This is a genomic window from Laspinema sp. D2d (assembly GCF_025370755.1).
Classification (GTDB): domain Bacteria; phylum Cyanobacteriota; class Cyanobacteriia; order Cyanobacteriales; family Laspinemataceae; genus Laspinema.
Window position 1 is genome coordinate 1 of record NZ_JAMXFC010000026.1, and the last position, 98,981, is coordinate 98,981.

Genomic DNA, 98,981 nt, shown 5'->3' on the forward strand with positions numbered 1-98,981 from the left:
TCCCAGACCCCTTACCTCTACATCCGCTCACTTTACCCCTCAATACTTGTTAGGGGTTAAAAACATATATCTGTAAGAGGGTTAGGGTGGGGTGTCGGCGGTGACGCGCTTGAGCTACGTCACGAAGAAATAGGTTGGACTAACCTCCATCCAGGCGCGATCGCTGCTAAGAGTGGGTGAAGTGGCGATCGCCACTTCACGGGGACCCTACCCTAACCCTCCCCTTGCCAAGGGGAGGGGACAAGAAGGACTCCCGGGGTCTGGTTGTTTGCTGGGTGACGGAATCCCTTGAGAATGTCTTGTATGTTAAGACGGTTTATTAAAAAGGAAGGGCAATCATGAACCTAAATCGGGACTTGCAAACGGCAAAACCCCATCAGGTTAATTATCGGGATTGGACCATTTTGGTTTTTCCCGGAACCGATGGATACCGTCCCTTGTGCCTTGCCTCAGAAACTGAGGTCCTCAGCGATACGAAACCCTATCCCACTCCCGAGGTGGCGATCGCTGCGGGGAAGCGTTTCATCGACCGAGCGATCGGTCATCAAGAGGTGGCATAATTCACCGGATTTTGTCCTTTATACCCCCATCATCACCCGACTCAGATGGGAAGCGGTCAGGTTTTCCCAACTCAGGATAGGGTCAAATCAATTCAACGTTTTTGAGGAGATTACTCATCATAAATTCTTAAATGATTGGGGGCGCAAGTTATGCGCCCTTTCGATTTTTTTATGCCTGCGGGGAAGGACTTCAGTGGTTCCTACAAGTTTGATTTTGAATTAACTGTTCATAACTGTGGGATAATTGTCAGCCAGGGGACTGAACTTTGGAATCGCCGAAATTCAGTGTTCTAACGAGGGGTTATCTTTTTTGGGACAATCATGCAATATCAACAGTTACGGCAGCAGCTAAATCAATTAGACGGGAGAAGTTATAAAGCTTATAAAGATATCCAGGGTCGCTACGAATTCCCGGATTTTACCCTGTCTATTGATTATGTTCAGGGCGATCCATTTGCCTCACCGAGTAAACTTTCAGTGCGAGTGCCTCAATCGGTGGCGGGTTTTCCCGGTGAATTGTATCACTCTCCCAGTCGGAATATTGCCCTAGGAGATTATCTCACGCGGGAGTTTGCTCAGGCGGCAAGGCAGGTTTCGACGCGACGAGGAACGGGGAAAAGTGGTCAAATTGCGATCGCCAAGGTAACCCAAGAGGTCCTAGAACGCAGTTGTGCTGCCATCAATTCCGATTGGGTAGAAATTCGCTTTACCGTCGGACTTCCGGCCCAAGGACGGCGAATTTTAGGTCATCTCGCGGGGGAAATGCTCTGCGATGATATTCCTAAAATTGTAGAAAAAGCGCTGTTTTATCGCAATCTAAATCCGTCAAAAATTCGCACCCAGGTAGAAACTATTGAAGATGCCGACTGGTTGCGCGATCGCCTCAAAGAACAAAATTTAATCGCCTTTATTGCCAATGGTGCCATTTTACCCCGACGCAGTGGCGTAGACGATCGCCCATTAACGGCCACAGAAGCAATTCCCTTCGTCTCTCCAGAGTCATTACAGGTGGAATTTGACTGTCCCAATCGCGGCAACCTTACCGGCATGGGAATTCCCACTGGAATTACCCTCATTGTTGGAGGCGGTTATCATGGCAAATCTACCTTACTTCGGGCGATCGAATTAGGAGTTTATAATCATATTCCCGGAGATGGACGAGAATTTGTCGTCACCGATCCAGGGGCGATGAAAATTCGGGCCGAAGATGGTCGCAGCGTCGTCGGGGTTGATATTTCACCCTTTATCAATCATTTACCCCAAGGTCGTTCTACCCAACAGTTTTCCACCACCAATGCTAGTGGCAGTACCTCCCAAGCGGCTAATATTATGGAAGCCTTGGAAGCCGGAACAACGGTGTTATTAGTTGATGAAGATACAGCGGCGACTAATTTCATGATTCGCGATCGCCGGATGCAAGCTTTAATTGCCAAAGAAAAAGAACCGATTACACCGTTTATTGATAAAATTAAATCCCTGACAACTTTGGGCGTTTCGACCATTTTAGTTATGGGAGGCAGTGGCGATTATTTTGATGTGGCCGATCGCGCTGTGGCAATGGATAATTTTGTAGCCTACGACGTCACCGATCGCGCCAAGGCAGTTGCGGCAGAATATGCCACGGGTCGGCAATCGGAAGGGGGACAAGAATTCGGGGCGATCGCAAATCGAATTCCCCTCCCTGATAGTCTCGATCCGAGTTCTGGGAAACGGGATGTGCGTCTGAAGGTGCGAGATGTGGATGAAGTGCGGTTTGGTGTGGAAGACATTGATTTAACTGCCGTTGAGCAAATTGTGGATCCGGGACAATTACGGGCGATCGCCGCAGCAATGGTGTATGGGAAGAACCGCTATATGGATGGCAGGCGATCGCTGCGGGAAATTCTTGATCGCGTCATGACGGATATTGATGCACAGGGATTAGATGTGTTAACGCGGTTTCCGGAAGGGGATTTAGTGCGCTTTCGTCCGCTAGAACTCGCGGCGGCCCTCAATCGCTTGCGGACTTTACAAGTGCGATGATCTGGGGTGAAATCACGGGTGGAGTATTGCAGAATCTTTCGAGGATGTCGTTACTACGAACATCGGGAAACGACCTCTAAATTAGACCTCTTGCAAAATAGCGGATTGATCCCCCCAACCCCCCTTATTAAGGGGGGCTTTTTAGAATTTTGCCAGAGGTCTATTAGCGGATTGATCCCCCCAACCCCCCTTATTAAGGGAGGCTTTTTAGAATTTTGCCAGAGGTCTATTAATCGACTCCTTCCAGAATTATCTTAAGCCCCCCTTTTTTAAGGGGGGTTGGGGGGATCAATCCAGAATTTTGCCAGAAATCTAATCTCTTTTTCGAGTGCGTAAAGCCTGCACCATAGCATCTGTACCTCATCAGTTTGGTAACCGTTATAAGGGTTTTTGCATCAAATAAAAGACATACCCAAAAAACTCACTATAGCGATCGCAAATGTCAAGTTCTCGTTCAGTTTCAGTGAGGACTTCGGATAATGCCGGGGTAAGATTGCCTGCCTTGCGTAATTCTTGGACGCGATGACTCAGAGGGTTTAAATATTCATCCCACCAGGCCGATCGCGGTAAAATAAAGGTATCCAATACCTCATACCCGGCCTCGGTTGCTATTTTAATATTGTCCTTAATTGTCATCATTTCTGGATATCCCACTTGCCAATATTCCCAAACTTCCCGAGGCGGATTATCCTGAATCCAAGTACATTCACTGACCACCACCAGTCCTCCATCCCGCAACAGGGGACGCCACAGGCGCAATCCGTTGCTAAACCCCAGGAGATAGACGGCCCCTTCTGACCAAATCAGGTCAAAACTGCCCGGAGGGTAATCTAAGGCCCCCATATCGGCTTGACGAATCGTGATGCGATCGCGCAGTCCCACTGCCACCGCAGACCCTTCCAACTGCTTGAGAAAGGGTTCATGCAAATCCACCGCGATTACCGTCGTATTCAACTCCTGGGCTAAAACCAAACTCTGCCGCCCAGGACCGCATCCCAGGTCCAAAACCTTCGGCGATCGCGGCAACGGAGGCAACCGGCGAATCGCCTCCCGGGTCGCCTCATCACTTCCGGGTCCTTCTCTGGGCAGATTGCAATGAACCGTAAACAATGCTTCCAAATCCATCTCTTACCCTCCTCTACCTGCCTGAAAATCCGTGAAATCCGGGGTTTACCCTCAAAATTATGCAAAAACCGGATAAGATAAATGCAATCCTTTCATTGATAAACCATTCTGGTAATCAAAGATACGAATTGTCATCCAGATTACAAATAGCCTAAACTAGAAATAACCGAGCGGTCTGGAATTCCAGGACCCCAATCTTATTTTGATATTATTGATACATTTTAACGCAATAAACCTACATCAATCGGACCGATTCACAGCAACTAAAGTCAGGGATTAGAGTTGAGTCAATATGGTAGTACAATCTTCAAACTCAAGCGGGCCCAAGCCAAAAACATTAGGGAAAGTTTATTTAGTTGGGGCAGGACCGGGAGACCCGGGTTTGCTCACGATTAAGGGCAAAACCCTCTTAGAATGTGCCGATGTGGTGATTTATGATGCGTTAGTCAGTCCACAAATTCTTGCCCTGATTAATCCTCATGCTGAACAAATTAATGCCGGAAAACGCCGGGGACGGCATTCGTTGAAGCAGGATGAAACGACTCAAATTTTAATCGAACAGGCGCAGATTCATGCTGTTGTTGTGCGCTTAAAAGGCGGCGATCCCTTTGTCTTCGGACGCGGTGGGGAAGAGATGGAGGATTTAATTGCGGCTGGGGTGGCGGTGGAGGTGGTCCCTGGAGTGACTTCGGGAATTGCGGCCCCTGCTTATGCGGGAATTCCCCTGACTCATCGGGGATATAGTTCGTCGGTGACGTTTGTCACGGGACATGAGACGGTGGGGAAATATCGACCCCAGGTGAATTGGCAGGCGATCGCCCAAGGTTCAGAAACCATCGCCGTCTATATGGGCGTGCATAATTTACCCTATATTACTCGGGAACTGCTGAATGCCGGGTTGAGTGCAGACACCCCGATCGCCTTAATTCGTTGGGGGACTCGCCCGGATCAAGAAGAACTGATTGGTACTTTAGAAACGATTGTTCAACGGGTTGAAGAAAGTGGATTTGAAGCCCCGGCGATCGCGGTGATTGGTCAAGTGGTCAATTTACATTCTATTTTGTCCAGCAGTCGTCCCGCTGTTTTTGGGTAAAAAAATGCCTAAACACATGATATCGGCTTTGCCCTTTCCTCGGTTATTTTGAGGGTTAATTTCCGATTCTTAAAGGTAAGGAGTTGCTATCGACCCATTCCGGCAGTTCTTGCAACTCCAACTCCATCCAAAAGATGCTTCCTTCGCCAATGCGACTGATGACATGGAGTTCTCCTCCCATCATTTCCACTAATTTTTTACTAATAGCCAGTCCCAGTCCGGTCCCTTCTGCCATCCGGCTTTTATCTCCCACTTGATGGAAGGGCAGAAAAATTTCGTTGAGCATTTCTTCGGGAATACCGATGCCCGTATCTTGAATTTCAAAGCGAATTTTGGGGGGGGTCAGCGGTCCGCTATTCTCGGATTCTGTGTTGAGTTCCTCCGTTGTCCCGTTGGCACTGGGGAGGGCGTGACAACCGGGGGGGCGATCGCGATTATACCACTGTCCATTAACTGCATAGCCTACTTTAAAGGCCACAAAACCGGAATCGGTAAACTTAATGGCATTGCCCAATAAATTAATTAGAATTTGACGTAATCGTTTCTGATCGGTGTAAATTCCACTGGGTAAAGGGGTAACCCGCTCATAATTAAACTCGATTCCCTTTTGCTTGGAACGCATATCAAATAAATCACAAATTCCCTTAATAAATTGAGGAAAATGAAATTCCTGGGCATCGATTTCTAATCGGCACGCTTCTATTTTAGCAATATCCAGAATATCGGCAATTAAAGTTAAGAGATGTTCGCCGCACTGATAAATTTTAGTGAGGTCGAGTCGTTGTTGTTCCGTGAGGTCTTCTTCTTCTTCCAACATCAATTGGGCATACCCTAAAATCCCATTTAATGGGGTTCGCAGTTCGTGGCTCATATTGGCTAAAAACTCGCTTTTAGCACGGCTTGCCACTTCTGCCACCTCTTTAGCTTTTAACAGTTCGGCTTCGATATTATCGCAATGTTCTGTGGTATTCTCCAGTAGGATTTCCAAGTCATTTTTTTCCTGCTTGAGCATTTCCACATCCCGGCGCAGGGTCTGGACCTCCAAAAGGAGTTGTTCTCTTGTTACTGTCTCTTCCCACATAGACTTAATCTCTTCCTTTGGCGATCGCGTGACGTTTGTCGCATTTACCCCGTTGTACTCGCCTTGTTCAAGCCTTATCAAAGTTCTAGCAGTAAAGCTCCGGTTGAGGGCCGCTTTAACCTAGTTTTGCAGACTTGAAAGAGGACTAGGGATTCAACTGAAGGCAATCAGCCGGTTTTGTTTTGACCCTTGAGCTACTCGGGTTAGAGCAGTCTCCGGTCGTCTACGGGATGACGACCTGTGTTAGGCCCCTGACCACGACCCCCTCCTCTTGAGTCTCTTCTTATTCCCATTCCAGTTCTAAAGACGGCATCAGGCGTTGTAAGTTCTTCAATGATTTTCCCTGCCATAACAGGTTTTTAGAACCTTTGACAATTAGATTGACATTCTTTTTTTGCCGGACCTTAATCACAAACTTGGAAAGCACGTTGATCCCCGAGCTATTTAAAAATTCCAGGCCCTTGAGATTAAGAATCATCGTTTCCGGTTCTTGGTCGATCGCACTTTCGAGAAGTTGAATAATGGGGTCATATTCATCCATACCATTTAAACGGAGGGAACCCTGGCAGTTTAGTGTTGAGGTTTCATTCTCATACCACAGGCGATAATCATCAGTCTTAATTTCCATCATCAGTAGTCAGTCGTTAATAAGGGATCTCAGGTTAAGGGTATAAGGAGCAGGAAGGTCAGCTTGCCGATCCTAACCGGAGTTTACCCAGATTGGATTACCTCCTCTCTCGTTTTTCTCCGGTGGTAGTCGATGCACTCACCGACGCTGACGGATGCTTGCAGAATCACTCCCTAATTCATGGTACGGGACAATGCCAGAATAGCGTTCAGTAGAATTACCCCTTGAGTTTATTGGCAACGAACGCTCCCTGAGCGTGCAGTGAGCGCTGCTGAATCACTGACGCCTTGCTCGCGACGAGCAATTGTCCCACCGGCCCAATTAGAGAATCGGATAGGGGTCGGATTATCTGGATATTTAATGAGTTTATAATAAGAGCTGTACCATTGTGGTTATGGCGATCGCTTTTTGCTCCCCGTCCATATCCTGAAATTTCCATCCGATCTGAGCGCCATAGTCGTTAATCATGGTCAAGAAACCCAGTCCCGATGTGCTGCCGCCACCCTCTAGGGCATTTTTTTCCAGTTGCTTAATGTAGAGTTCGAGAGGGTCCTCAGTGCTTAACAGCTTTAAAAATGTCTGAAAATCTGCCACTTTATCCCGGCAAATACTATTAGTGGTAACAAAAATAATTCTTTCAGAATTTAAGTGAAGTTGAATACTAATCGGATATCCCTGAGTCTCAACGCTAAACTTCATAGCATTTTCTAAAAGTTCATTGGCAATATAGCTGACTGCACATTGAATTTCCGCTTTTTTATCCCGGTGAGAAATGGTTTCATCACTACTTGGGAAAAATGTGGTTAAATAATCTGCCAGAAAATCCGCTGATAATCCATTATTTCGCCATCGCTGCTTGAGGGGAATTGAAGCCGGAGAAAATCCCAGAATCAAATATTCCGTTCCCGAAGGCAAATCCTCAATGAAGTCTCCAAATATCTCAGTCATAAGGGGGTTTTAGGGGCTAGATCAGTAATTCACGATTAGTAATGGGGTTACAGTAAAACACAACAATAGATCAGGGAGATTCTTCAGCGGATCTACTCGGAAAACGGATCACCTTACTGATGGATGGAGAAATGTTGATATCGACAATCGGGGCGATCGCATTCTAAACAGGACCTGTTTAGTCTTGCACCATTACTCTACCCCCCCTCAGAATCGCCCCGATTGTCGATATCAAATGAGTGAAGTGTTGCCGTTGGACTATTCCTCCATCCCGGGATTATCAGGTGGAGATTTTCCGGCGGTTGGGATACCCGTCGCGATCGCTCACTCATCAGGCGCATCAACCTTTTGGGTGAAAACACCCTAGCTTTGTGACTTACCCAGATCCTTTTATTGTATCCACAACTCATCCGACGCGACAAGCTACCTACCTGAGAAGAATTTTCAAAAGTAAGAGACTCGGATTTCCCAGGGAACGCTCAATAGATCCGAGTCTCCCACTCCGGTTACGCTGCGGATAATTCACGCACCGCTTCCACCCCACGCACCCGACGCCCGACTGCTGCTGCCACCGGACCCAAACTCTGCACCAACTCTACCATTTCGGGAAGAGAAAGCGCCTGCCTCGCATCAGATACCGACTGTTCCGGTTCCGGGTGACACTCAATAATCAACCCATCGGCACCCGCTGCCACTGCCGCCCTTGCCAATCCTGCTACTAATTCGCGCTTCCCTGCGGCATGAGACGGGTCCACCATTACCGGCAAATGGGTAATCTGTTTCAGGGCCACCACTGCCCCCAAATCCAGAATATTCCGGGTGAAGGAATCGAAACTGCGGATCCCCCGTTCACAAAGAATCACATCGGGATTCCCATGACTGAGGATATATTCGGCAGCAAATACAAATTCCTCCAGAGTCGCTGCCAGTCCCCGCTTTAACAACACAGGTTTACCCGCTTCCCCTAATGCTTTGAGCAAGTCGAAATTTTGCATATTCCGACTACCCACTTGTAACAGATCCGCGTGAGCAACAATACTTTCAATTTGGTGAACCGACATCACCTCCGTCACCACCGGAATCCCATAGCGCTGACGCACTGCCGATAAAATAGTTAACCCCGCATCTCCCATGCCTTGAAACGCGTAAGGGGAGGTGCGGGGTTTGAAAACGCCACCGCGTAACAGTTGTACAGGGGCATGGGCGAGGTGACGGGCGACGGTTTCCATTTGTTCGAGACTCTCCACGGCACAGGGACCGCCAATAATTAATAAGTCTTGGCCCCCGATAGTGGTGCGATCGCCGATAGAAATGGCGGTTTGGTGCGTGGGATGAGATTTGCTGACGAGTTTGGCATTTTTCATGGAATTTCTCCTAATGTACAAATAATCAAAATGGCCGATAAAAAAGCCCGGAACCTGTTTAAAGTTCCGGGCGGAGGCGATTTGGCATCATGACAAAACCTACCCAGAACTCTTTCTGAGCCAAAAATAAAAGCCAAAAAACCAGTTATTGAGATGGGATGTCATGGCGATCGCCTTTTTCCTTTGCGAGATAGTGCTTCAAACCAACAAAAAACCGCAGCGTTGCTTCTGCGGTTCACCAGCGGTTTCCATGTCAAAATGGATTCACGGCTGGTGAACCAAGATAAACCAAAAATAAAAATAGGGGCTGGGGTTTAACATGATGATGAGAAATTGATGAGTCAATTGAATGTATGCCTAGATAGCCTAAACCTAACAAAGCTCCAACCCGATGTCAACCCCCCAATCGGAATAACTTTTAACGGGGATTTCTACCTAGAGAAGCAGTTCCTCGTGACGAGTTTAGGGAACTCCAAAAAATAAAACTACTAGGGGAGATCCTCCCAACCCCCCTTGGCAAGGGGGGTTTTAGTAATGGGTTAATATAAAGCCCCCCTTGACAAGGGGGGTTGGGGGGATCAATTCGGTATTTTGTAATAAGGTTTAATCCTGATGATGAATCACTTTCCAATTCCGGGGCTGATAAAACAGACAGCGGCTGGTTACTTTATTAGATTTGACGGTAAATCTAAATGATTCTACAATATCCAAAGATTTCACCCCGGTTCTGATATAAATCTTGGCACTGTATGCACCGGGAACTAATCCGCAGTGCGGCAAGTGCATCTGAATTTCCACGCGTCCCGGGGAGATGTCCAACAACTCATTATCACTGGCTGTCGTCAGATATAATACATACTCGCGATCGCCCCCTAATCCGGTGAGTAAAAACCCCAAATTGGCATTATCAAAATACCCGGCTGACTTACATTCGACGGATAAATAAGCCGGTTCCCCAGAATGGACATATTCTAAAATATTTCCGGCTTCATCTTTAAAACAAACCTGGGTAATATCTAACCCCATGCTTTCCTTCGGAGATTTGGGCGGGAGTACCATTGCACCCGTTGCTTTATCTGTGCCACTCAAACAGAGGTCTTCTTCATAATGGCGAATCACTGACTCCGTTTCTCCCGAGGTAATCAGTTGGCCTTTTTTCAAATAAATCGAGCGATCGCAAACATTTAGCAAACTGTGGGAATTATGGGATACCAGAATAAACGCAGTCCCCGTTTCCCGCAATTCAGCCAACCGTCGATGACACTTAATTTTAAACTTGACATCCCCGACAGCTAACACCTCATCAATCAGTAAAATATCGGGATTAATATGAGCCGCACAAGCAAATCCTAAACGCGCTGCCATCCCTGAACTATAGGTTTGTACCGGCGCATCAATGGCATCGGCAATCTCTGCAAATTCTACCACTTCATCAAATCGTTCCTCAATTTCTCGGGTGGGTAATCCCAAAATTGACATATTGGCATAAATATTTTCTCGCCCGGTTAAAATCGGATTAAATCCTGCTCCCAACGCAATTAAAGGCGCGACTCGTCCTCTAATTTTCACCGAACCCGTATCGGGATGAATTAACCCACTAATAATCCGTAATAGGGTGCTTTTTCCGGCTCCATTTGCTCCCACCAATCCCAGGGCTTCCCCCTTTCTGAGTTGGAACTCAATATCGCGCAACGCCCAAAATTCCCCCTCTCGCAGCACATCGCTTTTTCGGCCCCCACCGATTAATTCCGCCGCAATATCTCGTACCCCATAAAGCAACGATTTCTTTAAATTTCGGCAAAATTTCTTAGACAGATTTTCCACGGAAACCAACAAATCAGAATCATTGGAAGGAGGGGAGGTAAACTCTTGTTGTTTCAATTCTTCAATTATCATCAGGAACTCACTCTCTCGATCGCAAATGGCAAAGCAATTCGGAATCCCACCCAAGTTACCATTAATCCCAGTAAAGTAAACAAGCTGGCAACCCAAAACCCAGTCTGCTGGGTCAGGATTCCCGTGGTGGCTAACTCTCGGGTAGTGACGAGTAACGGCGTCACGGGATTCAGTTTAACGATGGTTGCAAAGGTTCCCTCTTGGGGAACAGGATAAACCACGGGAGTAATAAATAACCACAATCCCGTAAGCATGGTTAATCCTTTGGAAACATCTTTATATAACAAACCAAGGGGGGCTAATAAAATGCCGAAAAAGGTCCCAAGTAAAATTAAATGAATTAAGGCAACTGGGGCTAAAATGACCGTCCAACTGACCGGCACTTGAAATATTAGAAATAACGCGCAAATTAAAATCATTTTGATGCCAAAATTAAACCCCACTTCCCCTAATTTGGCTAAAATCAAAGCTTCGCGGGGAAATTTAACTCGGGCTAACATGGGTTTAGCATCGGAAGAAGCTTGCACTGGACCTTGTAAAGATTCAATAAAGGTTTGCCAAAGGGCGGTACTAAACATGACATAAGCGGGATAGGGAATGTCAGTTTCGCCAATAGAAATAGCTCTCGCATTTCCCGCTAACGTAAATCCTACTGCCATTGCGATCGGGGGAATAAACGCCCAAGCAATGCCTAGAAAAGACTGACGATATTGAGCGCTAATATCCCGAACCATCAGCCGCCATGCCAGCGATCGGGCTGCCAACAAATCCCGCCACATTTGACGAAACATTCGTTTCGGATGGCGGAGTTCACTTTGGGGAGTATAAATGTATTCGGGTTCCATATTTCGTTGACTGACTGGAGATTAAGAAAGAACTGGAAGGGGAAACTATGGGGTTAATCGTACCCTGGAACCTTGCTTTTTTTAAAGTAGACCTTTTGCTAAATACTGATTGTATCCCCCCAACCCCCCTTAAAAAGGGGGGCTTATTGAGGGGAGAGAATTTTGTAGGAAGTCTCTTCCTCCAGGCTCCCCCTTCCTTAAAAAGGGGGGCTTATTGAGGGGAGAGAATTTTGTAGGAAGTCTCTTCCTCCGGCCTCCCCCTTAAGAAGGGGGACGGGAGGGGGATCGCACACAGAAAAAGGCAGCTAAAACGGTTATTATTTTGCCAGAAATCTAGTATTTCAGGATGCTATAAACGGCTTAAGATTGGAATAACGAGGGCTGGGGTATGTTCTGTTCCTCCGGTTGAGTTTCCGTTGCCATTATGGGTTTAATTGGGATGGGTTCAGATTGCTGTTTGACGTAGCGATCGGTCAAGTAACGGTTGAGCAACTTATCCAAAGGATAGAGAATCCGGCGCTCAAAAAAGCCACTTTTAATCCCAAAGGTCAACCGTTCACTTAACGGCATTAAAATTGACTTTCTCCGCCGCCATCCCATGCGTTTATACTTGACTTGAAAATAAGCATCTTCGTCCAGATTCCATTTATCCCGTAAGCGGTGCAAACTATTCAACTGCCACGCATCACTCCAGCGCAGCATATAGAAGGGTAAATCGGTCCATTCTAGGGGAGGACCGGGAACATAAGTCACTAGGGATGCTGGCTCAAAATAGACCGTTTCTCCCGCTTCTCGGACACTCATACAAAAGTCCAGATGTTCTTTGGTGTTCAGCATTGCTTCATCCAAAGGTCCCAGGCGATCGAATATCGAACAGCGCACCAAAACGCAGTGAAATTCCGCTAGTTCCGTTTCCTGTCGCTGGAGTTCGTCGCGCACTTCCGCCACCCGCTTCCCTTGTTTATACATTTTTTCCCGCAGTCGGCGTCGGGGACTCTCCCCATGATTATCGGTCCAAATATGGGACTCTCCTCCAGCAAAATGGATGATTTCATGAACGGGTTTATCTTGACACATTAAAGGACCAACAACGGTGGCATGGGTTTCTTCCGCGCAGTCGATCAATCGTTCCAACCATCCGGGACTGACAATGACATCGTTATCCAGGAAGGCGACATATTTGGTTTTAACTTGACTCAAGCCAATATTGCGACTCTTATTTGGGGATAAATAGCGATTAACTCGAATCAAGTTAAACCCATGTAATAGGGCTTGTTCTTCTAAATACTGGCGCACTCCATCAGGAGAATTGCCATCCACATAAACTAATTTAAAGGGAATATTCGTGTATTGATAAATGCTTTCCAGGGATTCCCGGGTACAACTAAATCGTTCCCGAGGAACAATAACAAGAGTCACTAGCGGTTCAGTCATGGTTAAGTTCTCCTTAAACTATCGGTTAACAACTTGGTAAGTTGGGATAAAAATAAAATTTTTTAGATTATTCATTTTGGACGGCAATCAACGAAGAGAGTTGGGGGGATTGGGCTGTTGGCGGGCCGTTGAATGCCTGGTGATAAATATCCAGTAGGCGATCATTGAGGGGGTTAATATTGTAGTTGTTTTCTACTTCCCTGCGCCCCGCTTGACCCAGTTGAAACCACAATTCTGGATGTTCAATCAGGAACTTGATTTTCTCCGCTAATCCCTGAGTATCTCGTTCCGGAACAAGATACCCGGAAATCCCATCCCGGACTAATTCTGGAATTCCTCCATGATAGGTACTAATCACCGGCAATCCCATCGCCATTGCTTCTTTTAAAACATTAATGGGTGCATCACAGTCGCCATCGGCAGCGGTGACACTCGGGGCCATAAACAGATGAATATTTGCCAAAATTTCTTGAATTTCGGGTTGCGTTTTCCAGCCGAGTAACTGGACTGAATCCTTGACTCTCAGTTCATCAATTAAGTGTTTTAATTTAGCTTTTAAAGGACCATCCCCAATAATTTGAAAGGTTAAATTAGGATAGGCTGGAAGCAGTTGAGCCACGGCGCGAATTGCGTATTCAATTCCCTTTTTTTCACTCAGTCGTCCCGTAGTGGCAATGCGGATTTTTCCATCGGCAGGAGGGCGAGGAGGGGAGAAGGTAAAATCCCGAGGTTCGAGTCCCGAACGGACTACAGCGAGGCGATTCGGGTCACAGCCAATGCGGATGAGTTCACGCTTGAAATAGTCGCAGTTGGTCATGAAAAAATCGCCTTGTTTAAACAGGGTTTCATAAACGCGATCGCCATGTTCCCGCAGATACAGGCTAATATCAAATCCTCGAAAGGTGGTGACTAATTTAGCGGAAGGGAAGCAAATATCCCGAAAAGAAATCCCCCGTAATCCTAAATCCCCAAATTGACAGTGAATGATGTCATAAGGTTCTTTGTCTAGGGTGGGGAGGGCGACATGGAGTAACCAAAAGGTTGCTGCTGACGTACCATATTTAAAAACGTTGAGTGATCGCCACACTACGCCGGGATTCTTGGAGAAATTCACGGCGAATAATTTTATCCCATTCAGCCAACGGACGGCATAATTAGAACTAATTTCCGGTAAAGGATAGGTGCGCTCAAGTAGCTGATATTTCTCTACATCCGGATGCACCTTTTCCAAGTTTTTTGGGGGGATACCTTCCAGAGGATAAATATCTACCTCATGATGGCGATCGATTAAGCCGGTAATCTGATTGAGGATGAAAGTTTGGGATAATACAGGAAAGTGACGGACAATAAAGGCTATTCTCATCGTTGTTTCTCATGCCGTGAGGGTTCAACTCAATTTTTTAATAAGTTTAATCAGTTTTCTAGGACTGGGCAGACTAGCAGCAGCTTCTGCCTGCCCTGAGTTAGGTTTAAATATAGTAAAGCATCCCCGAATCTAATAATTTTAAAAAAGGCACTGCAATCAATCGATTTATCAATTTTCCCTGGGCTGACTCAGGTTGGGGTTCCGGTGACTTCTCAATTGAATTCCCGGCCTTCCCTCCATCAAGTCCGTGATAAATAACCTAACTTTTTCCCCCGCTTTAACCAGCTTCATCCACATTAAAAGAGCCATAAACTTGAGCTTATAAGTTAAGTGATTGGGTCTATTATTATGTCCAATTCTAAACCAGATCCGCAAGGGAGGCTTCAAGTCCATGAGGATAAACTGGAGGAGAACTAAGGGAAAATTGGGGCGATCGCGGTTGAGATGATAAGTAGCCATTGCTACTCTTTTCACCTTTTTTTGAAGTTTTTGCACCGAATCTCGGGCGGGATGACAGATTGTCGCATCAGGGGCAAAACTTTGGGCGTAACCCGCTGCAAAAACCCGCTTTCCCCATTCGCGATCGCCTCCAGATTTCAGCATAGAGTTAAATAACCCAACTTGCTCAAACACTTGTTTATAAGTAAAAACATTGGCGGTTGCCGCAAATTGTTCATGCTCCAGATAATATTCTTGCTGCAAAAAGAACAACCAGTCGTAGAGTTCTGCCGGGTTGGGACGGTTGGGAATTTTAAAAGAAAACTGGATAGAACCCCCCACTAATCCACAATTGGGAACACTTAATAAATGGGCTATTCCCTTCTCTAACCAATCGGACTGGGGAATACAATCCGCATCCGTAAAAGCCAGAATTTTACCTTTAGCGTGTAAAATTCCTTTATTGCGGGCGGTATAAGAACCCCGAGAAGGTTCTAAGAGTATTTTGGCTTGCTTAAATGGGCGAACCACTGGCTCCAGACTCTCATCGGATCCATTATCAATGACTAAAACTTCATACAAATGTTTGGGATAAGTCTGGTTTTCTAATGCCTCTAAACAGAGTCGAAGTCGTTGCGGATCATTTAAAACGGGAATGATAGTAGAAACAAAGGGTTGAGTTTGCTGATTCATTCTTTTTCTCTGATTAACCAAAGAAGCGTGAGGATTGGCAAGTCTATTTCCCTTTAGGCAATATATAAAGTTACCCCTACGCAGGATCTTTCCCTAAAAGGCAGACGATCTAGGAAGAGTGATTGTCCGCCCAAGTGGAAATCTCCCGATGGGCGATCGACCAATTCTCCTATTTTCTCTCTCTTCCCTCATCGACTCTTGATGATTAGGATGACCCCTTTCGAGAGCGGTAAAGGAGAGAAAAGAAAAAGGTATGGGACCCTACTTTGAGCCGGCAATAATAAGAATTGACGCTGTAAAAGACTTATATTAAGTGTATCTAATCCCCCGCCTAAACTCCTCTACCTGCGGGATGAATTATTAATATTTTATATCTCTAAACCTCCGGTTAAGCCAGCCCTGTGACCCTACCCGATCGCCCAGGAATAAGGGATTTGCCGCTCCAGATTTTTTACTATTTTTAAAGAAAAATCCGCTATTTTGGGGCCAAATTTTATAGAGTTCCTACCCGAAATCTGGAAAGATTACTCTAGGGATTTTTTTAACCGGGCTTTCGTAATACCCCTCATAGCCGCTCTTCTAGCCGCTTCTCCAGGTTCAAAAAGCGGTTTTTTTTAATATCTTAACCCCAGGTCCGCTTAATTTTTATTCCCCCGGTGAGTGGAGAGCCAATCTATCAAAAGAGGTAACCCCAGGTGATTTTTAAATTTAGGCTAATCCGTCAACCCTCCTGGGGTAGAGAGGGTCCCATCTCCGCGCTTTTTGAATTTTAAATCCCCCTCAAGCCTGGGCTAAAGGTATCCGACTTCATCCCGGTTTCTGGTCTACTTGCAGTCTAATTCTGGGGCGGGACTAGATTTGAACGCTCCAGTGAAGTCTTAAGGTTAAAGTTAGAGAGGAAACGGCTTGTTGGGGACTCGGTTCACATTAAATCGGGAATAGTTGACTATGAACCGAGATCAGAAATGACTGAATTTAGGTTCGTTTTTAGGGGCAAATAAAAACCCATCGAGTTAAGCTTCGTATTCGTCTATGGCTCGATTGGCTTCGGCGTCGGCTAGGGCGTTGTCTGCTCTACGGACGTGTTCAGGAGGGGCGTAGCTTTCAAATTGATTAAGGAGAGATTTTACTTGGTCATAGAGGGGTTTTAATTCCGGTTTTTTGACGCGATATTGGCCGAGGAGTTGTTTGACCATCAGTTCACTATCGGCGCGGAGTTTAACACGGGTTGCCCCCATTTCTAGGGCGGTTTCTAGGCCGAGAATGGCGGCTTGATATTCCGCTTGATTGTTGGTGGTTTCGCCGAGGTATTTACAGACTTTATTCAAGATATTTCCCTGTTCATCAAGGAGGACTGCACCGGCTCCAGCAGGGCCGGGATTACGGCGAGAGGCTCCGTCTGAATAGATTGTGATATACATGAAAAATGACTCCTTTAGAGGTGAATGGGTATTGTACTGCAAAAGGGAGGGGCGATCGCCAGGATTGGATAATAATTTTATTCAGAATTAGATGGAGGAGTGGAGATGCGATCGCCGGATGGATTAGGGATATTCAACAATTAAGGGTCCATGCGGGAGCAACCGGCGATCGGCATGAGCTTTTTTATTGAGGGCATGAAAAGAGGCAATGGGAATCTGTTCACTCACCGGCAATTCACTCAGGTTTTCCACTTCCCAAAATACGGCCCAGGTGCTTTTATCGAGTTGCGCTGAATCGGGGCGAAATCGCTTTTCTCCAGGATATCGACCGCGACGGGAGGGGAGGTGTCCTTGGTAGATGCCATGCCACGCTACGGACATCAGAAGGGGTTTATCAGAGTCAGAATGGGAGGGGTAGATAAACACTTCTACCCCTTGACCTTTTCTGATTTCATCGGCTTCCCGAAACAGTTCCCAGGAATCACTTCCGAAGACAACTTTCCCCTCGCGATCGCAAGTTTCCTTGCCGGAAATTAAGTGGGCTTCGGAAACGGGGGCCAGAATTGCAAAGGCTTTGGTGATGGTCATTTAATTTAACATCCTTAGATTTTCAGACTTAAAGGTTACTGGGTTTTCATCCCCGAGTTTTTCAGTTTCCTAAGCTGGTTATTCAAAAAACTGAATTTTCGGCTAATCTCAGTTTACTGGCTTTCTGGAGACACAATGATATCGGCATTACTTTTTGATTTAGATGGAACCCTGTGCAACACTGACCCCACTCACTTTAAAACTTGGGTGGAACTGTTGCGGGAGTATGGGATGGAGATTGATGAAGCCTTTTATCAAGCCCGGATTACCGGACGGCTGAATGAGGCAATTATTCAAGATTTGTTCCCTCAACTTTCACCGTTGGAGGGGAAGCAACTTGCAGATGAAAAAGAAGCGAGGTTCCGCAAACTCGCCTTAAAACTAGAGCAATTGGCCGGGGTCTCCACTATTTTAGCCTGGACTGAAGAACGGAAATTATTGCGATCGCTCGTCACGAATGCTCCCCCGAAAAATGTAGAATTCATGTTACAAGTGTTGGGATTAACTGAAATGTTTGAATCGGTAATCTTAGCAGAAAATTTACCCGCTGGCAAGCCTGATCCGCTTCCTTATCGAGTGGCATTGGAAAGATTAGGGATTGGCGCATCGGAGGCGATCGCTTTTGAGGATTCTCCCTCGGGGATTCGGTCAGCGGTGGGGGCTGGTATTTACACCATTGGCATTGCCTCGACTCAATTGCCGAAGTACCTCAAAGATTTGGGTGCATCAATGGCGGTTTCTGATTTCACTGACCCGGAACTGTGGAAGTTGCTGGATACGATTTAGAGGCCCTTCTGTTCTCTTCAGATTTGGGGTTAAATTGCATTGTTTTATCGCGCAAAAACAATGCAATTGTTTTCTCTGATACCATTTAGCCGATACCTTCTGAATGCGATGGTATTGTAAATGAATTTGCCCCTTAAATCTTCTCTCTTTAGAAAGATGCTGTGTTGGCCTGTTTGCAGCAATAATCAAGAGTGAGTTTATTTGAGACTTAAAGGGTCTATTCCCACTCTAATCAGTAGGTTCTATTAAAACGTATGACGGTTACACTAGGTTCTAATTATTTAGGGAACGATCGCTGTGAGTTTACCGTGTGGGCACCCACGCTTAAGGAAGTAGCGGTAGTGATTGCTGCGGAGGATAAAAACCGGGCGATCGCAATGGAAAGGCAGGCGGAAGGATACTGGAAGGCGACTGCGGAAGGGATTACACCGGGGACTCGATATTTCTATCGGTTAGATGGGAATCTGATGAGACCCGACCCCGCCGCGCATTTCCAACCCGATGGGGTACATGGGGCCTCAGCCGTGGTAGACCCAAAAGCCTTCTCCTGGACCGATCGCAGTTGGTGTAACCTTCCCCTGGAAGAGTATATCATCTATGAACTCCACGTTGGCACATTTACCCCTGAAGGAACATTTGAGGCAATTATTCCCCGTCTTGGCATCTTAAAAGATTTGGGAATTAATGCCATTGAAATTATGCCAGTCGCTCAATTTCCTGGCGATCGCAACTGGGGATATGATGGCGTATTTCCTTATGCCGTCCAGAATTCCTACGGAGGACCTGATCAATTAAAACAATTAGTTGATGCCTGTCATCAACAAGGCATCGCCGTCCTTATAGATGTGGTTTATAACCACCTCGGTCCTGAAGGTAATTATTTACCCGATTTTGGTCCCTATTTTACCAACAAATATCGACCCCTTTGGGGAGAAGCGCTAAATTTTGATGAAGAATACAGCGATGGAGTGCGCCACTTTTTCATTGAAAATGCCCTTTATTGGCTGCGAGAGTATCACATTGATGCATTACGCTTAGATGCGATTCAAGCTATTTTTGAAATGGGGGCTCGGCCTTTTTTGCAGGAACTTTCTGATGCCGTAGCGGACTTATCTGAGCAGGAAGGACGAAAATTTTATATCACAGCGGAAAGCGATTTAAACGATGCGCGGGTTTTACGTCCTAAAGAACTGGGAGGCTATGGGCTGGACTCCCAATGGTGTGATGATTTCCATCATGCTTTGCATACGTTATTGACGGGAGAAAGTGACCGATACTATCAAGATTTTGGTCAAATTGAACAGTTGGTTAAATCCTTTAAAGAGGGGTTTATTTATGATGGACAATATGCGCCCCACCGCAAGCGCAAACATGGAAATTCGGCGAAGGATCAACCCGCTCATCAATTTATTGTATTTTCTCAAAATCACGACCAAACCGGCAACCGAATTGGAGGCGATCGGCTTTCTAATTTGATTTCCTTTGACGGGCTCAAACTAGCCGCAGCCGCCGTATTACTCTCTCCCTTCTTACCCTTTTTATTCATGGGCGAAGAGTATGGAGAAACCGCCCCATTTTTATATTTTGTCAGCCACTCGGACCCCGACCTCATCGAAGCAATCCGCCAAGACAAAGAAAAAGAATTTAAGAAAGGTTTTGAATCAGGGAAATTTAATAATCCTCAAGATGTTAACACCTTTTCTCAATGCCAACTGAATTGGGAAAAACATCAACAAGGTCAACACCAGGTTTTATGGAACTTTTACCGCAAATTAATTGAATTACGTCGCACCGTTCCAGCCCTGAAAAAGCTCAGTAAAGAAACCCTAGACTGTAGCTGCCTGAAAGCCGAAAATCTCTTGTTTGTCCGGCGATGGGCTGAAAAGAGTCAAGTCTTTTATGTGATTAATTTCAGCACTAACACCGTCAAATTTGAACCGAATATTCCCGAGGGAAATTGGCAAAAAATCTTAGACTCTTCTGAAGAAACTTGGAAAGGTTCAGGGTCCTCCTTACCGGAAGTGCTTCACCCCCAGAAATCCGTTTCAATTCCCCCTTTAACCGTCGCCGTTTATCAAATGGCGGAATAAAAATACTCCTCCCTGTCGTTCTCGGGTACCGCCGGGAAACGGCAGGAGAGGATTTATCTCCTACCTACTCAAGCGGACAGCATATAAAATAGCTTGATGTTATACCCCCCTTGTAAACCTTTTATTTCCACCCCAATTCAAGTTAAACCATGAGAATTCCCAAAGCCACTTACCGCATTCAATTTAACTCTAAATTTCAATTTACAGACGCTGAAAAAATCGTTAATTATCTGGCCGATTTAGGAATTTCAGATATTTATGCTTCGCCTATTTTTAAAGCGCGTCAAGGCAGTACCCACGGCTATGATGTGGTAGACCCCAACCAGATTAATCCGGAACTGGGACCCCCAGAGGCTTTTGAATCCTTGATTAAAAAAGTCCAAGAAAAAGACCTCGGATGGGTGCAAGATATTGTCCCCAATCATACCGCCTATGATAGTGAAAATGTCATGCTAATGGATGTCCTGGAAAATGGAGCATCCTCGGATTATTTTGACTATTTTGATATTGCCTGGAATGCGCCTTATGGGGATATTAGTGAAGGGGTTCTCGCTCCTTTACTGGGGAACTTTTATCAAGAATGTCTGGAAAATGGGGAAATTCAGCTTCAATACGATGCCACAGGATTAACCGTCCAGTATTATAGCCTAAAACTGCCCATCCGTATCGAGTCTTATGTATCTTTTTTGACTCATAATTTAGGCACACTGCGAAGAACTTTGGGACGAAATCATCCCGAGTTTATCAAACTGTTGGGAATCCTTTACTTACTAAAAAGTATTCCGGCTGAAACCAAGGGACGAGAACGATATGATCAACTGACGTTTGTTAAAGGGTTGTTGTGGGAGTTATATGACCAAAATCGTGATATCTGCCAATTTATCCAGGATAACCTAAAGGAATTTAATGGCACACCGGGAATACCCGAAAGCTTTAATTTACTGGAAGAGTTGCTGCGGGAACAGGTGTATCGCCTCACCTTTTGGAAAGTAGGGGCGGAAGAAATTAACTACCGACGATTTTTTACGGTGAATGAACTGATTTCCGTTCGGGTGGAAACCCTGCGGGTATTTCATGATACCCATCATTTAATCACCAAGCTAGTTAAAGAGGGGAAATTTACCGGGGTCCGGATTGATCATATTGATGGACTTTATGACCCTCAGCAATATTTACAACGATTGCGAGAAAAATTAGGAGATATCTATATTACGGTAGAAAAAATCCTGGAAATGGCCGAAATTATGCCATCCAATTGGCCGATTCAGGGCACCAGTGGCTATGATTTTATGAATCGCCTGAATGGGTTGTTTTGTAACCGCAATAATCAAGACCGATTCAGTGAGATTTATGGCAAGTTTACGGGATTAAATCACAGTTATAAAGATTTGTTTTTTGAGAAAAAGCATCTGATTGTCGATCGCAATATGGCAGGAGATGCAGACAATCTGGCTCATTTGTTAAAATCCATCGCCAATCAATCCCGGGAGGGTCGAGATTTTACCTTATATTCTCTAAAACGAGCACTGGTGGAGGTACTGGTAGCGTTCCCCGTCTATCGCACCTATATTAATGGAGAGGGGGTCAGCAGTCGCGATCGCCACTATATCCAAGAGGTGATTGATCAAGCAAAAGAGCTTCTACCCTTGCAGGGAAAAGAGCTTGAGTTTATTGAAAAATTAATGTTACTGGAAAATGCGGATTATTTAACGGAAGAAGAACGAGAACAGCGTCTCTATTCCGTGATGCGGATTCAGCAATGGACAGGACCTTTGATGGCAAAAGGGATTGAAGATACCCTCTTTTACGTTTACAATCGGTTGGTTTCTCTTAATGAAGTCGGTGGCGACCCCGCCCAGTTTGGGTTGACTTTAGATGAGTTTCATGAGTTTAATACTCAACAAAAAGACAGTTGGATTCATAAAATGAATGCCACTTCTACCCATGATACCAAACGGGGAGAAGATGTCCGTGCCCGCATCAATGTTCTGTCAGAAATTCCCGATGAGTGGGAACAGCAAATCACCTCCTGGCGAGAAATTAATCAAGGGCATAAAACAAAACTGCCCGATAAAGTCGTGCCTACTGCTAACGATGAATATTTCTTTTATCAAACCTTATTAGGTGCTTTTCCCTTTGCGGAAAGCGAGTATTCTGAATTTATTCAGCGGGTTAAAGATTGTTCAATTAAGTCGGTGCGAGAGGCGAAATTACATACGGCGTGGTTGCGCCCAGATACCGCTTATGAGGAGGGATTTCTGGCCTTTATCGATGCCGTAATGCAACCGTCACCCGAAAATCAATTTTTACAAAAATTCCAGCCGTTCCAAGAGAAAATAGCCGCTTATGGGGTTTATAATTCTTTGGCTCAAGTGTTGCTAAAACTGACTACTCCTGGAGTGCCAGATTTTTATCAAGGAACGGAATTGTGGGATTTAAGTTTAGTTGACCCCGATAATCGGCGTCCTGTGGATTTTGAGCAACGGATAACAGGGTTAAGAGAGATTCGTACCCAAGCATCTGCGGATATTTTAGCCTTGATGAAGGAGTTACTGTCTCATCCAGAATCGGGAAAGATTAAACTCTTTGCGATCGCCCGAATTTTAGAAGCAAGAACCCAGGCAATTGAACTGTTCCAAACGGGCGATTACCACCCCTTGAAAGGGTCGGGAAAATTTAGCGAAAATGTGGTAGGGTTTGCCCGATCGCACGGCAATCAAGTAGCGATCGCGATCGCACCCCGCTTTCTCACTCATCTCATTCAACCAGACACATTCCCCTTGGGACAAGTCTGGCAAGATACCCATTTAGAATTGCCTTCCGGACTCCCCTCCCAGTGGCAGGATGCAATTTCCGGACAACCCATTCAAACCGATGGCAGTTTGTCCATTGCCCAAACCTTAACCCATTTCCCCATCGCCTTGCTCATGAGTCAACCCTCTTAATCAGGGGTGACTCTCGTTTAAATTAACCCGATGGCAGCCCCCTAAAGGCAGATTTAGAGACGGATATTTTCCGTCTCTATTTGAGGTTGAGGAACCCTATAAAATCAGTAGTCCCTCATCCCAAGGGCAGATGAAAGGGGCATTCTGACCGCTTTTTTACAGAAACGCTACAATAGAATAAAGGGCGATATCTGAGATAGATTTGCGTTCTTTTTAAACCGTTAATTTAATATCAACGCTTGATAACCATGATAGCAGATGTCTTTCAACCGAACGAATTCCCGAGTCCGAGTCGCATTGCGGCGATGAGAGAATATATCAAAAAAACTTGGAAAACTCTCTATCGTTCTCATGCTCATATTTTAGAAGCGGCCAAAGATGAAAAAATCGGTCATACAGATAACCAACGCTGGCCGATTTATATTTCTGCAATGGAGGATAAAGCTCGGGTAGAAGCCGAATTCAAAAAGGTTTTAACCCCCGATGAATTTAAACAAATTGAAGTTTTGAGTCTTCCTTCAGAAATTGACCAAATTACCGAACATGGATTGTTGTATCTTCCCGGAGATTATGTAGTACCGGGGGGTCGGTTTAATGAAATGTATGGATGGGATAGTTATTTTATTGTTCTGGGATTGTTACGGGATGGGGAGATAGAATTAGCAAAAAGTCAAGTAGATCAGCTAATTTATCAAATCGACCATTATGGAACGATTTTAAATGCGAATCGGAGTTATTTGTTATCCCGATCGCAACCGCCGTTTTTAACCCCGATGATTTTGGCGGTGTATGAACAGACTCAGGATAAAGACTGGTTGCGATCGCTATTGGGGGCGGTAGAAAGTCATTACTATTATTGGATTGTCCCCCCCCACTTGAATCAATCCACGGGACTTTCTCGCTATTGTGCTTTAGGAGAAGGACCCGCCCCGGAAGTGCTGGTATCAGAAACTGATGCTCAAGGGCGAACTCACTACGATCGCATCCGAGAATATTATCGACGATTTGAAGTGATGGCGTATGATGTGAGCTTGTATTACGACAAAGAAACCGATACCCTGACTGACCTTTTTTATAAAGGCGATCGCTCCATGAGAGAATCAGGATTCGACCCCTCCAACCGTTTTGGTCCTTTTAATATCGATATTATCCATTACGCGCCGGTTTGTTTAAACGCCCTACTCTATCGAATGGAGCAAGATATTGCCCAAATTCTGAGGATTTTAGGCAATCCGCAACTGGCAGAATCCTGGGATGAGCGCGCTCAAACCCGTCATCAGTTAATCGATAAATTCCTCTGGGATGAACCCTCCGGTTTGTACTTAGATTATAACTTCCGAACCAACGAACGCCGCCTCTATGAATTTGCCACAACATTTTATCCCTTATGGGTTGGACTGGCATCAGAAGAACAAGCGCAACGCGTGGTAGAAAACTTGGAGTTATTTGAAGCCCCCGGAGGATTGCTTACCAGTTCTCATGTTACTGGAAATCAATGGGATGCGCCCTTTGGTTGGGCACCTTTAACCTTAATTGCGGTAGAAGGATTGTATCGCTATGGATATCGCAGTGAAGGCGATCGCATTGGGGGCAAATTCATTAATTTAGTCACCCAAGAATTTGAAAAAACCGGCACACTTTTAGAAAAATATGACGTTCTCTCCTGTTCTTCAGAAGTTTCCAACGAAATTGTTTTTGGTTACAATACCAATGAAGTGGGATTTGGTTGGACCAATGGTTCAATTTTGGAATTGTTAGCCGAAGCGAAAAAGATGTAAAAACCAATACCCCCTCAAGGGTGCGGTTAACGGAATCAAACCCACTGAGAAAGGGTAATGTTAAACTAGGACTTATCGCGGAAATTTTAAGCGGATATTTTGAAAGAGAGGGGTACTTCATAAATTACCCCTCTCTTTTGCTTAATCTGATCCATAAATCCGGGGTGGATTGGATATAAAGAAAACCGATTACAACATTTTAAAAGGCTGCCTAAAAAAAGGAAGAGAGGGCATTTTTTATGCGGTTTATCAGCCGTCTATTCTTCTTTTTTTTCAACCACTAGGGTGAGACGAGCGACCATTGCCCCAATTGCGCCAACTGCTGCCACCACGGGAAATAAAGCCACCCCAATGGTTCCTCCGACAACGCCCACGGTAAGAGGAATTTCAATTAATGTGTGACCTTCTTCATTTTTAATGACAATCCGTCGGGCATTTCCTTGTTGAATTAGTTCTCTAACTTTTTTTACCAGGTCGTCTCCATTAAGTTTAAACTCTTCAACCCGAACGTTTGAATTAGTTTGCACTTCGGGGTCAATGGGGAGGACAGGTTCTTGGGAAGAACTAATGACAGGTTCTTGGAAAGGAGTTCCGAGGGGATCTTTTGGACGAATAGGTTCAGTCATGATAATCAGTCCTGTAAATGAAAGTATGCTTATAGTCTATCAAATGGTTTTAGGGATGAGTGGCGATCGCCCAAGGGGAAGCGATCGCCTGGAGGGTAAAACTGGGAGAATGAGGTATCCCAGTCGTTTTCAGAGGGAGTTGAGTGTAGTTCTCCAGTGACGGGAACGAGGGATTCTGAAGAGAGAGAGGGTTTTGAACCTAACCGATGGAGAGTTGAGCCTATTTTCGCTACAATCATCACAGCAGAACTCAACAGAGAACGGGAGGGAGAGCGAGGAGAATTGAGGCAAAAGGAGGAGGGGTTGCCTGGGGTCGCACTCTTGACAACCGGGTGAAAGCAAGGGAGGATTTGAAAACCTCTCCCTGACCGTCTAGGACGTTAGTACAGTAAGGGGTAGAAACCGTGTTTTTTTACCAACGGGTCTCTACTTCTATTGCTCCCATGAGGAGAGAAAATCCAGTTTCTTATCCCCTTGATTCAATACGGTTCAACAGCGATCGCCATCATGGAGGGGTCTAAACTTCTATTTAGGACCGGGAAAACTTCTCAGAACTGATAAGGTAAAACCGTTCTAATTGATGCGGCTCAAGGGGTTGTTTTATCTCTTGATTTAACCTTTTTTAAAGCATCTCTTTTTAGGTAAATTAATCACTTTAAATGGGTATCATTCCATGTTGAAACAGGAGCATCTACTCATCCAATTCAGGGAACGGGTTAAACCGGATCATTGGCTTGAAACAACAGAACTTCTGTTATTAGTAGGATCCGTTGTGGGGACAGTAGCAGCGGCGATCGCCAAACAGGCGGCTTATGCGGCTGCCCCCGTAACCCTTGCCCTCTGGCTAAATTTTATTAACCAGAAACGTCGAGACGGGTTGCAAGACGAGAAAATCCCCTTAGTTATTTCTGAAATTGAACTCAAACTATCAGAATTAGACCGCCAATTAAAAACCATCCCTGCGCCAGTTACTATTAATTTATCTGAAGTTCATGAAGAGTTATCAAAACTGAACAAATCCGTGACCATGATTGAGGGCAAAGCTGCGTTTATGACCTCAAAAGTTTACGATAACTTAAGTTTAAAAATTGACGCTTTGCAAAAACAAATTTCTGAATTTACCGAACCTTTTGATCTCACCCGGTTTGAAGCCAAAATTGCCTCATTGAATGTGGCCGTTCAATTTTTAGCACAACGCCCGATTATTGATTTGCAAGACTTTGACAAACTGCATCGTCAAATTTTGCAAGTGGAAGCCGATCGCCGAGAGGTCCTCTCGCCTTACCTTCAGCAATTGGAAGGGGAAATTCAAAAGTTACAACAGACTGATTTGATTCTCACCCGGAAGGTGGATACCCTAACTCAAAAGTTTAACGCCCGACCAGAAATGGCCCAACTGTCTAAATTAAGCCGCATTGTGGCCCGGTTAAGCGATAGTTTAAACCAAATGCAACAGACGGAAGCGATCGCCTCCCTCTATGAAGATATCTCCGGACTCTCCCGGGAGATCAACCAGTTAAAGCAACAATTGAAACTCCAACCCAAACTTACCCCGCTTCAGGAACTGCCTCGAACTCCGCAGAATGATCCATTCGGCATGGATCGGTAGAGGGATCACCGGGGATTGAACTGCCGAAACCCTACTCCCCCGCCTCTATAGACCTTTCCTCCTCCCGGGTGAAACGCCCCTGGCGAAGGAATTGCACCTGATCCCCGCCACAGTTTCTGGGGATTTAAGCGGGCAGCTTGGGGGCAAAATAGAATAGCCGTCTATTTTTATTCTTTTGGGGACTTAGAAGCCACCCAGTTTTCAATTAAAATAGTTTCTTCTATGCCAGACTTAATAGTTTAGCGTCGATCCCCGATCACCCGAGGATGATCCTCAATGTTAACCAATAAAGAAAAGGATTAGAGGAGGTAAAAAGAAGTGACGACCGATATTACCACAAAAGAAGTCCGAGCGCAGATCGAAGCAATAAAAATTAAAGTTGAACGCAACGGCCATTTGACCCCGATCGCGCAAATTGCACCCGTTGAGGTTGAAGGGACTAAAATTGAGTACGCCACCTTCCTCGGCAGCGATCGCTTCACCGAGTTAAACCCCCAAATTGGCGATACCCTCCTCCTGTGTCATGGGGGAACTGACAAAATGGCGGAAGTGGTGGGGGTCATTTCCGAAGAACGGTCTTCCGGCACTCAACCCTTTAAAATGCCCAAGCACTGCCCCGAATGCGGATCCCCTGTCATCCGGACGGCTGATGATGAAATCAGTTGTATTAACTCCTCCTGTGCGCCCATTCTTCCCTACAGCTTGCTTAATTGGGCTAGTCGCGATGCAATGGAAATTAGCGGATTGGGAGAAAAACTGGCCCACCAACTGATCGAACATGGTTTGGTTAAATCCGTGGCCGACTTGTACGAAATCAACGCAGACCAACTGATCACCCTGGAACGGATGGGGAAAAAATCGGCAAAAAACCTGCTCAAGGCGATCGCCAAATCCAAATCCCTCCCCTGGTCCAGAGTCCTCGCCAGTTTAGGCATTCGCCAAGTCGGTCGGGCCACTGCACAAGTGCTCGCCCAAGAATTTGCCACCGTCGGAGACCTCGCCAAAGCTGAAATCGCCGAACTAGAGGCTATGGAACGGATCAGCCCCGAAACTGCCCAGTCTGTCTATTCCTGGTTCCGGATTCAGGCCAATCAAACCTTAATTGAGCGCTTATCCGCTGCCGGGTTGCAACTCCCTTCCGTGGCATTACCGCCGATCCTAGATGTCCCCGTCGCCCCAGAAACTGCAACCCAGGAGGCACACCCCTCCCCGGCACCCCGCGACCCAGAACCCGTTGCTATGCCTGCTCCTTCTACCGCAGAAACCCCCGCCCATGAACAGTCCCCAGGGAATGCGACTGCTCAACAATTACAAACCGCCACTGAACGTAACGCTCAATTACAATCGGATTTAGAGCAAGCGACTCAGCATTCGGGTCAATTGCAATCGGAGTTACAGGAGATTCGGACCAACTTAGAACGGGCGGAACAACAAACAGCGCAACTTCAATCAGAACTAGAGGAAACTCGGCAGCAGTTGGCTCAGGCAAATCAATCTGAATCCCTGGAATCGGAACTGGCGCAAAAGAGTACCCAACTCACCGAAACTCAAGAGCAAACGGCTCAATTACAGGCTCAATTACAGGAAATTCAGTCTGCGTTAGAAGCTTCTACTCGCCAAACGGAAGAGCTGAAAACTGAGTTAGGGCAAGCTCATCAACATTCAGGAGAATTAGAAGCGCAACTGAGTCAGTTACAAACTGAGTTAGCGCGATCGCAACACCATTCAGGGGAATTAGAAGCTCAACTCAATCAGTTACAAACGGAATTAGCTCAATCCCAACAAAATTCAGGGGAATTAGAAGCTCAACTGACTCAGGTACAAACGGAGTTAGCTCAATCCCAACAAAATTCAGGGGAATTGAATTCCCAACTGAATCAGTTACAAACGGAATTAGCTCAATCCCAACACCATTCAGGGGAATTAAATTCTCAACTGACTCAGGTACAAACGGAATTAGCTCAATCCCAACAAAATTCAGGGGAATTAAACTCTCAACTGAATCAGTTACAAACGGAGTTAGCTCAATCCCAACAGCATTCAGGGGAATTAAATTCTCAACTGAATCAGTTACAAACGGAGTTAGCTCAATCGAAACAACATTCAGGGGAAGTCGAGTCTCAACTGACTCAGGTGCGAACTGAGTTAGAACAAGCTCATCAGCAATCAGGGGAATTAAACGCTCAACTGAACCAGGTGCGATCGCAGTTAGCGCAAGTGCAACAGCATTCCGGGGAACTCGACTCTCAACTGACTCAGGTGCGAACCGAGTTAACGCAAGCGCAACAGCAATCAGGGGAATTAAACTCTCAACTGAACCAGGTGCGAACCGAGTTAACGCAATCGCAACAAGAGCGATCGCAGCTTCAATCCCACCTAGAGGAACGGGGGGAAAGATTGCAACACCTGGAAGGGGAGAAACAGGACTGGCAACACCAACTTTCTGAAACCCGGACCCAATTACTGGGAGTGGAAGAGATGCGATCGCACCTGCAAACCGAACTCGCTCAAATTAAGGCAGAAAACGAGCGCGCACAACAACAGCGATCGGACTTACAGACTCAGCTTGCCAAATCCCACGCAGCACAGTCCCAACTCCAGGGGGATTTATCACAAACCCAAGAAAAATTACAGCGCGTCTTGCAGGATCAATCCCATGCAGAATCCCGAGTCACCCAAGCTAACCGCGAGCGATCGGAGGCACTGTCACAATTGGAAGCTGCCAACCAACAGCGATCGCAGCTAGAATCCCAACTCGCCCTCATGCGATCGCAAACTCCCCTCTTAAAAACCGGAGTCGTTCTAGCGTTCCTCTTCGGTTCCCTAATTGCCTGGTTCTCAGCGTTAGCCATTTACTAACATTGTATCTTTTTTCCATAACTCTAGGATAAATGTATAAACAGAGATGTAGCACCACCGCTACATCTCTGTTTTTTTCGCAACTTCATCCCGAATCCGGTTATTATCGGTCTATAAAAACCCGCAGGCTCAAGCCTGGGACTATACTAACGAAGCCCGCTTACGCGGGCTAAAAGTCAGGGAATCCGGTTGTTATCGGGCTATAAAAACCCGCAGGCTCAAGCCTGGGGCTTTTTATAGATATCCTCCTACCTTTAGTCCTTACTCCACACTGAAGATATTGCCTTCAGGAGGGAGGTTGAACTGGGAAATGAGCGGATTGCACCGAAAAATCAGGGTTGCAGCCACTGTTGCCCTTGATTATGTGAAAAGTGCATTGCTGCCTTGCGTAAAAATCATACTTATAAATATTTTGTAACTTTAGATACGCATCCCCCTAGTTGATGCGACTAACTTATAGGGAAATCAAGCGGAAATAAAGGAGAAAATGAATCTAAATAAAAATAAGGTAATCAATGATACGGTTTGGACATTTTTAGAAATTTGCTAGGTTATTATTTTCATTAAGAGGCAACAGATAAAACGAGGTTCTCTATGACGTTAGCCACAGAAAAGCCCACAACGAGTTTAAATAAATTTGAAAAAATCAAGGCCGAAAAAGACGGACTTGATGTAAAAAATCAGCTAGAAGATTTTGCTCAAATGGGCTGGGAGGCCATTGATGCGAGCGATCGCGACTACCGGCTCAAGTGGCTGGGGGTGTTCTTTCGCCCGGTGACGCCCGGTCAGTTCATGGTAAGGATGCGGATGCCTCATGGAGTCATGAATAGTCTGCAAATGCGGGTCCTTGCCGAGATCGTAGAGCGGTATGGAGAGGATGGAAATGCAGATATTACCACCCGACAAAATCTCCAACTGCGGGGCATCAGAATAGAAGATATTCCCGATATTTTCAACCGATTTAAAGCAGCGGGAATGACCTCGATTCAGTCGGGGATGGATAACGTTAGAAACATTACAGGGTCTCCGGTTTCAGGGATCGACAAACATGAGTTAATCGATACTCAAGAGTTGGTCCAAAAGGTCCAAGATATGATTACCAATACGGGAGAGGGTAACCCCGCTTTTACCAACTTACCGAGGAAATTTAACATTGCGATCGGTGGATGTCCAGACAACTCTATTCATGCCGAAATCAATGATATTGCCTTCGTTCCGGCTTATAAAAATGGAGAAATTGGCTTTAACGTACTCGTCGGGGGCTTTTTCTCGGCGAAACGGTGTGAAGCGGCGATCCCCCTCAATGTTTGGGTCCCCCCCAATGATGATGTAGTGGAATTATGCCGTGCTATTTTAGAAATTTACCGAGATCATGGACCGCGAGCCAATCGCCAGAAGTCTCGTTTAATGTGGCTGATCGACGAATGGGGCGTAGAGAAATTCCGGACTGAAGTCGAGCAAGAGTTCGGAAAACCACTAGCCGAAGCTGCTGAGAAAGATGAGATTGTTTGGGAAAAACGGGATCATCTGGGCGTGTTCCCTCAGAAGCAAGCGGGCTTAAACTTTGTGGGATTCAATGTTCCCGTGGGTCGGTTGTTTGCCCCCGAGATGTTTGAGTTGGCTAGACTGGCGGAAGTCTATGGCAATGGTGAGATCCGGTTAACGGTGGAACAAAATGTCATTATTCCGAATATTCCCGATTCGCGGTTAGAAGCCTTATTGCAAGAACCGATTTTAGAGAAATTTAGAATTGATCCCGCACCCCTGACGCGATCGCTCGTTTCCTGCACCGGCGCTCAATTCTGTAACTTTGCCTTAATTGAAACCAAAAATCGCGCTTTAGCCTTAGTTCAAGAACTCGAAGCCGAATTAGAAATCCCCAAAACCGTCCGAATTCACTGGACTGGCTGTCCCAATTCCTGCGGACAACCCCAAGTCGCAGAGATTGGCTTGATGGGAACCAAAACCCGCAAAAATGGCAAAACTGTGGAAGGGGTGGACCTGTACATGGGCGGTAAAGTGGGCAAGGATGCTCACCTAGGTAGCTGTGTTCAAAAGGGGATTCCCTGCGAGGACCTGAAACCCGTATTACGGCAGTTACTCGTCGAGCAGTTTGAGGCGAAACTGAAACCTGGAATGGCTCATGCCATTGTCGATGTACCTCCGGAATTAGAAGAGTCAACTGAACCCTCTACCGCGAAAGCAAGTCAACCGGCAATCGTCACCTTTGCCAAGTCTGGTAAAACCATTTCCTGCGATGACTCTGCCCCGATTTTAGAGATTGCTGAACGCGAGGGAATCGAACTCGATAGCAGTTGCCGGGGTGGAACTTGCGGGACTTGCAAGCAAAAACTCCTCAGCGGAGAGGTTCGCTACGAAAATGAACCCCAGGCCCTGAGCAATGGCGATCGCCAGCAAGGATATATTTTGGCCTGTAGCGCCCATCCCATCGGTCCCGTGGAAATTGACGCCTAACCGAGGCACTTGTCAAGAAATTTTGACTTAAACCCATCACGTTCTGTCAATCCGCAACTTTATCTCAACAGGAGTAAAATAATCCATGTCTTCTCAAGAATTAGCCTCCAAACCGACTAACTCCGTTTCTTCTAGTCCGGGAGCAGATGAAACCCCCAAAGCCTCCAATTCCCTGGCCCTACAACTCATCTGTGCCGTAGGTGTCCTAGGGTTTTCTGGATATATGTTCAGTAGCTGGCATCAGACCCTAGTTCAACATAGTCTCGCCCAGAAAGCTCAAGCCGAAGCCCCCGTAGTGGCGGAAACCCCAGCAACAGCTCCGGTGGAGGCTCAAGTGCAACCCTCGGCGACTCAACCCGCCATGACGGCAACCCCTGCTGCGATTACCCCACAAGTCGCCCCTGCCGCCCCTGCCGCTGTCCCGATGCTCAGCGAACCCGCGCCCACCCCGGCAATTACGGACCCGGCAACCTTGACCAGCCTCAGTCAAAAACTGTACGAACAAATTGATGGCAACTGGAAGAGTTATCCGACCTTTACCAGCAATTTAGTCTATCAAGTCCAGGTGCAACAGGATGGGGCGATCGCCGGGTATGACTCACTGAATCAACCGGCTGAAGATTACCTGGGGGAAACCCCCCTGCCGGAATTAACCTCGAATACCGCGCCCCTAGCTGAAACTTCAACCGAGCCCCAGGCTAAGTTTCTAGTCTTGCTCATGCCCAGCGGGACCTTAGAAATCAGTCCTTGGGTGGGGAACTAGAACTGAGCCGCTGAAAGCTGCACGAGGACTAAGTGGGCGATCGCAAGGCGGGGGATCATCTAGGCTGATTCCTTCCCCTCCAGGCATCCCGGGACAACCCAGGGAAAAGACTAAAGGGTAAATCCAATTGTTCGAGATTGACCGTTTTTTAAACTCGGTTATGCTACTTGTACCGTCAAGACTAGGGCAGTATTGATAGAGTCCAGTCGGAAACTCTATACTTGACTTTCCGAACCCATTTATCAAAAATTGCTCTCTTGGGGCAACTACAATGAGGACTGACTATGAGTTTTAACGACTTTTCTTCCGAACCCAAACGCCATATTCCAACCGATGCCATCATCGTTTTAGGCGCAACCCTTTCCGTTTTTCTCCTTGGAGGGATACTGCACCTGCTTTCTGGCGGTGCCCGTGCCCAGGAAGAACCCGCACCCGTGACCATGACTGAAGAATCAGTAGTGGTGGAAAGCGTCACCCCTCGCCCCGAGACTCAACCCTCGGTGGAAACCCAGGTGGATGAGACGCGAATCATTACCCAAGAGCCTTCCTTGACTCAGCAGCAGCCTGGGGGCGTTCAAACCCCTCCGGCTGGGATGAATAATCAGCCTTTTGTGGCAAGTCCTCCTCCCGTGGTTCAACAAACCCCGATCGTCACGGAGCAACCTGCGGTTCCTCCAACGACTCCGGCACCAATGGATCAGGCTCCTGGAGTCACAACTTCCCCCGCGCCAATGGGTGAGGCGACTACTCCGACGCTGGGTGAGGCGACTACCCCGACCCTAGGTGAGGCGACTACCCCGACCCTGGGTGAGGCTCCCGCAGCCACGGGTGAGGCGACTACCCCGACGCTGGGTGAGACGACTACCCCAACTCTGGGTGAGACTCCCAACACGATGGGAGAATCGCCGGACATGATGGGTGAGGCTCCCGCAGCCACGGCACAACCCCAAGCGATCGCCGATCCAGTCGTGATTGAGACTTTAAGCCAGGATCTTTATACGAAACTGGATAGTAACTGGACCACTTATCCGACTTTTACTCAAGATTTAACCTATCGCGTCCAAATCAACGAAGAAGGGGAAATCGTATCATACGAGCCAGTCGATCCGATGGCTCAACAATATACCAAGGAGCTTCCACTTCCTAACTTGAGTGAGACTCCACCGGCAGGAAGCGCTACTGCGCAACCTCTGGCTAACTTCCGCGTTGTCTTTAGTCCCACTGGCGGTCTCCAGGTTAATCCCTGGCAAAATGACATTCCCCAGTAACAACAACGCTTAAAGGAATGGGATAATGATGGCTGGTGAACACAAGGGTATGTGGGCTATAAATTATATAGCTACCCCTCTTCCCACCCACTCACAAGGGAGGAAGAGGGGAAACTACCAGCCAAGGATCGACAGGAAACGCAACCCCTTCACGAACGGATTTCTGGACAACTCCCCTCGGTGGGTGAATCAAACTGAGCCTCGGGTGCGATCGCATCACATCCCAACCCATCCACAACCAAGGCGGCTGATGACAAGGTGAAGTGAGCAAAAACATCGGACCTGTTGCGAATCGCTCAGTCATAAAGATTTACTAACCTTCCTAGAAAATATTTCAACCCCGTAGAGGAATCATGCTAACAGAACTCTGGTCATTTCGCGGACGATACCGCATCCTACACTTAACCTGGTTTGCCTTCTTTCTCTCCTTTGTCGTCTGGTTTAACTTTGCCCCCTTTGCCACAGCGGTACAAGAATCATTAGGGTTACAAGCAGGACAAATGAGAACCCTGGCAATTTGTAACGTTGCCCTCACCGTTCCTGCCCGAATTATTATTGGTATGGTCCTAGATAAATATGGACCGCGTATTACTTATTCTTTGTTACTGATTTATGCAGCCATTCCTTGTTTAATGTTTGCCCTCGCGCAAAACTTTGGGCAGTTGGTTATCTCTCGCTTACTGTTATCCATTGTGGGTGCTGGATTCGTAATTGGTATCCGCATGGTGGCTGAGTGGTTCCCTCCGAAAGAAATCGGTTTAGCCGAAGGGATTTATGGGGGATGGGGTAACTTTGGTTCCGCTGGTGCTGCTTTTACCCTACCTACCTTGGCAACAGTGGCCGCCTTTATGTCAGCGGGTCAAATCAACTGGCGCTTTGCGATCGCCCTGACGGGAATTGTTGCTGCTGTTTACGGGGTAATCTACTTCTTTAATGTCCAAGATACCCCACCGGGTAAAGTGTATCAGCGTCCCAACCGTCACGGTGGGCTTGAAGTCACTAGCCGTCGGGACTTCTGGTTCATGATGGCAATGAATATTCCCCTCAGTGCTATCCTCGGGTTACTCGCTTGGCGTCTCACTAAAATTGGGTTTTTAAATACGACCCAACTCTGGATCACTTGGGTGTTCTTAGTAGGTTTGTATGCTTTCCAATCCTATAAGTGCTGGACGGTTAACAAAGAGTTAGTTTTGGGTCAAAAACGGTATCCGGCCAGCGATCGCTACGAATTTTCCCAAGTTGCCTTGTTAGAACTCACTTATCTCGTTAACTTTGGGTCAGAACTGGCGGTGGTTTCCATGCTGCCTGCGTTCTTCGAGAATACCTTTGGACTGAGTAAAGTGCTGGCGGGGATGATTGCGGCAACATACGCCTTTATGAACTTAGCCGCCCGTCCCGGGGGTGGGTTAATTTCTGATACCCTCGGAAGTCGGAAGCTCACGATGATTGTCCTCACTGGCTGTATGGGCCTCTCCTATATGATGATGAGTGCGGTCCAAGGTAGCTGGTGGCTACCCATCGCGATTCTGCTCACGATGTTTTGTTCCTTCTTCGTCCAAGCCGGTGAAGGGTCAACCTTTGCAATGGTTCCCCTGGTCAAACGTCGGGTCACTGGACAAATTGCCGGAAATGTCGGCGCTTATGGGAACGTCGGTGCAGTAGCTTATCTCACCTTGTTTAGCCTGCTCCCTGAAGGTGATATTGGGAACAAGATTTTTTTCCAGGTCCTAGGCGTCACCGCGATTATCGTCACCTTCCTTTGTGCCTTCTACCTGAAAGAACCTAAAGGATCGTTCTCTGCTCATCATGAGGGAGAAGAGGTCCATCCTGAGACTGCTGTAGGACAACCTGTCCCCCATTTTGTGGAAGAAGGCCGAGAAGCCTAAAATCCCTTGCAGGAGCGATCGCCGTCGGTGCGATCGCCCCTCTCCCCCGTTAATCTCTGATAATTGCTTACACTTAATTCTTACTAACCGGACCCTAACCTGTCCTTTCTGATACTCTAAACTCTAAAAAACTTTAGACTTTACAAGCTAACTAAACTTTTATGTCTACTCAACCCACCAAAACCCTGTGTCCTTACTGCGGAGTTGGCTGCGGATTAGAAGTTTCTCCTCCGGCACAACCGGGAAAAGCCACCCATCGGGACAGTGAAGGTAAGCCGATGTGGAAAGTCCAGGGCGATCGCACCCACCCCTCCTCACAAGGCATGGTTTGCGTCAAAGGGGCCACTATAGCCGAATCCTTAGACAAAGACCGCCTGAAATATCCCATGGTCCGGGCGTCCCTCGACGAACCCTTTCGCCGCGCCACCTGGGAAGAAGCTTTTACCTTAATCGTCGATCGCATTCAAACCGTCCAATCCACCCTCGGTAGTGACGGCATCTGTATGTATGGGTCGGGACAATTCCAAACCGAAGACTACTACATTGCCCAAAAACTGATGAAAGGCTGCCTGGGCACCAATAACTTTGATGCAAACTCCCGTCTCTGTATGTCCTCCGCCGTTGCCGGATACATTCAAAGTCTGGGGTCCGATGGTCCGCCTACCTGTTATGACGACCTCGAACAAACCGACTGTGCCTTTCTCATCGGCACTAACGCGGCGGAATGTCATCCCATCGCTTTCAACCGACTTCGCAAGTATCATAAAAAGAATAAAAACGTTAAACTGATCGTCGTTGATCCCCGTCGGACCACCACCGCTGATGCTGCCGACCTCTATTTAGGCATTCGTCCGGGAACCGATATTGACCTCCTCAACGGCATTGCTTACTTACTCATGCAATGGGGACATCTCAATACCGTCTTTATTGACGAATGCACCTCCGGGTTTCCCGAATATGCCGAAGTGATTCGCCACTATCCCCCGCAAATTGTCGCCGAACGCTGTGGCATTCGTATCGATGAACTCGAAACCGCTGCGCGCTACTGGAGTGAGTCCCAGCGCGTCTTGTCCCTGTGGTCAATGGGGATGAATCAGTCCTCGGAAGGCACAGCCAAAGTCCGGAGTTTGATTAATCTGCACCTGATGACAGCGCAAATTGGTAAACCCGGTGCCGGTCCCTTTTCCCTCACCGGACAACCCAACGCAATGGGAGGTAGAGAAGCGGGAGGATTAGCCAATCTACTCCCGGGATACCGCCTAGTCAAAAATCCTGAACATCGCCGGGATATTGAACAATTTTGGGGACTCCCCGAAGGCAGAATCGCCCCGGAAGTGGGTCGGACTGCCTGGGATATGATTACCGGATTAGAAACCGGAAACGTCGGGTTATTGTGGGTTGCGGCAACAAATCCAGCGGTGAGTATGCCGGATATCGAACGGACTAAAGCTGCCTTAAGGCGATCGCCCTTTACCGTGTATCAAGACGCCTACTATCCCACGGAAACCGCTGCCTACGCCCATGTTTTGTTACCAGCAGCGCAATGGGGGGAAAAAACCGGGGCGATGACCAATTCTGAACGGGTGGTGACCCTCTGTCCCGCCTTTCGCGAACCCCCCGGACAAGCGAAACCGGATTGGGAAATCTTTGCTGAAGTTGGACGCCGATTAGGATTTGCCGAACAGTTTCCCTTTGAGAATTCGGCCCAAGTTTATGCGGAATTTGTGCAAATCACCCGCGATCGCGTCTGTGATATGACGGGGTTAAGCCATGAACGCCTCGCCGAACAAGGACCAACCCAGTGGCCCTGTCCTGCAGGACAAAGCCTCCCACAGGTCAACAAACGCCTCTACACTGACTGGAGATTTCCCACGCCCGACGGACGCGCCCGCTTTGGGGCCCTTCATGCCAAAGGACTGGCAGAACCCCCGGACCCCAATTATCCGTTTGTTCTCACAAACGGGCGTCTCTACGGACATTGGCATACTTTAACTCGGACCGGCAGAATCGATAAAATTGTCAAAATGCACCCGAATCCCTTTATCGAGATTCATCCTCGGGATGCTAAGAAATTGGACATTGTGGAGGGGATGAGAATCGAAGTGAGATCGCGCCGAGGCATTGCCCGATTTCCTGCCAAAGTCACCCAGGCGATCGCCCCGGGTACCGTCTTCGTCCCCATGCACTGGGGCGCACTCTGGGGAGATCAAACCGAAGCCAACGCCCTCACCCACCCGGAAGCCTGTCCCTCCTCTCTGCAACCGGAATTAAAAGCCTGTGCAGTCCAACTTATCCCTCTCCCAGAAGACGGAATTCTCACCCAAACCGAAACCATCGAACAAAGTGACTCCATTGCGATCGCCTTTGCACCACGATCGGCGATCGCCACCCGTTCCTAATCCAAAAAAGCCGAACTTTCCACAGTTCGTAGTAACAGTAGTAACGACTGAAGTTGTTCTCTGATTTTCTGAGTAACAACTTCAGTCGTTCTTAAAGTTAATTGAACCCCATCTTGAACTGACCCAATCCCCGGCCATGCCATGTTAAAATTGACCCAATGGATTGCGAGGAAACCCAATGGACTGGCAAGAACTCCGGAAAGAAGCCTACAATTTATCGGTCAGCGATCGATTAGCCCTCGTCGAAGCGATCGTCCATTCTGTGCATGAGGAAATCAGACCCCGGCCCCCGGTGCCACCGGGAACCATAACCCGATTACGGGGAATTCTCAAAACAGACGGGCCTCCTCCCACCGATGAAGAAATTGAAGCTATTAAAGAAGAACGGTTGAAGGAAAAATACTTAACATGAGGGTGTTGCTGAATACTAATATTATTTTAGATTATTTCTTAGAATGAGACCCTTTCATGAATGATGTGGAAGCCTTATTTGCTAAAATTGAAGCGAAGCAAATAGAAGGATATATCACCGCCACCAGTTTAACTGATATCTTTTATATTGTCAGCAAGAGTAAAGGGATTCAAGTCGCAAAACAAGTGGTTTCAAAACTGTTAGATGGGTTAGAGATCTGCAAGGTAGATCGCCTGATTCTTGAATCCGCCCTGGCGTTAGAGTTGAATGATTTTGAAGATGCGGTATAAATTGCCTGTGCGATCGCCTCTAATCTGGAGGCTATTATTTCTTGCGATCGCGACGGATTTTCTCAAGCGCCCATGCGCACTTACTCCCCCCGGGATATCATCGAACAACTGCCGTAATTTAACCCAAAGGGGATAAACCCTGAGTTTATTACCACAATTTTTGATACTATTTCTAACATAAGATAACAAACTCTGTTTCTGATTTTTCAGAAATAAAAACCGGGTTTCTGAATACAAATGCTGATAATTATCAACAAATTTGTTACAGAAACCCGGTTTCTAAGCTGCTTCGTCTTCTTACCATTTCCTGTTAGGGAAAGGGGTTGGGGGTTAGATTACGCTGGGTAGTCCAGCAAACATGAGATTAACGGGAGATGAAATGAACCCAACAATCGCCATCAGCTTTGCAGGTATTCTGAATTAGGTCATAGGAATAGCTTAACCCTGCACCTCGTGCAGAAGTATTGTATCCATGAGACCAATATTCACCATAAGGGTCATGAACGATAAATCCATGAGAATTGTAGCCAATCAAGCAAACAATATGACCGAAACTGGTAAAATAACCATGGATTACAATCGGGTTACCTTGAATCAGCCATTCCTTGATTTCATTAAAAGTCGCTTTTTCAGTAAAGCGGTCTTTTGCCCCATAAGCTTCGGCAACTTGAGCCAAATGATAGGGGTCATGACGACTTAAACCCCGCGCTTCTAACCAGTCTTGGAGTTCATCTTCTAACTGTTTGTGAGGCTGTTCGCCTTTAATTCCCAAGTAAGCTAAACACATGGCAATGCTGGTGGTGTTGCAACTGCCGTAAGGATTTTTGGAATTATCCAGTTGGGATTTGTAGGGAACTGCCAGTTTAATGCGATCGGGAAAAGCCACGGACCCTTTGTGCAGAATCACCCCATGTTTATAATAAACATACCAAGTGTTGCGACCTTGGAAACTTTCTTGGGCAAAACAAACCTTAACGTGATCGCTTTCTGGGGCGTAAGACTGAACTTTTAAAACCGTTCCCGCTGGAATCGCTTGTTTTTCAGAATCGCTGAGATCCGATGAGGGAAGGGGTTTCTGTTTGAGAATTGTATCAGAAAGAATTTTTAGTTCGGTGAACTGGTTTCCGGAGGCGGTAGATGAAGTTGAATAGGATTGTGCTGCGGTCATAATTTCTAACCCAAAAACAAGTAAAATGCCGATACCAGTCGTTGTCTGAGTCGGGGCTGGCAGTTAGCCAGAGGGTTGCCTATCTTTGCCCTGGTGTTTAGGCTGGCCCGACTTTCAGAACCGTTTGTAACCCCCACTACATAGGCCGCATCCCCAGCGGTCAGAAACCAGTATAGTGAGGAGGAAGTCCGGGTTGGGACAACTCATCCTTGTGCCAACTGAGACTGAAATTGCTGATGAGTGGATGAGTTATACCCATGTCTCAAATCGTTTGGATTGCAAGACACGCGAACCGTTTAGACTTCGTAAACCCTGAATGGTTTAATACAGCAAAACGTCGGTACGATCCGCCCTTGTCGGCAGATGGTTTTTTACAAGCGAAAGAACTTGCCGAACGTCTCAAGGGAGAACGTATAAATCACATCTTCACCTCTCCTTTTCTGAGAACCGTACAAACTGCAAATCAGGTGGCAGAAATTTTAGATTTACCCCTAAAACTTGAGTGGGGACTGTGTGAATGGTTAAATCCAGAGTGGATGACGGAAATGCCGGAAACCCTCCCTCGGGAGGTATTAGCCCGGAAATTTCCTAGAATTGATTTAAATTATCACTCTCGGGTGGTGCCGAAGTACCCCGAATATGATCCGGTTTGTCTGCAACGGGCGGGAGAAACGGCGCGCCTGCTGGCGGATGAGTTTTCCGAGGAGATTTTGCTGGTGGGGCATGGGGCCTCAGTAATTGGGGCGACAATGGGTCTAGCGGTGGATGCGGCGGAAATGGAGTTGAGTGCGGGATTATGCTGTTTGTACAAGCTAGTCCGCAAAGAGGAAATCTGGGAAATTGAACTGAAGGGCGATCGCTCTCATTTGCGAGAAATTGAGGCAGAAATCCGATTTTTTTAGGAAGATGAAAAAGAAACCGGATTTAATCCAACAGTCCATACGCTCAGAATCAACAAGATGACCTTACTATTAGCCGGAGATATTGGGGGTACAAAATCCCTTTTGCGCTTGGTGGAAATGCCGACTGCAGCAGATACTTCAGGGACATTCCAGATTGACACTCTCTATGAGGGGAGGTATGCCAGTCAAAACTATCCTGACTTAGTACCCATTGTGGATCAGTTTTTTAAGGAAGCGAGTCAGAAATTAGGAGAGGTCCCCTCACCCAAGGGGGCCTGTTTTGCGATCGCCGGACCTGTGATGGGACATACATCCGTTTTGACTAACCTAAGTTGGACCTTAACAACGGACCGACTTGAAAAAGAACTCAATATTCCCCATGTCAAGTTAATTAATGACTTTGTAGCGGTGGGTTACGGGGTGTTGGGGATGAATCCAGGGGACCTCCATACCTTACAACCCGGGGAGTCCCAAACTGCCGCCCCGATCGCAGTAATTGGCGCAGGAACGGGACTCGGACAAGGGTTTTTAATCCGGCATTTGGATGAATATTTTGTCTATCCTTCGGAAGGGGGTCATGGGGATTTTGCACCGCGTACCGCAGTCGAGTTTGAACTGTTGCAAGACTTAAAGCAACGGGAGAACATTGATCGGGTTTCTGTTGAACGCGTGGTATCGGGGATGGGGATTGCATCAATTTATCAATTTTTGCGCGATCGGGCGATCGCTGCTGGAAAAGATATTTCCCCCGCAGACAAAGACCCCGCAGAAATTTCCCAAGCGGCCCTAGAAAAATCTGACCCGATCTGTGAACAAACGTTACAAATTTTCGTGGAAGCTTACGGGGCGGAAGCGGGAAATCTGGCTTTAAAATTACTACCCTACGGGGGATTGTATCTGGCGGGGGGAATTGCAGCTAAAATTCTACCCTTAATTAAAGAGGGCGATCGGTTTATCAACAGTTTTAACCACAAAGGTCGAGTCAGTCCCTTGGTAGAAAAAGTCCCGGTTCATATCGTTCTTAATCCCCAAGTCGGGTTAATCGGTGCCGCCATCTGTGCTGCCCGATTATAGTCACGATAACCCGGATTTTTACAAAAATTCTGCAATTTATAGCAGTTTTCGCTCGGATGATATCTGTATGATCCCCCTAAATCTCCTTTGTCAAGGGGGACTTTGACCCGATCACTGAACCTCAATCTTTTGAGGAACGCTATAGTAGCTAAACGGGACTTTAAACTGAGTTGATTGCCCCGTTTAGCTCATCGAATCCTCACCTTTTAAAACATCGTTTCGGTTCAGAAGGTGTTAAAGACGCGGGAAGCGATGACAGCAAGCAAGACGAATAAACCTAATGCCCGCCGAAAATAGTTCACGCCGTCGAAAATCTCCAACCATGCCCAAGTAAACCAGGACCCAAAGGCGATCGCATCTAGGCCCGTATGCAGTGTCCCACTGGGAACTACCAATGTGAGTAGGGTGGTTGTAATTGCCACCAGAATGGGCAGATTGGGGGGTTGAGCAATCACAATATTGCCCGTGTCATCTCGAAATGTTTGATTAAATAAGCTATTTTCCATGAATCTATTCCTTAAAGTTCGCTCCTTTCAGTTTAGTGGGTATTAACCTTCTCTAGTCTCTTCCTAAAGAGAGGTAATTTAAAATTTAATACTGTGCTTTTTCTTGCTCTCACAATTGCTGTAGAATCTGCTTTTGATACTCCTGCTCGGTGACAATATCCAGCATACTTTCCACTCGGTCTAAAAAGACCTTTCCCTCTAAATGGTCATATTCATGCTGGAAAATTCGGGCCACAAATCCTGTAAATTCTTGCTGGTGTAATGTCCCCTGCTGGTCCAGATATTTGACCTCGATCGCCTGATGTCTCGGCACTAATCCGCGAATTCCGGGTACACTCAGACACCCTTCCCAATCTTTGACCTTTTCCTCAGAATAGGCGATAATCTGGGGGTCAATAATGGCGATTGGCTCCATTGTCGGAGCTTGGGGATAGCGCAAGGTGGGACGGGACGCTAAGATAAAGACTCGATAGGATTCCGCAATCTGGGGAGCGGCAATCCCAACTCCATTGGACGGTTTCAAAGTTGTCATTAACTCGTCAATCAGCGACTGAATTGCATCTAAGTGAACGTTAGTCACAGGTTGGGCTTGGACCCGTAAGATGGGATTGCCTAATTGAACAATCTCTCGAAAGTTATTCATCGTGTTAGTCTACGATTGTATAGGAAGTTTTGTAGCTGTCCAACTGGAGTATTAAGGAGGGGGAGAAGCTCGCTCCCACTCCTTGAGGGCAATAGTCGAATTGCTGCAAAGTGAGCTTCGTCAACACTTGGAACAAAACAATTTTTTTTAGAAATTAGAACTTAGAACTTAAAAACTCGGATTAACAGGCATTTCTCCCGGTTCTACGGTGACATTTAAGGTTTTTCCATCACGGTTAATTTGTAGTTCCAAGGCATTTCCCACTTGCGACCCTTGAACAATTTGCTGGACCACATCGGACTGAGCGATCGCCTGATCTTCCATGCGTTGAATCACATCCCCCTCGCGCAATCCGGCGCGTTCCGCTGGGGAATTGGGAGAGACTCGCACAATTAATACTCCGCTATCTACCGATAACTGCATCGGACTATTGGGGTCAGTATTCAACTCTTGCTGTAATTCCGGTGTAATGGTGACCATTTCAATCCCTAAAAAGGGATGTTGCACTTTCCCTGTGGTAATCAATTGCTGGGCGATCGCTTGTGCGGTTTGGATGGGAATGGCAAATCCCAATCCTTGTGCACCACTAATAATCGCCGTATTCATGCCAATCACTTCTCCTCGGGCATTCAGCAACGGACCGCCTGAATTCCCGGGATTGATTGCCGCATCGGTTTGGATAAATCCCACCCGCTTATCGGGAACCCCCACATCGCGACTCGATCGCCCGGTGGCACTGACAATCCCTGCCGTCACACTATTATCTAACCCCAGGGGATTTCCGATCGCGATCGCCCATTCTCCCGGTTGCAATTGTTCTGAATTCCCCAAAGTCGCCTTGGGTAGATCCGTCGCCTCAATCTTTACCACCGCCACATCAGAAATCGGGTCCTCTCCCAATACCGTTCCCTCAAAACTTCGCCCATCCTTGAGGACCACACTCACCGTATCCGCACCATTAATCACATGAGCATTCGTCAAAATTTGACCATCATCGCTGATAATAAATCCCGACCCTGTACCCCGTTCCACTCGTTGTTGTGGCTCCATCGGTGCCTGTCCAAAAAACCGCCGAAAAAACGGGTCCCGAAAGGCATCGGGGAGATCCTGGGTAACCGTTCGTGCGGCATCAATTCGTACCACTGCCGGACCCACCTTTTCCACCGCCTCGACAATAAAATTAGAATTCACCGGCAAGGATAAGACGCCGGGAGGGAGGGGAGCATCATCGGAAGTCGTCACCGAGGGAGTGCGAGGATCCAACGACCCTAGGGATAAAGGTCCATTGGTGCGTAACCAGCGATCGCCCATAAATGCTGCACCAGCACCTACCACCACCAACAACAGGTAAAGGAACACCTGTGTCCCAGAAAAATGACCCCGTTGATGATCCCGCTCTGAATTTTTCATTGGTGCTTTCCTATGTTCCTTACTAAAACTCGTTAAACAATCTTACGTTTGTAAAAAAAAGACTTAAAAATTAGTCTTTAACCCCTTTGATTATAGACAATTCCTGAATCCAAGTGGCGATCGCCTGCGAAACCCAACTCTATGGCACAAACGATGGTTAACTTAGATACCAGCCTCATCCAACAATCTCCTACTCTGGGCAGAATTTTTTGCTACAGTCATAAGGCATCAAAGATTACTGCTTGCGAGGTCAGTTGTGGACATTCCTCTCGAAAGTCTTTGGGATCGGGTACTGGAACGGTTACAGGTGCAATTGAGCCGTCCCACCTTTGAAACCTGGATCAAAACCGCCACTGCCGTGCAGCTAGAAAATAACTGCTTGGTGATTGACACCCCCAATCCCTTTGCCCGCAACTGGTTACAGAAGTATTACATTAAAACCATTGCGGATGTCGTCACCGATATCCTGGGACATCCTGTAGATATTTACATTACTACCAGCGGCAGCGAAGCCACCCAAGGGAGCGATCGCAGCGATTATATGTGGCCCTCTCCCGTTGTCACTCAGATTCCCGAACCCACTCCCCCGCATCCGCACCGTCCTACAGAACTCAATTCCAAATATGTTTTTTCCCGATTTGTGGTGGGTGCAAACAACCGGATGGCTCATGCCGCTTCCCTCGCTGTTGCCGAATCTCCAGGACGGGAGTTTAATCCGTTGTTTCTCTGTGGCGGGGTCGGATTGGGAAAAACTCACCTGATGCAGGCGATCGGTCATTATCGCTTAGAAATCTCTCCTGAGTGTAAGATATTTTATGTCTCCACGGAACAATTCACCAATGATTTAATTGCCGCCATTCGCAAGGATAGTATGCAAAGTTTCCGGGAACATTATCGAGCAGCAGATGTGTTATTAGTCGATGACATTCAATTTATTGAAGGCAAAGAATACACTCAAGAAGAATTTTTCTATACCTTTAATACTCTGCATGAAGCGGGGAAGCAAGTGGTCTTAGCTTCAGACCGCCCTCCTAATCACATCCCCCGCTTGCAAGAGCGATTATGTTCGCGGTTTTCAATGGGATTAATTGCGGATATTCAAACCCCAGACTTGGAAACTCGCATGGCAATTTTACAAAAAAAAGCCGAATATGAAAAAATGCGATTACCTCGGGATGTGATTGAATATATTGCTTCTCATTTCACTTCAAATATTCGAGAATTAGAAGGGGCATTAATTCGGGTGGTGGCTTATTTATCCATTTCGGGATTACCGATGACGGTGGAAAATATAGCCCCGATTTTAAATCCCCAAACTGAGCCAGTCAAGGCCACAGTAGAATCGGTGATGGCAGCGGTAGTCGAGATATTGGGAATTTCCCTAGAGGATTTAAAGGGGAATTCGCGACGGCGAGAAATTAGCCAAGCGCGTCAGATTGCCATGTATCTAATCCGTCAGCATACGGATTTGAGTTTACCCAAAATTGGGGAAGAATTTGGCGGAAAAGACCATACCACAGTGCTGTACAGTTGTGAAAAAATTGCGGCGCTCAAGGATAATGATGTGGAAATGCGGAATTTGCTGCGGCAGTTGAGCGATCGCATTCACTTTGCAAGTAAATCCCCCGAGTAAGGCGTCCGATGGGTTCCCTCCCCATTCCTCCCCCGGCGGCGATCGCCTGGGGAAAATTTCTTTAAATTGTGGAAAAACTGGGGAAAACACCGGGGAAAAAGTCTCCTCCCTAGGCGAAAATTACGGATTAAGTAAAAATACTTTGTGGAAAAATCGGTAAAGTTTTCCACAAGTTTTCCACAGGGGTAGAGGAGGAGAAATCAAGAGGTAGGAAAAAAGGCGATCACACCTTTGCCACTGGATAGAGGAAAGAAGCAGTGGTAGGATGGGCGATCGGGCAAAAATTGCGCCGATCGCTGTACTGACCCCAAACAAGGCACCTCTGAAGACTCATGAAATTTATTTGCGCTCAAAACGAACTCGCCACCAACCTATCCCTCATCAGTCGTGCAGTCCCCTCTCGTCCGACTCATCCGGTACTCGCCAACGTGCTACTCAGTGCCGATGAGGAACAGCAGCAAGTCAGCTTAACTGCCTTTGATTTATCCCTGGGGATCAAAACCAGTTTTGCCGCCAAAGTCGAAACCAGCGGCACCCTCACCCTCCCCGCCAAACTCTTTAACGACATCATCTCGCGCCTTCCCGATGGAGAAGTCACCCTCGACGATGAAAGACCCTCCAGCGGCGAAGATAGCACCTCTGAAGCGGGAATTTTAGCCACCATCACCTCCACCTCGGGACGTTACGAAGTCCGGGGAATGAGTGCCGAAGAATTTCCCGCACTGCCAACCGTTTCCGAAGGACAAACCGTGCAACTTCCCGCCGAGGCCCTCATGCAAGGACTGCACGGGACCTTATTCGCCACCTCTGCCGATGAAACCAAGCAAGTGTTAACCGGCGTTCATTTAATCGTCCATGCGGATAGCTTAGAATTTGCCGCTACCGATGGACACCGCTTGGCGATCGTGGAAACCATCAACGAAACAGAAGAAAGTGACAGCGATGAATCAGATGAACCCGATGAAGATGCCGATGAATTAGAAGTCACCGTCCCAGCGCGTGCCTTACGAGAACTCGATCGCATCGTGGGAATGCATGAAGGACATGAACCCATTTCCCTCAACTTTGACCCCGGACAAATCGTCTTAGAACTGGGAGGATTTCGCCTCACCAGTCGCACCCTAGAAGGTCAATATCCCGCCTATAGCCAATTAGTTCCCCGGTCCTTTGAGCGTCAAGTCACTGTAGAACGCCGCCAACTTCTAAGCGCTTTAGAACGCATTGGCGTCTTAGCCGATCGCAAAAATAACATCGTCAAATTCTCCATCGACCAAGAAAAACAAATGCTCTCTCTCTCCGTCGAAGCTGCCGATGTCGGCAGTGGACGAGAATCCATGTCCGCTCAAATTACCGGAGAGAGTTTAGAGATTGCATTTAACGTCAAATATGCAATGGAATCCTTAAAAAATATCAGCGCTACCGAAATTATCATCAAGCTGAATTCAGCCACCTCCCCCGTCGTCTTATCTCCCCTAACCGGCGTAAAAATGACCCATTTAATCATGCCAGTTCAGATGCGAGGTTAAGGCGCGATTAACGGTTTATGAGAAGAGTGGTTTTCCTGTGTTCCTAGTTTGAAACTGGGAACGCAGTTTTTATTACCGAGCAAGGGTTTCCCAGGGAGCGAGAGACGCTCCCACTCCCCGAATAATCAGACAGACCCTTATATTTTCTGTGAAGGAGTCATATTTTTCTTCACATTTTTTAATTATTTTTAACAAGATTAATCAAAATTATAGAGTTATAATGATTGCAAATTTAAAGAAGTCTGGCCCAACCCTCTCAGGAAGTATATTTTAATACAAAAAATCAAGAAATATCCACCTGATGATTGCAGTCGTGAAGGGGATAGCTCTGATTCGCATCCGTCCCAACCCGGAATGGGGTGCGATGATTCATTGGTATTAACCCAGTGGAGAACAACCAGGGACTCCCGGGATGACTTTCCTCTGCATCGGTTAGACCCCTAACTTAATGAACAACACAGAAGCTTATGGTTGTACAATTTTCTGACCTCATCGCTCCCCAATTCATCGCTCAATCTAGTGAAACAGGTGGGAGTGAATCCTTTTGGCAATCAGCCCACAAAACAGTGGCTCATGTCCAAGAGGTCGTCACGAATACCACGGGTGAAACAGTCAAATCAATCGGAAAGGCTGCATCCTGGAGTGGTTCTAAGACAACAGAAGCCGTTTCCTCTGTGGGAACGATAGTGGGTAAGGCGGCAAGTAGTGCATCGGATGCGATCGGCAATACCACCTCATCCGTAACCCAAACTGCAATAAACGCAGCAAGTGGGACGGTTCATACGATTGGAAACGCCACTTCAACCATTACTGAGGAAGCATCTAAGGCGGCAAGCGGTACTGTTCACTGGGTTAGTGACACTACTGCAGCTACTGGTCATGCCATTGGCAACTTTGCCACTGGCACGGTTCATACGATTGGAAACGCCACTTTAACCATTGCTGAGGAAGCATCCAAGGCGGCAAGCGGTACTGTTCACTGGGTTAGTGACACTACTGCAGCTACTGGTCATGCCATTGGCAACTTTGCCACTGGTACGGTTCATACGATTGGAAACGCCACTTCAACCATTACTGAGGAAGCATCCAAGGTGATCACCGGGGCAATTGAGACGATTGATAACTCCTTCCAGAGCATAATCCCCTGGATAATCGAAAAAATTCTGGTGTTTGTGTGGGGAATAATCAAGGGAATAGGGTTAGGAGTTCTACAGTTTGCCCAGCATCATTCTTGGGAACTATTAGCTACAGTTCTGGGATTATGTGGGATTTATGCAGTTTGGTTGGGGGCCAAAACTTTTTTCAAAGCCCCCCTTGATAAACAGGTGAAGACTCGAAGCTAAAATCTGCCTGGGTCATGCTCATCCATCCGCTTCAAAATCAGAACCATAGGAATGGGAGATTCTAACTCACTCGGTTTCCCAGCTCCCATTCCCACCAAAGCTAAATAAGGGGTTACAGCATGAATGTTGTAACCCCTTATTTAGCTTTAATGCGGATGGCGAGACTCGAACTCGCAAGGCAAAGCCACACGCCCCTCAAACGTGCGCGTATACCAATTCCGCCACATCCGCACGCAATGAACTATCTTAGCTCATCTGTGATTAACTTACCATACTTTTCTGAAAAATGTTCACAATTTTGAAAGATTTTTTTCAAAATTGTCAGAATTCTTCCAGGAACCCGGGTTTCAGCCTCTTGATGCTTTCGAGGCAATCTCGTATTATCCGATACATGATAGGATTTGGAGTTGGCATATCTATGCGGCTGAATCCGGGACACCCACAGGATTCGGTCATCCTTTATTGATTTTTACGAGTTGAGCAACCGCAGGCCCATGCAATTCTCCAAAGTTCTCATTGCCAATCGCGGCGAAATCGCCCTTCGGATTCTCCGGACCTGTGAGGAGATGGGGATTGCCACGGTTGCGGTACACTCCACGATTGACCGTCATGCCCTCCATGTCCAACTGGCTGATGAGGCGGTTTGTATTGGCGAACCTCCCAGTGCCAAAAGTTATCTGAATATTCCCAATATTATCTCTGCTGCCTTAACCCTCAACGCCACGGCAATTCACCCGGGTTATGGGTTCCTGTCGGAAAATGCGCGGTTTGCCGAAATCTGTGCTGATCATCAGATTAGTTTTATCGGACCGACTCCCGAGGCGATGCGTGCAATGGGAGATAAGTCTACGGCAAAGGAAACCATGCAAAAGGCTGGAGTGCCCACAGTCCCGGGAAGTGATGGGTTAATTAGTAATGAAAAAGATGCCCGGGAAATTGCCCTCAAAATCGGCTATCCCGTCATTATTAAGGCAACCGCTGGGGGTGGCGGACGAGGAATGCGCTTAGTTCGCGAAGAAAGCGAACTTCCGAAACTGTTTGCAGCAGCGCAAGGGGAAGCAGAAGCGGCATTTGGGAATCCTGGGGTTTATTTAGAAAAATTTATTGAACGCCCTCGCCATATTGAGTTTCAAATCCTGGCGGATGCTCATGGCAATGTGATCCATTTGGGAGAACGGGAATGCTCGATTCAGCGCCGTCACCAAAAACTGCTGGAAGAAGCCCCTAGTCCGGCTTTAACTCCCAGCTTACGCCAAAAAATGGGCAAGGCGGCGGTGAAGGCGGCGAAGTCGATTAATTATACGGGTGCTGGAACGATTGAGTTTCTGCTGGATCACACGGGTCATTTCTATTTTATGGAAATGAATACTCGGATCCAGGTAGAACACCCGGTGACGGAAATGATTACGGGGTTGGATTTGATTGCGGAACAGATTCGGATTGCTCAAGGGGAAAAACTGCGCCTGAGTCAGGATGAGGTGCAGTTAAGGGGTCATGCGATCGAATGTCGGATTAATGCGGAAGACCCCGATCGCAATTTTCGCCCTTGTCCCGGACGCATTAACGGATTTTTACCCCCAGGCGGTCCCGGTGTGCGGATGGATTCCCACGTCTACACGGATTACGATATTCCCGCCTATTATGATTCGCTCATTGGCAAGTTAATTGTCTGGGGTTGCGATCGCCCTTCGGCCCTCAAACGCATGAGACGCGCCCTCCGCGAATGCGCCATCACCGGCGTCCCCACTACAATTCCTTTCCATCAAAAGATTCTGGAACATCCCGATTTTATTAAAGGGGATGTTTATACCAACTTTGTAGAACAGATGATGTCGAAGAGTTGAGGTTTGGAGGAGATGGGGGAGATAGGGGAGATAGGGGAGATTAAGAACTTTGTAATTAACGACCTGCTGTCTTTTCTGCATCATCTCCCGTATCCTCCCCATCTCCCGTATCCTCCCCATCTCCCCCATCCCCTATCTAACTACATCATCATCCGCAACAACCCTTGCTGACCCAAGAGAATTTCACGGAGTAGACTGAAGATACCGACCCAGATAATGGGGGTAATGTCTACACCGCCTAGGGGGGCGATGATTTTGCGGGTTGGGGCTAGGAAGGGTTCTGTGGGGAGGGCAATTAGGACCCAGGGAAATTTAGTGAGTTCGACTTGGGGATACCAGGTTAGGATAATCCGGAAAATGAAGCATAGGGTCATCACGACTAAGAGGGGGCCAATGATCCAACTGGCGATCGCTACCGATGTCATCATGAGTAAAAATTTAAGTTTTGTTACAACCTTGTTAACTCCATTCTATTTCAATCCCTGCCCCCTGGTGTAGCCCCTTGTTGTTGCTTCTCCCCTTGAATCCCTAAGTGATGGAGTTTTGGAATTGGAATAAACTGGACTTCTCAACGGGGTAACGGTTTAATAAAATGATAGAAATGTAAATCTTGTTTAAGGAGATACTATGACGCCATCACTCGCCAACCTTTTTTGGAGCCTCTTCTGGGGTGCATTCCTGATCGTGATCCCCGCCACTGCTGCCCTGATCTTCATCAGCCAGAAAGATAAAGTGCAACGGTTCTAAACCGGCGAACTCGATGGAAACCTCAGCGCAGCGCGATCGCCAACCCATTTAGGAAGGTTAGGGACTCCCTATACGCTGAGGTTTCTTCGCTTACCCGGAAGGGCAATTGCCCTAAACAGAAGCCCAACTTATGCTCATCCCAATCCAAGCGAATCTGGAGCGGGTGGAGATTTAGCGGGATACTCGCTAACATAAAAAAGATGAAGGAGAGAGCAGATGGTAAATTTTAGTCTCAACTTAGCGAGTATCGTCGGAATCGCGATCGCCATCGGTGGGGCCGGACTCTATGCCGTCCGCTCATGGCGTCCCGAACTATCGCGAGATACCGATCTGTTTTTTGCAGCAGTGGGGTTACTTTGTGGCGGCATTCTGTTCTTTTACGGATGGCGCTTTGACCCAATTATGCAGTTTGGTCAGATTCTGTTGGGGGGGTCAGCAATCTACTTTGCCTTTGACAATATTCGTTTGCGCGGTGTCACCACCAATCAGGCGAAGCGCCAATCGGGGCGAATTGTAGATGAAGAGCGTCCCGTCAGTAGCGTCTACCGAGTAGATGCGGAACTCGACGAAATCGAATCCTACTACGAAGAAAATCCTACCCGACGCCGGATCAAAGGGACTCAGGACCCCCGAGCGTCTCGCAATTCCTATTATGCGGATGAGGCCCCCAGACGTCCGCCCAGTCGCCGGTCCAGCGGCGATCGCACCAATCCCAGTACCCGTGCAACTCGTTCCCGCTCAACGGAACGCCCGCCTACAGGTCCTTCTTATCCAGAATGGGAGGCATCGGTGGATACGACGGAGGAAAAATCCTCTCGACGTCCCCCATCCAGTGCAGGGAGTTCAGGGAGTAGAAGACCCCCAGGTGCTCGTCCCTCGCGGACTCCTCCCCCCGAGGAACGGACCCGCAGACCCCCAGCCTCAGAAGAACCGGCACCGAATGATTATGTAGATTATCAACCGATCGACCCCATCGAAGAGGACGATCGCGAACAAGATAATACGGGGAATTTCGATTATTAAACAACCGGGGACAGAAACGGGCGATCGGGGGCAATTGATGGCGATCGCCCCTTTGTTAATTGCCCCTTTGTTAATTGATTTAATTTGATTCCGTCCGTGCCATTCCCCCCCAAATTGTGGCCTCCCTGTCCTCAACTGGGAAAAACCAAGGTGAACAGATTCGCTCCAAAAACCCTCATCCGCCACAGCCTAACCTTAGTTTTTGGGTTAAGTCTTGGCAGCTTTTTAGTCGGATGTAACCCTACCAGTATCCCGATCGGACCCACTTCTATCAATAGTCGCTATACCGACGAACAGCCGTCCTTGAGTGCTAATGGGCGCTTTTTAGCCTTTGTTTCCAATCGCAATGGCAGCCGAAATATCTTACTGTATGACTTGCAAAATCGACAGTTCGCCGATTTACCAGGGTTGAACCGGCAAAATGCGATCGCCGAAAGTCCCAGCATCAGCAACACCGCCCGTTATATCGTCTACCTCACCAGTAACCAAGGCCGGTCCTCGGTAATCTTGTACGATCGCATCACCCGAGGTTCCCAAGTCATTTACCAACCCTATCAAGGGTGGATTCGCAATCCCAAAATTAGCCCGGATGGTCGTTATATTGTCTTTGAAAGTGGCGGTCGTGGTCAATGGGATATCGAAGTCCTTGATCGCGGACCCAGTATTGAATTAGACCTCATCGATGGCGTTCCCTCCGGTTTCTCCCTCACCGGACCGCAGTAATTTAAAATTTTATTTCAGGGTAATTCACCTTAAAAAAACCGTGAAATTGTGAAGCGCTTTCTGTTGATTCCAATGGTTTCCCTGGTCAGCCTTTTGAGTAGCTGCACCACCTACCCGCGTTTGCTTAACTTTACCTTCGATCCCGCAGGACGGAGTTTAAATAGTCCCAGTGATGATATCACCCCACAAATCTCGGGACGTTTTATTACCTTTGTCTCCGATCGCCAGGGAAGACAAGATGTCTACCTCTTTGATGGCAACACTCGTCGCCTCGTCGATATCCCTGGATTAAACCAACTCGATATCCTTGCCTCCCACCCTGGCATCTCCGAAGATGGACGTTATATCGTCTTTGCCGGAACCCGTCAGGGACAATCCAATATCTACCTCCACGATCGCGAAACCCGACAGTTACGCAACCTCACGGAAAACTTTAAAGCAGAAGTTCGCAACCCCGTCATCAGCGCCGATGGTAGTACCATTGCCTTTGAATCCAGCGCTAACGGACAATGGGATCTCATGATTCTGGATGCGCGATCGGGTCAACCCCTCGACATCCCGATCGCCCCCCGTTAACCCAAATCATTCCCCAGTTCCTAGTAACAACTGAAGTCGTTATCCTTCTGATTTTGTAGTAACAACTTCAGTCGTTTTCGGTTATTTCATCACAGCCGAGTCCTTCCGGGTTTTATTGCCCGGATTACCCCCGTTAAATCAGGGGATAAGCACCTCCCCAGTCAGAAAAAGCCGATAAAGTAAGGGCATAGTTAGTATTTTCATTGGCGGCGAAAACGCGGACATAATAAGACCCTTCTACTAAATTGCCATTGAGTGAGGTAGTCGGTCCTCCAAAACCGCTTGATCCGCTCAATCCATTGGCCCCAGCCATAAAGACTTCATCCGGCTGAAGAATTCCATCCTGATTAGCATCCCGGTAAACTTCTAAACCCACTTGCGGTCCCGAGATAGACCCATTAAAATTGCTGTTCTGATTCAGATGAAACCGATAGTAATCATTCAGGTCATCCGGAGCCCCTACCACATCGCTAAAGGTGATGTTAAAGTTGCTCAAAGTCATTCCCAGGTCAGAATTGAGAGTATCCCCAGTTCCGGGAGAGAGGGGGTCAAAGGACACAGGTTCATCCAAGGGTGGAATTTCCGGCAGAGGTCCGGGGGGTTCCGCAGTGAAGTTCCCAGGAAAGATTGGGGGTACAGAGCTTTGCAGGGGGGGGGAGAGACTGGCAACCACTGGGGAATCCATTAATGGAGGCAGATTAAAGGGCAGGGGCAAGATTTCACCGGATGCTGAGGGCGGGGGGGCGATCGCGATCGGTTCCGTCGGGGCAATTCCTGGGCGTCCTTCCTGGAATCCAAAGGTCCGGAAATGTTCAAACAGTTGTTCGTTTGTCTCAAGTCCGGCGGCAGTTACGTCCGGATGAGCATCTCGATAAAAAGCCGCATCAAACTGTTCTGAAAACTGCCGTCCCTCGCTTACCCCCACACTCTGCAAATGTTCAAATAATTGCCGGTTGGTCGTTAAACCTGCTGCTTCTAAGTCGGGATTGTTCCGACGATAAACATTGAGATTAACCCAGGGAGAAAATGGCCGTGCCTCATCTAAACCAAAATTTAGCCAGTGTTCCCTGAGTTGAGTCTCATCTAAATTTTGTAAATCTGAGGAGTTAGCTCGATAAAATTGGGGATCAAATAGGTTGACAACCATTGCTTACCTCTCTATGAATTTATTAAAGCTCTTTTAGGGGGAATCCCGGACAAGCGATCGCCCAACTCCCGCGAAACGCGCAACTATCAGACATCGCCAATCCCGAGTTCATTAACGGAAGGGTTCGCGACTAAATACAGGGTAACATAAGGAATAACTAGATCCCCTGGGGGGCGATCGCCAGAGGGAACTCCCCCGTCCATTGGATTGAAAACCTCTCGTATTTCCCAGGAGTTGGGTCTCAGTTTAATCGGTGAACTGTATCACCTCTAAATGATGAAAATAAAATTCATCTACAGACTGACTGACTTTCAACAAAATCCCGCGCACCAGACGATGTTCATTTTCAATCCACCAGGAAGCATTATCCACCTCTGCAATCGCCACATCCAGAAGCGATCGCAAAAATGGGGACCAATTCCTGCATAACTCCGACCCCTGAAAATAAGCGATCGCCTGGTCGCGAATTGCTATGCCTGTTTTAATGTCATCTTTCTTCCCCACCAAATTTGCCAACGGTAACGGTGGCTGAATAAAACTATCCATCATGCCCAACAATTGCCGTTCTTTGTTTAGAATGACCTCTGATAATAAAATAGAGATGGCCTGTTCTATCCCCTTCCAGATGGGTTTTAACTTCCAAATCGTAGTCTGGATATCTCTTAATTCTACATAAACTTCTTGAACAAATAAAGTCGCCGATTGATTAAACCCATGAAACGGGTCGATTTTAAAATTTTTAGTCGGTAACTGATTCACCTCCCCCTCAAATCGTTGCCAAAACTGTTTGAACAGCACGGTAAGTCCACCGAGGGTTTTATCTAAAATAAACGCTTTACTCAGCTTCATTACCTCATCAACATTCACCATGTCCACAGACATTTCTAAATAAGACCCAAGGGAATTTGTCGGGTCCCACTTAAATTTTTTAATGGGCAATCGACTAATTTTTTCTTCTAGCAGTTCTATTCCAGGAAGGACCGGATTTGGATGAGGTAAGTCAGACATGGTAAATTGAGAACAGCAGATTGAGACGCTAATTAAAATTTTAAGGCTATCAAGAGCAGGTTTTTACGTTCAGAAGGGATTTGCCTTACCTCCGGTCCCCTCCTTGGCAAGGGGAGGGTTAGGGTGGGGTCATCCGGTCCCCTCCCCTTGGCAAGGGGAGGGTTAGGGTGGGGTTCTCCGGTCCCCTCCCCTTGGCAAGGGGAGGGTTAGGGTGAGGTCCTCTTGAGGCGCTTAAGCGCTTCAAGAAGAATGATTGGGTGGAGAGTTCTCGTGACGCGCGATCGCCACCTCACGAAGAAAAAATTTCCTCACATTCTATACAGGTGCGATCGCCTCTCATGAGTGGGTGAGGTGGCGATCGCCCAAGGGGAACCCCACCCTAACCCTCCCCTTGCCAAGGGGTGGGGACCGGAGGTTTTTATATACTTTTGAGGTGGTGATCCCCCAAGGGGAACCCCACCCTAACCCTCCCCTTGCCAAGGGGTGGGGACCGGAGGTTTTTATATACTTTTGAGATGGAGATCGCCCAAGGGGAACCCCACCCTAACCCTCCCCTTGCCAAGGGGTGGGGACCGGAGGTTTTTATATACTTTTGACAGGTGGATTGCGGATCAACTGCTCTTTTTTGATGCTAAAGCCTGGAGAAACTCACATTGCCCGAATGCCCTTATTTGCGCTGCCAGTGTAACCAACCCCAAACTAGGACACTCATTACTGCGCCTAATATCAAACTTACCAAAGTTGTGGTGATTTGAAACTCTAGGTGATGGCGATTCGGGGGCGGTGTAGCTACTATCACCGTTGCAACTACTGCACTGGTTGCTACCCCTACACTGGCAATGGTGAGGGTGGTATTCAGACGCCGATCGCTGCGGGTTTGTTCTATCTGATTCAGACTTTCAACGGCTTTAATTGAATTTTCAATTAACAATAATCCCGGACTTAAACTGCTATAATCTCGCTCAATTTGTCGTAAATACTTGTTCTCAGCAAACTGACTAAATTTCTCAAACAGCAAAGAACTCCCTTGACCTTGCCCTCCCCCAACCTTTTCACCTTCGGGTTTTGGACTATCTTCTGCCGCTAACTTAAGAACTCGGTCACGATAATTCTCCAAATTAATTTCAATCGTGTAGCGTTGTTCCTGCAAATAATTAAGCGGAATCGCATAGGACGCTAAAACCTTCAAACTTTGGTGCAAATGGTCTTGTAACTCCGTCAAATTGACCACAGATTGTTCGAGGCGGTCTAAACTTTGATTAGTCACCTGGGGAACGAGACCGGATGCCTGTTGTAACGACTCCCGGAAGCCGCGACTTTGTTGAAATGCCCAGACTACTTTATGGCGGTATAAAAACAAAAATTGGCAATGCTTCAAAAGAGTTCCTACGCGCTTTTGTAGGGATTCTTTTCGCCAGTGACTCTCAAACAAACAAATTAATAGATGATAGCTGTCTCCCTCCCCTTGTGCTTGGGGCGGACACCACAGTTCATACAAGGTCGCCCCCAACAGAGGACCGTGGGCAATTAAATCCACTTGCCAATTGGGAGAAGTTCCCTCAAACTGTAATTGAGTACAAATCTCTTGCGCCAGTTTCACTGGGGATTGCTCATCGGACATTAATTGTCCCCAAACCAGCCAACTTGACCCCAGTTTTCCCAGGGAGGTTTTCTCCGGTTTCTGACTATATTTAATAACCGTTTCTTGGATGTTTTTGAGTTCCTGAAGCGATTTGACCTCGGACTTCTCCCCAGAACAGTCAATTTGAACTATTTGACTGTCTTGAATCTTCTGATGTCTAATATAACCATCGAGTGAGTCGCGGAGGTCCCCGGCGGGGAACTCCTTAGAGGCGACGGTTTCTGATGACTCTTCCGACAAATCGTAGAGAAACCAGTCGAGGGTGAGAAATCGTAGAGAATCCTGTTCATCCATACAACATGAGTCCAAATCGGGGCTAGGCGGGGGCAACAATCAGAGTTAAGCTAAAGGACGTTAGGGAAACACTTGAGAGGCGATCGCAACACAATCCTCAGCCGTCAGAATCCGCTCAATCTTCTCCGGAACCTCTGACCCATTGGCGTTATTTCTCGTCATTTCCGCCTCAATCTTGTCCAATAACTCCTGCATATCCTTCAACTCCTCAATATTGCGAGCAAAATTCTCTGTTTCTGTATTGAGGGGTTCAGGCGTGTTATCCGGGCGAAAATCCTTGCCCTTGTTGCGTTCCTGACTCTGGCGATTTAAGGCTTTGCGCGCTTTAAGATAGGTGGTTTCCAACTGTGGACAGTTGCGGGCGATCTCATCCAACTGATCATAGTCCCCCTTCTGACCAACCGTCCGAATCTCCGCCTGAACCTCATCCGGAAGAGACTCCTCCAGAGTACAAAGCGCCGCCAGAAACGCCTTGAGCGTAACGTAAGTGAGAGAATTCATAATTTTGTATCTCCAGTTAATGTAAATGCGGCCCAATAATAAGGATGAGCATAGAGTTGCGCCTGGGGGTCCTGTCCCTCCAGGAAATCCAGTTGGTCCAGGAAGAAAGGACGAACCCGCCTATTATCTGCCCCATACCGTTCCTGTTCCGCCTCGTAAAACTGCCGTAACCCCGCCACATCACAGTGGGATAACCACCGTTTCGCCTCAGCCAGGGCCTGGGGTTCCGGGACTCCTGCCAGCACCAGGTCATAGAACTTCAGGGTCAACAGCATACTCGCGGGATCGTCCACCCTCCAGAGGGTACTCAACACCAAGGACACCCCCGCCATCAGCCAGCCACTGCTGAGTCCCACATAGTCGGTGGTAATCGATTTCTGGCCGGTCATGGCTGTTTCACAAGCCGCCAAACTGACTAAACGATAGCCCGACAGGGGCAGATTCAGCAACTCCCTAACCCGCAAAAACTCCTTCCCCGATAAGGCTAACCAGGATTGATCCGGCGCGTCAAAATCGTAGCCCCCATGTCCCGTAAAGTGCATCAGCCGATACTCCCCCTTTACCAGTTCGTCCTTGAGGGACTCTTGACGGACTTGGGGACCACACAGAGGCTGCACCCGCTGAAACCGCCTCCCCAGGCTTTCCGTCTCGAACGCGGCAAAATCAAGACGCGGGAATCCCTGACTCTCGGGATCTCCCACCAACAGCAGGGGAGCCTCGGAGGTGATGGGGGGAACCGGCTGTTGCGCCAGGGTCATGCCCACCTGAGCGCTGGGAAGGCGGATGAGACTGTAGTGGGGGGGGAATAAAGCTTCCAGGGGGAACAGGTGCAAGTCCCGGTGGGGCAGTAAAATCAGATGGTCAATCTCCTCATGGGCCAACTCCGCCAGCAGGGCCTCAATCCGCAAAATTTCCCCCAACTGTTGCAGGCGAGAGTCCATCTGCTGACGCCAGGGATGGTCTCGCTTGGGAGAACCGGACTTGGATTTACCGCTGCGATAGTCTTGATAGTCCTGTTTCCAGGTATCGACCCACTTCTCCCATGCCAGTAATTGTTGCAGTCTGGGGAAAGGCGCATCGCTCTCCTCTGAAGCTAGGAGGGGGATGGGGTCTTGGTTGGGTTTGAGCAGAAACGTGGTCAGGGCCGCAGGACTGATGTGCCAGTAAACCGCTGCGGTCTTCTCACGGCAGAGATACTGTTGCAGACTCGGGAAGTCAGGACTGGGAATCTCCTCCATCCAACCCGACAGCCACCAGCGCAAACAGCTATTTTTGCCTTGTTCCGCCAGCATCAGGGCGCTCACGGGATGTCCGGCTTGGCATTCCAGGTCAACGGTCAACTGTTGGAAGCTGATAAACTCCAGGGCCAGTAGTCGTTGTTTCCCGGGACTGGGGGATTGTTGAATCAAGCAGCGCAACAGGTCAGACCCCTGACGCCGTACTTCTGCTGCTTCCTCACGTTGACCCAGTTCAAAGAGGACGCGGCTCAAGTCTCGCAGGGCTTTGAGTCGCAGTTCGGGGGAGTGGGTTTCGCTGAGGGTGTCGAGGGCGGCGTTGTAACGAGTGACCGCTTTTCGCCAGAAGGGATAAGGGTTCGCGTCCCGGCGACCTCGGAAATAATGGACGGAACCTATATTATAATTCAGCCATCCCGCGCCTTGTGGGTCACGGTCGGGGAGACAATATTTCAAACCTTCTTCATAGCTGGCTAACTCTCCCTCATACCCCCGTTGGTCCAGGGCGGGGTTTTGCAGGTGAGGGGGGAGGGTAAGAGTGACGGAATAGAAGCATCCTGGGGAGTTTCCGGCAGCACTGCCTCGGTTGACCCAAACTATTGCATTGTTAGGATTGAGGTCAAGGGCATGGTCATGACTGGCAACCGCCTCCTCATGGCGACCTAAGTTATACAGCGCATTGCCTCGATTAGTCCAGCCTTCTGCCAAGTTAGGATTGAGTTCGAGGGCGCGGTCATAACTGGCAACCGCCTCCTCATAGCGACCTAAGTTAACCAGCGAAATGCCCCGGCTACCCCAGCCTTTTGCCAAGTTAGGATTGAGTTCGAGGGCGCGGTTATAACTGGCAACAGCCTCCTCATCGCGACCTAACTCAGACAGCGTAATGCCCCGGTTAGACCAGCCGTCTGCATACTTAGGATTGAGGGCAAGGGCGCGGTCATCACTGGCAACAGACTCCTCATAGCGACCTAAGTTACCCAGCACATAGCCCCGGGCACTCCAGGCTATTGGATACTTAGGATTGAGTTCGAGGGCGCGGTCATAACTCGCAACAGCCTCCTCATAGCGACCTAAGTTACCCAGCACGTCGCCCTGAATCCCCCACAACACCCACTCATCTGGAAAGGATTCAATTGCCTCATTAGCTAACATCAGCGCCGCCTCATCATCACCAGCGTTAAATAGCTCCACTATCCGTCCAAATGCCGCTTCTGCTTCCGGATTTTCAAAGGTCAAACTCACCTGACTCCCCCCAGCCTCTACTGAACTGCCCCCAGTCCCCCCTGGATGTGCCACTGGAGATGTCATTCCCCCAGTCCCCGGCGGCAACGGATGAGGCGAACTAACCCTCAAACGCTCTTGCAATTGTTGTCCCAAATCCCCCACCCGTTGCGCCAGGGGGAGCGCTCCCAGATTGCCAAACTCCTGCAACGCCTGAACAAACCGCGCCTCTGGGGGGTTCGCCAACCAAGTCTCCCCCGCCTTCTCCAACCAGTCCAACCAATCCCTCTCCTGGGCCCGAGGTTCCAACTCCTGCAACCACTCCAGCACCGCCTCACATCCCTGGTGTCGCTGTTGCAACAACTCAGGGAACAATGACTCAAACTCCGCCTCGGTCAGGGGGGACAACGGTTGAGCCAACTTCTGCGCCCCATACTGATGAGCCAACTCGCCGATTTTCCCACTGCCGAGTTCCCCCAACCGCACCATCCGCGAGGCGAGTTCCCGGTGAGGACGGGGGGAACCCAGAAGGCGATCGCGACCAAAGCGCATCAGCCAATTGTGAAAAAAGCGGTCATCCACTCGCTCTCCCAGATAGTCCAACACCCGTCCCGAGTCCCATCCCAGAGCCACTCCATCCAGCAGTTTCAGAAAGACTTGTTCATATTGAGTATCACTGAGGGGATTCATCTGCGGTGGCGGTGGGGGGGCGGCTGTTCGTCCCCCTCCCCACCACCGAGCCACTGTGGATTTCAACCAACGCCAAAGTTTACCTAACATCCTAGTACCCTGAACTATGAGTGAACTACCATGAGGAAAGCCGTTGGGGCAACTCTCTCTTACTGTACCCCAGGTGTGCCCCTCTCATTGTTAGCGGTCCTCCGGTCCCCTCCCCTTGGCAAGGGGAGGGTTAGGGTGGGGTCCTCTTGATGCGCTGAAGCGCGTCAAGATGAATGAGTGGGTGGAGAGTTCTGGTGAGGTGGCGATCGGGCCAGTTTCTATACAGGTGCGATCGCCTCTCATGATTGGTTGAGGTGGCGATCGCTAAAAGAACCCCACCCTAGCCCTCCCCTTGCCAAGGGGAGGGGACCGGAGGTGGAGTTAAGGGTGGGTTATGTGGCGATCGCTAAGAGGACCCCACCCTAACCCGGACCTTGGCAAGGGGAGAGGACAAGAGGTATTAGAAATTCCGGTCCCCCCCCTTAGCAAGGGGGGGCTAGGGGGGGTCCCAATGTTGCGGGAAACCGTCTAATATTCAAATAGGAAATAGAGGCTTTTTACCCAAATCCCCGGCTCAAGAGGACCTCACCCTAACCCGGACCTTGCCAAGGGGAGGGGACCGGAGGAGGAGTTAAGAGTGGGTGAGGTGGCGATCGCTAAAAGAACCCCACCCTAGCCCTCCCCTTGCTAAGGGGAGGGGACAAGAGGTGGAGTTAAGGGTGGGTGAGGTGGCGATCGCTAAAAGAACCCCACCCTAGCCCTCCCCTTGGCAAGGGGAGGGGACAAGAGGTTGAGTTAAGGGTGGGTGAGGTGGCGATCGGCCAAGAAGAACCCCACCCTAACCCTCCCCTTGCTAAGGGGAGGGGACCGGAGGTATTAGAAATTCCGGTCCCCCCCCTTAGCAAGGGGGGGCTAGGGGGGGTTCCGATCGCCTCCAATATTCAGCCAACAAATTGACGCTTTTTACCCCAATCCCCGGCTCAAGAGGACCCCACCCTAGCCCTCCCCTTGCCAAGGGGAGGGGACCGGAGAAAGAGGGGAGTTGTTGTCGGGTATCCTAACGGATAAAGTCGAGTGATTGGCGGTGGATTCATGACCGAACTCTACAACAAGACCTCAGAAAAGGAAAAACGGCGATCGCTGCGTCATAATATGCCCCCTGCTGAAAAGTTGGTCTGGGGTAGATTGCGCGATCGCCAGGTTGAGGGCTGCAAATTTCGGCGGCAGTATAGTATTGGTATATTTGTTGTTGATTTTTATGCACCTGAACTGAAGTTGGCGATCGAGATTGATGGAGAGAGTCATTTTGGGGATGAGGCGAGAATTTATGACGTTGAACGACAGTCTTTTTTAGAAGCTACAGGGGTTTGTTTTTTAAGGTTTACGAATCAGGAAGTGTATAACGAGTTGGATGGTGTGATTGAGGCGATCTCTCTGATGATTTGCCGATTGCGGGAAGGACCCCACCCTAACCCTCCCCTTGGCAAGGGGAGGGAACCGGAGGGGAGAAGCTCACTTTAGTCTTCCTCTTGGTACCAGAGGGACCCCACCCTAGCCCTCCCCTTGCCAAGGGGAGGGTACTGGAGGTGCTGTTAGAGTAGGAAGCGTAACTGCCGATCGCCTCCGTCATCTATAAAGCGCTGTTCCCCAAATCCCAGGACTTCAATCACTACCTCTCGGGGGGGTGGGGTCCAATTTCCTGTGCGGGGGGAGATACTGAAGACCAGTTCTCCGGCAGACTGCTGTAATGTATAGGTTGTCATGCCCTGAGTGCCGGTTTCATAGTCCAAACTGTGACCATCATCTTCATAGAGGACAAAGGTTTTGTGCAAAGTTTCCAAACCTGTTACCGGCCAGACTCGAATTGTGAGAGAATCCAGAGGTCGTTCGTCGGTATATTGCATTACTGGACCCATTGGGACGATCGCCCCGGCGGGAACAAATAGCGGCATTCGTTCCAAGGGTGCGTCGGCTAAAATATAGCCTGGTCCTTGGTGTTGCTCTCCGGTCCACCAATTATACCAAACCCCGGAAGGCAAATAAACTGCCCGACATTGGACGCCGGGACGATACACTGGGGCGGCCATGAGAGAGGGACCGAGCATTACTTGGTCTTGAATTTGATAGGTTTGGGGTTCATTGGGGAACTGATACAGTAAAGGCCGTAAAATCGGTGCTCCGGTGGTTGCAGCTTCCCAGAATAAGCTATACAAATAAGGAAGCAACTGATAGCGTAATTCGATGTACTCGCGACAGATGCGTTCCACGCGATCGCCAAAGACCCAGGGTTCATGACGGGCTGTATTTAATGCTGAATGCGCCCGCATTAAGGGATAGAGCATTCCCACCTGTATCCATCGAGCAAACAGTTCAGCGGTGGCGTTTCCGGCAAATCCGCCGATATCACAGCCGACAAAGGCGACGCCGGATAAGCCCATATTACATAACATCGGCAGGGACATCTCCAAATGTTCCCAGAGGGATTGATTATCCCCCATCCAGACGGATGACCAGCGTTGGATTCCGGCAAATCCCGATCGCGTTAGCACAAACGATCGCTGATTGGGTCGATGTCGCCGCAACCCTTGATAGCAGGACTGCGCCATCATCTGACCATAGAGATTATGCACTTCTAAATGGGTGGCCCGGTCTTCGGGCGGTCCTTGGAGTGCATCTAAAGGGAAGCAAATTTTATGGCCGTCATCTCCAAAGGGCCGGTTTTCGATCGCCGGTTCGTTCATATCATTCCAAATTCCCGCTACACCCATATTTATGAGGGTTTTGTGCCAGTCTCCCCACCATTGTCTCACTTCCGGATTGAGGAAATCGGGGAATACGGCTTTATCCGGCCAGACATACCCGTGAAAGATTGATCCATCGGGGTTGCGAACGAAATAGTCCCGGTCTTTGCCTTCATCAAATACCGGGTAATCTCCTTCGGGTTCATATTTCACCCCCGGATCGATAATAGTGACAGTTTTGAACCCATTCTCACGCAAATCGGCAATCAGTTTGGCTGGGTCTGGGAAGCGTTTCGGACCCCAGGTAAAGACCCGATATCCGCGCATATAGTCGATATCAAGGTGGATAACATCGCAAGGAATCCGGCGATCGCGAAAGGTTTGGGCCAACTCTCGCACTTCGGTTTCTGAGTCGTAACTCCAGCGGCATTGGTGATAACCCAAAGCCCATTTGGGCGGCATCGGCATCCGACCCGTAAGCTGAGTATAAGTTGCCACAATTTCGGCGGGTTCTGGACCATAAATGATATAATAGTCCAACTCACCGCCTCGGGTTTCCATACTCCAGACCCCCGGTTGGGATGCACCTAAATCAAATTGACTCCAAAAGGTAGTATTGAAAAAAATGCCATAGCCGACCCCGGGACGGAGGGCCATGAAAAAGGGAATGGCCTGATACATTTCATCGGTGAGGATATCATAATCCAGGGCATCGGTGGTCCAGTTGGTCCGCACTTGCGATCGCTGGTCTAAGAGTCCTGTGCGTTCTCCAAATCCGTAGAAATGTTCCCCTGCTTCGATTTGTTTCCAGTTGGCAACGGCCCCTTGCCGCCAGCTTATTCCCGGGTCGATATCTCGGGCAAAGGGTTGGTCCTGGCTATCAAAACAAGTGAGGCGACAGGGATGGTGGGCGATCGCCACCCGCATCCGGTCCGTGATGAGTTCTGTAGAATCCGGATGTTGCTGTACAGTCAATTCTACCGCAGGCCAATTTTCCTCCTGAGTTACGGCCCATGATCGCGGGGGCGAAACTCCTCCCGTTGGGGACATTCGCACCCGGATTAGATTCGGTGCAACTGCATGAATCACCAGGGTTTGACTGCCACAATTGAAGTAAAGGTAGTTCTCAAGTTGTTTGACTGCTTGCACAGACTGGAGGCTGGTCCAAGGCTGTTCTGTTGTGGGAAGTTTTCCAAAATATTGGGGCATATTAATTTAATTTGAAATTCAATGAATTAAGCCCACTCTAGGGCATCCTTTTATTCTATAAAAAAAATTAAATCTTGCTGGGTTGAACTGAGTAGACCTTTTGTCAAATTGTAAAAATTTCTTTTATTACAAGGGGTTTGGGGGGCAGCAATCCCGTATTTTACCATCAGGTCTAGTGAGGTTTAAATTCCTTCAGGGCGGTGACCATCTATTTAAAATAAGAGTTGCCCCTTTGAAGGGTGAGAGTTGATTTTCCCTCCTTGGGTACCTAATTGGATAGAGGTTAAAATTGCCCTATGGGTAGAGGCGATCGCCGAGTTATTCTTCTTATTATCAAGTTACATAAAAAACCAATACTCAGTGCAGACCCGGCCTGGGAGAATTGTCAGAAATTAATTCAGCCCTTCCTTTGATTAAGGGGTCAGGCCGTAAATTAGGAGCAAAGAAAATTATGATTATTAAGGACCTAAAAAAAGGTGGCCTTCGTACCAGTGCGCTGGCTTTGGGACTGTTTGCCCTGTTGTTACCGGCTTGTCAGCAAGATAACCAAGCCTACAATGAGACCGAACAGCAACCGACGACTACCGAGTACCAAGAATCGCCAACCGCCCCCGGTCCCGGAAGAGAATCGACGGCGACAAGTCCAGGACAACGGGGAATGACTACGGGAGAGAGCACCACGGCAATGGAAGGGGAACAAATGGAGACAACCCCGGAAAATATCTCCTCTAATCCCGAAAACTTTATCGGTCAAACCGTGACAGTGCGTGGAGACGTGGACGAAATGGATACCTCTGCGGATACCTTTTTAATGAGTGATGACCGCGCTTTGGCTGGGGAGGGCATTCTAGTCATCAACTCCACCAGCGAACCCTTTGGGATTCCCGATGCTGAGGATATGCGAGTCCAAGTGAGTGGAGAAGTCCGTCAATTCCGCCGGGAGGAGATCACTTCACAGTACGGATTGGACTTAGATCCGCAGTTGTATAGCGAGTATGAGGATCAACCCGTAATTATTGCTGAGTCTATGGCCCTCTCTCCGACGGGTGACCAAGTGTCTGACAATCCCGATGCCTTTTTCAATCGCCCGGTTGCGATGGAAGGCCAAATCGATGAAATGTTAGCGCCTAATACCTTTAGTTTCGATGGCGACAACGTGATTGTAATCAATGCAGATCAAGGGCAAGTCATCCCAGAAAATCAAGATATCGTCGTCACTGGGGAACTACGTCCCTTAGATATGGCTGCCTTGCAAAGTGAGTATAATCTCAACTGGGATGCTGAAATGCAACAACGGATCCAATCGGAGTATAGCGATCGCCTGGTGTTAGTCGCCGATGGCATCTATCCTAACGCTGAATAATTCACCTTCAGAACGCGGGAGGGGGAATTGATGTCATTGCCCCTCCCTGAAGAAATAACCCCTCTAAAGAGGGAGGGAGAATCAGACTTTTCTCGATAAAGTAGAGGGGAATTTACTTTTATCACACTGTGCGGATTTTCCTGAAATTGACTGACTTAAAAACCAGAAATGTCCCGTTTAAAACTATCAGTTTATTCTATGAGGTTATCTCAAGATGCTTAAGAATTTAACCCCGACGAAAAAGAAGAACCGAATGGGAAACCCGATGGGGGTAGCGATCGCCTTAGCCTTGATGACGGCTACCTTGGTTCCCGCTTTCCCTAGAAAAGCGGTCGCCCAAATCGAAAACTATCCTGCTAATTCCGTAATTACCCTAGAAAATGTAGCCGGATCCCCAGAAGAATTTTACGGACAAACGGTGACAGTGCGAGGAGATTTTAAAGAAAGCATCGATGAGAATGCGTTTAAACTAACTCGCGGTGGTTTTTTATTCTTTGGCGGTTCAGAAATCTTAGTCGTTAACAATACCGGACAACCCATTCTCCCCCCGGAGAATGACAATATACCTCTTCAAGTCACCGGACAAGTCCGACAACTGCGAGTAGCTGAACTTGAGAAAGATTTTGGCTGGGACTTTTGGAATCCTGATGTGTATGTGGAATATGACGAGAGACCTGTAATTGTTGCTGAATCTGTGGCGTTAGCCCCGGATCCGGGCCAAATTGCAGACAATCCCGAACAGTTTTACGGCCAAACCATTGCGGTAGAAGGTGAACTGAATGAATATTTTACCGCCAATGCCATGTTAGTACAACAAAGTGGCTTAATTGGTGGTGGAGAGATGCTGGTATTACTTCCCCCGGAAGCCAACCGGATTAATGCGGGAGAAGATATCGTCGTAACAGGCGAAGTTCGGCCTTTTGTGATGGCAGAATTTGATATCCGAGGATGGAGTCCTGAGATGCAAACTCTATTAGTTGAAGAGTTTGGAGACCGTCCCGTGATGTTCGCCGAAAACGTTTATCAAAAGGGTGAGGAAAATTAAACTGTTTTCTGGCTAAACTGAGACAAATCTGAGAGAGACCTCTTGCAAGATTCTGCAAGAGGTCTCTTGAAATGAGGGAAATTATGACTGGGTTTAACTAACTTTGACCTAACCCTGTGGAGAGATTTAAAATTTGCCTTAAAGTAACCCAAGAGAGAGAACTCAGAACCGAGGCGATCGCCTACATTAAATATATCCCTTATAATTACAGAGAGATCAAGCTCATGATCGAAGAAGAGTCACTGCAGGACCGCGCTATTAATGCCGCAGCCAAATTAGCCATTTCTAGTCAATTCGATGAGTTTCAAACCTTGGATGTTTCCGTTCATTCTGAGTCCGCTAATTTGGTAAAAGGTGAATTAGAAGCAGTAGAAATTTCCGGGGAAGGGATGGTTATGAAGCAAGAGTTAAGAATGGAAAAATTGGATATAAAAACGGGCAAAATATCCGTCAATCCTCTTTTAGCTGCCCTGGGAAATATTCAATTACAACAACCCACGGAAGCCACCGTTGCAGTTGTTTTAAATGAACAGGATATTAATGATGCCTTTGATTCAGATTATCTTCAAGATAAACTCCAAAATTTTCCGGTCACCGTCGAGGGAAAACCCCTGACTTTGGATGCTCATCAGGTTAATTTTAGCCTTCCCGGTGAGGGAAAAATCCGACTCAGTATCGGCGTACTGTTCCGGGAAACCGGAGAAACTCGTCAGGTGGAATTTACTGCCATACCGAAGGTCCAATCTGATGGAACCGGGGCGCGTTTAGAGGAAATTGAGTACCTAGATGGGAATGAACTCTCCCCAGAAATGACCGCAGAGTTATTAAAAAAATGTGAATATCTGCTCAATATTTCTAATTTTGAGCTATCATCAGGAATGTCAATTCGCTTACACGGATTAAAAATTGTTCCCGGTCAAATTCATTTAGATGCTCAAGCTTATATTGAGGAAATTCCCAGCAACTAATTACATTTTCAAGCAATTAAAAATTCTGAAAATAGAGCCAATTTAAATGATTTAAACCATTAAGTTTGGGATTCAATTGAGGAAAAATTTTAACCGTGATATCAGCTTAATCCAAAATATGATTAAAAGGAGTGGGAGCATCTGGCCCCCTTTCCATAGGAGAGAACCCGATACTCCCACTCCTTTCCGGAATGGTCTTCCGGAATGGTCAAATTCATTTAGACTAGAAATAGAAATTAGGGCATTTGAATGGGAATTAAATGATCCTCGGTAACCCCATCCTGGAATCGACCTCCGTTAGATAAGACGAGCATTAAATGAAGGGTCCAATCCGGATCGGTGGGTAAATCCGCCCAGGGAATGGCGATTTCTAGGCATTTATTGAAAGCAACTTGGGCGCGACCCTTGCGGGGATGCCACTGATGATGGTCTCGTGCTTCCTGAAACCACACAGATTGACTCACTAAGTTGATGCCGAGATGGTGATGGAACAGGTGGTTGAAGGGTTCGCGATCGGGGGGTTGTGCTAAAGGCATGGGACTGATACTCATGGGATGACCGGGATAGTACCACAATAAATTTAATTCCGGTGGACAATCTTTGCCAATTTCTGTCCCGGTTTTAAAATCAATTCGGAGATAGAAATGGAGGTGATCCACCCCATACCAAACCCGTTGAATGGCGCTGCTGCGATGCATAGTCCCCCGGGCACCGCCGATTTCAATGCGACCGGCTTTGTCCCAATCCTGTTCGTCTCCAATGCCATCAATAATGGGATGGATAAAACTTTGGGGACGCCGATCGCCTTCTTGCTCATGGTCTTCCACCGGACGTAAGACAGTCTCCGGAACTGGCTCACCCAGTGCTTGATAGAGGGCGGCAATATGTTCCCGGAACAACTGATCGAACATGGCATCTTGGTTGGAGGAATGACCTTCGCCAAACCACCAGAACCAATCCGAACCCTCGGCAGCATACAACGCTTCCCAGGCTTCCGGATTGGCTTCTTCCGTCGCTTCCGGATGTTGGGCCAGCATCTGCCGCGCTGGTTCTAACAAATCCCAGGCTTTATTTTTGGCCGGGTCACCAATCCAGGTTGTGAGACTGCCATCGACCCAAGATCCACTATGTAAACGACCACTTGGCAGCGTCGCCGTAGGAGGAAACTTCTCGATAAACTCCGCAACCGTAACTAACTCAATCTCTCCATGATGACTGAGTTTTTCATAAAGGGAATTTAAGAACGGTTCACCATCGCGGTTATAAAATTCCCAGCAGTTTTCTCCATCCAGGGCGATCGTCACTAACCAAGGCTGTTCTAACCCGCTTTCGGGACCGGCGGCTTGTCGCTGTTTTAGGGAATAAGCGATCGCCTCTAAATGGCCCACCAAATCCGATGCCGCCCGCCTCGGTTCCATCGCACCATAGGTAAATCCAATCAAATCGGATAAGCGGTGATCTCGGAATACAATGGATAAATCCCCTTGGGGTGTTTCTAACCGATAAGGACGATACAAATATTCCGGTTCAAACAGATTCCCTGCGCCATCCCGATGGAAAAAGTGCTGCAAAGTCCAGCCTAAAACCGCTTCATCGGAACAGATCCATTTAAACCCTTGTTCGGCAATATAGGGTAAAATCTCAGGACTGACCGCTTGTTCCGAAGGCCATAACCCCCGGGGATTCTGGCCGAATCGCTCTTGATACATGGTCCAAGCTTTACTTAAGTGCCGAGGAATATCTTCGGACCACTGGAAGCGATGCTGGGGTAATTCCATGTGGGGAATCGCCACTCGACCCGCATTGGTATCCGCCAGTAACGGTAAAATCGGGTGGGTATAGGGGGAAGTAATTACCTCCAATTGACCCGATTCCTGCATCTGACGATGTTGGGGGATAATTTTGCTGATAATCTCCCGCTGTTTGGAATAGATGCGCTGGCGATCGCTCAGGGTGAAATTCCGACCTTGTTTTAACCAAGCTTCAATTTCCGGGTCATCCCAAAAAATCGGGTCAATCCAAGCGAGATTGTGCCATGCCAGCAAATCCCCATACTCGCGATCGCCCCAATGTTCCAAACACCATCCCCGGCCCTCGTTCTGCCGTTGGGCGTACAATTCAGCGTAGCGGGGATGGGGATCGATTAAGGTGCGATGGTTCCCGTCAAAGAAATGCTCGACAATAAAATGTTTCTGTTCCAGGTTAAGCTGGTCTTCTCGGGTGAGGGCGGCAGTCAGGTAAGGATCAAATGCCGTGCCTTCGATATAGTCTTCTAGCTGTAAAATCAAGGACGGTACTAAGTTCACCGTTTGACGGAGTTTAGGATACCGATTCAAGATCAGCACTAAATCTAAATAATCTTTCGTGCCGTGTAGACGAACCCAAGGCAATCGATACTGACCCCCAATTCGGCTTTTATAGAGGGGCTGATGCTGATGCCAAATAAAAGCAACATAGAGCGGGTGAGGCATAGTAAGAAGAAGTGATGAGGACAGGAGATGGCGATCGCTGGTCAGGGTTGAAGGGTTCATCGCACAGACTGCTTGCGGGTGAACATTCCTAACCGACCTGCGATCGTCAATTCCTTCTGAACTTACAGCACTTGTTCCACTTCAGCAATCTCAGGGATGCATTCGCGTAATTTGCGTTCGATCCCCATTCTTAAAGTCATGGCAGAACTCGGGCAGGATCCGCAGGCTCCTTGGAGTCGCAGCTTGACAATTGGACCCTCTAGTTCTACGAGTTCGACATTTCCGCCATCGGCCATCAAGTAGGGGCGCAGTTCATCTAATACAGTTTCGACATTTTCCGAAGTTAGTGCCAATGTTGCAGACATAAATTCTCCTGGTTTTGGTTTATGGTCCTGTCCAAATTTTAACGGTTCTGGGGAACGGGTGAGGGGCGATCGCCGATCGGGTTGAGGAACAGGCAAAATTTTGGCCGTGAACCCCAGATTTCACAGATTTTCACCGAGGGGGATCTGCACTCAGTCTGGGGATCCCGGAATCTGGGTCACCCCAGACCCCTGAGTTTTGGCGATTTAAACCATTGCCGGTTCTAAGAGTTTAATGTTAGAGAAATTGAACTCCGTGGCGGTTACGGTGTCATTTTCTTTGGAGTGGATGACTTGATGGGTCATCAGGTAATAGTCTCCAAATTTTTCGTAGTTGTCCTCAAAGTCAAGTTCTCGGATCAAGTCGTTGGTTTGAGCATTGCGGAAGACGACATGATAGCGCGTGGCAACATAGCCCTCCCCCGTATCCAGACTTTCGGCAGTATCAATCGTAAATGCCATCCGACCCATGACTCGGCTGACTTGACAGATTTCGGTCCCTCGGATTTTGTAGTTAGACCCCATCGCATCCCCTTTCACCAGGATTTCGATGGCATCCGTGTCATCGGATTCCCCGGCGCTAAAGCTATTTTTGCCGTGGGCATCCTCAAATTTGCTCCGTTTGCGGTGGGTCACGATATCCCGCAATTGGGTATAAACGCTTTGTTGCACCTCTTCCTGGTCGATTCCGCTAACTTCTACGGTGAGATCGCCTTTAATGTGGATTTGGCCGGTATAGGTTTCTTCTCCCTGCTTAACTTGGAGTTCAGCACGATATCCTGGAAAGTTCGAGTCCCAGGTGTAACGGTTTTCGTAGGCGGCGCGAAATAAATCACGGGGGTTCGTTTGTTCGGTCATGTTTGCCCTTAGTTTTTCAATGTTGTCCTCCTTTTAGGGTACAAGCTGACTGGGTGGGTTGTGGTATCAGACTCAAGGGACTCGTCGTCTGGGGTGCGCCCACTCCGGGGACACAACCGATGTTAGAAACCGGGTTTTTTACGCCTGTCTGCCCAGGAATCCCTCCCCTATCCGCGCTCTTCTCGGATCGGAGTGGACTGAAGATTGAGGGCAGGGCTAATCTCCGGGGAAGATTTAGAACTGAAGCAAGGGGCGGCTAGGGGCAAGTCCACGGTTACAGTGGATCCGAGTCCTTCCCCCATACTATAAAAATGAATCTCACCGCCCATGCCTTCGATAATTTTTTTGGAAAGGGCTAGACCCAGCCCTGTTCCGGGGTAGGGACTGGTATAGGCTTCATGAACTCGAAAAAACGGTTCAAAGAGTCGGGATTGATATTCTAGGGGAACGCCGATTCCCGTATCAGAAATGCGAATTTCTATCCCATTGAAAGGGTCAGCCTCCTCCTTTATCACTTTGTGAGCGATGGTTTCCGCTTCAATGATAATGCCCCCTTGATGGGTAAATTTAATCGCATTCCCCACTAGATTTAACATGACTTGCAGCAACTGGTTTTCATTCCCTTGTAAGAAAATATTGCGGGAATTAGAAGGTTGGATAATTTTAAACGTAAGCTGTTTAGATTCAATTTGATTGAAGGCACAGCGTTCGATATTTTTTAAAAGCTTATGTAAATTAACGGGACTGAGTTCTAGTTCGATAATAGGAATGGTTTTGGGTTTATTGAAATCCAAAACGTCATTAATCATGTGGAGGAAGTGGAGGGCGCTATGGTGAGCTTCATGGATAAATTCTCGTTGCTCTTCGCTATCGTCTACCATATCATCGAGAATGAGTTGCAGAAATCCGATGATATGGTTCAGGGGAGTTCGGAATTCGTGGGAAATCTTGCCCAAAAAATCATGTTTGAGGCGGGCGGCTTCTTGGGCTTGTTGTCGGGCTTCTTGGAGTTGATGATAGAGGGTTGCTGAGGCGATCGCACTTCCCGCTTGCTTGGCAACTTCTTGGACTAATTCGATTTCTGCCTCACTCCAGAGGAGGGGACAAGGCTCTTGATTCAGTTGCGATTTATGGACTTTGTGATACAAAACGATCGCCCCATTGGGTCGATCTTCATAAGCTGTAGGAACAATCAAAGTAGAATACCGTTCGCCATTTTCTTGGGGTAGGCTTGTATCCACTAGGACAGGTTCAAGGGTGGCGATCGCCCTGCCAATTTCTGGACATTCCTCTAGTCTGACTTCCCATCCTAACATCGAAGCCATTGCCTGTTGCTGATACTCCGCTACCACCTTTAAAGGCTGATTCTCCTCCTGATAGGAATAAATAATACAACGGCTTGCACTCAGTCCACTCCCTAAATCTCGGGCAGTTTGCTGCCAAATTCGCTCCAAGTTAGACGTGCGATGGATACTTTTCGCGATTTGGAGTAGTAGCTGTTGTGATTTCTTCGATTGTTGCTCAGACATGACACCCTTCCCCTAATCGGCTGATCTCGCCGAACGTTACATAATCTTTCTAATCATCATTTAAAGACTCGTCAGTATTGATCCTAATCGCTTTGGGAGGATTGTTCACTCAAATCCAGGAAAAAGAAGCGCCGGAGATTTATCCTGCCAACGGGCTACCGGAAAGCGGTATATATTTAAGCCCACTGGAATTCTTGCATAATCTTTCTCTCCCTGACCAGTGTCTTGTAGGAGCTTTATAAAATCTTTAGGAAAGATAATTTAATCCTCCTCTTCTGTCAACCGTACAATTACGGAAGTGCTTAGGGTTGAGCCGACTTAACCCCCGGGCGATCGTGTAAAGATATCGTGAAGCCCCCCAAGCTCTTTGTCTAAGGCGATCGCTCCTCTTGTGCTGTTCAAACCCCTGCCTCTGTCGGGACAATATTTCATCCCAATTCAACGAAATAATGGCAATGATTTAGAGATGATTTTTCCCCGAAATCCGGGAGGAACCCCTTACAGTAATAAATCAAGGGATTCGGAATTTGGGGTGAAAATCATCACAGGTTTTTGATAAAGCAAGACGGTAAAAGTTACCGTCGAACCGAGTCCTTCCCCCATGCTATAGAAATTAACTGTTCCCCCCATTGCTTCGATCAGCCGTTGGGAAATCGCTAGTCCTAATCCCGTCCCTCCATATCGCCGGGTTCGTTCCCCATCCACTTGAGAAAACGATTGAAAGAGTTTATCTTGTTGATCCAGAGAAACGCCGATGCCGGTATCAGCAACAGCAATGGAAACCATGCCGGGAAACTCTTGGTTTTGAAAAAATACGGGGTATTCGATGAGTTCAGCGGTAATAGTGATTCCTCCTTCATGGGTAAACTTAATAGCATTTCCCACTAAGTTAAAGAGAACCTGTAACAACCGTTGATAGTTCCCGTAGAGAATTATTTCATCTTCTGTACGGGGTTTATAAACCTGAAAACTTAAATTTTTTTCCTGTCCGTGAGCGCGAGCATGATTTTCAATTCCGGTTAAGAGTTCATCCAGTTTCACCGGAACTAAATCGAGTTCCATTTTGCCCGCTTCAATTTTGGCAATATCCAAAACATCATTAATTAAATTGAGGAGATGGACCGCACTGCGATAGGCTTCTTTAATAAATTCTTGTTTTTCTTCTTCATCTTCTGCCATATCATCCACGATTAATTTGAGGAACCCGATAATGCCATTGAGGGGGGTCCGCAGTTCGTGGGAGGTATTGGCGAGAAACTGACTTTTGATCTGGGAAATTTCTTCGGCTTTTTGACGAGCGTCTTCTAATTCTTCGTAGAGGGTGGCATGAGCGATCGCCGTGCCGACTTGTTCAGCGAGTTCCTGGACTAACTCAATTTCGGCCATACTCCAGGGACGCAACGGGGTATTTTTGGCTGATTCCGCCGGATTTGCCTCAACGGGTGGGTTCGGGAGGATACCGGGGCGATCGAGACAAATTAAGCCATTGGGTCGATCTTGGTAGCTGGTTGCCACCACTAACATAGACTCAGGTTCCGAGGCGATCGCCTCTTCGGGACCCACAACCATTGCCATTTGAGTCAGCAACACCTGATTTAGAGCGGGATGCTCTGCTAGATAAAGGTCCTGCCCTTGTAGGGTGGGTAAAGGTGGCGTAATGTATTCAGCCACCACTCGGACTTTCAAGCTTCCCGGCTGGTAGGGACAAATCATACAACGGCTGACCCCCAATGCCAACCCCAAACCTTGAACCGTTTCGTTCCAGATGGTATCGAGGTCTAGGGTACGCCGAATCTTGCGCGCCATTTCCCCGAGAAGTTTCTGATAGAGTTCCGATCCCGGAGGTAAAGTCCGGCGAATACTCCCTACAATGCTACTGAGGAATTTGTGATGCAGATCTAAGTGATTCGACGCGATCGCCTGGGGATTGCCCGATTGCTCCTCCTGCCCCCAGAGGAGCGCATTGGGCAGTAATCGTCCTATTACCAGCACTTCAAGCGGTTCTCCTTGAGGGGGAAAAATCGGACTGATCGCCAGTTCAAATAAGAAGTATTGATCGCCATAGCGAAACGGATAGCTAAACCGCTCAGGAATCCGGGAGTTTAACACCCGTTCGACCCGTTCTAAATAAGGGGTGATGCTTAAAGGTTTAAACTGATCTCCCACGAAAGTGCCGACGATTTCCTGGGAATTTAACCCGTAATGTTCAGCATTTGACCAATAAAATCCTCGATATAAACCCGAGGCATCTTGAGTAAATGCCAGTTGTGCGCCTAGCGATCGCAACCAACTCGAATCATTTTCCGCTGGATAAGCTGGGGGTGTAGAGTCATTCACGGCACGGGAAAAATCATCACCAAATAGGGCATCACCAGGGTTTCAAAACCCATTCTTTCTACCGATCCACAACCGGAGGCCATTGATTAAGTACCCCGACTAAAATTGGCATTGCATCTCAATCATTCCACTCTCCACGGGGGGGAACTGGCGGATTGCGGGTCAAATTGCGGGTCAATTCATCATCGCGACTGGTATCCCCGCGTAACCATTGTCGCAGGGCTGTTTCAATGACTTTGCTCGGATCGTTGGTCAAATGACTGACGCGATCGAGCAGTTCGGGATCGATATGGATCGAAATCTCTACTTTTTCGGGGTTGCGACTATATTGCACAGCCTGATCGTTCATACAGTTGTAAATTTCTAAACTGGGGTATAAGGTTACACGGCCCTCGTGAAAGCGTGCCGGTTCAAAATTCAAGTCCCGTGCACTCAATACGGCTCTGGTGAGTCAGCAGTGAACAACCGCAGGAGAACTCCGGTGCATCAGGACCCGAGCATCCCTGGGATGTCATCCTATCTATTGTACGATGCTGCTTCCAATCTATCTACTGAGTATTAATTCATCTTGTGGGATAACGAGATGATTCCCTGGGGTGCTAACTCGCAACTTTATAGCCAACTTGCGTAAGAGTTAGGCTCTCTTAATCTCCCTAATCTGCGGATTGAGGGCTTACCCTTGAGCGGTGGAGTTGTTTTTTCAGGCAAGTGGGTTGCAATAGACGTCATGAATTTAGACCCTGGATGCGATTCCTTCATCAAATTCTGTTAATAATCACCGCGCAAATGCGATCGGACGATCGCCAAAGAGGAAACTGCTCAAAGGGGGACCGTCTGGATCCGAAAAGTATTAAAATGTGTTAAGAAATAGGGTGAGGGCAAGGGAATCGCCGGAGTCTAAATGACCGGGGGTGACGACCCTTGTTAAAACCATCTTGCCCATTGCATCCGAAGCCTATCGCGCCGATAACTGACAAAAGCGTATGACCGACGTTCCTGTATCTCGTATTCGTAACTTTTCAATCATTGCTCATATCGACCACGGAAAATCCACCTTGGCTGACCGTCTCCTCCAGGTGACCGGCACAGTGGAAAAACGGGCCATGAAGCAACAGTTCCTTGATAACATGGAACTGGAACGGGAGCGCGGCATTACGATTAAGCTGCAAGCGGCCCGGATGAACTATCAGGCAAACGATGGGGAAAAATACGTCCTCAATTTAATCGATACCCCGGGTCACGTGGATTTTTCCTACGAAGTCTCCCGATCGCTGGCGGCTTGCGAAGGGGCGCTGTTGGTGGTGGATGCGTCCCAAGGGGTGGAGGCCCAAACCCTGGCTAACCTGTATTTAGCCCTGGAATATGATTTAGCAATTATTCCAGTTTTGAATAAAATTGACCTGCCGGGAGCAGAACCGGAACGGGTTAAAAATGAAATTGAACAAATTATTGGGTTAGATTGCTCCAATGCCATTCTCGCTTCCGCAAAAGAGGGGATCGGAGTGGATGAGATTTTGGAGGCGATCGTCAATCGGATTCCCGCGCCTAAAGATACGGTGAATGCTCCCTTACGGGCGTTGATTTTTGATAGTTATTACGATGCCTATCGCGGGGCGATCGCCTATTTTCGCGTGATGGATGGGACCCTCAAAAAAGGCGATCGGGTCCGCCTCATGGTCGCCGGTAAGGAATATGATGCCGACGAAATCGGCGTACTCTCCCCTACCCAACAACCCCTAGATGAACTCCACGCCGGAGAAGTGGGCTATCTCGCCGCTGCCATCAAAACCGTCGAAGATGCCCGGGTTGGGGATACCATCACCTTGGCTAAAGAACCGGCAGAAACCCCCCTCCCGGGCTACACCGAAGCGAATCCAATGGTGTTCTGTGGCCTATTTCCCACGGATGCAGACCAATTTGAGGACCTGCGCGAAGCCCTGCAACGGCTTAAACTCAACGATGCCGCCCTCTCTTATGAACCGGAAACCTCCAGCGCGATGGGGTTTGGTTTCCGGTGCGGATTCCTGGGACTGCTGCACATGGAAATCGTCCAGGAACGCCTAGAACGCGAGTATGACCTGGATTTAATCACCACGGCCCCCTCGGTGGTTTATCTGGTCACAAAAATCAACGGGGAAAAGGTTTACGTTGATAATCCCAGTCTTTTGCCCGGTCCTCAAGAACGGGAAAAAATTGAGGAGCCTTATGTGCGCGTGGAGATGATTACCCCAGAAACCTACGTGGGGGCTTTAATGGAACTCTGTCAGACTCGCCGTGGGGAGTTTACGGATATGAAGTACCTGACCCCGGACCGGACTACGTTGGTGTATGAGTTGCCGTTGGCAGAGGTGGTGACGGACTTTTTTGACCAGATGAAGTCGCGATCGCGCGGGTATGCCAGCATGGAATATCACGTCATTGGCTACCGAGAGAATCCGTTGGTGCGGATGGATATTTTGATTAAAAATGATCTCGTGGATGCCCTAGCGATGATTGTTCACCGGGATAAAGCCTATGTCATGGGTCGCGCCTTGGTAGAAAAACTCAAGGAATTGATCCCCCGCCATCAATTTAAGGTCCCACTCCAAGCCTCGATTGGGTCTCGGGTGATTGCCAGTGAAAATATTCCCGCCCTGCGAAAGGATGTGTTAGCCAAATGTTATGGCGGGGACATCTCCCGGAAGAAGAAACTACTGAAAAAGCAAGCGAAGGGTAAGAAACGCCTCAAGGCGATCGGGACCGTTGATGTCCCCCAGGAAGCATTTATGGCTGTCCTCAAGCTCGATCGGGGTTAAAACAAAACTCCCAGTTTTAAGGGTTTTATAGCAATTTTCCCCTTCATGAGGTACGTCTATTCGATCCCGCCTAGCCCCCCTTTCTAAGGGGGGAACCTAGAAAGTCCCTTTGGGAAAGGAGGATTTAGGGGGGTCCTTAATGGATTTGACCACCAAAAGAAAGGCTATATAACAAAACGTAAAGTTTTAATTAACTTTGCTTCAAAAGCGCCGAAAAGGGCGCTTTTTTTGTTATTTTAAGAAAGAAATTAACGGGATGCCAGGTTTTGAGCCGATGGCTCTGTCCTTTCTAACTCTAAGTAGCTTAAAAGTATGAGAATATTGGTTACGGGGGGTGCCGGTTTTATCGGTTCCCATCTCATTGATAGGTTAATGGAACAAGGGCATGATGTTTTATGCCTAGATAACTTTTTTACCGGAGATAAGCGAAATATCAGTAAATGGTTGGGAAACCCCTATTTTGAACTGATTCGCCACGATGTAACAGAACCGATTCGGTTAGAAGTTGAGCAAATCTATCATTTAGCTTGTCCTGCATCGCCGGTTCACTATCAGTACAATCCAGTAAAAACCATTAAAACCAACGTCATTGGTACGATGAATATGTTGGGACTCGCCAAACGAGTTAAGGCGAGACTTTTAATGGCTTCTACTTCAGAAGTCTATGGGGACCCAGACGTGCATCCTCAAACGGAAGACTATCGAGGAAATGTCAATACCATTGGAATTCGGAGTTGTTACGACGAAGGAAAACGAGTAGCAGAAACCCTCTGTTTTGATTACCACCGTCAAAATAATGTCGATATTCGGGTTGCTCGAATTTTTAATACCTTCGGGTCCCGAATGTTAGAAAATGATGGACGAGTGGTGAGCAATTTTGTCGTGCAAGCGTTGCGAGGAATTCCCTTGACGGTGTATGGGGATGGGTCTCAAACCCGGAGTTTCTGCTATGTTTCTGACTTAGTAGAAGGGTTAATGCGCTTGATGAATGGAGAACATATCGGTCCCATAAATTTGGGGAATCCGGATGAATACACAATTTTACAACTGGCTGAAAAAATCCAGAAAATGGTAAATCCAGATGCGGATATTCAATTTAAGCCCCTTCCGCAAGATGATCCGCGCCAACGCCAACCCGATATTACCCTGGCGAAGACTTGGCTGGGATGGGAACCTCAAGTTCATGTGGATGAAGGATTAAAATTGACCATAGAAGATTTTCGCGATCGCCTGATATCCAAATAACCGAACGGGGTAATCTTTCAGTAGGAGAATTATCTTCCTAATGAGTGGAAATATTCTCCCACATGAGATAGAGTATAATCGCGATTCCTTCAGGGTGCAGCATACAAAAATTGGACAGGATGAAGGAGCGGGGAAGCCAAAAGCAGCGATCGCCTAAAATTGAAAGTTAGGATGAAATCAAAAGGGGGCAAAATTAGGGATTCCCGAGTATTTCTCCCCCCATCCCTTTCAAAAGATTTCCCCCCCTTTTTCTTGGGACAGACTTCTATAAAGAGAGCAGGAGATACCTTATATGCGCGTTTGTGTTATTGGTACCGGATACGTTGGCTTAGTCACCGGCGCTTGTTTAGCCTACACAGGTCACCATGTGATCTGTGTGGACAATAACGAAGAAAAAGTCAAATTAATGAAATCCGGACGGTCCCCAATTTATGAACCGGGACTGTCTGAAATCATGCAAGAAGCCTCGGAAGCCGGACGTTTAGAATTTACCACCGACTTACAATATGGCGTCTCCCACGGTGAGATTTTATTCATTGCGGTGGGTACTCCTCCCCTCCCCACGGGAGAAAGTGATACCCGCTATGTAGAAGCCGTAGCGCGAGGCATCGGTGCTCATCTGGATAAAGGGTATAAAGTCATCGTTAATAAGTCCACGGTTCCTATTGGTTCCGGTGACTGGGTGCGGATGATTGTCCTTGATGGAGTCACTGAACGGCATCAACAGGAAGGCAGTAAAGACGAAACTGCCAAAAAATTGGGTGTGGAATTTGATGTGGTCAGTAATCCCGAATTTCTTCGGGAAGGGTCAGCGGTTTATGACACCTTTAATCCCGATCGCATCGTCCTTGGTAGCAACAATCCCCGCGCCTTAAAAATGATGGAAGAACTCTATCAACCCATCATCCAGCGCAAGTTTGCTGAAGATGCTTCCTTACCTCCAGTTCCGGTGGTTTTGACGGACATTAGTTCGGCAGAAATGATTAAATATGCCGCTAATGCATTCTTAGCGACAAAAATTAGCTTTATCAACGAAATCGCCAACGTTTGCGATCGCGTTGGTGCCGATGTGGTGCAAGTTGCCAAAGGCATGGGTCTCGACTCCCGAATTGGTACTAAATTCCTCCAAGCCGGTATTGGTTGGGGGGGGTCTTGTTTCCCCAAAGATGTGTCGGCAATGGTGCATACTGCCGATGATTATGGCTATGATGCTCAGTTACTCAAAGCGGCGATCGAAGTTAACAAACGTCAGCGTCAAATTGCCATTGAAAAATTGCAGCATGAACTCAAAATCCTCAAAGGTAAAACGGTTGGATTGTTAGGGTTAACTTTCAAACCCGATACGGACGATATGCGCGATGCACCGGCCTTGAATTTAATCGAACAACTGAACCGCCTGGGTGCGAAAGTGAAAGCTTATGACCCCATTGTTTCTCAAACAGGGATTGGTCAGGGATTGACTGGGGTATTGGTGGAAACCGACCCAGAACGCTTGGCGGATGGTTGCGATGCCTTAGTTCTTGTCACCGATTGGAAGCAATTCCAAAGTTTGAACTATGAGAAAATGGCGCAATTGATGAACCATGCGGTCATGATTGATGGTCGTAATTTCCTGGATCGGGAAATGCTGCAAAAAGCTGGGTTCCGCTATGTGGGAATTGGCCGGTCTTAAGTCTTAAGGATTAACTGATAATTGGTGGGGGTGAAAAACTCCGCCAATTGTCGGTTAATTGGGTTCAGAACTGGCTAGAAAATATGATTCACTAGCCAACCAGCGATCGCACCTCCGAAGACTAACCAAGCAGCATTAATGCGCCAAATTAAGGCACAAATAGCAGCGATCGCCGCAATCAAAGTCGCAATCCAATCAATCCCCAGGAGTGCAGTTCCTAGGGGTATTCCGCTAAAATTAATCCGCAGAGTGCTCACCGCTAATTGAACCGTCACCACCGCCATTAGTGCCACAGCACTAACATTAATGGCATCTAAAAAGGCTGAAGTCCATTTGCGCGATCGCAACCGGGGAATCCAAGGATTCAGAATTAATACAAACAGAAACGATGGCAAAGTAATCCCCAAGGTTGAGACCATTGCACCGGGAAATCCGCCTATCACATAACCAATAAAAGTCGCTGTGGTCAGCAACGGACCGGGAGTGACTTGACCCATTGCCACCGCATCTAATAATTGTTGCTGAGTCACCCATCCCAATTCATCCACTAATTGACCCTGTAAAAAGGCAATTAACACATAACCACTGCCATATAAAACACTACCCACTTTCAGGAAAAATAACCCCAATTTCCACAGGGGAACAGCTTCAGAAATTTCAGGGTTAACTGGAGATACAGTGCGGGGAGTTTGGGATAAAAACAACCCAAAAAGCCATGCGCCTAAAGTCGGTTGATTACGCCAATTCAGCCAAATTGCACCGAAGAGTCCGCCTAACAACAAGGCAAACACTTCATTGATACCCAACCAGACTGCCATCGCAGTGGCGATCGCAATTATTAATAATTCCCGAGACTTTACTGCTTTTTTTCCCAAACGCCATAAAGCGGTAAAAATCACGGCTAAAACTGCCGGTTTGATGCCATATAACCAGGGATAAACTTGGGGTAATTCTCCAAATTGGACATATCCCCAGGCCAAAGCTGCGGTCATTAATACGGCAGGAACAACAAAACAAGTTCCCGCAACGATTAATCCCAACCCACCGGCATAAATATAGCCGATATGAATCGCCATTTCAGTTGAATTGGGTCCGGGAATTAAATTAGTCGCACCTACGAGGTCCAGAAATTGTTCTTGGGTTAACCATTGCCGCTGATGGACAACTTCATCTTCCATCATAGCAATATGTGCCGCTGGACCACCAAATCCAATGATGCCGAGTTTGAGGAAGATTTGCGCGAGTTCTGAGAGGTGAGAAAAGGTCATTGTTTAGGGAGTTTTAACCACAGATTTGACGAATTTTTACAGAAGGAAGAGAGGAGAGGGGAGAACGGTTATTTGAGATAAATGAGGAGGTTTAATCCGGGGATAGTTCGGGAGAGGGTCCAGAGTAAGAGACTGAGATAAAGTAAGCCAAGGGTCCATTGATACCAGACTAAACTGGAGACAATACCGGGGAGATGTTCATCTCGGAGACGGATATCATTAAAGCCAAATTTTAGGAGGTTATTGAGGCTGAAATCGTAATAATTAAGCCAGTTCCAGCGGCGGTTCCACAGGAGGGGGAGATAGCGTTCTCTCATGGTAGGAAAGCGGGGAATAATGGGTAAGCGTCCGATCGCTAAACGGAGTTGGCGCATTCCGGTATCTTCTACGAAGTAGCTGGAGTCAATAAGGTTATGATAGCGGCCTTTTTTGTAGAGAATGATGATTAAAAGGGTGGGGATGGGGATAATCAGAATTCCTAAGCAGGTTAGGGTCAAAAAAGGTTCGCTACTGGTGCGAATAATGGCGAATAGTCCAATACTCGCTAATCCTAGGCAAGTGGATAGCATCCAAGGGGTTTCAAAGGCGGTAGGAATGATGGGTTTGGGAAGGATGCGCCGATAACGATCAACGAACCAAAATAATAAGCTGAAATAGGCGATCGCCACTAATCCTACACCGAAAATCAGCCAAAAACTGGTGCCGTAGTGGGTTAGCAGTAGCAGTGCACTTAATCCTAACCACTGGATGGCGGTTCGCAACCATCCGGGGAGGGAAAGGGGTTCACCGGCAACAGCGCGATCGCGGAGTTTGATGTAACTCGATAGGTCAATTTCGGGTAAATTTAGGACTTCGCTGAGACTGCCGAAAATCCGCTCATCTTGACTGTGAATGATGGCATCGGCTTGAGTTTCTGATAATCCCAGTTTGATTAATTGTTTCTGAGAAGCCGTATTAATATTAATCCCGATTAATTGATGAAATAGACTCTCTTGCCGGAGGTTTTCCGTTAAATATTCCATCTGATTGGCATCAGCAATTTGTTCTTGTTGTCGGAAATTCCGGACTAATTGACGCAGGAGAGTTTCATTGCCAGAGAGACTGGGGAGGGAGAGTTTTTTGCCAATTTGTCCGGGGTCACCCGTAATTCTAGCGGATTCTGAATCAAAGCGTAATCCGGCTACATTAATAAAAGCAGAATTGGCAAAGGTTGTATCGCTAAAGGCGACGCGATCGCGCAGACTTGCTTCCCGCAAATTGATAGATTGATTAAAGGCAGTTTCTCGGAAACTGGCTAGATTCCGGAATGTTATTTCGGTTAAAAATAGAGATTCATTAAACTTAGCGCGGTCAAATAAAGCAGGATTTTCCCATTGACAGCCACTAAAATCCGCATTACCATTCCACTGCGATCGCGTAAAATTAGACCCCTGGTTAAACAGAACTTGATTAAAATTACCCGACCCCTCAAACCGAGTCGCTTTAAAATTTGCGTTTCCTTGAAATAACCCGTGATTAAATCCTATAGCTTCAAAAAAGATGCTTCCCTGAAATCGCGCTTCTGCCACAAAGTTTGCTCCAGCAAAGTTGCTGAGTTTACTAAACCGAGTTTCGGACCAATCGGCCAATTTATCAAAAATTGCTCCCATTGCTTCAACGCGATTGAGGAAGAAACTATGGTTAAAATGAACTTCTCCTTGGAAATGAGTGTGAACCAGTTTAATGGGTTCTTGGAAGAGGGTAATTTCGACTTGTTCTGGGGGAACTCCCAGTAGCGATCGCGAGAGTTGACTTAACCTTGCCAATCGGGTGCGATCGCGTTGCAGTTGCGATCGCTCTTGTTCTGAGAATAAGGGTAAAAATGCCTCTCCATAAAGCGGTGCTCTCAATCCCAACTCATTTCCATCAAAGTCTCCCTGAATGATGGAATAGGATAAATCTAAAGCGATAGGAGTTCCGGACCGATTCAGTTGATTTTGTAACAACGGATAAAATCGGTCTCTAAATTCGGCATTACTCGGGGTTAAATCAATCAAAAACTCCCGCAAGTCAATCGTCCGCACTCCTTCCGAAATAATCGGGGAGGTAATTCGCTGTTGTAATTGCTCTAGGGTGAGACGTTCCAGAGTGTCTGGATTCGGATTATTTAATGGGGTAATTTCTGCATAAGCCGGGAGGGAAGTTATCAAATTGAAAATTAAATTTAGAATAATTATAAAAAATAAAATAACTCGCTTTTTCATGCAAATCTTGATTAATTTAATTGATATTAAAAATATTTTCAAGAGGTCTTTCCCCGTGTCGGTGTCACGACTTCAGTCATTATCCCCCTTTCACAAAGAGATACCTGAAGTCGTGACACCGAAAGGATTAACTGCCCATTGTGAGGACAATTTTTCCTTGCATCGAACCCGTTTCTAATAACTCATGTGCCGCAACAGCTTGTTCTAGGGGGAAGGTTTTACCCACATGAATCATTAACTTGCCTTCATCAAATAGGCTTGCACATTGTTGTAACATTTTGCCTTGGTCTTCTTGTTCCGGAATGCGATTTTGTAACATCGGAGTCAGCATTAATTCAAAACTGATGCGATGATTACGGAGTCGAGAAGTTTTTAACGTGCCATGCTCTGGATTGGGTTCTAAAATGGTAACCACATCTCCATATAAGCGCACCGCTTCAGCGGTTTCAAAAAAGGTTTTGTCACCGACGGTATCAAATCCGATATCTGCACCTTCCCCATTGGTCCAGTCCATCACGGTCTCGATGACATTTTGTTCTTTGTATAAAATGACTAAATCAGCCCCCAATTTGCGGACAAATTCGGCTTTTTCGGGAGTGCTGACGGTGGTAGCAACTTCAGCACCTTTGAGTTTAGCCAATTGGATGGCGACATGACCGACACCCCCTGCACCGGCCTGAATTAGCACTTTTTGGCCCGGTTGTAGACCCGCGCGATCGTAGAGTGCTTCCCAGGCAGTAATCAGGACGAGGGGTGCAGCAGCCGCTTCTACAAAGCTGAGAGAGGAAGGTTTTTTGGCGACAAATCGTTCATCGATCGCAATATATTCGGCATAGTTGCCGTGAGGTCCACCTAATCCCCCATTACAAAAATATACTTCATCTCCCACATTAAGGGTTTGGACCCCAGAGGCGATCGCCTCGACAACTCCTGCTCCATCACATCCCAGGATATCCGGGGTGAGGTCCGGGTGAAAGGTTCCCCGTTTGCGGATTTTGGTATCAATGGGATTGACCCCGGCAGCATGAAGACGGACTAAAATATCGCGATCGCCGTCTAATTGCGGACCCGGAATATCTTGCACTTTCAAGACATCCGCTGCTGCGCCTGATCCGGTCATGATAACTGCTTTCATAGTCTTTCCTCAAGAGTTTGTTTTATCGAATGACTGACACTTGGTCTGGCCTAGAGCCTAACCGTAGGGTAAGATGAAGATGACTTACCCTACTAACTTCCTACTCACTTCACCTGTATTAGGTCTAATTGCCAAATTTTGAGCTAAATCTAGGGAAAGGGAGAAGGCGATCGCCTCTTCCGGGATGGAGTTACGGGTCCCGCCACAAGGCAATTCCCCCTAATAACCCGCTGATATTGGGAACAATGGTGACTTTAGCGGGTAAATCAAAGGTGATTTTTTTGGCTTCACCGCCACCGATGTAGAGGCGATCGTAATTAAACAAATGTTCTAAATTGGCGATCGCTTTTTGTAATCGGCGATTCCAGCGTCTATCCCCGACTTTATCCAATGCCGCACGTCCCAATTGTTCCTCGTAGGTTTGACTTTTGCGGAATGGATGATGTCCCAGTTCCAAATTGGGAACCAGTGCTCCATTCACAAACAAAGCACTACCAAACCCCGTCCCCAGGGTAATCGTGAGTTCGACCCCTTTCCCTGAAATTGCACCTAAACCTTGGATATCTGCATCATTGCAAACCCGAACAGGTTTTTCTAAGACATTCGTCAGCGCTTCAGCGAGATTGAATTCTACCCAATCCGGGTGTAAATTAACCGCAGTGTAGACGATTCCATTCCGAACCACCCCCGGAAAGCCGACGGAAACCCGAGCAAACTCACCTTGTTCTTTCGCTAAACCGGCGATCGCCTCAATTACAGGTGCTGGTTTAGCCGGATTCGGAGTGGGAACGCGGTTACGGGTTGTCACCGCTTCCCCTGCTGCATCTAAGACTATTGTCTTCGTGCCACTACCGCCAATATCAACCGCTAGAGTTTTTATGGATTCCACTTGATTCACCATTGCACTATAGGATGAGGACTGCAGAAGGATGAAGGATAAATCCCGTGTCAGTATCCCCCTTCATCCTTCCAATTACAGGATACTTACTGTGCGTCAATCTACTGAAGAAACCCCTCCCCGGCCCTCCCCTTAAGAGCAGAGGGAGGTATAAAAAATTTTGTCTTGTTGGAAGGGATATATCAGAAATCTCGGTCTTGACTGTCCAGAAAATCTAACAACTTCCCGTCTATTCTAGCAGAAAAGTATAACATTAATCAAGTATAATACCTGATTAAGTATCATCTGTCCTTCCGAATCCCCCTTCCCTCGCAGGGAAGGGGGCTGGGGGGTTAGGTTTCTTCCCTCACTCAATCCCTACATCGTCAGAGACTGAGAATTGGTTTCAATCAGCTTGGCTAAATCTTGCAGGAATGCCGCTGCATCGGCACCATAGATAATCCGGTGGTCACAGGTGATATTGACCCGCATTTGTCGCCGGACGCCCATCATGCCATCTTCCGTGGCAACCACTTGATTTTTCGCCCCACCTATGGCGAGAATCGACCCTTGACCCGGAGGCAGAATCGCATCAAAACTATCCACCCCATACATTCCCAAATTAGACAGGGTAAAAGTCCCGCTATTATACTCCGTCGGTTGCAACTGTTTGACTCGGGCGCGTTCTACTAAATCTTTCCAAGTGCGAGACAGGGAATAAATATCCATTTGGTCAGCATTTTGCAGCACCGGCGTAATTAAACCGCCATCTCCCATTGCCACCGCTACCGCAATATTGATATTACCATGATGTTGGATACCGCCCTCTACACAACTGGCATTGAGTAAGGGATGTTTCTGTAACGTGAGGGCCACAGCTTTTGCCAGGAGGGCAGTCATGGTTACCCCTTTGGACTTAATCTGTTTGTAGAGCTTGTCTAACTGATCGGTAGTAATCGTATAGCCTACATGGAAAATCGGCACCTGCAATGACGCCACCATATTCCGCACCACCGCATTTTGCAGGGTATTGAAGGGGACCACATCTCCCGAGGCTGCGGGGGCCGCAGGGACCGCCTGGGTGGCAATCCTCGGGGGTGCTGCTACCGTGGGTTGCGGTGGGGGGGCGATCGCGGCTGGGGCCTTACCTGCTGCCGCTTCTACATCTTCCGCCACAATCCGACCAAAAGGACCACTGCCGGAGAGGGTTGCCAAGTCCACTTTATATTCCTTCGCCAATTTTTTGGCCCGAGGAGAAGCAACCATGCGGCCATTTTGACGATTGGAGGTCGATCCCGCCGTCGCCATTGCCGGTTCTGGCGCAGGGGATGGGGTAGACTGAGCAGGGGCTGCCGGTTGAGCGGATTTATTGCTGAGGTTGGCCCCTTGCTGCTTCGCCTGTTCGATTTCGGCTTCCGTTTCGGCTAACAAAGCGATCGGCGCACCGACGGGGGCCGCTTCCCCGGCTTGGACGAGGATCGTAGCGAGATATCCTTCATAGAAGGACTCTACGTCCATGTCTGCTTTGTCAGACTCCACTACAACCACTGTTTCGCCCTTCTCCACTTTGTCCCCCGGCGCTTTTTCCCAAGAGACAATTTTGCCTTCGGTCATCGTGGAACTCAGAGCAGGCATGAACACTTCGTTAATCATAGGTAGCTTCTTTTCGACGCTCAAAACTAAAATAAAGCAAGTTTTTATTCTACCTTGATCCGTCCCCCGAGAAAATTTCCCCTGATTTGCAGCCGAGAGGATACAGCATCAACTATATCTCTCTCCCCTACCTTCCCCATCTCCCCTACCTTCCCCATCTCCCCTACCTTCCCCATCTCCCCACCCTAGCGACTACAAATCGCCGCGAATTTCCTCAACGACGCCATCGCGCAAGACGACTTCTATCTGCATTTTTTTGATTAAATCATCCCCACGTTCCAAATAGAAAAAACTATCCATTTGTCCGCTGGCGACTTCTTGACCCATTTCCAAAGTCTGGACTTGTTGCAGATTTTGAAGAATTTGATTTTTCTGATCCAGCATTTCTCTTTGCCGTTGATTGGCCTGCATTTTCACCGACTCAATTTGTTGCTGGACTTGCGGTCCGGGGGGTTGAATGCTCTGTTTTTGGATCTCTGAAATCATCTGCTGGGCTTGCATTTCAAGCTGTTGAAGTTGGGCATCAATTTGATTGATTTGTCCTTGGAGTTGCTGCTGAACTTCTTCTTTCCAGCGCGGGGTCACGATCGCTTTGATAATGGTATTCCGCTTCAACAGTAATTTCGAGTTAGAGACATCCATATTAGGTGACCTAGATCAAGGTTTAAGTAGAAATTTTGCCGAGAATTGGCCCCGTTATGCTACCATGCCACGGGGCTAAGGGGGATCAAATAAACATTTTGTCAATGCGATCGCCGTACCGTTCGGTAATCACGGGCCGCTTAATTTTCAGGGTTTGGGTGAGCATTCCATTCTCCATCGTAAAGGGCTCACTCAAAAGCTGGAAGGGTCCAATGCGGTCATCAGGACGATATCCCGGACGGTTTTTCACCTCCCGATTTAACTCCTGGCGGAACAGGTTCTCAATCTCAGGACTAGACAGGTCAATTTCTGCGGTTCCCGATGCTGGGGGAGGATTCCCTTGAGAAATGGTTTCCGGCAGACGCAAGGACAGGTTTTGGGACTCGGCCCACTGTTTCAGGGCTTCAAAATTCGGCACAATCAAGGCCCCGAGGCACTTTTGGTCCTGACCCACGAGCATCATTTGGTCAATATAAGGACTACGGATACAGGCATCTTCAATCGGTTGGGGTTCGATATTTTCCCCGTTGGTCAAAACAATGGTATCTTTGGCGCGACCCGTGAGGACTAAATCATTACCCGGAGTCAACCACCCCAAATCCCCTGTATCAAACCATCCGTCGGGGTCGATCGCCTTGCGTGTCGCTTCGGGATTTTGGTAGTAACCCTGCATAATTTGAGGACCCCGCGCCAACACTAAACCCCGTTCCCCCATTTGTAGGGGTTTGCCGGTTTCAGGGTGAACGATTCGTAATTCGGTGTACGGAATGGGACGACCCGCAGAACCCCGCAGATTATGCCAAAACCGGCGCGCTGTCAAGACTGGCGTAGTTTCGGTCAACCCATACCCTACGAGCACATCAATCCCAATAATTTCAAAGAAATTTTCGATATGCATGGCAAGGGACCCGCCGCCACTAATCACATATTTGAGCTGGCCCCCCGTCGCTTGGCGGACTTTCTGATATACGAGGCGATCGCCCAAAGCATGGAGGGGCCAGAATACCGCCCGTTTGATTGCCGCCAGGAGTTTTTCACTCCCAGAAGCGGGTTTGAGTTGCAACTGCAATCCCTGCAAAATCCGACCCGCTTCTATATAACTTTGGGAAAACCCAAAGAAGGTTTTAACCAATTTTTGGCGATTGGCGGGTTGTTCCCGAAATTGCTTTTGTACCCCTTCATAAATCGATTCCCAGAGGCGGGGGACACCGAACGTATATTTGGGGTGATATTCTTTTAAATCGGCTTTTAGATAGCGAATATTCGTGTAAAACTGACTGCACCCTCGGGAGAGGAGAAAGTATTGACCCATGCGCCCAAAACTGTGCCAAGTTGGGAGAATGGTAATGATGCGATCGCCCGGTTCCGGTTGTAGAATCGTCGGCAGGTTCTCGATTTGATGTAATAGGTTACCATGACTTAGCATCACCCCTTTGGGTTTACCCGTGGTTCCGGAGGTGTAAATTAAAGTTGCCAAAGTCTCCCGGGTGAGGGTGACGGGTTGCAAGGTAGAAGCGGCCCCTTTTTCCATCACCTGTTGAAAGGATAAAATTTTTACAGGCAGAGTATCATCGGTGGGTAGAGATTCATCGGAGAGATAGATAATCCACTGGATGGGTAAGTCATCCAGTTGAGGGCGGAGTTTTTTGAGTAAGGCGAGATTTTCTACCACCAAACCCATACTGCCGCTATTTTGGAGAATAAACAACAACTCCTCGAGATCGGCATCAGAACCGCGCACCACATCCGCTGCACCTGCCCTCATCAATCCTTGGTCCGCAATCATCCACCGGGGACTATCGTTAGAAAACAGGGCAACTCGGGGGGGGAGATGATCGGCGATCGCCGGTAATCCCAAGGATTGCACCCCAGCGGCAAACTGCTGAATTTGCTCGCATAATTGACCAAAAGTCAACTCCACCACGGGTTTAGCATGGGGGTCACACAATGCCAGAGTATTGCCAAACTGCGATCGGGCCAGGGGCCACACTTCCGGCATAGATTGAATCGCCGTATAATCCGGGGGAAGCTGTAAATATCCCCGTTCGCGATCGCTGATAGTGGTATCGGTTGAATAAGCAATCTGACTCATCGCTATTAACCTCTAAAAATAAAGATGTCTCTAAGAGTTTAGTATTTCCGAGTCCGTTTGATCCGGTATGGGTTCATAGGGACAGTTTGCCAACTGGAACACCCCAGCAATCGGAACAGATGTGGGAACAGTATGGCGCTTTTACAGAGAAAGACTAAAAATCCCCTACACCAGAAATCGGGTTTTTGCCCAAATGTAACACTAATTATCAAAAACTCCGTAAAAACCCCGATGAGCGCTTCAAATGGAGAAACAGTCATACAATTGATTCTCCTGCCTTAATTGTTGGTGCTGAATTAGTCCTTTAGAAGTCATTCAAAAAATCAAATATTTCTGACTCGTCTTCAGAGTCCCCCTCATCCGCTAATGCATCCCAATCGACATCCCCCAACGGATCTTCTGAGTCATCCTCTCCTAACCCATCGAAGTTTAACTCTCCGAGGGCATCGTCAAAAATTGAGTATCCAAATCCCTCTAAATTCAGGTCGGCGAGGTCATCGTTGGAGGCCGATTCTTCTCCTAACCCTTCTAAATCAAAGTTTCCCAGGTCATCTGCTACAGTTTTTCCAAATAAATTTGACATATTGATCGCATTTTCGTCAGTCTCTTCATAAAATTCGGCAAGGTTGCTATCCCTTAAATTTTCAGAGGTATTTGAATCAAGACTGACTAAATCCATGCATCCTAAGTCATCACCGGACGATTCTGAATCAAGACAGCCTAAATCTATTTTCCCTAATTCATCATTTAACATTTTTAAAAAGGAATTTTTATCCACTTCTACCTCCCCATATCCTAAGTCATAACCAGGCGATTCTGAATCAAGACAGTCTAAATCCATTTTTACAAACTCATCATTTAACACTTTTAAAAAGGAGGTTTTGTCCCCTCTCCCCTCGCCTAATAGGATGAGTTTGGAGACCCATTGGGGTTGTTCGATGTAGAGTTGTTCACGCAGATAGGCTAAGGTGGCATCGCTGCCTTGGGTTAAGATTTCCGGAGGTATAGAGGAGAGGGGATTGCCGCCGAGGTTTAGTTCTGTTAGATTGAAAAGTTGCCCGATTTCCGGCGGCAGCGCACTGAGTTGATTGTCCCAGAGGTTTAGCTTTGTTAGGTGGGAAAGTTGTCCGATTTCCGGCGGCAGTGTACTTAGTTGATTGTCCCAGAGATTTAGCTCTGTCAGATTAAAAAGTTGCCCAATTTCCGGCGGCAGCGCACTGAGTTGATTGTCCCAGAGATTTAGCTTTATCAAATTGGAAATTTGCCCGATTTCTGGCGGCAAACAGCTTACTTGATTCCAGCTAAGATCTAGGTGTGTTAGATTAAAAAGTTTCCCAATTTCCGACGGTAATGCACTTATTCGATTCCAGCTAAGATTGAGCTGTATTAGATTAAAAAGTTTCCCAATTTCCGGCGGCAGCGCACTTAGTTGATTATCGCATAGATTTAGCTCTATCAGATTGGGAAGTTGCCCGATTTCCGGTGGTAATACACTTATTTGATTCCAACTAAGATTTAGCTGGGTTAGATGGGAAATTTGCCCAATTTCCGGCGGCAGCGCACTTAATTTATTATTGGAGAAATTTAACTGGGTTAGATTGGAAAGCTGCCCGATTTCCGGCGGCAGCGCACTTAATTTATTGTCGGAGAGATTTAGCTGGGTTAGATTGGAAAGCTGCCCGATTTCCGGCGGCAGCGCATTTAATTTATTGTCGGAGAGATTTAGCTGGGTTAGCTTGGAAAGCTGCCCGATTTCCGGCGGCAGCTTTGTCAGCCCCAGTTTTGAAAGCTCTAGGGACGTTACCTTATCCTTGGCAGCTTGTTTGATAATTTTGCTACATTTTAGATTTTTGAAATAGTTAAAAATCATCACTCAATCTTAGCTTACTTGTCGGGCTTTTTTTGACTCAGGCGGATGGGGTAGGGTTGGTAGGGGTTGGTTTGCCGGGGGAGGGGTGATATTTGGGAGGTGCATTTTTCAGTCTACTCCCCAATTTATAGGGCAATGCTGCGCCTTTAGGGGGGTGGGTTCGCCGATCGCGGATATTCGCTGCTGTCTGGTTTTTATTGTAGGGTAACCTATTTTGGGCCGTTGTGTTGGTACAGCGGTCAGATTTAGGAGAAGACTGAGGATATCAGGTTTCTGATGGGAGTGAGTACCTAAGTGAGATAATTCTAGGAAGCAAGATGCTTAGAGTCCAAGAGATTAGGAGTGCAAGCATCTTACTCGCTAGGAGCATTTCATCTCGATTGTGGGATGGGATTTAAGGATGAGATTTGTTTTGGGCGATCCGCGAATCGCCCCTACAGTATGGGGTTTGGTTTCCAAATCGGCGTTTATGCGGTTAAGGAATGGGTGAGGAAACCGATCGCCCTTCGATTCCCCCTATCACATCAATACGCCCACTTGTCAATCCATTTGACTGTGCCTTCATCGGCTAATAACCAGCGACGACAGACGATGTTTTCTCGGGTGGCGAGTGCGGCATTGTTGCCATGTTCATCTTTATACACGATCGCATATTTATAGGCGATCGCCTTTCCGGCACTCTCCTCAAATGGGATTTCGGCAAACCAGGTATTCGAGTTGATATACTCCAAGGGATAGGCTTGGTTAATATCCCAATTCCCTAATTCTGGACAATCTCCGGTGACTACCACATATTGACCCACGTTGGTGGAAAGTCCATTCAAATGAGCTCGCACTAAGACGGTCCCTTTAATCCGTTCCCCAACATGACTGATGACGACTGCCTCTTTAGCACCCAGTTCTAATTGATGTAACATTCCCCCCTGCACTTCCAGTTTGCGCCGAGTCAAAATACAGGTATGTTCCCCATCGGGTAAATCTGTGTGTACATCAATGGTGGTTGCTTCTCCGCGATTCATCGCCACGAAGCAGACGGAATCCCGATATCGGCGCACATAGGCATACACATCAGCGGTGAGGTATTTACTCCATTGACTGCCCAGGGAAACCGCAGGATTCAGACGACGCACCCCGGAGAGTAAGCGAATATCCCGATAAATCGGGGTATCTGTATCCCAGTTTTCCATCATGGGACGGTTGTAGGGGTCGTTGTTGCCGTAGGGATTACTATCTCCGTTGGTGTCGTTATGCAGATACTGCTCGGTCCCGTAATAGATACAGGGAATTCCCCGGCAAGTCATAATTAAATTAATCCCCAAACGTAAGGCATCGGGGTCCGGGTTCAAGGTTTGGAACCGATGCATATCATGATTATCAATAAAGGTAATCAGTTCCGTGGCGGCATTATAGCGAGAATCCTGGTCAAAAATAGACTGGATCATTTGAAATCCGGGGGCGGCATTGACTGCCAAAGCTTCCCGAATTGCGGTAGCTAAACCAAAGTCCAAAATGGTCATTCCGGATTCATTGGCAAAGCTGACCGATCGCTCCTCATTGGGGTGGTTATAAATCCATTCTCCAAAGATAAAAACATCGGGTTTATGAGATTGAATATCGGCGTTGAACTCCTGCCAAAACCAGATGGGCATATGTTTGACCGTATCCACACGCAAGGCATCGACGCCGCGATCGAGCCATTGTTTAATGGCCGCTTTGATATAGTTGCGGTATTGGATATTATTTTCGTTAAAGGTAGCCAACCCTGCTAATTCGCAGTTCTGCACCTGCCATTCATCTTCCCAATTGGTCACCTCCCCATAGTGGTGATACCAGTTTTCTTTATCATCATTAAAATCAGCAATTTTCACCCCATCATCATAAAGTTCACCCTTAACCCCGCTAAAATCGGGGTTACTATGGTTACAGACAATATCGAGAATGAGTTTCATATCTCGTTTGTGTAACTCATCAATCAGTTTGTCAAAAACTGTATCGCGACTATCTTGGGTGGCGTTGAGGGAGGGGTTATCATCTGGGGCAATAAAGCGAGGATTGAGGCGTTTAAAATCTCGGGTCCAGTAGCCATGAATGGCCGCTTGTTCGACAAATAAGGCTTCAACTTGTTCAAACAAGGGAGTTAACCAAATGGCGGTGATGCCGAGGGATTTGAGATAGTCTAATTTGTCAATGATGCCTTGTAAATCTCCCCCCCAGTATTTGCCCCAATCTTCTCCCGAGGGGTCGTAGAGTTCGGGATTGGGTCCTTCGCTATTGGTGGGGTCGCCATCAAAAAATCGGTCTACAACGATAAAATAAATGGTCTCTTGGCGAAATTCAATGGCCCGGGTGAAAAGAAACTCAAATTCGTTTCCTTCTTCTTCTTTGTGGCTGGTCCTTTCAGCCCCGGTAGAGGCGTCAACATTCGAGGGCGAGGAGCCAAATGTGAGAGATTCTTCTTTTGAACTGGAAGTCGGTTGCATAGCTTTTGTGAGATCTAGGTTAGAAAAGGTAGAAAATTAAGTGTATAAGTACCTGAATACCACTTGAATCATACCCCCCGAAATGAGGTCAGTCATCTATCTGAAGGAACAAAAACTGACGCTACAAGGGGGCCTCGGGGGGCGATGGCCTAGAGTGGATGAAACCCTAGGTCTCTGGGAGGGTTTTGAGGATGATTTTCCACTCTGTGAGACGGGAAGCGAGTTGGAGATTTTGGTCCTCGGGCCCCAGGGCGACTGTCAACTGATCCGGAGAAACGATCACCTCAGCCGATTGATTTTCCAAATCGAGGGCGATCGCCCCTTCAATTTGCGCCGGAGATAAAGCGTTGGCAATATAAGTGGCGGGGTCCTCGGACCAGGGAATCACTTCGATTTTTTCCCCAGGGATTTCCTGGGCGATCGCATTGAGATGTTCCCCCAGTTTACCGATACAAGCAGCCACCGGATCAACGTCCGGATCCAAAGCATGGACCGCAATTTTAGTGCGAGGGACGATATCGGGTTTCGTAGGGATGGAATCCCGGGCTACGCCTTTAATTTCAACCCGCGCTTGTCGAATTTCTGGAACGCGATCGCTTAACAAACCGGAAACCAGATAACTCGTAGCGCGGGACACCCGTAACATGGGTTTAGAACTGGGGCGATCGAAGACTTTTTTTAGATAAACCTTCAATTCTGTACCCTCTTGATAGTCATCATTGGGTAACTTTTCATATTTGGGAAGTTCGGCTTCCACCAGGGGGTGACCCGCACCTCCGCTGACCCCCAAGATGACCCCCCGGGCATCACTTTTGAGGACCTTACCCACCAGAACGGTCCCCTTGCGATCGGCAAACGTCTCTTGAATGTATTTGCACTGCTGTTCTTGCAATTTTTGAGTGAGGACCGTTTTGGTTTGTAACGCCGCCAGACGTCCAAAATCTCCTTGATTGGGAGTCACATCCACAATCACGCGATCGCCGACTTTGACTTTTGCCCCCTTTTTAATCGCCAAATCCAGGGGAATTTCGCGATCGCTATCCTCCACTGTCTCCACAACCGTTTTCGTCGCAATCACCCGAAACCCTTCTGCCTTCAGGTCAAGTTTGACCGCAAAATTTTCAAAGTAGTCTTCAGGAAAATCCTCATCGTTGCGAATTTGGCTGCGACGATAGCGCTCATATCCTTTCAGCAATGCAGCTTTCAGCGCTGCCTGGACCGCAAGCGGCGGTAAAGAGCGCTGTTGACTCATCGTATCAAGCAGCGATCGGAGTCCGGGAAGACTGACCATCGACATTGAGAACACCTCCTACAACGCTGTTCCAAGTAGCTCTGCGCTTAGGGAATTTTACCTGAAAAGCTCACCCATTTTTTAATCATTCCCAGGGATGGGGGGATGGGGGAGATGGGGGAGATGGGGGAGATGGGGGAGATGGGGGAGATGGGGAAGATGGGGGAGATGGGGGAGATGGGGAAGATGGGGGAGATGGGGGAGATGGGGGAGATGGGGGAGATGGGGGAGATGGGGGAGATGGGGGAGATGGGGGAGATG

Annotated in this window: 76 protein-coding genes, 1 tRNA gene and 1 pseudogene; 36 read left to right on the forward strand and 42 right to left on the reverse strand. The window is 47.8% G+C overall.

Going from position 1 to position 98,981, the window contains the following annotated elements; all coding sequences use genetic code 11:
- Nucleotides 1–338 precede the first annotated feature (338 nt).
- Nucleotides 339–560, forward strand: coding sequence for a hypothetical protein (locus NG796_RS17235; protein WP_261208096.1), 222 nt, complete (start codon nt 339–341; stop codon nt 558–560).
- 321 nt (nt 561–881) lie between these two features.
- On the forward strand, nt 882–2,582 hold the full coding sequence (locus tag NG796_RS17240; protein WP_261208097.1) for an ABC-ATPase domain-containing protein: 1,701 nt from the start codon (nt 882–884) through the stop codon (nt 2,580–2,582).
- Nucleotides 2,583–2,960: 378 nt separating this feature from the next.
- On the opposite strand, the gene NG796_RS17245 is transcribed toward NG796_RS17240, so the two are convergent.
- Nucleotides 2,961–3,707 carry an SAM-dependent methyltransferase gene (locus tag NG796_RS17245; RefSeq protein ID WP_261208098.1) on the reverse strand — a complete coding sequence of 249 codons (747 nt, stop codon included), beginning with the start codon at nt 3,705–3,707 and terminating at the stop codon, nt 2,961–2,963.
- Between the two features lie 292 nt (nt 3,708–3,999).
- On the opposite strand from NG796_RS17245, the gene cobA reads away from it, so the two are divergent.
- Entirely contained in the window at nt 4,000–4,800 is an 801-nt protein-coding gene (gene cobA / locus NG796_RS17250) for a uroporphyrinogen-III C-methyltransferase (RefSeq protein ID WP_261208099.1), read from the forward strand.
- A gap of 55 nt (nt 4,801–4,855) precedes the next feature.
- On the opposite strand, the gene NG796_RS17255 is transcribed toward cobA, so the two are convergent.
- From NG796_RS17255 to NG796_RS17305, 11 genes are all read right to left on the reverse strand, one after another.
- Entirely contained in the window at nt 4,856–5,962 is a 1,107-nt protein-coding gene (locus NG796_RS17255) for a sensor histidine kinase (RefSeq protein ID WP_261208100.1), read from the reverse strand.
- Nucleotides 5,963–6,164: 202 nt separating this feature from the next.
- Entirely contained in the window at nt 6,165–6,509 is a 345-nt protein-coding gene (locus NG796_RS17260) for a slr1659 superfamily regulator (protein WP_261208177.1), read from the reverse strand.
- Between the two features lie 366 nt (nt 6,510–6,875).
- A complete protein-coding gene (locus NG796_RS17265) occupies nt 6,876–7,457 on the reverse strand; it encodes a DUF6272 family protein (protein WP_261208101.1) in 582 nt (193 codons plus the stop codon).
- Between the two features lie 506 nt (nt 7,458–7,963).
- Nucleotides 7,964–8,821, reverse strand: a complete 858-nt coding sequence (gene aroF, locus NG796_RS17270; protein WP_261208103.1) for a 3-deoxy-7-phosphoheptulonate synthase — start codon at nt 8,819–8,821, stop codon at nt 7,964–7,966.
- A gap of 603 nt (nt 8,822–9,424) precedes the next feature.
- The gene (locus NG796_RS17275; RefSeq protein WP_261208104.1) at nt 9,425–10,717 is read right to left on the reverse strand and encodes a polysaccharide ABC transporter ATP-binding protein; all 1,293 of its coding nucleotides are present in this window, start codon (nt 10,715–10,717) and stop codon (nt 9,425–9,427) included.
- A complete protein-coding gene (locus tag NG796_RS17280; protein WP_261208106.1) occupies nt 10,717–11,562 on the reverse strand; it encodes an ABC transporter permease in 846 nt (281 codons plus the stop codon). Before NG796_RS17280 ends, NG796_RS17275 begins: the two co-directional genes overlap by 1 nt.
- 360 nt (nt 11,563–11,922) lie before the next feature.
- The gene (locus tag NG796_RS17285) at nt 11,923–12,996 is read right to left on the reverse strand and encodes a glycosyltransferase family 2 protein (protein ID WP_261208107.1); all 1,074 of its coding nucleotides are present in this window, start codon (nt 12,994–12,996) and stop codon (nt 11,923–11,925) included.
- Between the two features lie 67 nt (nt 12,997–13,063).
- On the reverse strand, nt 13,064–14,359 hold the full coding sequence (locus tag NG796_RS17290) for a glycosyltransferase (protein ID WP_261208108.1): 1,296 nt from the start codon (nt 14,357–14,359) through the stop codon (nt 13,064–13,066).
- A 171-nt stretch (nt 14,360–14,530) separates the two neighbouring features.
- Entirely contained in the window at nt 14,531–15,493 is a 963-nt protein-coding gene (locus NG796_RS17295) for a glycosyltransferase (protein ID WP_261208109.1), read from the reverse strand.
- A 1,013-nt stretch (nt 15,494–16,506) separates the two neighbouring features.
- Nucleotides 16,507–16,914 (reverse strand): ribonuclease HI family protein, encoded by a 408-nt coding sequence (locus tag NG796_RS17300; RefSeq protein ID WP_261208110.1) that lies wholly within the window; start codon nt 16,912–16,914, stop codon nt 16,507–16,509.
- 123 nt (nt 16,915–17,037) lie between these two features.
- On the reverse strand, nt 17,038–17,502 hold the full coding sequence (locus NG796_RS17305) for a hypothetical protein (RefSeq protein ID WP_261208111.1): 465 nt from the start codon (nt 17,500–17,502) through the stop codon (nt 17,038–17,040).
- A 135-nt stretch (nt 17,503–17,637) separates the two neighbouring features.
- On the opposite strand from NG796_RS17305, the gene NG796_RS17310 reads away from it, so the two are divergent.
- The 4 genes from NG796_RS17310 to NG796_RS17325 all read left to right on the forward strand — a co-directional run bounded on the left by NG796_RS17310 (nt 17,638) and on the right by NG796_RS17325 (nt 25,101).
- Entirely contained in the window at nt 17,638–18,288 is a 651-nt protein-coding gene (locus NG796_RS17310; protein ID WP_261208112.1) for an HAD family hydrolase, read from the forward strand.
- Nucleotides 18,289–18,542: 254 nt separating this feature from the next.
- Complete coding sequence (treZ, locus tag NG796_RS17315) at nt 18,543–20,378, forward strand: malto-oligosyltrehalose trehalohydrolase (RefSeq protein WP_261208113.1); 1,836 nt, start codon at nt 18,543–18,545, stop codon at nt 20,376–20,378.
- Between the two features lie 149 nt (nt 20,379–20,527).
- Nucleotides 20,528–23,323, forward strand: coding sequence for a malto-oligosyltrehalose synthase (gene treY, locus NG796_RS17320; protein ID WP_261208114.1), 2,796 nt, complete (start codon nt 20,528–20,530; stop codon nt 23,321–23,323).
- A gap of 248 nt (nt 23,324–23,571) precedes the next feature.
- Nucleotides 23,572–25,101, forward strand: coding sequence for a trehalase family glycosidase (locus tag NG796_RS17325; protein WP_261208115.1), 1,530 nt, complete (start codon nt 23,572–23,574; stop codon nt 25,099–25,101).
- Between the two features lie 257 nt (nt 25,102–25,358).
- Here NG796_RS17325 and NG796_RS17330 read toward each other — a convergent pair whose 3' ends face one another.
- Complete coding sequence (locus NG796_RS17330; protein ID WP_261208116.1) at nt 25,359–25,727, reverse strand: DUF4342 domain-containing protein; 369 nt, start codon at nt 25,725–25,727, stop codon at nt 25,359–25,361.
- Nucleotides 25,728–25,752: 25 nt separating this feature from the next.
- On the opposite strand from NG796_RS17330, the gene NG796_RS17335 reads away from it, so the two are divergent.
- From NG796_RS17335 to NG796_RS17360, 7 genes and pseudogenes are all read left to right on the forward strand, one after another.
- Nucleotides 25,753–25,887: a hypothetical protein gene (locus NG796_RS17335; RefSeq protein WP_261208117.1), complete on the forward strand. Its 135-nt coding sequence runs from the start codon at nt 25,753–25,755 to the stop codon at nt 25,885–25,887.
- Between the two features lie 513 nt (nt 25,888–26,400).
- Nucleotides 26,401–27,336 (forward strand): hypothetical protein, encoded by a 936-nt coding sequence (locus tag NG796_RS17340; protein ID WP_261208118.1) that lies wholly within the window; start codon nt 26,401–26,403, stop codon nt 27,334–27,336.
- Between the two features lie 318 nt (nt 27,337–27,654).
- Nucleotides 27,655–30,195: a helix-hairpin-helix domain-containing protein gene (locus NG796_RS17345; RefSeq protein WP_261208120.1), complete on the forward strand. Its 2,541-nt coding sequence runs from the start codon at nt 27,655–27,657 to the stop codon at nt 30,193–30,195.
- Nucleotides 30,196–30,789: 594 nt separating this feature from the next.
- Nucleotides 30,790–32,325 (forward strand): annotated as a pseudogene (locus NG796_RS17350) (ferredoxin--nitrite reductase); the annotation flags it as partial.
- A gap of 6 nt (nt 32,326–32,331) precedes the next feature.
- A complete protein-coding gene (locus NG796_RS26485) occupies nt 32,332–32,670 on the forward strand; it encodes a 2Fe-2S iron-sulfur cluster-binding protein (RefSeq protein ID WP_317619322.1) in 339 nt (112 codons plus the stop codon).
- A gap of 85 nt (nt 32,671–32,755) precedes the next feature.
- Entirely contained in the window at nt 32,756–33,433 is a 678-nt protein-coding gene (locus tag NG796_RS17355) for a hypothetical protein (RefSeq protein WP_261208124.1), read from the forward strand.
- Nucleotides 33,434–33,717: 284 nt separating this feature from the next.
- A complete protein-coding gene (locus NG796_RS17360) occupies nt 33,718–34,701 on the forward strand; it encodes a hypothetical protein (RefSeq protein WP_261208125.1) in 984 nt (327 codons plus the stop codon).
- Between the two features lie 91 nt (nt 34,702–34,792).
- On the opposite strand, the gene NG796_RS17365 is transcribed toward NG796_RS17360, so the two are convergent.
- A complete protein-coding gene (locus tag NG796_RS17365) occupies nt 34,793–35,005 on the reverse strand; it encodes a hypothetical protein (protein WP_261208126.1) in 213 nt (70 codons plus the stop codon).
- A 49-nt stretch (nt 35,006–35,054) separates the two neighbouring features.
- Here NG796_RS17365 and NG796_RS17370 point away from each other — a divergent pair, with 49 nt between their 5' ends.
- The 4 genes from NG796_RS17370 to NG796_RS17385 all read left to right on the forward strand — a co-directional run bounded on the left by NG796_RS17370 (nt 35,055) and on the right by NG796_RS17385 (nt 39,688).
- A complete protein-coding gene (locus tag NG796_RS17370; RefSeq protein WP_261208127.1) occupies nt 35,055–36,587 on the forward strand; it encodes an MFS transporter in 1,533 nt (510 codons plus the stop codon).
- Between the two features lie 161 nt (nt 36,588–36,748).
- Nucleotides 36,749–38,986, forward strand: coding sequence for a molybdopterin oxidoreductase family protein (locus NG796_RS17375; RefSeq protein WP_261208128.1), 2,238 nt, complete (start codon nt 36,749–36,751; stop codon nt 38,984–38,986).
- Between the two features lie 178 nt (nt 38,987–39,164).
- Nucleotides 39,165–39,398, forward strand: a complete 234-nt coding sequence (locus NG796_RS17380) for a hypothetical protein (RefSeq protein WP_261208129.1) — start codon at nt 39,165–39,167, stop codon at nt 39,396–39,398.
- 56 nt (nt 39,399–39,454) lie between these two features.
- Nucleotides 39,455–39,688, forward strand: a complete 234-nt coding sequence (locus NG796_RS17385) for a PIN domain-containing protein (protein ID WP_261208130.1) — start codon at nt 39,455–39,457, stop codon at nt 39,686–39,688.
- 364 nt (nt 39,689–40,052) lie between these two features.
- Here the strand turns inward: NG796_RS17385 and NG796_RS17390 are convergent, their stop codons facing one another.
- Nucleotides 40,053–40,856, reverse strand: a complete 804-nt coding sequence (locus NG796_RS17390) for a C39 family peptidase (RefSeq protein WP_261208131.1) — start codon at nt 40,854–40,856, stop codon at nt 40,053–40,055.
- A 257-nt stretch (nt 40,857–41,113) separates the two neighbouring features.
- Between NG796_RS17390 and NG796_RS17395 the strand changes: the two genes are divergently transcribed.
- A complete protein-coding gene (locus NG796_RS17395; RefSeq protein WP_261208132.1) occupies nt 41,114–41,758 on the forward strand; it encodes a histidine phosphatase family protein in 645 nt (214 codons plus the stop codon).
- Nucleotides 41,759–41,815: 57 nt separating this feature from the next.
- A complete protein-coding gene (locus NG796_RS17400; RefSeq protein WP_261208133.1) occupies nt 41,816–42,832 on the forward strand; it encodes a glucokinase in 1,017 nt (338 codons plus the stop codon).
- Nucleotides 42,833–43,056: 224 nt separating this feature from the next.
- Here the strand turns inward: NG796_RS17400 and NG796_RS17405 are convergent, their stop codons facing one another.
- The 3 genes from NG796_RS17405 to NG796_RS17415 form a co-directional block, all read right to left on the reverse strand.
- Nucleotides 43,057–43,338, reverse strand: coding sequence for a hypothetical protein (locus tag NG796_RS17405; protein WP_261208135.1), 282 nt, complete (start codon nt 43,336–43,338; stop codon nt 43,057–43,059).
- A gap of 109 nt (nt 43,339–43,447) precedes the next feature.
- A complete protein-coding gene (def, locus tag NG796_RS17410; protein ID WP_261208136.1) occupies nt 43,448–43,981 on the reverse strand; it encodes a peptide deformylase in 534 nt (177 codons plus the stop codon).
- Between the two features lie 168 nt (nt 43,982–44,149).
- The gene (locus NG796_RS17415) at nt 44,150–45,391 is read right to left on the reverse strand and encodes an HhoA/HhoB/HtrA family serine endopeptidase (protein ID WP_261208137.1); all 1,242 of its coding nucleotides are present in this window, start codon (nt 45,389–45,391) and stop codon (nt 44,150–44,152) included.
- A gap of 256 nt (nt 45,392–45,647) precedes the next feature.
- Between NG796_RS17415 and dnaA the strand changes: the two genes are divergently transcribed.
- The 4 genes from dnaA (at nt 45,648) to NG796_RS17435 (ending at nt 49,893) form a co-directional block, all read left to right on the forward strand.
- Nucleotides 45,648–47,024 (forward strand): chromosomal replication initiator protein DnaA, encoded by a 1,377-nt coding sequence (dnaA, locus tag NG796_RS17420; protein WP_261208138.1) that lies wholly within the window; start codon nt 45,648–45,650, stop codon nt 47,022–47,024.
- Complete coding sequence (locus NG796_RS17425; RefSeq protein WP_261208139.1) at nt 47,002–47,184, forward strand: hypothetical protein; 183 nt, start codon at nt 47,002–47,004, stop codon at nt 47,182–47,184. The genes dnaA and NG796_RS17425 overlap by 23 nt, the downstream gene beginning before the upstream one ends.
- Before the next feature lie 172 nt (nt 47,185–47,356).
- On the forward strand, nt 47,357–48,550 hold the full coding sequence (gene dnaN / locus NG796_RS17430; protein WP_261208140.1) for a DNA polymerase III subunit beta: 1,194 nt from the start codon (nt 47,357–47,359) through the stop codon (nt 48,548–48,550).
- 467 nt (nt 48,551–49,017) lie between these two features.
- Nucleotides 49,018–49,893 carry a hypothetical protein gene (locus NG796_RS17435; RefSeq protein ID WP_261208141.1) on the forward strand — a complete coding sequence of 292 codons (876 nt, stop codon included), beginning with the start codon at nt 49,018–49,020 and terminating at the stop codon, nt 49,891–49,893.
- A 150-nt stretch (nt 49,894–50,043) separates the two neighbouring features.
- Here NG796_RS17435 and NG796_RS17440 read toward each other — a convergent pair.
- Nucleotides 50,044–50,124: transfer RNA gene (locus NG796_RS17440), tRNA-Leu, on the reverse strand.
- Nucleotides 50,125–50,387: 263 nt separating this feature from the next.
- Between NG796_RS17440 and accC the strand changes: the two genes are divergently transcribed.
- Complete coding sequence (gene accC, locus NG796_RS17445) at nt 50,388–51,737, forward strand: acetyl-CoA carboxylase biotin carboxylase subunit (RefSeq protein ID WP_261208143.1); 1,350 nt, start codon at nt 50,388–50,390, stop codon at nt 51,735–51,737.
- 140 nt (nt 51,738–51,877) lie between these two features.
- Here the strand turns inward: accC and NG796_RS17450 are convergent, their stop codons facing one another.
- On the reverse strand, nt 51,878–52,162 hold the full coding sequence (locus NG796_RS17450) for a YggT family protein (protein WP_261208178.1): 285 nt from the start codon (nt 52,160–52,162) through the stop codon (nt 51,878–51,880).
- Between the two features lie 202 nt (nt 52,163–52,364).
- Between NG796_RS17450 and psbX the strand changes: the two genes are divergently transcribed.
- From psbX to NG796_RS17470, 4 genes are all read left to right on the forward strand, one after another.
- A complete protein-coding gene (psbX, locus tag NG796_RS17455) occupies nt 52,365–52,484 on the forward strand; it encodes a photosystem II reaction center X protein (RefSeq protein ID WP_015146416.1) in 120 nt (39 codons plus the stop codon).
- Nucleotides 52,485–52,700: 216 nt separating this feature from the next.
- Entirely contained in the window at nt 52,701–53,507 is an 807-nt protein-coding gene (locus tag NG796_RS17460) for a Ycf66 family protein (protein ID WP_261208144.1), read from the forward strand.
- A gap of 150 nt (nt 53,508–53,657) precedes the next feature.
- Complete coding sequence (locus tag NG796_RS17465; RefSeq protein ID WP_261208145.1) at nt 53,658–54,230, forward strand: TolB family protein; 573 nt, start codon at nt 53,658–53,660, stop codon at nt 54,228–54,230.
- Nucleotides 54,231–54,278: 48 nt separating this feature from the next.
- The gene (locus tag NG796_RS17470; RefSeq protein WP_261208146.1) at nt 54,279–54,806 is read left to right on the forward strand and encodes a TolB family protein; all 528 of its coding nucleotides are present in this window, start codon (nt 54,279–54,281) and stop codon (nt 54,804–54,806) included.
- Between the two features lie 133 nt (nt 54,807–54,939).
- Here the strand turns inward: NG796_RS17470 and NG796_RS17475 are convergent, their stop codons facing one another.
- The 5 genes from NG796_RS17475 to NG796_RS17495 all read right to left on the reverse strand — a co-directional run bounded on the left by NG796_RS17475 (nt 54,940) and on the right by NG796_RS17495 (nt 62,634).
- A complete protein-coding gene (locus NG796_RS17475) occupies nt 54,940–55,953 on the reverse strand; it encodes a hypothetical protein (RefSeq protein WP_261208147.1) in 1,014 nt (337 codons plus the stop codon).
- A gap of 246 nt (nt 55,954–56,199) precedes the next feature.
- The gene (locus NG796_RS17480) at nt 56,200–56,961 is read right to left on the reverse strand and encodes a hypothetical protein (protein WP_261208148.1); all 762 of its coding nucleotides are present in this window, start codon (nt 56,959–56,961) and stop codon (nt 56,200–56,202) included.
- A 667-nt stretch (nt 56,962–57,628) separates the two neighbouring features.
- Nucleotides 57,629–58,897: a hypothetical protein gene (locus tag NG796_RS17485; protein ID WP_261208149.1), complete on the reverse strand. Its 1,269-nt coding sequence runs from the start codon at nt 58,895–58,897 to the stop codon at nt 57,629–57,631.
- A gap of 60 nt (nt 58,898–58,957) precedes the next feature.
- Nucleotides 58,958–59,398, reverse strand: a complete 441-nt coding sequence (locus tag NG796_RS17490) for a hypothetical protein (protein WP_261208150.1) — start codon at nt 59,396–59,398, stop codon at nt 58,958–58,960.
- The gene (locus NG796_RS17495; RefSeq protein ID WP_261208151.1) at nt 59,395–62,634 is read right to left on the reverse strand and encodes a CHAT domain-containing protein; all 3,240 of its coding nucleotides are present in this window, start codon (nt 62,632–62,634) and stop codon (nt 59,395–59,397) included. The genes NG796_RS17490 and NG796_RS17495 overlap by 4 nt, the downstream gene beginning before the upstream one ends.
- Nucleotides 62,635–63,666: 1,032 nt before the next feature.
- Here NG796_RS17495 and NG796_RS17500 point away from each other — a divergent pair.
- A complete protein-coding gene (locus tag NG796_RS17500) occupies nt 63,667–64,095 on the forward strand; it encodes an endonuclease domain-containing protein (RefSeq protein ID WP_261208152.1) in 429 nt (142 codons plus the stop codon).
- Between the two features lie 71 nt (nt 64,096–64,166).
- Here NG796_RS17500 and NG796_RS17505 read toward each other — a convergent pair whose 3' ends face one another.
- A complete protein-coding gene (locus NG796_RS17505) occupies nt 64,167–66,524 on the reverse strand; it encodes a glycoside hydrolase family 31 protein (RefSeq protein ID WP_261208153.1) in 2,358 nt (785 codons plus the stop codon).
- 451 nt (nt 66,525–66,975) lie between these two features.
- Here NG796_RS17505 and NG796_RS17510 point away from each other — a divergent pair, with 451 nt between their 5' ends.
- The 3 genes from NG796_RS17510 to NG796_RS17520 all read left to right on the forward strand — a co-directional run bounded on the left by NG796_RS17510 (nt 66,976) and on the right by NG796_RS17520 (nt 69,900).
- Entirely contained in the window at nt 66,976–67,887 is a 912-nt protein-coding gene (locus tag NG796_RS17510; protein WP_261208154.1) for a hypothetical protein, read from the forward strand.
- A gap of 253 nt (nt 67,888–68,140) precedes the next feature.
- Nucleotides 68,141–68,932: a hypothetical protein gene (locus tag NG796_RS17515; RefSeq protein WP_261208155.1), complete on the forward strand. Its 792-nt coding sequence runs from the start codon at nt 68,141–68,143 to the stop codon at nt 68,930–68,932.
- A 116-nt stretch (nt 68,933–69,048) separates the two neighbouring features.
- Nucleotides 69,049–69,900, forward strand: a complete 852-nt coding sequence (locus NG796_RS17520; protein ID WP_261208156.1) for a DUF2993 domain-containing protein — start codon at nt 69,049–69,051, stop codon at nt 69,898–69,900.
- A 236-nt stretch (nt 69,901–70,136) separates the two neighbouring features.
- Here NG796_RS17520 and NG796_RS17525 read toward each other — a convergent pair whose 3' ends face one another.
- The 6 genes from NG796_RS17525 to NG796_RS17550 form a co-directional block, all read right to left on the reverse strand.
- Nucleotides 70,137–72,371 (reverse strand): glycoside hydrolase, encoded by a 2,235-nt coding sequence (locus NG796_RS17525; protein ID WP_261208179.1) that lies wholly within the window; start codon nt 72,369–72,371, stop codon nt 70,137–70,139.
- A gap of 122 nt (nt 72,372–72,493) precedes the next feature.
- The gene (locus NG796_RS17530; protein WP_261208180.1) at nt 72,494–72,736 is read right to left on the reverse strand and encodes a NifU family protein; all 243 of its coding nucleotides are present in this window, start codon (nt 72,734–72,736) and stop codon (nt 72,494–72,496) included.
- A 204-nt stretch (nt 72,737–72,940) separates the two neighbouring features.
- Nucleotides 72,941–73,591: a DUF3386 domain-containing protein gene (locus NG796_RS17535; protein ID WP_261208157.1), complete on the reverse strand. Its 651-nt coding sequence runs from the start codon at nt 73,589–73,591 to the stop codon at nt 72,941–72,943.
- A 167-nt stretch (nt 73,592–73,758) separates the two neighbouring features.
- Nucleotides 73,759–75,120, reverse strand: a complete 1,362-nt coding sequence (locus tag NG796_RS17540) for a GAF domain-containing sensor histidine kinase (protein ID WP_261208158.1) — start codon at nt 75,118–75,120, stop codon at nt 73,759–73,761.
- A 498-nt stretch (nt 75,121–75,618) separates the two neighbouring features.
- Complete coding sequence (locus NG796_RS17545; RefSeq protein WP_261208159.1) at nt 75,619–77,457, reverse strand: ATP-binding protein; 1,839 nt, start codon at nt 77,455–77,457, stop codon at nt 75,619–75,621.
- A gap of 118 nt (nt 77,458–77,575) precedes the next feature.
- The gene (locus tag NG796_RS17550; protein WP_261208161.1) at nt 77,576–77,806 is read right to left on the reverse strand and encodes a hypothetical protein; all 231 of its coding nucleotides are present in this window, start codon (nt 77,804–77,806) and stop codon (nt 77,576–77,578) included.
- Nucleotides 77,807–78,440: 634 nt separating this feature from the next.
- Between NG796_RS17550 and lepA the strand changes: the two genes are divergently transcribed.
- The 3 genes from lepA (at nt 78,441) to NG796_RS17565 (ending at nt 83,169) form a co-directional block, all read left to right on the forward strand.
- The gene (lepA, locus tag NG796_RS17555; protein ID WP_261208163.1) at nt 78,441–80,252 is read left to right on the forward strand and encodes a translation elongation factor 4; all 1,812 of its coding nucleotides are present in this window, start codon (nt 78,441–78,443) and stop codon (nt 80,250–80,252) included.
- A 312-nt stretch (nt 80,253–80,564) separates the two neighbouring features.
- Complete coding sequence (locus NG796_RS17560; protein ID WP_261208164.1) at nt 80,565–81,497, forward strand: UDP-glucuronic acid decarboxylase family protein; 933 nt, start codon at nt 80,565–80,567, stop codon at nt 81,495–81,497.
- A 292-nt stretch (nt 81,498–81,789) separates the two neighbouring features.
- Nucleotides 81,790–83,169, forward strand: coding sequence for a UDP-glucose dehydrogenase family protein (locus tag NG796_RS17565; RefSeq protein WP_261208165.1), 1,380 nt, complete (start codon nt 81,790–81,792; stop codon nt 83,167–83,169).
- Nucleotides 83,170–83,243: 74 nt separating this feature from the next.
- On the opposite strand, the gene chrA is transcribed toward NG796_RS17565, so the two are convergent.
- The 10 genes from chrA to nusA all read right to left on the reverse strand — a co-directional run bounded on the left by chrA (nt 83,244) and on the right by nusA (nt 98,726).
- Nucleotides 83,244–84,437 carry a chromate efflux transporter gene (gene chrA, locus NG796_RS17570; protein ID WP_261208166.1) on the reverse strand — a complete coding sequence of 398 codons (1,194 nt, stop codon included), beginning with the start codon at nt 84,435–84,437 and terminating at the stop codon, nt 83,244–83,246.
- A 68-nt stretch (nt 84,438–84,505) separates the two neighbouring features.
- Complete coding sequence (locus NG796_RS17575) at nt 84,506–86,626, reverse strand: helix-hairpin-helix domain-containing protein (RefSeq protein ID WP_261208167.1); 2,121 nt, start codon at nt 86,624–86,626, stop codon at nt 84,506–84,508.
- A gap of 181 nt (nt 86,627–86,807) precedes the next feature.
- The gene (locus NG796_RS17580; RefSeq protein WP_261208168.1) at nt 86,808–87,815 is read right to left on the reverse strand and encodes a zinc-dependent alcohol dehydrogenase family protein; all 1,008 of its coding nucleotides are present in this window, start codon (nt 87,813–87,815) and stop codon (nt 86,808–86,810) included.
- A 190-nt stretch (nt 87,816–88,005) separates the two neighbouring features.
- Nucleotides 88,006–88,716 (reverse strand): ROK family protein, encoded by a 711-nt coding sequence (locus NG796_RS17585; RefSeq protein WP_261208169.1) that lies wholly within the window; start codon nt 88,714–88,716, stop codon nt 88,006–88,008.
- A gap of 354 nt (nt 88,717–89,070) precedes the next feature.
- A complete protein-coding gene (locus tag NG796_RS17590; protein WP_261208170.1) occupies nt 89,071–90,345 on the reverse strand; it encodes a dihydrolipoamide acetyltransferase family protein in 1,275 nt (424 codons plus the stop codon).
- A gap of 192 nt (nt 90,346–90,537) precedes the next feature.
- A complete protein-coding gene (locus tag NG796_RS17595) occupies nt 90,538–90,987 on the reverse strand; it encodes a YlqD family protein (protein WP_261208171.1) in 450 nt (149 codons plus the stop codon).
- 85 nt (nt 90,988–91,072) lie between these two features.
- On the reverse strand, nt 91,073–93,079 hold the full coding sequence (locus tag NG796_RS17600; RefSeq protein ID WP_261208172.1) for an AMP-dependent synthetase/ligase: 2,007 nt from the start codon (nt 93,077–93,079) through the stop codon (nt 91,073–91,075).
- 304 nt (nt 93,080–93,383) lie between these two features.
- A complete protein-coding gene (locus tag NG796_RS17605; protein ID WP_261208174.1) occupies nt 93,384–94,949 on the reverse strand; it encodes a leucine-rich repeat domain-containing protein in 1,566 nt (521 codons plus the stop codon).
- A 524-nt stretch (nt 94,950–95,473) separates the two neighbouring features.
- Nucleotides 95,474–97,429 (reverse strand): alpha-amylase family glycosyl hydrolase, encoded by a 1,956-nt coding sequence (locus tag NG796_RS17610; protein WP_261208175.1) that lies wholly within the window; start codon nt 97,427–97,429, stop codon nt 95,474–95,476.
- A 166-nt stretch (nt 97,430–97,595) separates the two neighbouring features.
- Nucleotides 97,596–98,726, reverse strand: coding sequence for a transcription termination/antitermination protein NusA (nusA, locus tag NG796_RS17615; protein ID WP_261208176.1), 1,131 nt, complete (start codon nt 98,724–98,726; stop codon nt 97,596–97,598).
- Between the last annotated feature and the right edge of the window lie 255 nt (nt 98,727–98,981).

Bases quoted from the DNA above. Each gene is read 5' to 3' on its own strand.
- NG796_RS17235 (WP_261208096.1), top strand. From the start codon at position 339: ATGAACCTAAATCGGGACTTGCAAACGGCAAAACCCCATCAGGTTAAT.
- NG796_RS17240 (WP_261208097.1), top strand. From the start codon at position 882: ATGCAATATCAACAGTTACGGCAGCAGCTAAATCAATTAGACGGGAGA.
- NG796_RS17245 (WP_261208098.1), bottom strand. From the start codon at position 3,707: ATGGATTTGGAAGCATTGTTTACGGTTCATTGCAATCTGCCCAGAGAA.
- cobA (WP_261208099.1), top strand. From the start codon at position 4,000: ATGGTAGTACAATCTTCAAACTCAAGCGGGCCCAAGCCAAAAACATTA.
- NG796_RS17260 (WP_261208177.1), bottom strand. From the start codon at position 6,509: ATGGAAATTAAGACTGATGATTATCGCCTGTGGTATGAGAATGAAACC.
- NG796_RS17265 (WP_261208101.1), bottom strand. From the start codon at position 7,457: ATGACTGAGATATTTGGAGACTTCATTGAGGATTTGCCTTCGGGAACG.
- aroF (WP_261208103.1), bottom strand. From the start codon at position 8,821: ATGAAAAATGCCAAACTCGTCAGCAAATCTCATCCCACGCACCAAACC.
- NG796_RS17275 (WP_261208104.1), bottom strand. From the start codon at position 10,717: ATGATAATTGAAGAATTGAAACAACAAGAGTTTACCTCCCCTCCTTCC.
- NG796_RS17280 (WP_261208106.1), bottom strand. From the start codon at position 11,562: ATGGAACCCGAATACATTTATACTCCCCAAAGTGAACTCCGCCATCCG.
- NG796_RS17285 (WP_261208107.1), bottom strand. From the start codon at position 12,996: ATGACTGAACCGCTAGTGACTCTTGTTATTGTTCCTCGGGAACGATTT.
- NG796_RS17290 (WP_261208108.1), bottom strand. From the start codon at position 14,359: ATGAGAATAGCCTTTATTGTCCGTCACTTTCCTGTATTATCCCAAACT.
- NG796_RS17295 (WP_261208109.1), bottom strand. From the start codon at position 15,493: ATGAATCAGCAAACTCAACCCTTTGTTTCTACTATCATTCCCGTTTTA.
- NG796_RS17300 (WP_261208110.1), bottom strand. From the start codon at position 16,914: ATGTATATCACAATCTATTCAGACGGAGCCTCTCGCCGTAATCCCGGC.
- NG796_RS17305 (WP_261208111.1), bottom strand. From the start codon at position 17,502: ATGACCATCACCAAAGCCTTTGCAATTCTGGCCCCCGTTTCCGAAGCC.
- NG796_RS17310 (WP_261208112.1), top strand. From the start codon at position 17,638: ATGATATCGGCATTACTTTTTGATTTAGATGGAACCCTGTGCAACACT.
- treZ (WP_261208113.1), top strand. From the start codon at position 18,543: ATGACGGTTACACTAGGTTCTAATTATTTAGGGAACGATCGCTGTGAG.
- treY (WP_261208114.1), top strand. From the start codon at position 20,528: ATGAGAATTCCCAAAGCCACTTACCGCATTCAATTTAACTCTAAATTT.
- NG796_RS17325 (WP_261208115.1), top strand. From the start codon at position 23,572: ATGATAGCAGATGTCTTTCAACCGAACGAATTCCCGAGTCCGAGTCGC.
- NG796_RS17330 (WP_261208116.1), bottom strand. From the start codon at position 25,727: ATGACTGAACCTATTCGTCCAAAAGATCCCCTCGGAACTCCTTTCCAA.
- NG796_RS17335 (WP_261208117.1), top strand. From the start codon at position 25,753: ATGCTTATAGTCTATCAAATGGTTTTAGGGATGAGTGGCGATCGCCCA.
- NG796_RS17340 (WP_261208118.1), top strand. From the start codon at position 26,401: ATGTTGAAACAGGAGCATCTACTCATCCAATTCAGGGAACGGGTTAAA.
- NG796_RS26485 (WP_317619322.1), top strand. From the start codon at position 32,332: ATGGCTCATGCCATTGTCGATGTACCTCCGGAATTAGAAGAGTCAACT.
- NG796_RS17355 (WP_261208124.1), top strand. From the start codon at position 32,756: ATGTCTTCTCAAGAATTAGCCTCCAAACCGACTAACTCCGTTTCTTCT.
- NG796_RS17360 (WP_261208125.1), top strand. From the start codon at position 33,718: ATGAGTTTTAACGACTTTTCTTCCGAACCCAAACGCCATATTCCAACC.
- NG796_RS17365 (WP_261208126.1), bottom strand. From the start codon at position 35,005: ATGACTGAGCGATTCGCAACAGGTCCGATGTTTTTGCTCACTTCACCT.
- NG796_RS17370 (WP_261208127.1), top strand. From the start codon at position 35,055: ATGCTAACAGAACTCTGGTCATTTCGCGGACGATACCGCATCCTACAC.
- NG796_RS17375 (WP_261208128.1), top strand. From the start codon at position 36,749: ATGTCTACTCAACCCACCAAAACCCTGTGTCCTTACTGCGGAGTTGGC.
- NG796_RS17380 (WP_261208129.1), top strand. From the start codon at position 39,165: ATGGACTGGCAAGAACTCCGGAAAGAAGCCTACAATTTATCGGTCAGC.
- NG796_RS17385 (WP_261208130.1), top strand. From the start codon at position 39,455: ATGAATGATGTGGAAGCCTTATTTGCTAAAATTGAAGCGAAGCAAATA.
- NG796_RS17390 (WP_261208131.1), bottom strand. From the start codon at position 40,856: ATGACCGCAGCACAATCCTATTCAACTTCATCTACCGCCTCCGGAAAC.
- NG796_RS17395 (WP_261208132.1), top strand. From the start codon at position 41,114: ATGTCTCAAATCGTTTGGATTGCAAGACACGCGAACCGTTTAGACTTC.
- NG796_RS17400 (WP_261208133.1), top strand. From the start codon at position 41,816: ATGACCTTACTATTAGCCGGAGATATTGGGGGTACAAAATCCCTTTTG.
- NG796_RS17405 (WP_261208135.1), bottom strand. From the start codon at position 43,338: ATGGAAAATAGCTTATTTAATCAAACATTTCGAGATGACACGGGCAAT.
- def (WP_261208136.1), bottom strand. From the start codon at position 43,981: ATGAATAACTTTCGAGAGATTGTTCAATTAGGCAATCCCATCTTACGG.
- NG796_RS17415 (WP_261208137.1), bottom strand. From the start codon at position 45,391: ATGAAAAATTCAGAGCGGGATCATCAACGGGGTCATTTTTCTGGGACA.
- dnaN (WP_261208140.1), top strand. From the start codon at position 47,357: ATGAAATTTATTTGCGCTCAAAACGAACTCGCCACCAACCTATCCCTC.
- NG796_RS17435 (WP_261208141.1), top strand. From the start codon at position 49,018: ATGGTTGTACAATTTTCTGACCTCATCGCTCCCCAATTCATCGCTCAA.
- accC (WP_261208143.1), top strand. From the start codon at position 50,388: ATGCAATTCTCCAAAGTTCTCATTGCCAATCGCGGCGAAATCGCCCTT.
- NG796_RS17450 (WP_261208178.1), bottom strand. From the start codon at position 52,162: ATGACATCGGTAGCGATCGCCAGTTGGATCATTGGCCCCCTCTTAGTC.
- psbX (WP_015146416.1), top strand. From the start codon at position 52,365: ATGACGCCATCACTCGCCAACCTTTTTTGGAGCCTCTTCTGGGGTGCA.
- NG796_RS17460 (WP_261208144.1), top strand. From the start codon at position 52,701: ATGGTAAATTTTAGTCTCAACTTAGCGAGTATCGTCGGAATCGCGATC.
- NG796_RS17475 (WP_261208147.1), bottom strand. From the start codon at position 55,953: ATGGTTGTCAACCTATTTGATCCCCAATTTTATCGAGCTAACTCCTCA.
- NG796_RS17480 (WP_261208148.1), bottom strand. From the start codon at position 56,961: ATGTCTGACTTACCTCATCCAAATCCGGTCCTTCCTGGAATAGAACTG.
- NG796_RS17485 (WP_261208149.1), bottom strand. From the start codon at position 58,897: ATGGATGAACAGGATTCTCTACGATTTCTCACCCTCGACTGGTTTCTC.
- NG796_RS17490 (WP_261208150.1), bottom strand. From the start codon at position 59,398: ATGAATTCTCTCACTTACGTTACGCTCAAGGCGTTTCTGGCGGCGCTT.
- NG796_RS17495 (WP_261208151.1), bottom strand. From the start codon at position 62,634: ATGTTAGGTAAACTTTGGCGTTGGTTGAAATCCACAGTGGCTCGGTGG.
- NG796_RS17500 (WP_261208152.1), top strand. From the start codon at position 63,667: ATGACCGAACTCTACAACAAGACCTCAGAAAAGGAAAAACGGCGATCG.
- NG796_RS17505 (WP_261208153.1), bottom strand. From the start codon at position 66,524: ATGCCCCAATATTTTGGAAAACTTCCCACAACAGAACAGCCTTGGACC.
- NG796_RS17510 (WP_261208154.1), top strand. From the start codon at position 66,976: ATGATTATTAAGGACCTAAAAAAAGGTGGCCTTCGTACCAGTGCGCTG.
- NG796_RS17515 (WP_261208155.1), top strand. From the start codon at position 68,141: ATGGGAAACCCGATGGGGGTAGCGATCGCCTTAGCCTTGATGACGGCT.
- NG796_RS17525 (WP_261208179.1), bottom strand. From the start codon at position 72,371: ATGCCTCACCCGCTCTATGTTGCTTTTATTTGGCATCAGCATCAGCCC.
- NG796_RS17530 (WP_261208180.1), bottom strand. From the start codon at position 72,736: ATGTCTGCAACATTGGCACTAACTTCGGAAAATGTCGAAACTGTATTA.
- NG796_RS17535 (WP_261208157.1), bottom strand. From the start codon at position 73,591: ATGACCGAACAAACGAACCCCCGTGATTTATTTCGCGCCGCCTACGAA.
- NG796_RS17540 (WP_261208158.1), bottom strand. From the start codon at position 75,120: ATGTCTGAGCAACAATCGAAGAAATCACAACAGCTACTACTCCAAATC.
- NG796_RS17550 (WP_261208161.1), bottom strand. From the start codon at position 77,806: ATGAACGATCAGGCTGTGCAATATAGTCGCAACCCCGAAAAAGTAGAG.
- lepA (WP_261208163.1), top strand. From the start codon at position 78,441: ATGACCGACGTTCCTGTATCTCGTATTCGTAACTTTTCAATCATTGCT.
- NG796_RS17560 (WP_261208164.1), top strand. From the start codon at position 80,565: ATGAGAATATTGGTTACGGGGGGTGCCGGTTTTATCGGTTCCCATCTC.
- NG796_RS17565 (WP_261208165.1), top strand. From the start codon at position 81,790: ATGCGCGTTTGTGTTATTGGTACCGGATACGTTGGCTTAGTCACCGGC.
- chrA (WP_261208166.1), bottom strand. From the start codon at position 84,437: ATGACCTTTTCTCACCTCTCAGAACTCGCGCAAATCTTCCTCAAACTC.
- NG796_RS17580 (WP_261208168.1), bottom strand. From the start codon at position 87,815: ATGAAAGCAGTTATCATGACCGGATCAGGCGCAGCAGCGGATGTCTTG.
- NG796_RS17585 (WP_261208169.1), bottom strand. From the start codon at position 88,716: ATGGTGAATCAAGTGGAATCCATAAAAACTCTAGCGGTTGATATTGGC.
- NG796_RS17590 (WP_261208170.1), bottom strand. From the start codon at position 90,345: ATGATTAACGAAGTGTTCATGCCTGCTCTGAGTTCCACGATGACCGAA.
- NG796_RS17595 (WP_261208171.1), bottom strand. From the start codon at position 90,987: ATGGATGTCTCTAACTCGAAATTACTGTTGAAGCGGAATACCATTATC.
- NG796_RS17600 (WP_261208172.1), bottom strand. From the start codon at position 93,079: ATGAGTCAGATTGCTTATTCAACCGATACCACTATCAGCGATCGCGAA.
- NG796_RS17605 (WP_261208174.1), bottom strand. From the start codon at position 94,949: ATGATTTTTAACTATTTCAAAAATCTAAAATGTAGCAAAATTATCAAA.
- NG796_RS17610 (WP_261208175.1), bottom strand. From the start codon at position 97,429: ATGCAACCGACTTCCAGTTCAAAAGAAGAATCTCTCACATTTGGCTCC.
- nusA (WP_261208176.1), bottom strand. From the start codon at position 98,726: ATGTCGATGGTCAGTCTTCCCGGACTCCGATCGCTGCTTGATACGATG.